The 115,343-nt window shown below is 43.3% G+C and carries 100 protein-coding genes (2 of these 100 cut by a window edge); 57 read left to right on the top strand and 43 right to left on the bottom strand.

Features of this window, described 5'->3' with window-relative positions:
* From RB622_RS06500 to RB622_RS06490, 3 genes are all read right to left on the bottom strand, one after another.
* Positions 1-73: the beginning of a hypothetical protein gene (locus RB622_RS06500; protein ID WP_308045732.1), read on the bottom strand. Its footprint begins 272 nt before the window's first position; the window shows 73 of its 345 coding nt (coding positions 1-73); it begins with the start codon at positions 71-73; its stop codon lies beyond the left edge, outside the window.
* A 137-nt stretch (positions 74-210) separates the two neighbouring features.
* A complete protein-coding gene (gene pheT / locus RB622_RS06495; RefSeq protein ID WP_308045731.1) occupies positions 211-2,625 on the bottom strand; it encodes a phenylalanine--tRNA ligase subunit beta in 2,415 nt (804 codons plus the stop codon).
* A gap of 162 nt (positions 2,626-2,787) precedes the next feature.
* Entirely contained in the window at positions 2,788-3,444 is a 657-nt protein-coding gene (locus RB622_RS06490) for a DUF1684 domain-containing protein (RefSeq protein ID WP_308045730.1), read from the bottom strand.
* 191 nt (positions 3,445-3,635) lie between these two features.
* Here RB622_RS06490 and RB622_RS06485 point away from each other — a divergent pair, with 191 nt between their 5' ends.
* The 7 genes from RB622_RS06485 (at position 3,636) to rodA (ending at position 11,906) form a co-directional block, all read left to right on the top strand.
* Entirely contained in the window at positions 3,636-4,013 is a 378-nt protein-coding gene (locus RB622_RS06485) for a response regulator (RefSeq protein ID WP_308045729.1), read from the top strand.
* An 8-nt stretch (positions 4,014-4,021) separates the two neighbouring features.
* Positions 4,022-4,783 (top strand): MBL fold metallo-hydrolase, encoded by a 762-nt coding sequence (locus RB622_RS06480; RefSeq protein ID WP_308045728.1) that lies wholly within the window; start codon positions 4,022-4,024, stop codon positions 4,781-4,783.
* Positions 4,784-4,847: 64 nt separating this feature from the next.
* Positions 4,848-5,732 carry a type II CAAX endopeptidase family protein gene (locus tag RB622_RS06475; RefSeq protein ID WP_308045727.1) on the top strand — a complete coding sequence of 295 codons (885 nt, stop codon included), beginning with the start codon at positions 4,848-4,850 and terminating at the stop codon, positions 5,730-5,732.
* 98 nt (positions 5,733-5,830) lie between these two features.
* Positions 5,831-6,892, top strand: coding sequence for a PLP-dependent cysteine synthase family protein (locus RB622_RS06470; RefSeq protein ID WP_308045726.1), 1,062 nt, complete (start codon positions 5,831-5,833; stop codon positions 6,890-6,892).
* 82 nt (positions 6,893-6,974) lie between these two features.
* Positions 6,975-8,549, top strand: a complete 1,575-nt coding sequence (locus tag RB622_RS06465) for an NFACT RNA binding domain-containing protein (protein WP_308045725.1) — start codon at positions 6,975-6,977, stop codon at positions 8,547-8,549.
* 94 nt (positions 8,550-8,643) lie between these two features.
* A complete protein-coding gene (mrdA, locus tag RB622_RS06460; RefSeq protein WP_308045724.1) occupies positions 8,644-10,575 on the top strand; it encodes a penicillin-binding protein 2 in 1,932 nt (643 codons plus the stop codon).
* A gap of 47 nt (positions 10,576-10,622) precedes the next feature.
* Positions 10,623-11,906, top strand: a complete 1,284-nt coding sequence (gene rodA / locus RB622_RS06455) for a rod shape-determining protein RodA (protein ID WP_308045722.1) — start codon at positions 10,623-10,625, stop codon at positions 11,904-11,906.
* Between the two features lie 54 nt (positions 11,907-11,960).
* On the opposite strand, the gene RB622_RS06450 is transcribed toward rodA, so the two are convergent.
* A complete protein-coding gene (locus tag RB622_RS06450; RefSeq protein ID WP_308045721.1) occupies positions 11,961-12,341 on the bottom strand; it encodes a DUF423 domain-containing protein in 381 nt (126 codons plus the stop codon).
* Positions 12,342-12,536: 195 nt separating this feature from the next.
* On the opposite strand from RB622_RS06450, the gene RB622_RS06445 reads away from it, so the two are divergent.
* Entirely contained in the window at positions 12,537-13,598 is a 1,062-nt protein-coding gene (locus RB622_RS06445; RefSeq protein WP_308045720.1) for a glycosyltransferase family 9 protein, read from the top strand.
* A 23-nt stretch (positions 13,599-13,621) separates the two neighbouring features.
* On the opposite strand, the gene RB622_RS06440 is transcribed toward RB622_RS06445, so the two are convergent.
* The gene (locus RB622_RS06440) at positions 13,622-14,284 is read right to left on the bottom strand and encodes a YggS family pyridoxal phosphate-dependent enzyme (protein ID WP_308045719.1); all 663 of its coding nucleotides are present in this window, start codon (positions 14,282-14,284) and stop codon (positions 13,622-13,624) included.
* A gap of 140 nt (positions 14,285-14,424) precedes the next feature.
* Here RB622_RS06440 and RB622_RS06435 point away from each other — a divergent pair, with 140 nt between their 5' ends.
* From RB622_RS06435 to rplI, 4 genes are all read left to right on the top strand, one after another.
* Positions 14,425-15,366 (top strand): hypothetical protein, encoded by a 942-nt coding sequence (locus RB622_RS06435; protein WP_308045718.1) that lies wholly within the window; start codon positions 14,425-14,427, stop codon positions 15,364-15,366.
* A gap of 138 nt (positions 15,367-15,504) precedes the next feature.
* The gene (gene rpsF / locus RB622_RS06430) at positions 15,505-15,882 is read left to right on the top strand and encodes a 30S ribosomal protein S6 (RefSeq protein ID WP_308045717.1); all 378 of its coding nucleotides are present in this window, start codon (positions 15,505-15,507) and stop codon (positions 15,880-15,882) included.
* A 3-nt stretch (positions 15,883-15,885) separates the two neighbouring features.
* Entirely contained in the window at positions 15,886-16,137 is a 252-nt protein-coding gene (gene rpsR / locus RB622_RS06425; protein WP_138280541.1) for a 30S ribosomal protein S18, read from the top strand.
* A gap of 20 nt (positions 16,138-16,157) precedes the next feature.
* Complete coding sequence (gene rplI / locus RB622_RS06420) at positions 16,158-16,604, top strand: 50S ribosomal protein L9 (RefSeq protein WP_308045716.1); 447 nt, start codon at positions 16,158-16,160, stop codon at positions 16,602-16,604.
* A 98-nt stretch (positions 16,605-16,702) separates the two neighbouring features.
* On the opposite strand, the gene lysM is transcribed toward rplI, so the two are convergent.
* Complete coding sequence (lysM, locus tag RB622_RS06415; protein WP_308045715.1) at positions 16,703-17,158, bottom strand: peptidoglycan-binding protein LysM; 456 nt, start codon at positions 17,156-17,158, stop codon at positions 16,703-16,705.
* A gap of 259 nt (positions 17,159-17,417) precedes the next feature.
* Between lysM and RB622_RS06410 the strand changes: the two genes are divergently transcribed.
* Both RB622_RS06410 and RB622_RS06405 read left to right on the top strand, forming a co-directional pair.
* Positions 17,418-19,067, top strand: a complete 1,650-nt coding sequence (locus RB622_RS06410) for an FAD-dependent oxidoreductase (protein WP_308045714.1) — start codon at positions 17,418-17,420, stop codon at positions 19,065-19,067.
* Between the two features lie 21 nt (positions 19,068-19,088).
* The gene (locus tag RB622_RS06405) at positions 19,089-20,135 is read left to right on the top strand and encodes a beta-ketoacyl synthase chain length factor (RefSeq protein WP_308045713.1); all 1,047 of its coding nucleotides are present in this window, start codon (positions 19,089-19,091) and stop codon (positions 20,133-20,135) included.
* 67 nt (positions 20,136-20,202) lie between these two features.
* On the opposite strand, the gene RB622_RS06400 is transcribed toward RB622_RS06405, so the two are convergent.
* The 3 genes from RB622_RS06400 to RB622_RS06390 form a co-directional block, all read right to left on the bottom strand.
* The gene (locus RB622_RS06400; RefSeq protein ID WP_308045712.1) at positions 20,203-21,444 is read right to left on the bottom strand and encodes an NAD(P)/FAD-dependent oxidoreductase; all 1,242 of its coding nucleotides are present in this window, start codon (positions 21,442-21,444) and stop codon (positions 20,203-20,205) included.
* Positions 21,445-21,446: 2 nt separating this feature from the next.
* Positions 21,447-22,976: an NAD(P)/FAD-dependent oxidoreductase gene (locus RB622_RS06395; protein WP_308045711.1), complete on the bottom strand. Its 1,530-nt coding sequence runs from the start codon at positions 22,974-22,976 to the stop codon at positions 21,447-21,449.
* Positions 22,977-23,137: 161 nt separating this feature from the next.
* Positions 23,138-26,971, bottom strand: coding sequence for a 1-acyl-sn-glycerol-3-phosphate acyltransferase (locus tag RB622_RS06390; protein ID WP_308045709.1), 3,834 nt, complete (start codon positions 26,969-26,971; stop codon positions 23,138-23,140).
* A 146-nt stretch (positions 26,972-27,117) separates the two neighbouring features.
* Between RB622_RS06390 and RB622_RS06385 the strand changes: the two genes are divergently transcribed.
* The 18 genes from RB622_RS06385 to RB622_RS06300 all read left to right on the top strand — a co-directional run bounded on the left by RB622_RS06385 (position 27,118) and on the right by RB622_RS06300 (position 43,992).
* Entirely contained in the window at positions 27,118-28,647 is a 1,530-nt protein-coding gene (locus RB622_RS06385; protein ID WP_308045708.1) for an aromatic amino acid ammonia-lyase, read from the top strand.
* The gene (gene fabG, locus RB622_RS06380) at positions 28,644-29,375 is read left to right on the top strand and encodes a 3-oxoacyl-ACP reductase FabG (RefSeq protein WP_308045707.1); all 732 of its coding nucleotides are present in this window, start codon (positions 28,644-28,646) and stop codon (positions 29,373-29,375) included. Before RB622_RS06385 ends, fabG begins: the two co-directional genes overlap by 4 nt.
* Before the next feature lies 1 nt (position 29,376).
* On the top strand, positions 29,377-30,597 hold the full coding sequence (locus RB622_RS06375; protein WP_308045706.1) for a beta-ketoacyl-[acyl-carrier-protein] synthase family protein: 1,221 nt from the start codon (positions 29,377-29,379) through the stop codon (positions 30,595-30,597).
* A 276-nt stretch (positions 30,598-30,873) separates the two neighbouring features.
* Positions 30,874-31,140 carry a phosphopantetheine-binding protein gene (locus tag RB622_RS06370; protein ID WP_308045705.1) on the top strand — a complete coding sequence of 89 codons (267 nt, stop codon included), beginning with the start codon at positions 30,874-30,876 and terminating at the stop codon, positions 31,138-31,140.
* A gap of 3 nt (positions 31,141-31,143) precedes the next feature.
* Positions 31,144-32,013, top strand: coding sequence for a lipid A biosynthesis acyltransferase (locus tag RB622_RS06365; protein ID WP_308045704.1), 870 nt, complete (start codon positions 31,144-31,146; stop codon positions 32,011-32,013).
* The gene (locus RB622_RS06360; RefSeq protein WP_308045703.1) at positions 32,010-32,426 is read left to right on the top strand and encodes a hypothetical protein; all 417 of its coding nucleotides are present in this window, start codon (positions 32,010-32,012) and stop codon (positions 32,424-32,426) included. The genes RB622_RS06365 and RB622_RS06360 overlap by 4 nt, the downstream gene beginning before the upstream one ends.
* 41 nt (positions 32,427-32,467) lie before the next feature.
* Positions 32,468-32,881, top strand: a complete 414-nt coding sequence (locus RB622_RS06355) for a thioesterase family protein (protein ID WP_308045702.1) — start codon at positions 32,468-32,470, stop codon at positions 32,879-32,881.
* A 61-nt stretch (positions 32,882-32,942) separates the two neighbouring features.
* On the top strand, positions 32,943-34,025 hold the full coding sequence (locus RB622_RS06350) for a beta-ketoacyl synthase N-terminal-like domain-containing protein (protein WP_308045701.1): 1,083 nt from the start codon (positions 32,943-32,945) through the stop codon (positions 34,023-34,025).
* 41 nt (positions 34,026-34,066) lie between these two features.
* Positions 34,067-34,633, top strand: a complete 567-nt coding sequence (locus tag RB622_RS06345) for a hypothetical protein (protein ID WP_308045700.1) — start codon at positions 34,067-34,069, stop codon at positions 34,631-34,633.
* Between the two features lie 55 nt (positions 34,634-34,688).
* Positions 34,689-34,946 (top strand): phosphopantetheine-binding protein, encoded by a 258-nt coding sequence (locus RB622_RS06340; protein ID WP_308045785.1) that lies wholly within the window; start codon positions 34,689-34,691, stop codon positions 34,944-34,946.
* A gap of 62 nt (positions 34,947-35,008) precedes the next feature.
* Complete coding sequence (locus tag RB622_RS06335) at positions 35,009-36,193, top strand: beta-ketoacyl-[acyl-carrier-protein] synthase family protein (RefSeq protein WP_308045699.1); 1,185 nt, start codon at positions 35,009-35,011, stop codon at positions 36,191-36,193.
* Positions 36,194-36,238: 45 nt separating this feature from the next.
* Positions 36,239-37,207, top strand: coding sequence for a beta-ketoacyl synthase chain length factor (locus tag RB622_RS06330; RefSeq protein WP_308045698.1), 969 nt, complete (start codon positions 36,239-36,241; stop codon positions 37,205-37,207).
* Positions 37,197-37,967, top strand: a complete 771-nt coding sequence (locus RB622_RS06325) for a polysaccharide deacetylase family protein (protein ID WP_308045697.1) — start codon at positions 37,197-37,199, stop codon at positions 37,965-37,967. Before RB622_RS06330 ends, RB622_RS06325 begins: the two co-directional genes overlap by 11 nt.
* Positions 37,954-38,586 (top strand): outer membrane lipoprotein carrier protein LolA, encoded by a 633-nt coding sequence (locus RB622_RS06320; RefSeq protein ID WP_308045696.1) that lies wholly within the window; start codon positions 37,954-37,956, stop codon positions 38,584-38,586. Before RB622_RS06325 ends, RB622_RS06320 begins: the two co-directional genes overlap by 14 nt.
* Positions 38,587-38,613: 27 nt before the next feature.
* The gene (locus RB622_RS06315) at positions 38,614-38,970 is read left to right on the top strand and encodes a 3-hydroxyacyl-ACP dehydratase (protein WP_308045695.1); all 357 of its coding nucleotides are present in this window, start codon (positions 38,614-38,616) and stop codon (positions 38,968-38,970) included.
* Positions 38,971-39,022: 52 nt separating this feature from the next.
* Entirely contained in the window at positions 39,023-40,180 is a 1,158-nt protein-coding gene (locus RB622_RS06310; protein ID WP_308045694.1) for a DUF2062 domain-containing protein, read from the top strand.
* Positions 40,181-40,221: 41 nt separating this feature from the next.
* Positions 40,222-41,166: a zinc-dependent peptidase gene (locus tag RB622_RS06305; protein ID WP_308045693.1), complete on the top strand. Its 945-nt coding sequence runs from the start codon at positions 40,222-40,224 to the stop codon at positions 41,164-41,166.
* Positions 41,167-41,367: 201 nt separating this feature from the next.
* Positions 41,368-43,992: a sodium-translocating pyrophosphatase gene (locus RB622_RS06300; protein WP_308045692.1), complete on the top strand. Its 2,625-nt coding sequence runs from the start codon at positions 41,368-41,370 to the stop codon at positions 43,990-43,992.
* A gap of 82 nt (positions 43,993-44,074) precedes the next feature.
* Here RB622_RS06300 and RB622_RS06295 read toward each other — a convergent pair whose 3' ends face one another.
* From RB622_RS06295 to RB622_RS06275, 5 genes are all read right to left on the bottom strand, one after another.
* Positions 44,075-46,051, bottom strand: coding sequence for a T9SS type A sorting domain-containing protein (locus RB622_RS06295; protein ID WP_308045691.1), 1,977 nt, complete (start codon positions 46,049-46,051; stop codon positions 44,075-44,077).
* 101 nt (positions 46,052-46,152) lie between these two features.
* Positions 46,153-48,132, bottom strand: coding sequence for a T9SS type A sorting domain-containing protein (locus RB622_RS06290; RefSeq protein ID WP_308045690.1), 1,980 nt, complete (start codon positions 48,130-48,132; stop codon positions 46,153-46,155).
* 102 nt (positions 48,133-48,234) lie between these two features.
* Positions 48,235-50,208 carry a T9SS type A sorting domain-containing protein gene (locus RB622_RS06285; protein ID WP_308045689.1) on the bottom strand — a complete coding sequence of 658 codons (1,974 nt, stop codon included), beginning with the start codon at positions 50,206-50,208 and terminating at the stop codon, positions 48,235-48,237.
* 275 nt (positions 50,209-50,483) lie between these two features.
* Positions 50,484-50,762 (bottom strand): hypothetical protein, encoded by a 279-nt coding sequence (locus RB622_RS06280; RefSeq protein ID WP_308045688.1) that lies wholly within the window; start codon positions 50,760-50,762, stop codon positions 50,484-50,486.
* A 373-nt stretch (positions 50,763-51,135) separates the two neighbouring features.
* Positions 51,136-51,810 (bottom strand): hypothetical protein, encoded by a 675-nt coding sequence (locus RB622_RS06275; RefSeq protein WP_308045687.1) that lies wholly within the window; start codon positions 51,808-51,810, stop codon positions 51,136-51,138.
* A 172-nt stretch (positions 51,811-51,982) separates the two neighbouring features.
* Between RB622_RS06275 and RB622_RS06270 the strand changes: the two genes are divergently transcribed.
* The 3 genes from RB622_RS06270 to RB622_RS06260 all read left to right on the top strand — a co-directional run bounded on the left by RB622_RS06270 (position 51,983) and on the right by RB622_RS06260 (position 54,873).
* The gene (locus RB622_RS06270; protein WP_308045686.1) at positions 51,983-53,350 is read left to right on the top strand and encodes a Gfo/Idh/MocA family oxidoreductase; all 1,368 of its coding nucleotides are present in this window, start codon (positions 51,983-51,985) and stop codon (positions 53,348-53,350) included.
* A gap of 299 nt (positions 53,351-53,649) precedes the next feature.
* Positions 53,650-53,823 (top strand): histone H1, encoded by a 174-nt coding sequence (locus RB622_RS06265; RefSeq protein WP_308045685.1) that lies wholly within the window; start codon positions 53,650-53,652, stop codon positions 53,821-53,823.
* 243 nt (positions 53,824-54,066) lie between these two features.
* On the top strand, positions 54,067-54,873 hold the full coding sequence (locus RB622_RS06260) for a glycerophosphodiester phosphodiesterase family protein (RefSeq protein ID WP_308045684.1): 807 nt from the start codon (positions 54,067-54,069) through the stop codon (positions 54,871-54,873).
* Between the two features lie 112 nt (positions 54,874-54,985).
* Here RB622_RS06260 and RB622_RS06255 read toward each other — a convergent pair whose 3' ends face one another.
* Positions 54,986-56,575, bottom strand: coding sequence for an ABC-F family ATP-binding cassette domain-containing protein (locus RB622_RS06255; RefSeq protein WP_308045683.1), 1,590 nt, complete (start codon positions 56,573-56,575; stop codon positions 54,986-54,988).
* A gap of 284 nt (positions 56,576-56,859) precedes the next feature.
* Positions 56,860-57,045 (bottom strand): hypothetical protein, encoded by a 186-nt coding sequence (locus tag RB622_RS06250; RefSeq protein ID WP_308045682.1) that lies wholly within the window; start codon positions 57,043-57,045, stop codon positions 56,860-56,862.
* Between the two features lie 235 nt (positions 57,046-57,280).
* Between RB622_RS06250 and RB622_RS06245 the strand changes: the two genes are divergently transcribed.
* The 4 genes from RB622_RS06245 to gdhA all read left to right on the top strand — a co-directional run bounded on the left by RB622_RS06245 (position 57,281) and on the right by gdhA (position 61,835).
* The gene (locus tag RB622_RS06245) at positions 57,281-58,609 is read left to right on the top strand and encodes an OmpA family protein (RefSeq protein ID WP_308045681.1); all 1,329 of its coding nucleotides are present in this window, start codon (positions 57,281-57,283) and stop codon (positions 58,607-58,609) included.
* A gap of 198 nt (positions 58,610-58,807) precedes the next feature.
* Positions 58,808-59,785 carry a hypothetical protein gene (locus RB622_RS06240; protein ID WP_308045680.1) on the top strand — a complete coding sequence of 326 codons (978 nt, stop codon included), beginning with the start codon at positions 58,808-58,810 and terminating at the stop codon, positions 59,783-59,785.
* Positions 59,786-59,847: 62 nt separating this feature from the next.
* Complete coding sequence (locus RB622_RS06235; protein ID WP_308045679.1) at positions 59,848-60,204, top strand: hypothetical protein; 357 nt, start codon at positions 59,848-59,850, stop codon at positions 60,202-60,204.
* A 293-nt stretch (positions 60,205-60,497) separates the two neighbouring features.
* Positions 60,498-61,835, top strand: a complete 1,338-nt coding sequence (gene gdhA / locus RB622_RS06230) for an NADP-specific glutamate dehydrogenase (protein WP_308045678.1) — start codon at positions 60,498-60,500, stop codon at positions 61,833-61,835.
* A 99-nt stretch (positions 61,836-61,934) separates the two neighbouring features.
* Here gdhA and RB622_RS06225 read toward each other — a convergent pair whose 3' ends face one another.
* The 3 genes from RB622_RS06225 to RB622_RS06215 form a co-directional block, all read right to left on the bottom strand.
* Positions 61,935-62,219 carry a hypothetical protein gene (locus tag RB622_RS06225; protein ID WP_308045677.1) on the bottom strand — a complete coding sequence of 95 codons (285 nt, stop codon included), beginning with the start codon at positions 62,217-62,219 and terminating at the stop codon, positions 61,935-61,937.
* Positions 62,220-62,394: 175 nt separating this feature from the next.
* Positions 62,395-62,883, bottom strand: coding sequence for a DUF6326 family protein (locus RB622_RS06220; protein WP_308045676.1), 489 nt, complete (start codon positions 62,881-62,883; stop codon positions 62,395-62,397).
* 38 nt (positions 62,884-62,921) lie between these two features.
* Positions 62,922-63,611 carry a DUF4386 domain-containing protein gene (locus tag RB622_RS06215; RefSeq protein ID WP_308045675.1) on the bottom strand — a complete coding sequence of 230 codons (690 nt, stop codon included), beginning with the start codon at positions 63,609-63,611 and terminating at the stop codon, positions 62,922-62,924.
* 252 nt (positions 63,612-63,863) lie between these two features.
* Here RB622_RS06215 and RB622_RS06210 point away from each other — a divergent pair, with 252 nt between their 5' ends.
* Positions 63,864-64,079, top strand: a complete 216-nt coding sequence (locus tag RB622_RS06210; protein WP_308045674.1) for a hypothetical protein — start codon at positions 63,864-63,866, stop codon at positions 64,077-64,079.
* A 219-nt stretch (positions 64,080-64,298) separates the two neighbouring features.
* Here the strand turns inward: RB622_RS06210 and RB622_RS06205 are convergent, their stop codons facing one another.
* Complete coding sequence (locus RB622_RS06205; protein ID WP_308045673.1) at positions 64,299-64,793, bottom strand: SRPBCC domain-containing protein; 495 nt, start codon at positions 64,791-64,793, stop codon at positions 64,299-64,301.
* Positions 64,783-65,109 carry a metalloregulator ArsR/SmtB family transcription factor gene (locus tag RB622_RS06200; RefSeq protein ID WP_308045672.1) on the bottom strand — a complete coding sequence of 109 codons (327 nt, stop codon included), beginning with the start codon at positions 65,107-65,109 and terminating at the stop codon, positions 64,783-64,785. Before RB622_RS06200 ends, RB622_RS06205 begins: the two co-directional genes overlap by 11 nt.
* Before the next feature lie 462 nt (positions 65,110-65,571).
* On the opposite strand from RB622_RS06200, the gene RB622_RS06195 reads away from it, so the two are divergent.
* Together RB622_RS06195 and RB622_RS06190 are read left to right on the top strand one after the other, a co-directional pair.
* Positions 65,572-66,579: an endonuclease gene (locus tag RB622_RS06195; RefSeq protein ID WP_308045670.1), complete on the top strand. Its 1,008-nt coding sequence runs from the start codon at positions 65,572-65,574 to the stop codon at positions 66,577-66,579.
* Positions 66,580-66,770: 191 nt separating this feature from the next.
* Positions 66,771-68,489 (top strand): S41 family peptidase, encoded by a 1,719-nt coding sequence (locus RB622_RS06190; protein WP_308045669.1) that lies wholly within the window; start codon positions 66,771-66,773, stop codon positions 68,487-68,489.
* A 15-nt stretch (positions 68,490-68,504) separates the two neighbouring features.
* On the opposite strand, the gene RB622_RS06185 is transcribed toward RB622_RS06190, so the two are convergent.
* Positions 68,505-69,263: an NrtR DNA-binding winged helix domain-containing protein gene (locus RB622_RS06185; RefSeq protein WP_308045667.1), complete on the bottom strand. Its 759-nt coding sequence runs from the start codon at positions 69,261-69,263 to the stop codon at positions 68,505-68,507.
* A 278-nt stretch (positions 69,264-69,541) separates the two neighbouring features.
* Here RB622_RS06185 and RB622_RS06180 point away from each other — a divergent pair, with 278 nt between their 5' ends.
* From RB622_RS06180 to RB622_RS06160, 5 genes are all read left to right on the top strand, one after another.
* Positions 69,542-73,285, top strand: a complete 3,744-nt coding sequence (locus RB622_RS06180) for a ThuA domain-containing protein (protein ID WP_308045666.1) — start codon at positions 69,542-69,544, stop codon at positions 73,283-73,285.
* A gap of 85 nt (positions 73,286-73,370) precedes the next feature.
* Positions 73,371-73,748, top strand: coding sequence for a hypothetical protein (locus RB622_RS06175; protein WP_308045665.1), 378 nt, complete (start codon positions 73,371-73,373; stop codon positions 73,746-73,748).
* Between the two features lie 329 nt (positions 73,749-74,077).
* Positions 74,078-75,433, top strand: a complete 1,356-nt coding sequence (locus RB622_RS06170) for an FGGY family carbohydrate kinase (RefSeq protein WP_308045664.1) — start codon at positions 74,078-74,080, stop codon at positions 75,431-75,433.
* 400 nt (positions 75,434-75,833) lie between these two features.
* Positions 75,834-76,436: a response regulator transcription factor gene (locus tag RB622_RS06165; protein ID WP_308045663.1), complete on the top strand. Its 603-nt coding sequence runs from the start codon at positions 75,834-75,836 to the stop codon at positions 76,434-76,436.
* A 194-nt stretch (positions 76,437-76,630) separates the two neighbouring features.
* Positions 76,631-77,407 (top strand): hypothetical protein, encoded by a 777-nt coding sequence (locus tag RB622_RS06160; RefSeq protein WP_308045662.1) that lies wholly within the window; start codon positions 76,631-76,633, stop codon positions 77,405-77,407.
* Between the two features lie 73 nt (positions 77,408-77,480).
* On the opposite strand, the gene RB622_RS06155 is transcribed toward RB622_RS06160, so the two are convergent.
* From RB622_RS06155 to RB622_RS06125, 7 genes are all read right to left on the bottom strand, one after another.
* The gene (locus tag RB622_RS06155) at positions 77,481-78,443 is read right to left on the bottom strand and encodes a DUF1735 domain-containing protein (RefSeq protein WP_308045661.1); all 963 of its coding nucleotides are present in this window, start codon (positions 78,441-78,443) and stop codon (positions 77,481-77,483) included.
* Positions 78,444-78,458: 15 nt separating this feature from the next.
* The gene (locus tag RB622_RS06150; protein ID WP_308045660.1) at positions 78,459-80,258 is read right to left on the bottom strand and encodes a RagB/SusD family nutrient uptake outer membrane protein; all 1,800 of its coding nucleotides are present in this window, start codon (positions 80,256-80,258) and stop codon (positions 78,459-78,461) included.
* 11 nt (positions 80,259-80,269) lie between these two features.
* Complete coding sequence (locus RB622_RS06145) at positions 80,270-83,422, bottom strand: SusC/RagA family TonB-linked outer membrane protein (protein WP_308045659.1); 3,153 nt, start codon at positions 83,420-83,422, stop codon at positions 80,270-80,272.
* Positions 83,423-83,446: 24 nt separating this feature from the next.
* On the bottom strand, positions 83,447-85,294 hold the full coding sequence (locus tag RB622_RS06140) for a RagB/SusD family nutrient uptake outer membrane protein (RefSeq protein WP_308045658.1): 1,848 nt from the start codon (positions 85,292-85,294) through the stop codon (positions 83,447-83,449).
* Between the two features lie 18 nt (positions 85,295-85,312).
* On the bottom strand, positions 85,313-88,855 hold the full coding sequence (locus tag RB622_RS06135) for a TonB-dependent receptor (protein WP_308045657.1): 3,543 nt from the start codon (positions 88,853-88,855) through the stop codon (positions 85,313-85,315).
* A gap of 157 nt (positions 88,856-89,012) precedes the next feature.
* Positions 89,013-90,068, bottom strand: coding sequence for a FecR domain-containing protein (locus RB622_RS06130; RefSeq protein WP_308045656.1), 1,056 nt, complete (start codon positions 90,066-90,068; stop codon positions 89,013-89,015).
* Positions 90,069-90,215: 147 nt separating this feature from the next.
* Complete coding sequence (locus tag RB622_RS06125) at positions 90,216-90,935, bottom strand: sigma-70 family RNA polymerase sigma factor (protein ID WP_308045655.1); 720 nt, start codon at positions 90,933-90,935, stop codon at positions 90,216-90,218.
* Positions 90,936-91,239: 304 nt separating this feature from the next.
* On the opposite strand from RB622_RS06125, the gene RB622_RS06120 reads away from it, so the two are divergent.
* Positions 91,240-91,845, top strand: a complete 606-nt coding sequence (locus tag RB622_RS06120; RefSeq protein ID WP_308045654.1) for an alpha-ketoglutarate-dependent dioxygenase AlkB — start codon at positions 91,240-91,242, stop codon at positions 91,843-91,845.
* Positions 91,846-91,941: 96 nt separating this feature from the next.
* On the opposite strand, the gene RB622_RS06115 is transcribed toward RB622_RS06120, so the two are convergent.
* The 3 genes from RB622_RS06115 to RB622_RS06105 all read right to left on the bottom strand — a co-directional run bounded on the left by RB622_RS06115 (position 91,942) and on the right by RB622_RS06105 (position 93,768).
* On the bottom strand, positions 91,942-92,232 hold the full coding sequence (locus RB622_RS06115) for an HU family DNA-binding protein (protein ID WP_308045653.1): 291 nt from the start codon (positions 92,230-92,232) through the stop codon (positions 91,942-91,944).
* 264 nt (positions 92,233-92,496) lie between these two features.
* Positions 92,497-93,075 carry an NAD(P)H-dependent oxidoreductase gene (locus RB622_RS06110; RefSeq protein WP_308045652.1) on the bottom strand — a complete coding sequence of 193 codons (579 nt, stop codon included), beginning with the start codon at positions 93,073-93,075 and terminating at the stop codon, positions 92,497-92,499.
* Between the two features lie 120 nt (positions 93,076-93,195).
* Complete coding sequence (locus tag RB622_RS06105; protein WP_308045651.1) at positions 93,196-93,768, bottom strand: Crp/Fnr family transcriptional regulator; 573 nt, start codon at positions 93,766-93,768, stop codon at positions 93,196-93,198.
* Positions 93,769-94,129: 361 nt separating this feature from the next.
* On the opposite strand from RB622_RS06105, the gene RB622_RS06100 reads away from it, so the two are divergent.
* On the top strand, positions 94,130-94,888 hold the full coding sequence (locus tag RB622_RS06100; protein ID WP_308045650.1) for a sugar phosphate isomerase/epimerase: 759 nt from the start codon (positions 94,130-94,132) through the stop codon (positions 94,886-94,888).
* A gap of 110 nt (positions 94,889-94,998) precedes the next feature.
* Here RB622_RS06100 and RB622_RS06095 read toward each other — a convergent pair whose 3' ends face one another.
* From RB622_RS06095 to RB622_RS06065, 7 genes are all read right to left on the bottom strand, one after another.
* Positions 94,999-95,595 (bottom strand): OmpH family outer membrane protein, encoded by a 597-nt coding sequence (locus tag RB622_RS06095; protein ID WP_308045649.1) that lies wholly within the window; start codon positions 95,593-95,595, stop codon positions 94,999-95,001.
* 125 nt (positions 95,596-95,720) lie between these two features.
* Positions 95,721-96,233 (bottom strand): molybdopterin-dependent oxidoreductase, encoded by a 513-nt coding sequence (locus tag RB622_RS06090; protein ID WP_308045648.1) that lies wholly within the window; start codon positions 96,231-96,233, stop codon positions 95,721-95,723.
* Between the two features lies 1 nt (position 96,234).
* A complete protein-coding gene (locus tag RB622_RS06085; protein ID WP_308045647.1) occupies positions 96,235-97,368 on the bottom strand; it encodes a cytochrome c peroxidase in 1,134 nt (377 codons plus the stop codon).
* 2 nt (positions 97,369-97,370) lie between these two features.
* Entirely contained in the window at positions 97,371-99,350 is a 1,980-nt protein-coding gene (locus tag RB622_RS06080) for a TonB-dependent receptor (protein ID WP_308045646.1), read from the bottom strand.
* Positions 99,351-99,428: 78 nt separating this feature from the next.
* On the bottom strand, positions 99,429-99,773 hold the full coding sequence (locus RB622_RS06075) for a winged helix-turn-helix domain-containing protein (protein WP_308045645.1): 345 nt from the start codon (positions 99,771-99,773) through the stop codon (positions 99,429-99,431).
* A gap of 154 nt (positions 99,774-99,927) precedes the next feature.
* Positions 99,928-100,992 (bottom strand): nitronate monooxygenase, encoded by a 1,065-nt coding sequence (locus RB622_RS06070; RefSeq protein ID WP_308045644.1) that lies wholly within the window; start codon positions 100,990-100,992, stop codon positions 99,928-99,930.
* Positions 100,993-101,004: 12 nt separating this feature from the next.
* The gene (locus tag RB622_RS06065) at positions 101,005-101,514 is read right to left on the bottom strand and encodes a GNAT family protein (RefSeq protein ID WP_308045643.1); all 510 of its coding nucleotides are present in this window, start codon (positions 101,512-101,514) and stop codon (positions 101,005-101,007) included.
* A gap of 116 nt (positions 101,515-101,630) precedes the next feature.
* On the opposite strand from RB622_RS06065, the gene RB622_RS06060 reads away from it, so the two are divergent.
* Together RB622_RS06060 and RB622_RS06055 are read left to right on the top strand one after the other, a co-directional pair.
* A complete protein-coding gene (locus tag RB622_RS06060; RefSeq protein WP_308045642.1) occupies positions 101,631-103,055 on the top strand; it encodes a PLP-dependent aminotransferase family protein in 1,425 nt (474 codons plus the stop codon).
* Between the two features lie 187 nt (positions 103,056-103,242).
* On the top strand, positions 103,243-105,567 hold the full coding sequence (locus tag RB622_RS06055; protein WP_308045641.1) for a DPP IV N-terminal domain-containing protein: 2,325 nt from the start codon (positions 103,243-103,245) through the stop codon (positions 105,565-105,567).
* 57 nt (positions 105,568-105,624) lie between these two features.
* On the opposite strand, the gene RB622_RS06050 is transcribed toward RB622_RS06055, so the two are convergent.
* Together RB622_RS06050 and RB622_RS06045 are read right to left on the bottom strand one after the other, a co-directional pair.
* Positions 105,625-106,518 (bottom strand): DMT family transporter, encoded by an 894-nt coding sequence (locus tag RB622_RS06050; protein WP_308045640.1) that lies wholly within the window; start codon positions 106,516-106,518, stop codon positions 105,625-105,627.
* 402 nt (positions 106,519-106,920) lie between these two features.
* The gene (locus RB622_RS06045; protein WP_308045639.1) at positions 106,921-107,361 is read right to left on the bottom strand and encodes a nuclear transport factor 2 family protein; all 441 of its coding nucleotides are present in this window, start codon (positions 107,359-107,361) and stop codon (positions 106,921-106,923) included.
* 416 nt (positions 107,362-107,777) lie between these two features.
* Between RB622_RS06045 and RB622_RS06040 the strand changes: the two genes are divergently transcribed.
* From RB622_RS06040 to RB622_RS06020, 5 genes are all read left to right on the top strand, one after another.
* Positions 107,778-107,909 (top strand): hypothetical protein, encoded by a 132-nt coding sequence (locus RB622_RS06040; RefSeq protein ID WP_308045638.1) that lies wholly within the window; start codon positions 107,778-107,780, stop codon positions 107,907-107,909.
* A 24-nt stretch (positions 107,910-107,933) separates the two neighbouring features.
* The gene (locus RB622_RS06035) at positions 107,934-109,091 is read left to right on the top strand and encodes a Gfo/Idh/MocA family oxidoreductase (protein ID WP_308045637.1); all 1,158 of its coding nucleotides are present in this window, start codon (positions 107,934-107,936) and stop codon (positions 109,089-109,091) included.
* A gap of 14 nt (positions 109,092-109,105) precedes the next feature.
* A complete protein-coding gene (locus RB622_RS06030; protein ID WP_308045636.1) occupies positions 109,106-110,011 on the top strand; it encodes a TIM barrel protein in 906 nt (301 codons plus the stop codon).
* 230 nt (positions 110,012-110,241) lie between these two features.
* Positions 110,242-110,661 (top strand): VOC family protein, encoded by a 420-nt coding sequence (locus RB622_RS06025; RefSeq protein ID WP_308045635.1) that lies wholly within the window; start codon positions 110,242-110,244, stop codon positions 110,659-110,661.
* 43 nt (positions 110,662-110,704) lie between these two features.
* Entirely contained in the window at positions 110,705-111,133 is a 429-nt protein-coding gene (locus tag RB622_RS06020) for an SRPBCC family protein (RefSeq protein WP_308045634.1), read from the top strand.
* Positions 111,134-111,367: 234 nt separating this feature from the next.
* Here the strand turns inward: RB622_RS06020 and RB622_RS06015 are convergent, their stop codons facing one another.
* Both RB622_RS06015 and RB622_RS06010 read right to left on the bottom strand, forming a co-directional pair.
* Positions 111,368-113,320 (bottom strand): M12 family metallo-peptidase, encoded by a 1,953-nt coding sequence (locus tag RB622_RS06015; RefSeq protein ID WP_308045633.1) that lies wholly within the window; start codon positions 113,318-113,320, stop codon positions 111,368-111,370.
* 660 nt (positions 113,321-113,980) lie between these two features.
* A complete protein-coding gene (locus RB622_RS06010) occupies positions 113,981-114,376 on the bottom strand; it encodes a hypothetical protein (protein ID WP_308045632.1) in 396 nt (131 codons plus the stop codon).
* Between the two features lie 320 nt (positions 114,377-114,696).
* Here RB622_RS06010 and RB622_RS06005 point away from each other — a divergent pair, with 320 nt between their 5' ends.
* Positions 114,697-115,343, top strand: partial view of a family 43 glycosylhydrolase gene (locus tag RB622_RS06005; RefSeq protein WP_308045631.1) — the 5' portion only. It continues 970 nt past the right edge of the window; only the first 647 of its 1,617 coding nucleotides appear in the window; its start codon is at positions 114,697-114,699; its stop codon lies beyond the right edge, outside the window.

Genomic DNA, 115,343 nt, shown 5'->3' with positions numbered 1-115,343 from the left:
TGATTAAGATCTCCAACTTCTTCTCCAAGTCGGATAATTTTCGCTCAATCATGCGTGAACTGCTCTGTTCCATTTTTTTATCGAAAGCGGTGCTGGCCGCAATTTAAAATGAAAACCGGACGGATTTTTGTCCGGTTTTTAAGTGTAACTTTATGTCTACAAACCTAATAATCCGTTAAAATTCGTGTTCTCGAAACGGACTAATTCAAATTATTTTCTGATCACTGCTCCTAGTTCACGCTCATAAGTAGCAATCAGTTTCTGCATGGATTTGTCAATAACCTTGTCGGTCAGTGTCTGTTGGTCATCCTGCAAAATGAAACTGATCGAATATGATTTCTTTCCTTCCAGATTTGCTCCTTCATAAACATCAAAAACATTAACAGAACGTAACAATTGCTTTTCTGTTTTATAGGCAATCTGACGAAGTTCCTCGAAAGTGATTTTCTTTTCAACCACCAGAGACAAGTCTCGTCTTACTTCCGGGAAACGGGAAACTTCCTTAAACTCCACGGCCGAATTGTATTGTTTTAACAAATAATCCCAATCGAAATCAGCGAAGAAAACCGGGGCTTTCACATCTGCTTTTTTCGTAATCGCCGATTTTAACAAACCAAACGACACAACCGGTTTTTTATTAAGGGTAAGCGTAATTCCTTCTGAAAAAATATTGGCGTCTGCCGTTTCTTTTTCGACGTTCTTCACTTTCATCGCAACCAGAATCTGATTGACAGATGCGGCCAGGTCATGAAAGGTAACTTCCCGTGCTTTTTCCAGCCAGATTTCTTCCTGAATATTTCCGGAAACGAAAAGTGCAATACGTTCTTTCTCGGTGTACTTGCCGTTCACTTCGTGGTAGGTTTTCCCGAATTCAAAAAGTTTAAGGTCTTTTTGTCTGCGGTTAACATTGTAAGCAACTACTTCAAGTCCTGAAAAAATCAAAGTCTGACGCATCACAGACAAATCTTCACTCAGGTAATTCAGGATCTTAACCGGGTTGCCAAAAACACTGTCTCCCAAAGTCGATTGCGGCTCCGGTTTGGTCAGTGAATTGGTGATCGTTTCATTAAATCCGTTAGCAGCCAGTAATTCTGAAATACGCATTTTGAGTTTTTCAGGATCGTTAACCGGGAAGTCGGAAAGATAATCAGAGCTCAATCCCGAGGAAAGCTCGATCTGGTCAAATCCGTAGATACGAAGGATTTCTTCAATAATATCCGCCTCACGCTGTACATCCACACGGTACGGAGGCACAACGGCGATAAAGCCATTTTCATCCTCGTTTGTGATCGTGATATCCAGTCCGTTAAGAATGGTTTTAATCAGCGATTTTTCCAAAGATTTACCAAGCAGCCGGTCGATATGGCGATAGCTCACTTTTACCTCGAAATTTTCAACCGGATTTGGATACAAGTCAACAATATCAGAGGAAATGGACCCTCCGGCAATTTCTTTTACCAGTAAAGCCGATCTCTTCAAAGCATAAAGTGGCATGTTCGGGTCGGTCCCTCTTTCGAAACGGAAAGAGGAGTCCGTTTTAAGCGCAAAACGCTGGGCCGTGCGACGTACCCAGATCGGCGAAAAGTATGCAGATTCCAGGAAAATAGAAGTGGTTTCAGCGGTTACTCCGGAAGTTAATCCACCAAAAACACCTGCAATGCACATCGGTTCCGTTTCATTGCAAATCATCAGGTCGGCATCAGAAAGTTTTCTATCCTGTCCGTCCAGTGTAACGAAAGGTGTGCCTGCGGTTACGGTTTTTACAATCACTTTATTGCCGGTGATTTTATCGGCATCAAAAGCGTGCATGGGCTGCCCAAGTTCGTGGCAGATATAATTGGTAATATCGACAATGGAGTTGATCGAACGAATGCCGATGGTCGCAAGACGCTGCTTTAACCATTCAGGAGAATCGCCCACTTTAATGCCTGTGATCGTCAATCCGGCGTATCGGGGCGCGGCCTCACTATTTTCAACACGTACTGAAATAGGAAGTGACTGATTATCGACGGCGAAAGCATCCACGGATGGCAGTGTAATCGCACGGTTCAAAACCGCTTTTAAGTCACGGGCTACCCCATAATGAGACGCGGCGTCTGCGCGGTTGGGCGTTAAGCCGATTTCAATTAAATAATCAGAAGAAATTCCGAAATATTCGGATGCGGGTGTTCCATTTGGAAGATCCGTATCCAAAACCAGAATTCCGTCATGCGATTGTCCCAGACCTAACTCGTCTTCGGCACAGATCATGCCTTCGGAAAGTGCGCCTCTGATTTTTGATTTTTTCAAAACCAGCGGTTCCTCGCTTCCAGTCGGATAAAGTGTGGCACCAACGGTAGCCAAAATTACTTTTTGTCCGACAGCAACATTTGGGGCGCCGCAGACAATATTGAGTGGTTGTTCCAAACCAACGTCAACAGTCGTTATTTTCAGACGATCCGCTTCCGGATGTTTTTCACACGTTAATACTTCACCGATAACGACACCTTTCAGACCGCCTTTTATGGATTCTACTTCTTCAATGCCTTCAACTTCCAGTCCCGTTCCGGTTAATAATTTGCCAATTTCTTCCGGCGTTTCGGTTATTTCAATTAATTCTTTAAGCCACTTATACGAAATTTTCATGCGGGTATTTTATATGAGCAGGACGTGGGAAATGTTAGTTGAAAGTGGAGAATTGAAAGTTGAGCTAAGAAAGATTTTAGCGCCGATCAGTTCATCAATTCCAATTTTACTACACCAATTTTCCGGATACTACTTCTTGATTTTTTATTTATTTCTACAAAATTAATGATTTCCTTCTTCAGTTTGTTCTCCTGCGCGAATTGCTACCGATAAAGTATTTTCCGCGGGTGGGACAGGGCAGGCATAGCTTGGCGCATAAACGCAATAGGGATTATAGGCCGTATTGAAATCCAGAACCAGGGAATCTCCCTTGATCTTTGAAACGGGATAATCAAGATATCTTCCGCCGCCATAAGTTTCCTTTCCGTTGGTTGCATCTTTAAATAGAACCGATATCACCGCCTCATTCTTTAATAATAAAAGTTTTTCAGCAACGCCGTCGATCGTGAAATTGGCATAACCGATACGCTCATAGTCGGTTGTGGTGCCGTCTGTATAGGTTACTTTCATCACCTTGTCCTCTTTTTCATAAGGTGTGATGAAAGCCTTAACACGGTAGGCCGGGTCAATTTCAAAATAATGCAGGCCGTGAAAACTGTTTTTATCCTGAATGGGGGAGTCTTTCGTGGTTTTGAACTGATCGTCTTTGGCAAGTCTTTCCTGCCTTATTTTATCAACATATTTTTGAGGGTTTGCCGCGATTAAATCGTCGCTGTCTGTGTTAGCACTTCCTGAATTAAAATTTTCAATAAAAAAATAAGCCAGTATAGCTATTAGCATCGCAAGGGTACTCCAGCGTATTACTTTGTTTTTGAACATAATTTTACAAATCAATAAGTAAAAAGAATTACAAACTTACACCTGAAATATGCGTTTGAAAAAATCAGAGCCTGATTATTTATTTTTTTATGATAATTTTGGAACTTCCACGCAGCCTAATTTGCGTTGTTGAATGAAATATAGCTAAATTCACCTGCCAAATAATTAAAAAACAATACCTGATCCATTATATGTCCTACACAAAACGAGTACTCATTGCCGAAGACAGCTCAGTAATTCAAAATCTGGCAAGGAAGATTCTGGAATTCCAACACTATGAAATAACTTCCGTAAAAAATGGAGAACAAGTGTTGCAGCTTCTGGAAAAAGAAGATTTTGACATCATTTTGCTTGACATCAATATGCCTGTGATGGATGGAATGGAGTGCGCACGGAATATTAGAAAATTGGCAGATGCTGATAAAGCAAAGACACCAATTGTAGCGATAACTGGCAACGCCAAAAACTATTCAGAAGAAGATTTTAAAGCGGCTGGATTTGACGATGCGCTTATGAAACCTTTAAACTTTGACCGCCTGGTAGAAGTGGTTGCGCATTTGACAGAATAGCTTGCTGCATGAAGATTACATTTTTAGGGACCGGCACATCACAAGGAATACCTGTTATTGCTTGTGATTGTGCCGTTTGCCGTTCCACTGATTTTCATGACAAACGTCTCAGAACCTCCGTCTGGATTCAGGTTCACGGCAAATCTATTGTAATCGACAGTGGCCCCGATTTTCGGCAGCAAATGCTCCGTGCCAATGTTCGGGAGCTGGATGCCATTCTTTATACGCATCAGCATAAAGATCACACAGCCGGGCTCGATGATGCCCGGGCGTTCAACCATCGTCAGCAAAAAGATATCCCGCTCTATGGGCGCCAGGAAGTTCTCAACCAGATTCAGGTTGAATTTGCCTACGCATTTTCTGATAGAAGGTATCCCGGTGTGCCGCATTTTGAACTTCATGTTATTGAAAACGAACCATTTGAAGCTCAGGGGATTCCGTTTGTACCCATAGAGGTAATGCATCACAAACTGGCTGTTTATGGTTATCGGGTTGGTGATTTTACCTACATCACCGATGCGAATTTTGTCTCCGAAATTGAACAGGAGAAAATCCTGGGATCACGTGTGCTGGTTTTGGATACACTACAAAAAGAACCGCATCTTTCACATTTTTCACTTGCAGAGGCGCTCGAACTGATTGATAAACTGAACATTGAAACCGCTTATCTGACACATATCAGCCATAAACTGGGTTTACACGCCGAGGTGGAGCAAGAGCTTCCGCCGAATGTGCATTTGGCTTATGATGGATTGGTTCTGGAGTTGTGAGGTTGAAACTTTAGCCAGAGTTAATCAGGTAAGATATTTTAACGATACAACCAGATAACCCATTTTGGAAAATCACTCATACAGCAGCCAGGGCTGGAAAAATGTTCTTCTTATTCTTGTTCCATTTCTTGTTGCCGAAGGGATTTTTCAATATATCGCACTTCGTATTCTCGGTCTGGATTTTTCTTCGCTTGGGCATTTAACAAGGGATGACCAGTTTTTTGTCATCGCATTTTTTGATCTTATAGCGGTTTCTTTCATTGTGAGTGTATTTACGGTATATGTGGTTAAAAAGAAGTTTGCTACTGTGGGTTTTCGGCCAGGTTTTATTTTCAATGACATTATAATTGGTATACTGGCTGGCCTCGTGATCATGCTGGCGGCTTTGCTGATTCTGGCAGGAAGCGGTCAGATCGCCGTGGAAAAATTGGACAGTAACGTCGGGGATAGCCTTTGGATTTTAGGAACCTTCGTTTTTGTCGGGATATCAGAGGAATTGCTGCTTCGCGGATATGTGCTGAATAATCTGATGGTGTCTTTCAATAAATATATTGCCCTGGGGATTTCATCTGCGCTTTTTGCCTTTATGCATATTGCAAATCCCAATCTTGATATTTTCGGGATACTGGGGTTATTCTTCGCTGGCCTGTTTATGGGGTACGGTTATATAGTCACCGGAAATTTGTGGCTGCCGATAGCGTTGCATTTTAGTTGGAATTTCTTTCAGAGTTTCCTGGGATTCAATGTCAGCGGACATGATTTTTATTCTTATGTTATTTTCACTTTTTCAAGGGAGAATGTTTGGAACGGAGGCTATTTTGGTTTTGAAGGCTCGGTCATTTCTTTGATTTTTCAGTCAGCCGCGATTGTAGTTTTTTATTACATCCTCCGAAACAGACGTTCTGCCAATGCTGTTAATCCGCCCAACGATTTAGAGGAACCTGCGTAATTTGATCAGTCCTTCGCGTTGCTTTCCGTTAATATGCTGTAATCTTTGTATCATCGTACCGGGTACCGCGTACGGCATACCAAAAAGTCAGCAACAAAATGCAGCATCAGTCCACTTTAGCTAATAAATCTTCCTGGATAGGCAACGCAATTTCTAAAATTGAAGCAGATTATCAGCGTTCTGCTGATACCCATCTGATCTTTTTGGAACTTCCGGGCTTTCCGGACATTGATTTTTATTTCAAAGATGAATCCACGCATCCGTCCGGCAGTCTGAAACACCGACTGGCCAGATCACTTTTTTTGTACGCAATCTGTAATGGATGGGTGCACGAAGGGACAACGGTTGTGGAGGCGTCAAGTGGGTCGACAGCGGTTTCGGAAGCTTATTTTGCCAAACTTTTAGGTCTGCCATTTGTTGCGGTGATGCCGAAGTCGACGAGCCCGGATAAGATTCAAGCCATTGAATTCTATGGCGGAAGTTGCTATTTTGTGGATCATCCGGCGGAGGTTTATGAAGTTTCCCGGCGAATCGCACAAGAATCGGACGGGCATTTTATGGATCAGTTCACCTATGCGGAGCGTGCGACCGACTGGCGGGGAAATAATAATATTGCTGAATCGATTTTTCGTCAGATGAAATACGAAAATCATCCGGTACCGAAATGGATCGTGACCGGGGCTGGTACGGGAGGGACTTCTGCCACGCTGGGGCGTTATGTGCGTTATGAACAACATGCTACACAAATCTGCGTTGTTGATCCGGAGAATTCTGTTTTTTACGAGTTTTGGAAAAATAATGACCCGGAACTTTGCAGCGAACATGGATCCCGCGTCGAAGGTATTGGCCGTCCGCGTGTGGAACCTTCCTTTGTACGGACGGTTGTCGACCATATGATCCGGGTGCCAGATGCCGGAAGTTTTGCAGCCATGCTGACGCTTACTTCTTTGCTTAACAAAAGAGTGGGCGGTTCGACGGGGACAAACTTTTGGGGCGTACTGGAACTGGCGAAACAAATGAAAGCCAACGGGGAGTCGGGCTCCATCGTGACCCTAATTTGTGACTCGGGAGAAAGATATATGAATACCTATTACAACCCCGAATGGCTGGAAGAAAACGGGTTTTCAGAAGATGTAGCCAGCCAGCAAGCGATGATATAGCAATTAATCTCCGTGACGCTCTTGTAGTCTCTGTGCTACGCTGTGTAACGAATTAACATATTTGCAGAAAAAGTAAAACCAAGTGCATCACAACTATTATTTTTTAAAACAGCTCGCTCCGAAACTCAATCAGGAATTGACGGGAAAAAGATTCGTCGAGGCTTTCAGTCAGGAAAAAGACGAAATTGTGCTCGTCTTTGCCGAATCGATTGCCGATGAAGCATTGCTGAAGCCATTTTTTATTAAAGCAACCTTACGGTCTGATTTTGCCTGTCTGAGTTTTCCGGATAAGTTTGACCGTGCGCGAAGAAACAGCGTCAACCTGTTTACGCATTTGTATGACCAGCCCATTATTCACGTGCGGGTTTTTATCAATGAGCGTGCGATCGAGATTATTTTTAAAAACGGAGAGGTTTTGGTTTTGAAATTATTTGGAAACCGATCCAACCTTATTGCTTTTGGCAAGGACGGCGGCGTCAGCCAGTTGTTTAATAACAAACTGGCTACCGATTTTACGCTTTCGCTTGAAGCGCTGGACCGCCCGATTGACCAGTCTTTTGAAGCGTATGTCAAGCATGATTTAAGGTTTGAACCATTGTTTCCAACTTTCGGGAAACTGGTTAATAAACATTTAAACCATTTGTTAAAAGAAATAACCGACGCTCAGGAGCGCTGGGAGGTTATTCAGGCCGTGTTGGCGCAGCTGGAAAATCCTGTCTTTTACATCACGAAAATTGAACTGGTTCCTGTTCTTTCTCTTTTGCCCGTTGGTGAGATTGTGGATTCTTACCGGGATCCGATTGAGGCTTTAAACGCGTATTATTATGCTTTTATTCGGCTTACGGGCATAGAAAAGGAAAAAGCGGAAATTTTGAGAATCCTTAAAAAACGTATTGCTCAGACGGAAAATTACCTCGAAAATACGTTTAATAAACTGGTTGAACTGGAAGAGGGGACTAAAAATGATGAAATCGCCAACATCATTATGGCCAATTTACATCAGATTCCCGAGCGCGCTGAATCGGTGGAGCTGTATGATTTCTACCGAGACCAACCTATAAAAATTCGTCTTAAAAAGGATTTAACCCCGCAAAAGGCGGCCGAAGGATATTATCGGAAATCTAAAAACGAAAAGATAGAGATTACTCGTTTAAATGATAGCCTGCAAGCGAGAGAGGCAGAGAAGGAGAAAATGCGTGGGTTTGTAGCATCGATTGAATCGATCGCGTTGCTGCGGGAATTGCGAACATTCATTAAATCAAACGGATTAAGCGGTGGAACAGCTGTTTCGGTGGAACAGGCTGATTTGTTTAAGAAAGTAGAATTTTTGGGATACACGATTCTGGTCGGTAAAAATGCCAAAAACAATGATTTGTTAACCAAACAATATGCACACAAGGAAGATTTATGGCTGCATGCAAGGGATGTAACCGGATCGCATGTGGTGGTGAAACATCAGGCCGGAAAGAAATTCCCGTCGCCGGTTATTGAAAGAGCGGCGCAATTGGCCGCCTGGCATTCGAAAAGGAGGACAGACAGTTTATGCCCCGTTATTGTAACACCCAAAAAGTATGTTCGAAAGCCCAAAGGCTTGCCGGAAGGGGCCGTTGTGATTGATAAAGAGGAGGTAATCATGGTGGTGCCAATGGGTGAATAACGGGTTATATTTTAGGTATTAAATGGCTTTGATAAGTCTTTCGATATCACGAACTTCGTAGCAAAATTGAGAGAACAGGAATATTTAGTGCAGAATGCTTGAAAATCGTCGCTTTGTAATTATTGGCTTTTTTGCTTTGATAGGTATCATTTACCTATTTCGTTTGTTTTATTTACAAGTACTGGACGAAAGTTATTCTATTGAATCGTCGAGTAATTCCATTAAACGTGTAACCGAAATACCTTTCCGTGGCCAGATCTATGATCGGAACGGGAAACTGATCGTATATAACACGCCCGTATATGATTTGCTTGTCACACCTTACAAAGTGAAAGTGGATGATACCCTGCGTTTTTGTAAGGTGCTAGGCATCGAAAGACGCGAATTTGATAGTCTGATCCATGTTGCCAGTGTTTATTCCAAAATGAAGCCTTCACTGTTTTTGCGGCAGCTTTCCAAGGAAGATTTTGCTTCGATCCAGGATATCATGGTTGATTATTCAGGATTTGAATTTGCTAAAAGTTCGATGCGGACCTATAAGGCTGCCACGCTGGCAAACACGCTGGGCTATGTGAGTGAGATCAGTAAAAAGCAGCTGGAAGAGCAGGAAGAGCCTTATTATCGTCAGAGTGACTACATCGGACAGACGGGTATTGAGCGGATTTATGAAAATGAGCTTCGGGGGAAACGCGGAACGAAATTTGTCATGCAAAATGTAAACGGTGTTTATAAGGGAGCCTGGAAAAATGGAGAACTGGACACGATGGCTGTGGCGGGGGAAAACCTGTATTCAGGGATTGATCTCGAAATTCAGCAATACGCCGATAGTTTGATGATGAATAAAGTGGGAAGTGTGGTGGCCATTGAACCGAAAACAGGGCAGATCCTGTCGATGGCGTCGGCGCCGACCTATGACCCCAATATTTTGGCAACGAGGCATTTTTCGAAGAATTATACTGCATTGTACCGTAATCCGTACAAGCCGCTGTTCAATCGTCCCGTGATGGCGAGTTATCGTCCGGGTTCTACGTTCAAGCTGATCCAGGCGCTGATTGGTTTGCAGGAAGGGGTTATTACGCCCAACAGTGGTTTTACACATGCGAATTGCCCGATTGGTTGTCACGTTCACCCGGCGACGCCAAACGTTGTTATGGGGGTGATGCATTCCTGTAACCCGTATTTTTACAATGTGTTCAGAAGGATTATTTACAACAATAAAATAACCAATACTTTTAAAGCATCTGCGGTTGGGTTGGACGACTGGCATGACAAGATCAGTAAATTTGGTATCGGACAGCAGCTTGGCATCGATTTGCCGAGTGAGCGAAAAGGGAACTTACCGGATAAAAAGTATTACGATAAGATCTACGGGGAAAACCGCTGGAAGTTTTCCAATATTTACTCTTTGAGTATCGGAGAGGGAGAAATCCTGATCACGCCTTTGAAAATGGCGAATGTGGCGGCCATCATCGCCAACCGTGGTTATTATTATACACCGCATGTGATTCACGGCATTGGGGAAGGAAGGAAATTAAAACCTGAGTTTGCGGTGCGGCATGAATCCGGCGTGGCTCCCCAGCATTTCGAGCCTGTGATTGAGGGGATGCTCGGAGCTGTTGAAGGTGGAACGGCACGCAGATCCAGGGTAGAAGGGATCTCCATTGCCGGTAAAACGGGAACTTCTCAGAATAAGAGAGGGAAGGATCATTCTATTTTTATTGCCTTTGCACCGGTTGACGATCCTAAAATAGCCATTGCTGTTTTTGTTGAAAATGCGGGGTCAGGAGGTTCCGCAGCGGCACCTATCGCCAACTTGATTATCGAGAAATATCTTACCGGAAAAGTAACAAATAAGGCGCTTGAAGAGCGGATCATGCATGCGGATTTGATGAAAGACGTGATTCTGCCCGCCCCACCCAAGCCCGTGATCAAGGATACGACGAAAAGAAGAAATTCGATTCCTTTTGTTCGTGAGAAACCTACGGAGCAGTCATCCAAAAAAGTCATTAACTGGTTCAAAATCTGATATCCAGTACCCGGTTTAAATTATCAATATTATTATTTATTACAGAAATGGCAGAGAGCAAACCCATAACCAAAAATGTCGATTGGATGGTCGTATTGATCTATATCGCATGCCTTGGGATAGGATGGGTCAACATTTATGCGGCCGTTTATAATCCCGAAACGCATAGCAGTATTTTCGATTTATCGAATAATGCCGGCAAACAGCTGATGTGGATCGGCACAACCTTTATACTCATTATCTGTATTCTGGTGATCGATTATAAATTTTATGAAACCTTTTCGTTCATCATTTATGCCATTGTAATTTTCCTGCTGGTCGTCGTTTTGTTTGCGGGTTCTAATATTAACGGATCAAGGTCATGGATTAAATTCGGGGCAATTTCTCTTCAGCCGGCACAGTTCGCCAACCTGGCTGTGAGTCTGGCGATATCCAAATACCTCAGTGATCCGGCGATCAGTTTATCAAGAAAATTCAAGGATTATTACCCCATTTTAGGAATAATAGCCCTGCCTTCCGTTTTAATCCTGCTTTCAAATGAGACCGGTTCGATGCTGGTTTTTGCATCTTTTGCCATTATCCTTTACCGCGAGGGAATGCCCGGATTCATTCCCTCGATTGGGATTGTTTCGGCTATGCTGCTTATCATTTCTTTGCTGTATAATTCATGGTACATTTCCGGGGTAATCATCCTGATTGCGGGTATAGCGATTTGGGCGATGCCCGTTATGACAAGACGGCGAGGGGGGCTTATCGCAACCGTCCTGGTTGCCACGGTTATGATCTCGATCGTTTTTGGTGTTGATTTTTTCATGAACCATGTTTTGCAAAAACACCAGCGTGGGCGTATTATGGTGCTTCTGGATCCGGATTCAGATCCGCGCGGCATTGGCTGGAACGTGATTCAGTCGAAGATTGCCATTGGATCGGGTGGATTTTCCGGGAAGGGTTTTTTGCAGGGAACCCAGACAAAGTTTGATTTCGTACCGGAACAAAGTACCGACTTTATTTTTTGTACCGTAGGAGAAGAGCACGGATTTATTGGTACGGCGATCGTGGTAACCTTATTTGTATTGCTGATATCCCGACTTGTCATTTTGGCTGAACGACAGCGCAGCCGTTTTGCCCGGGTCTATGGGTATTGTGTGGCCGGTATTTTCTTTTTCCACTTTCTGGTGAATGTTGGCATGACGATCGGACTGATGCCTGTGATCGGGATTCCGCTTCCATTTTTTAGCTACGGAGGTTCTTCACTTTGGTCGTTTTCAGTACTGTTGTTTATTTTCCTGAAAATCGACGCCCAAAGGCCTTTTACGCTTTCGAGAGGATGAGTTTTTTTAATTATTGGTGATTAAAGGTTTATTGTTAACCCTTAATCACCAAGATTATGCCAACTTTCCTGCTGCCAGGATCAGCAAAATCCAGCCGGCAATCAGCAATAATCCGCCAATTGGAGCTGTGGCGCCGAATTTTGTAATGCCCGTAAAGCAAATCGCGTAAAGAGAGCCGGAGAAAATAATGACACCAACGGCAAAAGCGTTCCCGGACCAACCAAGTAATTTGGCCGCATCTTCCCCGGCACGCTGCATCAGTATGCCCACCAGAACCATAGCCAATGCATGGTAAAACTGATATTTAACGGCGGTTTCAAAAGTTTCCAGCCTTCCGGATGTTTCCAGCATGGCTTTAAGCGCGTGAGCCCCGAATGCGCCAAGGGCAACTGCCAGGGCTCCCAAAATGCCGCCGACCTGAATCATAAATTTCATAGGTATTAAATTGAAAGCGACCGCAGCCGCAGTTGAGGATTGAAAATAATGTGTGCCATTTAATAACTAAACGGCGATGCCGGCAAAGTTAGGATAGAGAAAAGGGGTAACCAACCCCGCATTGATATTTCTTTATTAACTTGCGGGCATAAATATCCGATGATTCTGTACGTGGATTCGGGAAACGATTTGAAAATGACAATTGAGAGATTTATTCAGCTTTGGACGCACCGCTATTTTAAGTATACCCACATATTTAAAGCCCACCTGTCAGGTTACAAAGCCTGGCTTCATTTTAAAAGAAAAAAGGCTGGATTGGCCAAAGACCAGGAGCTGATTGGTATTGTCAGGACGGAGCATTTTGGAGATATCGTTGCCGCAGAACCCATTTCCCGGTATGTCCGTTCGTTACATCCAAAAGCGCATATTGTCTGGTTTGTTAAGCCATCGTATCACGAGCTTGTTGATTATAATCCTGCCATTGACGAGACTTTTAAAGAATTTTGTGTTACCGAAAGAAAAGTTCTGTTAGAAACAGGTGTTTTTGATAAGTTTTATGCCCTTCAGTTTCGTAACAACAACCATTGTGCCAAGTGTCAGGTTTTTACCGATAATCCGGTTGCTGAGCAGCGCGGCATCAATGTGCATACCTATTTCAATTTTGGGAATCTGCTGGAAGTTTTTGCGCAAACCGGTGATTTGATAGGAGAGAAAGCATCTTTTCCGGCTGACGACCATCCAAAGTTGTATTTGCAGGAAGGGCACAGGAAAAAAGTAGATGGATTACAATTGCCGTCGAAGTTTATTGTAATCCATTGCCAGTCGAATTATGCGCCGAAAGATTGGCCTGCCGAGCGCTGGAATCAATTGGTAGCCTGGCTGGCTGTAAATTATTCCTATCATATTATAGAAATCGGACTAAAAAGTAATCTGTCTGTTACGACACCGGCTTACCGCAGCCTTTGTGGACAATTATCGATTTTGGAGACTGCGGAAGTGATTAAAAGAGCCGATTTCTTTATCGGTTTGGACAGCGGCCCTTCACATTTGGCTAATGCGGTTGGGACACCGGGCATCATGCTGATGGGATCTTTGGGCGATTTTCTTTCTTATAATCCTTATTCAGGTCGTTATGGCAGGCAGGAAAATGCTGTTTTTGTTCGGGAAAACGGTTCTCCCTGTGCAGCGCTTTCTTTTGAATTTGTAAAGGAAAAAGTGGAAAAGACGCTGGCGTTGCAGAAAAACAGCACTTTGTAAGCACTGTTTTTCCTTGCAAAAACTTATCGGGCGCCGAAAATGGCACTGCCAACACGAACGAGCGTGCTGCCTTCTTCGACAGCAACCGGATAGTCACCGCTCATGCCCATGGATAATTCCAGCATCTGGACATTTTCCTTTTCATACTTTTTGAAAGATTCGAAGAGCGTTTTCAGGTGACGGAATTCGTTGCGTACTTGTTCATTATCCTCGGTATTGGAGGCCATGCCCATCAAGCCTACGATTTTAATGTTTGTAAGAGATGTCAGTTCGGCAGATTCCAGAATTTCAGTTGCTTCTGTTTCTGATAGCCCGAATTTTGTTTCTTCTTCTGCAATGAAAATCTGAAGGAGGCAGTGGATGACACGGTTATTTTTCCGGCCCTCTTTATTTATTTCTTTTAAAAGCTTAAACTGATCAACAGAATGGATCATGGAAACATAGGGGGCAATATATTTCACCTTGTTGGATTGCAGGTGGCCAATCATGTGCCATTCAATGTCTTTTGGTAAAACGTCATGCTTTGCCGTCATTTCCTGAACCTTGTTCTCTCCAAAACGACGGAATCCGGTCTGGTAGGTTTCTTGCAGGATTTCAACGGGTTTGGTTTTGGTTACGGCAATTAAACGGGCTCTGTTTTGCAGCTGTTTTTCTATTTCCTGTATATTTTGGGCAATTGTCGGCATTCGATTGGAGTGAAAATTTTGAAAATGAGAAGCTTAGATCAGATAAATAGAACTTACTTTAGACAAATCGACCTTAACTTATTTCAAAATTGAAAAAAACATAGTTCTTTTACCAACTAATTTAAAAATTAACTCTCTATATGGACTATAACCAAGAACAAAAGCAAGATCGGAAAACGCTTCTATGGGCTGCTTTGGCTGTCTTAGCATTGCTTAATTTGGTACTTGTTTATTTTATCTATCACGAAAAACAAGAGAATAAGGTTAAAGATGAAATCATCACGGCAAAAACAGAGGAGGTTTTGTTTACCAAAACAAAACTGGATTCGATCTCAGCCGAACTGGACACCAAGATTGCCGAAATACAACAGCTGGGTGGAAGTGTGAGTTCCTTGCTTGAACTGAAAAAGCAACTGGAAAAGGACAAGCAGGATCTGAAAAATGTTAACAATTTTTCTGCGTCGAATTTCGACAAGAAAATTAAGTCTTACGAAAATATTCTATCACAAAAGGATACTGAAATTGCCAATCTGCGGGAAGAACTTGGCATTGTTACCAATAAAAATCAGGAACTGAGCCAGCAGGTTTCAGGTCTGGAATCTGAAAAGCAACAGCTTAGTGATTCGGTTATCAACTATTCGGCGCAAAACCGGGAGCTGGCCGAAAAGGTAACTTTGGCTTCAGCATTGCGTACGGAGGAGCTTTCTATTCACGCGGTGTCTTCAAAAGGAAAAGAACGTGAAGGCGGGAAGTACAAAGCAAAGCGTATTGACAAACTGAAAGTGACCTTCAGGCTGGGTGAAAATGCCGTTGCAAAACAGAATGAAAAAGATATTTATCTGCGCATTCTGGATCCTGAGGGGGCAGTCCTTTCGGATATGGCAACGGGTTCTGGCGCATTTACCTACAATGGAAAGGAAATGATTTTCAGTTCTAAGCAAACGATCAACTTTACAAATAGTCGTCAGTCGGTAGATATTTTCTATGGTCGCGGCGGCATTCCGATGAAAGACGGAAAATATTCGATCGAAGTGTACAGCGAAGGATTTAAAATTGGGCAGGGAGATTTCACTGTAAAATAATCTGTAAGCGCCTCACTTGCTGATAAATGAAATAGGGCTTGGAATTGTCAATTCCAAGCCCTATTTTTGCACCCTCATTGTGGATTCCTGTAATCCCTGATGAAGTCAAAAATCAATTTATAATTAAATATTTGCCGTATGTCTAAGCAGTATGAAACGGTGTTCATTCTAACTCCCATCTTGTCTGAGGCTCAGATGAGGGACGCCGTTGACAAATTCCGTACGCTGATCACTGAAAATGGTGGCTCGTTGGTACACGAAGAAAACTGGGGATTGCGTAAGCTAGCCTACCCCATTCAAAAGAAAAATACAGGTTATTACACTGTATTTGAATATTCATCTGCGGATGGAGCCGTTGTTGATGTTCTGGAAACAGAATTCCGTCGTGATGAGCGCGTGATGCGTTTCTTGACTATCGCCCTTGACAAACATTCTCTTGCTTACAACGAGAAAAAACGTAAAGGACTAGTTGGAAGAAAAAAGGAAGAAACAACTGAATCTAAAACCGAAGCATAAGCTATGTCACTCGTAAACGAACCGGTTGAAAAAAACATCAACCGCAAAAAATATTGCCGTTTTAAGAAATCAGGCATTAAATACATTGATTACAAGAATCCTGACTTTTTGTTGAAGCTTGTAAATGAGCAGGGAAAAATCTTGCCACGTCGTCTTACAGGTACTAGCTTGAAATATCAGCGTAAAGTATCTCAGGCAATTAAAAGAGCACGTCATTTGGCATTATTGCCTTTTGTTGCTGATCAATTGAAATAAAATAGAAAGAGATACTAACAATGGAAATCATACTAATAACTGATATTGCCGGAGTAGGTTATAAGAACGACATCGTGAATGTAAAAGCGGGTTTCGGTCGTAATTACCTTATTCCGCAGGGTTTTGCCTTATTGGCTAATGACTCTAATCGTAAAATCGTTGCTGAAAACGTACGTCAGGCGTCTCACAAAGCTGAAAAGCTTAAGAAAGATGCAGAAGACATCGCAACAGCTATCGGCGATTTGACAATCGATCTTCGTACTGTTGTTGGAGAAAGCGGCCGTATTTTCGGACGTGTTACCAACACGCAGGTTGCGGACGTTCTTAAATCAAAAGGTTTTGATATCGACCGTAAGAAAATTACTGTTGATGATGTAAAATCTATTGGTACATATGCTGCATTGATCGACTTACACAAAGAAGTGAAACACAAAATCACTTTGAACGTAATCGCTTCTGAAGATTAATTATTAGTCTTCACCGATATAAAAAAATGACAACCTGAAAGAGTTGTCATTTTTTTGTGCCGTAAAAGCCGAAAACTAGCGGCCGAAAATCGACGTTATTACAATGCCGGAATTCTTAAAACCTGGCCTGGATAAATTTTATCCGGGTGTGAAAGCATGGGTTTGTTCGCTTCGAAAATAACCGGATATTTCATCATATCTCCATAAACGGTTTTTGCGATAAGGGATAAAGTATCTCCTTTTACAACGGTATGGTAAGTGGCTTCCGGCGCAGGTGTAGCAACTTTCAGACGGTTGTCTACAATTTTAACCCCTTCCACATTCCCAACAGCCAGTGCGATTTTTTCGGCATCTTCCTGTTTGGCTACTTCTCCTTCGATCGTTACTGTGTCAACTGAAGTTTTTACTGATAACGAGTTATAAGCAAGTCCAAGTTGTTTTACATGAGCCAACAAAGCGCTAGCGCGTAATGGTTCTGCTTCCGGCGTTGGAGCTGCTGCTTCCTTATGGAAAATTTTTTCTCCCACTCCTTGAAAAAAAGACATTAGTCCCATGATAAAAATTTGGTTTTGTGTGTAAAAAATTGATTTAATTCTGGATTCAAAGCTACTGTATTTTTTGAAAACAACAACTTTCAGACGGTAAAATAACAGATTGGTCACATCGGCTATCGAATTATTTGTATGTAAGCTTCGAGACCGGAATTACCTACATTAAATTCCAGATTAAGTCTGTTATTTAATGTATTTACAAATATCAACTTCGTATTTTTGCAGATCACTTCAATTTGGTACCACAGTTATACCGCCTGGCATGAATCGTAACGAGTCACTTCATAGATTAAAAAACGAGCATTTTGATATTTGTATAATCGGGGCAGGGGCTAGCGGCGCTGGTTGCGCGCTCGATGCCGCACTCAGAGGCTATAAAGTCGCATTGATTGACCGGAATGATTTTGCATCCGAAACTTCGTCGAGATCAACCAAACTGATCCACGGCGGTGTGCGTTATCTGGAACAGGCTTTTAAGAACTTCGATTTTGCCCAGTTGAAACAGGTGCGTCATGGTTTGGAGGAAAGACATATTGTCCTGAACAATGCGCCGCACCTGGCAAGGCCGCTGGCGTTGATGACACCCGTAAGCTCATGGATTGAAGGATTGTATTTTAGTATTGGCCTGCGTATGTACGACTGGTTCGCGACAAACGATACTTTACCCAAGAGCAGGTGGCTGAAAAAGGATCAGGTTCTATCCAGGATTCCCACGCTTAATAAAACCAAGCTTCACAGTGCGGTGATGTATTATGACGGCCAGCTGGATGATGCACGTTATTGTCTCGCATTGGCGCAATCTGCCTCGGAGGCTGGCGCGGCGGTTGCCAATTATATCGAAGTGAAAGGATTTGAAAAGGATGCAAATGGAAAACTGAGTGGCGTTGAAGTGAGAGATATGGACTCGGAGCAAAACTTTACGATTAAGTCCAGGCTGACAATTAATTGCACGGGCCCGTTTTCGGATAAGATCCGCCATTTTGCCAATACAAATTTGCCCTCACGCATCCGGCCGAGTAAAGGCGTACATGTGGTGCTTCCTTATGAGGTACTTAATAGTGAAAACGCCATGCTGATTCCGAAAACGCCGGATGGCAGGGTCGTATTTGCGATTCCTTTTGAGGGAGCGATGCTGTTGGGAACTACGGATACAGATTCGAGCGATGTTGAAAATGAAGCCAGTCTGAATAAAAGTGAAGTGGATTATCTGGTCAGTACGCTTAATCCTTATCTGGCTGAAAAGATAGATATTTCAAAAATAAAATCCGGTTTTGGCGGTTTGCGTCCGTTGCTGTCTGCGGATCCGAATCAGTCAACAAAGACACTGTTACGTGATCATGAGATTGAAATCGATCCTGTTTCCAGCCTGGTAAGTCTTTTAGGTGGAAAATGGACGACGTACCGTCTGATGGCAAAAGACACCATTGATCAGGCTGACAAAATTTTCGGACAGGAAAATGACTGTACCACGCATAGGCATATGCTCGTAGGTGGAACCAATTATGATTTTGATTCATGGAGATTTCTGGCGAAAGATTATGATCTCGATGAGGATATCAGTAAGCACCTGGTGAAAAAATACGGATGCAGAGCCGGAGAAGTTGCTAAAATTGGGGTGAATAACCCGGAACTTAAAGGTAAAATAGATCCCCAATATCCATACATCAAGGCAGAGGTTGTTTATACAGTCAGATATGAAATGGCGATTACGCCCCGGGATGTCCTGGCAAGAAGGGTTCGTCTGGAAATAACAGACTGGCGTGCCACACTAAAAGCGTTGCCGATGGTAGCCGAATTAATGGGGGCTGAACTAGGCTGGGATCGGGAGACAAAGGAGCGTCAAATTGACCAGTACAGTCAGCAATTAAAACATTTTATGGCGGAGGCTACGTTTGTAGCGGAGAAACAGTGAGCTGAAAAAGAAGAGTAAAATATGTTTATAAAAGATTTATCCTGCATATCGCCCCAGTATACTTATGATGAAACTTTCTTCGAAAGCGAGCCGAAAGTGCATACGGGGAACAGATATACAGCTTTGGAGCCTGAATACGGGGCACTGATTCCGGCCGGACTGCTCCGGCGAATGGGAAAGGCGGTGCGGATGGGCGTAGGAGCGGGGCTTCCCTTGATCAATAAAAACCCCGGTCTGGATGGTATTATCCTGGGTACTGCGAACGGGGGACTGGAAGATTGCCTTAAATTTCTCAACCAGATTGTCGATTATAAAGAAGGTACATTAACACCAACAAATTTTGTTCAGAGCACGCCCAATGCCGTAGCGGGGAACCTCGCTTTAATGAGTAAAAACACGGGCTACAACAATACCCACGTCAATAAAGGACTTGCGTTTGAGGGCGCATTGCTGGATGCGCTGCTGCGGCTGGAAGAAAGAAAAGCTAAAACCTTGCTCCTGGGTAGTATAGAAGAAATTTCAGATTATAACTATAACATTGATATGTTGGCCGGTTCTTTCAAAAAGGAGGAGTCGAACTCTGAAACTTTGCTGAATTCCGGTACGCCGGGTACGGTTTGTGGCGAAGGCGCCGTGATGTTTGTCGTTGAAGCGGAAAGGTCCGCGGATTATGTCGCTGAAATTGTTGATGTTGAACAAATTAGTCATGCTGATCAGGATAAGTTGAAAGAGAAGTTATCCCGTTTTCTGGAAAGGAATCAATTGAATTATTCCGATATCGACACGCTGATACTGGGTTTTAGCGGCGATAACCGAAATGATCATTGGTATACCTGGTTTCAGGAAGGTCTGTTTGCAAAGAGTACTGTTTACACCTATAAAAACCTGACGGGCGATTATCCTACCGCGTCTGCTTTTGCAACCTGGATGGCGGCTCAGTTGCTTTCAGGTAAGAAGTTGCCGAGCCAAACACTTTATACAAAAAAATCCGACAGAAGTGCTGAAAAAGTTTTGGTGTATAACCACTACAAGGGCATTCAGCACGGATTTATTTTGCTTTCAAAATGAAAAACTCCTTACCCGAACAATCGTTCGGGTAAGGAGTTTTTCATTTTAGATAGGGTTGCGAGGTAATTTACTCTTTGTTTTGGGCATTTTCCTTCATCTTAATCACTTTGGCGAGCGTCGGAAGGATGGTGTCGTGTTTCTTGACAAAAGGGTTAGACTGATCCCAGACATAACCCGCAAGAACCGAGCAAATCTGGTTTTTAATCTCATTGTCAATCTGTTTTGCAAACACAATAGTTTGGAAATCTCCACTGTACCAGCCTGTTACATAGCTTCGAAATACATTAATTCCGCCCTGAACAACATCTTCATATTCTGTTTTCCAGTCAACTTTTTCTCCCAGGAGATGCTTATGCGTCATTTTTGCGGAAAGCAATCCGGATGCCGTTGCAAAGGTCACACCCGATGAGAAAATCGGATCAAGGAATTCGGTGCTATTACCGGAAAGGACGAAACCTTCGCCAAACATTTGCTTCACACCGACGGAATAACCTAAAATATGCTTCGGCTCCCATTTTAGGTTCGAGTTGACAAAACGACCGTTCAGGTCTTCAAATTCGCGTATAAACTTTTTGTACTTTTCTCCGTTATTCTCAGCCAGCTCTTCAATTTTTTTCCGGTCACCTACAATACCTACCGAGGTAGAACCGTCGGAGAAAGGAATGGCCCATATCCAGGATTTATTGTTATCGAAAGAGTGGACAAAAATATTGTTGCTAGCCTCTTCTGTTCTGTTTTTGTCTTCCAGATGTGAAAATACCGCCCCTCTTGGCGAGAAGGCAGACTCCTTACTCAGGCCAAAAAGTCGTGGCAAGACACGACCGTAGCCACTGGAATCAATAATAAACTTTGCTTCGACAGTGAATTTATTGCCGTCAATATCCTTGTACTCTACAATCTGTTTGTCTTTGCTGCAAGTCACGTTTAATACCTCGCATTCAAAATTGACATCGACGCCTTTCGCTCTTGTTGCTTCTGCAAGTGTAAGATCAAAATCTGCGCGTTTGACTTGCCAGGTCCACGACCAGCCGTTGGTATATTGTTCTTCAAAGAAAAACTCACAGCGCTTGTCACCCTTCATAAAGGCCGCACCGGTCTTTTTCTGGAAATTTTTAGGAATGACAGCTTCCAGTAAGCCCGATTCGTCCAGGTGTTCCATGCAGCAAGGCAGAAGGCTTTCGCCGATCTGAAAGCGTGGAAATTTTTCCTTTTCTAAAATAATAACATGGTACCCTTGTTTTTTTAAATAGGATGCAGCCACGGTTCCTGCCGGACCGGCGCCAATAACTACAACATCAGCTGTTTGCATGGTTAAGCATTTTTGACTTTTTGAATGAGTTTATCTTTATCCACAAATGCGAAGCAGGTAACAAACGCGCTGACCGTGACACCCAATATCCCGTGCATGGAAATGTTTTGCCCTGTTAAATGCAGATTTGGAATTCTTGTTTTTGTATTAATCTGTGTTCTTGTCGGCGATGCCGAGTTTTTCATGACACCATACAATGAGCCGTCTTTGTTACCGATATAGTCCCGGAAAGTAAGCGGCGACGCACTATGAACCGCCTTGATCTTTTCTGAAATCCCGGAAAAGACTTCCTCAATTCTTTTAAGGACCTGTGCTTCTTTGCATTTTTTAAATGCTTCGTAAGAATCCTCCCGTTCACCGGGTTCGGCAATGGTATGTCGCGTATGGCTCCACTGACTGGTTTCGTCAGCGTTCATGTACGTCATGATGGACATGGAATCGGCATATTTACCATTTTTTGAGCAATAAGGTGTGCATACAAAATAGGTTTGTGGCCAGGTTTCCTGGTCATAATCTATGCCACCCCAAACGTCTTCAATGTGGTGTTGATAAATGTTATAATTCAGGTATTCAAACGTATTTTGATGAAAAGACAAATGTACCAGAAATGTTGAAATGCTGTTTTTGAGATTACGGATACGATTTCTATAAACCGTCAAAAACCTTTCATCTCCAAAAATGTCGATGGTAACGGCCGGGTGAACATTTGAAATATATTGTTTCCCACGGAAAATATCGCCGTTTTCAAGCACCACACCACTGACTTCTCCGGCTTCATTAAATTGGGCGCTGACAACTTTTTTTCTTTTTAAAATTTTACCTCCAAAATTTCGGATTCCGCGGCTCAGCTGGATCGCTATTTGCGAACCTCCATCGACAAACTTATAGGCGCCCGAGAAATAGCTGTTCATGATCAATGCGTGAACATAAAAGGGGGTCATTTCTTTAACACCTGCGTAAAGCTGGTTTGAGCCTGCAAGTACGTTTCTTAATTTCTCATTTGTGGTGATAGATGCAATGTAATCGTGGGCATTCAGCTCCATGATGCCGGAATCCATCTGATAATTTTCGCCCGAGGCTTGCAGATTATACAAAGGAAATTTACTGCATGTTTCTTTAATTTTGTCACAATAGGTTTCAATAGCGGCTTTTTCATCCGGGAAGTAACCGGTCATATTTTTTATGAACTGGTCATATCCCTGACCATAAGCATATTCAGAGCCATCGTCAAAGCGGACTACATCAAATTTTTCATCGTCCAGCCGTTTCAGCTTCATCTTATCCAGAATCTGAAAATATTTAAAGAACTGGTAAAGGTTTTCTCCTTTATTCATGCTGCCGACGTAATGTACACCCGTGTCAAAGATCGTTTTGTCGCGACTGTACACCTGTAAATGCCCTCCAATCTGATGATTTTTTTCCAAAACGACGACACTGTGCCCTTCCGAGGCCAGAATGTACGCACAAGCCAATCCGCCTAATCCACTTCCAATAATGACAAAATCATATTCCTTTCCGGACACTTCCTGCATGAATTTCAAATATAATTGCGTGTTTTTTAATTTGCCGCACCGCTATAAACCTGCGCAAGATTTATAGAAAATTTAACATAATCGTATTTTCTGATTAAACGGTTGCTCAGCGGAACATGTGTTTTTGGTGCCCGTTAAGTTATGCCAAAGTATTAATTAATTCATATTTTTCTTAAAATAAATAATACGTTTGACGTGTTCTTCGAGTGCTCCTGCATTTCAAAACTTAGGCTATTATTTTCTGCAAATTGCTGAATATCCTTTGATGAGAAGAAATGAAATGCGCCGTCTTTTTTATTGAACGAAAACAACCCTGTTGACAAAGCCTCTGTTCTTTCTGTGTTTTTGTGTTTGTCTGTCAAATCGGTAATGCCGTCACGAATAAACAGGATTCCTTCCGGGTTAAGTGCTTTTGCACAGCGGTTTAATACATTTTGTTGTTTTTCTTCGGACAAATAATGCAACACGTCATTCAGGAATATCACGTCCTGATTTGCTATCGTGGCAGCACTAATGTCCTCGTAAGCGAATTGCAGGTTGTCGGTTTTATTGTAGCTATGCTGCGCAATAAGAACCTTATCCTCATCATAATCCACGCCGGTTATGATGCGCTTATCATTTTTGTAATGCAGGAAAAAAGACAAATACCCATAACCGCAGCCCACATCCAGAATCTGTTTTCTGTCTCCGATTAATTCGTTGTAAAAGGTATAATGCTTTGCTTCCAGATTCCACTTGGTTTTAAAATACCATTCCAAAACCGGCCCCTTGAATACATAGTTTGTGAAAACCTTGTGTTTGAGATAGGAGGTGTCCTCCATTTCGTCCTTGTACAAAGCGAACTCCGATTTGAAGTGCGCGGCAATATTTTTTGTTTTATCACGCAGGTTTTCGCCCCATTTCGGATCGTTATAGGTAAGTCGCGGCAAAACCCGGACGTTCAAAGAGCCGGCGCGGATCAGGAAATCGTTCTTTGGTAAAACGTCGGAGGCGCCGTGGATCAGTATCGGCTGAATATCCAGATTCAGTTCCTGCGCCAGGTGGAAAGCACCTTTGTGAAAACGGCCGATTGTACCGTCTTCCGATCGCGTGCCTTCCGGGAAAACCAGGATGGAATAACCCTCCGCAACGAGCGTGTGCATCCGGGCGATGTTTTCTTCCGGACCAGCCTCGGTGTAAATATAGCCCGCATAACGGATGATCGGCCCGAAAAAAGGTGAGTTATAGACCCAGCCTTTTACCATCATCACAATCTTGGGATTGATCATAATGGCGAGCAAAATATCAAGAAACGAAGTGTGATTGGCGATGTAGATAACCGGTTTCGAGATATCCATGTTTTCGGTTCCGGAGAAATTCTTTCTCACATGCGGGCCTGAATAAATCACTGTTTTTGCAAAAAAAGCCAGCGAACTATTGATCATCCGCTTTTTCCTGATTTTTGATACCGGTAAAAGTAAGATGGTGACCAGTTTGGAATGCAGAAAAAGGCAGCCGGAAAGGAAATAAGTAAAACTTGAAATGCTGATCAGAAACGGCAGCAAAGTTACCGGTGCTTTTTTTCGTTTGATGCGGTTTTCGACAAATAATCCAAAAATAACAGGCTGCACAATAAAGGAAATAAGCAGGATGCAGACGATGCCCAGAACACTGATCAGTGCAATGGAATGTATCGCCGGATGTTCTGCGAAAATGAGAACGCCGGTTCCCACAATGGTTGTGCAGGCGGACAAAACAATGGCAGACTGATAGGAGCGGAGCGTGTCTTTGCCGTATTTGTATTTGCTAAGCAAACCTTCGGTCACGAAAATGCTGAAATCGTCGCCGAGACCGAAAATGAATGTGGTGATTACGACATTCACGAAATTGAATTTTATCCCCAGCATAGCGGCAATCCCCAGTATCCAGATCCAGCTGATCACCATCGGAAGAAACGACAGGATGGTCAGTTCAAACCGACCGTAAACGATAAGCAACGTGAAAAAAACAATGGAAGCTGAAATGACGAGGATGTAATTGAAGTCGTCTTTGACCATCGTCAGAAGTTCTTCAGCGAGTTCGCCGCGATCGAAGATCTCAACGCCATCAATGGCCCTCAATTCCGCTTTTACGGCGGTTAACTGCTCCTGGCTGGCTACAATGGTGGTAATCAGTGTGGTTTTTGTTGCATCACTTTCAATCAGGTTATTTAGGCCAAGTTCCTGAAAAAGCTCATTTTCTTCAACCGGATTTTCAATTTCTCCTGAAATCCAGCTTTTGAAATCATCAAAAGCCGCGGCATTGAAACCATTTTGTGAGGCCGACTTATCCAGTGCTGAAAATGTCTGTTCTTTTTTAGCGGTATTCCAGAAATTACGCCACCGTTCCAGTCGCTCCTGTTTAAGACTTTCAGGAACGAGGAAAGAGCCGGATGAAACGAAACCTTTAACCAGGCTATCATTTTTCAGCCTGGTTAGTTTTTGATAAACCTTATAATTTAAGGCCTCGGCTTTCTCCTTGTTTTTGTCCATTGAGAAAACGTAAATCCGTTTTTCCGTTGCTGGATTAAGGCCGGTCAATGCCTGTTCTTTTTCCTTTAAATCAGTGCTATGGATACTCAGATTTTCAAAGCTGCTGTCAAATTCGGTGAAGCGGGAAAAATAGAGAAATACAGCGGTCAAAACGGCAACCAAAATCAGTACCACAGAGCGGAATTTTCCTGAAATTTTCGGAAAATTAAAAAACTTCACCTCGCCCGGAATATGCTTGTAGTCGAATGAAACGGTCTGCAAAACAACAGGAAGTCCGATCAAGGTAAAAAGCGCGGCACCGGATAGACTTAAAGAGGCAAAAAGACCAAAGTCCTGAAGAACGACCGAATTGGCGAAATGCAGAGCGCAGAAAGCCAGGATTGTTGTGAGACTTCCAGTCAGCAAGGGTTCACTGACTTCTTTCACCGCGACCCTTACCGAACCGGTGTGACGTAAATGGGTGAAAAAATGAAAAGAATAATCCAGTAAAATTCCGAAGATAACGGCGCCGGTAGCCAGGGATATGCCGGATATTTCGGGCCTGAAAAAACCGATGATGCCGAGTGCAAAAACTCCGCCGAAAATCGCTGGCAGAACGATGTAAAAAGGAATGAGGACTTTCCGGTAGTACAAAATCAGCATCAGTAAAATGGCCGACAAAGCGATGATCATCGTCATGTACGAGTCATGTTTTACCTGAATCGCATTTTGCGCGGCAATTTCAAAAGTCCCGAAATAGGAAAACTGATGGGTCGGATGCTGTTTGCCCCACGCTGCTTTGAAGGCCTCTACACGGTTATATAATTCAATATTTTTTGAAGAATTCCCAGAATCATAACTCGTTCCCGCCATCACGATGATCTGTTTTCTGTCTTTTGAAAACATCAGTCCGTCGTCCACTGTCATGCCGTTGGCATTATTGACCGCATTCAGGTCCCGGAAATATTTGCCTGAAATGCCCAACGGATCATTTAAAATGAACTGACGTAAAAACGTACCACCGGGAGCCAGCAACTGTTTATAGGATGCGGTAATGGCCGTGTTGACAGAATCTGGCTGTGATTTATTGGCAATGTGCTGATAATAGGACGTGTCGATCAGCTCAGGAAAACGGGAATAAGTATAGTCGTAAACATCCTGCTGGATATTCTGACGGACGGCCTGAATGTTCTTGATATAACCCTTCGTATTTTTTTCAAGAGAATCCGCGAAAGTTTCTGCTATTACCTTGGCGTCTTCGGTATCTGTGTCGGCGGGAATATTGACCGAAAACACAACCTGGTTGATAATACTTTTATTTTCTACTAAACGGTTGAATTCTTCGAAAGTTTTGCCCTTTGGCAACGTGGAAAAAATGCTTTCGGTAACGCTCAGTCTTGATATTCCATAACCCAGAACAGCAAGGATAATAAACAGAACAAGAAAGAAAAGTGATTTTTTACGGGAAAGGAGTGTGTTTAGTCTAAGTAATAAGTCTCCAATCATGGATTTTGAACGTGAGTTTGGGGTAAATTTAAACAAATGTAAGAGTCCTGACAATATATTGATGTTCCCAACCGCTAAATAGCGTTTCTTGTCAAAGCCATAAAAAAAGATTTATTTTACATGGGTTTTAATTACAGTAACTATAAATGACTAGTATTTCATTAGCTCAGATTGAGCAATATGCCATTGATAAAAAGGAATTTCAATTAGCAGAGGACGCACTCAACCACGTTTCAAAGTCATTTAATTTCTTAACAGAATTTTCAAAAGATAAGATTATATACGGTATCAATACCGGTTTTGGCCCTATGGCGCAATTCCGTATCGAAACCGATAAATTAAACCAGCTTCAGTACAATCTCATCAGAAGCCATTCGAGCGGCATTGGCAAAGCACTGGATGAAACGTACGCGCGCAGTGTTATGCTCGCCCGTCTCAACTCCTTTTTACAGGGAAACTCGGGAATCAGTGCGGGAGTGATTCAGCAGCTGGTTTTGTTTTTAAATAAAGGTATCGTTCCTGAAATTTTTGAACACGGAAGCGTAGGCGCCAGCGGCGACCTTGTCCAGCTGTCTCATCTGGGCCTTAACCTGATTGGTGAAGGATATGTTTATGAAAACGGAGTTCGTCAGAAAGCAGCCGATGTGTTGGCGAAGCATGGTATCAAACCATTAAAAATTGAGCTTCGGGATGGTTTGGGACTGATCAACGGAACCTCCTGCATGACCGGCATTGCGGCGGTTAACCTGATCTACGCACAGCGTCTTGTGCAGTGGGCCATTGCGGCTTCGTCGATGCTGAATGAAATTATGGAAGCGTTTGACGATTCTTTTTCCAAGGAATTAAATGCTGTGAAACACCATAAAGGGCAGCAGTATGTGGCGCACCAAATGCGTGAATTCCTGACCGATAGCCAGATGATCCGTAATCGGGAGGAGCTCTTTAAGGATGATAAGGCACTGGAAACCCGTGAATTCGAACGTAAAATTCAGGAGTATTATTCCATTCGCTGTGTTCCCCAGATTATCGGGCCTATTGTGGATACCATCAATTATGCACAGGAAGTTGTTGAAAATGAATTAAACTCTACCAATGATAATCCGATTGTAAGACCGGATGAAGATAATGTTTTCCATGGCGGTAATTTCCACGGAGATTACATTTCGCTGGAAATGGATAAAGTCAAAATCGTGCTGACGAAACTTTCCATGCTGATGGAACGCCAGCTTAACTTTTTGATGAACAGCAAACTGAATGGTAAATTTCCTCCTTTCCTGAATGCAGGAACATGGGGACTTAACTTCGGTTTCCAGGGAATTCAGTTTACGGCCACGTCCACAACCGCGGAAAGTCAGGCGTTGTCAACTTCGGTTTATATCCATAGTATTCCCAATAACAATGATAATCAGGATATTGTAAGCATGGGTACCAACAGTGCGGTACTTGCAAAACAGGTTCTGGAAAATTCATATCAGGTGATGTCGATCCACATCATGGCCATTTGCCAGGCTATCGATTTACTGGAAGTGGATGAAAAGGAAAGATTGTCGCCAAAAACAAAAGCGATCTACGCGCAGATCCGTACAAAGGCTAAATTTGTAAAAGAAGATATTCCGCCTTTTGAGAGTATCGCCGATGTTTGTAAATTAATAAAAGAAACCCCGTTTAACATATGAATTGCGCACTTGTAACAGGAGCATCCAGAGGACTGGGGAGAGCGATAGCGGTGCAGCTGGCCAAAGATCATGGCTTGTTTATTTTAGTTAATTATTCATCCAACCAGGAAGCTGCGGAAGAAACCCTTGCGGAAATTCGGGAAAATGGTGGGGACGGGGAGCTGTTGCAGTTTAACGTCCAGACCAAAACGGAAGTGGATGAGGCGCTTAACGGATGGAGAGAAAAGAACGCGGAAAAGTTTATCAGTGTTTTGGTGAATAATGCGGGTATCACGCGTGATGGTTTGTTTATGTGGATGCCGGAGAAAGATTGGGATGATGTGCTGAATACTTCTACAAAAGGATTGTTCAACGTGACCCAGAATGCCATCCAGCAAATGCTTCGCAAGCGTACGGGACGGATCATCAATATCGCGTCAGTTTCAGGGTTGAAGGGTGTTGCCGGACAAACGAATTATTCGGCAGCGAAAGGTGCGATGATTGCGTCGACAAAGGCGTTGGCACAGGAAGTGGCGAAGCGGAAAATTACCGTCAATGCGGTTGCACCCGGTTTTATCGTCAGCGACATGACCAAGGACCTGAATGAGACTGAACTGAAACAAATGATCCCGATGAATCGTTTTGGCAAAGCGGAGGAAGTTGCCCATCTGGTCAGTTTTCTGGCTTCTGAAAAAGCGTCATACATTACGGGAGAAGTGATTAATATCAACGGAGGAATTTATTCATAAAATGAACCACAGAGTAGTGATTACCGGAATTGGAATTTATTCCTGCCTGGGTGAAAATCTTGGGGAGGTAACAAAGTCGTTATACGCCGGAAAAAGTGGTATTATTTTTGATCAGGTCAGAAAGGATTTTGGATTCCGTTCCGCCCTTACGGGCATGGTACAGGAGCCCGACCTGAAACCTTTTTTATCCAGAAGGCAGCGCCTGGGTATGCACCAGCCCGCCATGTACGCCTACATGTCGACGAAAGAAGCTATGGAAATGGCTGGTCTCGATGCTGATTTTCTTGAAACGACCGAAACCGGTATTATTTTCGGGAATGACAGCACTGCGGCTTCCGTGGTGGAGGCCTATGACAAGGCAAGAGAGAAATTTGATACGACGCTGATCGGAAGCGGCGCGATTTTTCAGAATATGAACAGCACGGTGAATATGAACCTTTCGACTATTTTCAAGCTGAAAGGAATCAATTTTACATTGAGCGCTGCTTGTGCATCGGGCTCTCATTCCATCGGGATGGGTTACATTATGATCAAACAAGGTTTGCAGGATCGTATTGTTTGCGGTGGCGCACAGGAAATAAACCTGGCGGCCATGTGCAGTTTCGATGGACTGGGCACGTTTTCGGTGCATGAGTCGGATCCTGCCAGGGCTTCCCGTCCTTTCGATAAAGATCGTGATGGTCTTGTGCCAAGCGGGGGAGCAGCAACGGTTATTCTTGAATCTTATGAAGCGGCTGTAAAACGCGGGGCGCCCATTCTGGCGGAGGTGATCGGTTATGGTTTTTCATCCAACGGCGATCACATCTCGAACCCGAGTATGGAAGGTCAGGTACGGTCGCTGAATATGGCGTTAAATCAGGCGCAGGTTTCTGTGAATGATATTGATTATATCAACGCACACGCAACTTCCACGCCCGTTGGAGACAGCAGTGAAGCAAAGGCAATCGGGGAAGTGTTTGGTGGTAAAGTGCCGGTAAGTTCTACCAAGTCGATGACGGGGCATGAATGCTGGATGGCAGGAGCCAGTGAAATCATTTATTCGATGCTCATGATGCAGAACAGTTTTATCGCGCCCAATATCAATTTTGAGAACCCGGATGAAGAGTCTGCCAAAATCAACATTGTAGCGGAAACCAAAGAGCAAAAGATCGATTGTTTTCTATCAAATTCTTTCGGTTTTGGCGGAACGAATTCTACCTTGATTATTAAGAAAATTCAGTAAAATTTTTGGAAGACTGAATGGAGATCCCGGTTTATAGACCTGGATTGTGGTATGTTGTGCCAAATTCCATATAATAATATCTGATGTGCTAATTACTAACCGGCATACGGGTTCAAACCAAATCTTTACATTTTTGTAGTTATAAATTTGACAGGTAGCGATTTAACAATACAGATTTAGTAATTCGAAAAAGTTTTATGTTGTTTTTGAACGAATATGTTAAAATTTAAATCGATTTTGAAAACTATAACCAAAGAATAAATTAATTTTGTAGCCATGAATGAAACACTTGTTACAATGGAATTGGGAGAAATTATTGAGGATACCAGGGATTTTTTGTCAGAAGAATTTGAGGTAGACAGGAATCTTATTCTTCCTGAAAATAGTTTGAAAGATACGCTGGATCTGGATAGTCTTGACTATGTGGACCTTGTGGTTTTGATCGAAGAAAATTTGAATATTAAGGTAACGGGTGAAGATTTTAAGGACATTGTTACCTTCGGGGATTTTTATCAACTTGTTCAAAAGAAACTATCGCTGTAATTAATGAACCGTTGGGATGGTAAAACCAAAGGATCTTTATTAGGGTATAAAATTTTCCTTTTTTTTGTTAAAGTGTTGGGGCTGGGTTTTGCCTATCGTCTTTTACAATTGGTAACCTATTATTACTTTTTGTTTGCAGCGCGACCTAAAAAAGCCCTTCTGGATTTTTACAGTGATACACTACATATTTCCGGAAAACCGGCCCTGGATCTGGTTCGAAAGAATTTCTATATTTTCGGGCAGACTTTACTCGACAGGGCTGCCTTTCTTTTGGGAAAGGGTTCTCATTTTACCCATATTTTTGAAAACGAGCAATATCTGCTGGATATCAGAAACGGCGGAAAAGGCGGTATGCTGCTAAGTGCGCATCTTGGAAACTGGGAAACTGCCGGGAATCTGCTCAAAGGAAGAATTACTCCCACAATCAATATCGTAATGCTTGATGCGGAAGTTGAGAGCATTAAAAAATTCATGGATCTCTCCACCGGAGGTTCCCGGTTTAAGATTATACCCATTAAAAATGATTTGTCGCACATTATATCAATTCGTAACGCATTGATAAATAATGAGTTTGTGGCCATTCATGCCGATCGGTATATGGAGGGAGCCAAATTTATTGAAATGGATTTTATGGGCAAAGAAGCGAAATTTCCATACGGTCCTTTCGTTATTGCGTCTAAGTTTGATGCGCCGGTAACCTTCGTTTTTGCTGCAAAAGATGGGAAATACAGTTATCATTTAAGCGCCACGGCACCCATCACGCAAAAAATGAAACCCGAAGAAATTGCGAGACTGTATGTGGACGAGTTGGAAAGAAAGGTACGTCAGTATCCGGAACAGTGGTTTAACTACTTCAACTTTTTTCAGGAATGATCGTAACGAAAGAAAAAATAGTCGATTACATACCGCACAGATCCCCGTTTGTCATGATCGACAACCTGGTTTCAGCGCGTGCAGACAGGTTTGAATCTGATTTTTTCATTGAGGAGGATAACGTGCTGGTTCATTCTGGTTTTTTTGAAGAGTCGGGTTTGATAGAAAATATTGCCCAGACCTGCGCAGCCGGTTTTGGTTATCTTGATCATCAAAAGGGAGCTGAGCCTAAAATCGGGTTTATCGGAGCGATCTCGAAATTGGAAGTTTTTGAGCTGCCACTGGCTCATTCAAAAATAAATACGATTGTTACACCGACTCATCAGTTGGGAAATATTTTTCTGGTAAAGGGGGAGAATTACTGTAATGGACGTAAATTGCTTGAATGTGAAATCAAAATTGTGGTTACTTAACGATCCTGAGGGTGGTTTTGGTAACTGCTCATGAAATATATATGCTTGTTTCTGAAATAGAAATTGAAATACGGTTTAGTGAAACAGATGCCATGGGCGTGGTCTGGCATGGCAATTATCTGAAATTTTTTGAAGACGGGAGAGAGGCCTTTGGAAAACAATTTGGCCTGGAATATCTGACCATTTTTGGACAGGGTTATTTTACGCCGATCGTTAAGTCTGAAATTGACCATAAAGCACCTGTGCATTATGGGCAGAAAATAAAAGTGATTACGAAATTTGTACCCTCAAAATCGGCCAAAATTATGTTCGAATATGAGGTTGTTAATATTTCCACCGGAGAACTTTGTGCCATCGGGAAAACCATGCAGGTTTTTCTGGAACGTGAAAGCCGGACACTGGAATTAATTACACCTGATTTTTATCGTGTTTGGAAAGAAACAAACCTGGTTTGATTTAGTTTGAGGCATGGAACGTGGTTCACGGAACGCGGTTTATAAAAGAATGAATTGAAAAATGACCTATATAGGTGCTGAGGAAATAGTGAGTCCCTTGGGACAAAGTATTCGGGAAAATTTCCAGTCGGTTTGTGAAAACCGGTCAGGTATTTCTTTGGTGCCTCATGCCGGTTTTAATCAGGAAGCGATTCATCTGTCGAAAATAACGGACCTTTCTTCCTCGAATAAATTTGAGACATTGTTGATCGATACATTGTCGAAAGTGGCGAAGCGGATTGACCCGGCCCGTATTACTTCTAAAAAAACACTGGTTATTGTCAGCTCGACAAAAGGTGGTCTGGATCGCAATATCAAAGATCCTTTTGCGCCATCGCTCACAAGTCTGGTAAAACATTTTGGTCTGGCGAATGAACCGCTGGTTGTTTCCAATGCCTGTATCTCAGGCGTTTTGGCGATCAACGCTGCAAATAATTTTATTAAGGCAGGTCTTTATGATCACGTGATCGTGTTAGGTTGTGACGTCATTTCCGACTTTGTTTTATTTGGATTTCAGTCGCTTTTTGCCGTTAGTGCCACACCTTGTACGCCGTTTGATCTGAACCGAAGCGGGATCAGCCTTGGCGAAGGTTGTGCGGCAGTGGTTGTATCCAATACCCCTGAAATTTTCAAAAATAAGCCATTGGGTTTATATTCTGGCACTTCTGCAAATGACGCCAACCATATTTCCGGCCCGTCCCGAACCGGCGAAGGATTATACAGAAGTGTAAAAAGAACATTGGAGCTAAATAAAATGTCTTTCGGTGAAATCGATTTTATTTCGGCACACGGAACAGCCACGGTTTTTAATGACGAAATGGAAGCCATTGCATTTGATCGTCTTAACATGGCTGATATTCCCATAAATAGTCTGAAAGGGTATTTTGGGCACACACTTGGTGCGGCAGGGGTCATAGAAACGGCGATATCCATGCAAATGATGCGTCATAATATGCTGATCAAAAGTCTCGGTTATTCAGAAACCGGTACTTCAAAGTCCCTGAATATTACGACCGGGAATAAATCTTCCGAATTAAATACGATATTGAAAACAGCTTCGGGTTTTGGAGGCTGCAATGCATCCTTAGTCTTTCGGAAATTATGAGTTTTATTACCGCTTGTTGTCATATAAATGAAGAAAGCTGTGTGCTTAACGGAGATGTGATCGCGCAGAAAAATACGGAATCGGGTGACAGCTGGTTTAAGCAGTTGTATAAAGGGCTTACGCTGGAATATCCTAAATTCTATAAAATGGATATGCTTTCGCAAGCCGGGTTTATCGGATCAGAGTTAATAAAAAAGTCAAATCCAGCGTTATCCACCCGCTATCAGGATGATGAAATTGGACTGCTTTTTGCAAATCAGGAATCGAGTGCTGATACGGATATCCGCTTTATGGAGTCGTATGTGGATAAAAAATCACCCAGTCCCTCCCTGTTTGTGTACACGCTTCCCAACATTGTGCTGGGTGAGATTGCCATCAGGAATAAATGGTTTGGTGAGAATATGTTTGCTGTTTTGCCTAAATTCGCACCTGAGTTTTTCCTGCAATATGGAGAAATTATGATGGTTGCTGGCGCCAAAGCCGTGCTTATGGGCTGGCTCGGTATTCTGGAAGGAAAGATAGAAGTATTTGTGTTTTTGGTAGAAGAAAATAGCGCTACCGGAATGCAGTTGAATAGAGAAAACTTAATTACATGTGCTGGTTTTTGACCGATTCAGAACACGGTCAAATACTCAGTAAATTAAATAAATGATTACACCCAAGATGGATACGTTAAAAGAAGACCTGAAGAAACACATCATAGAACAATTGAATCTGGAAGATATTCAGGTTGCTGATATTGCCGACGACGCCCTGCTGTTCAGTACAGAGGGTATTGGGCTTGACTCGATTGACGCCCTGGAGCTCATCGTACTTTTGGAAAAATTCTATGGCATCCAGGTTACTAATCCAGAGGAAGGAAAAGAAGCATTTCTGACCATCAATACGATGGCGGATTACATTGAAAAAAAGAGAAAATAATAACGGGGCTGGTTTTAAATCGGGTCCTGTTTTAATTTTTAACTGTTCTACTTTCGATTAAAATGGCCGTTCGGATCACAGGTTTGGGAATTGTTTCAGCGATCGGATTGACGGTTGCCGAAAATCTGTATGCGCTGCAAAATAGTAAATCCGGTATCGAACCGGTGCAATTTTTGGAGACAGGAAAGGATTACCTGGTTGGAGAGGTGAAGTGTTCCAATGAGGAATTGGTGGATCGTTTGGGTGTCAGGTCAAAACCTGTTTCACGAACGTCTTTATTGGGTTTGGCAGCGGCGCGGGAGGCCTGGGGCAATAATCGTCACGCCAGTGAAATCCGCACCGGGATCATTTCCGCCACGTCGGTGGGAGGGATGGATAAAACCGAAAAGTTTTACCGTTATTATCTGGACCGGAATCACCCGGATTTTAATGTTTTAAAATGTCATGACAGCGGGAACACCACCGAACGGATTGCCGCGGAACTGGGTATCTCGGGATATATCAATACACTTTCAACAGCCTGCTCATCGGGTGCCAACGCGATCATGCTGGGTGCCCGTTTGATTGAACAGGGAAAACTGGACCGTGTTTTGGTTGGCGGAACCGATGCGCTGACCAATTTTACACTCAACGGTTTTCGTTCCCTTATGATCTATGATGATCAGTGGTGTCGGCCGTTTGACGAATCCAGAAGCGGATTAAATCTCGGTGAAGGAGCCGCTTTTTTGTTGCTGGAAAGTGATAAAAGTGCTCGACTAACGGGTAATACCACGATCTGCTCTTTGAAAGGATGGGCAAATGCTGCGGATGCTTATCACCAAACGGCCTCATCGCCGGATGGAAAAGGTGCCACCATGGCCATTCAGAATGCCATTGATAAATCGGGATTCAATGCGTTGGATATTTCCTATGTTAATGCACACGGGACCGGAACTAAAAATAATGATTTGTCGGAATCCGTGGCCATGCTCAATATTTTTGGGGATAACATACCCGAATTCAGCTCGACAAAGCCATTTACCGGGCATACCCTGGCAGCGGCGGGCGCTATCGAGGCTGTGTATTCTGTCTTGGCTATACAAAACGGATTAATTTATCCGAATCTGAATTACCAAAATCCGATTGCTGAAACCGGGCTTGTTCCGTCAACGGAGTTAAGGAAAGGTCAGCCGGTATTGGCGGTGTTATCGAATTCCTTTGGTTTTGGCGGTAACAATTCGTCTCTTGTTTTTGCCGTCAATAAATGACCGGGTTCTGGTTTGCCAAAACTTTTAATCCATAAGAAAGTGAACATGTATATATCAGCTGCTTCAACGGTTTCTCATCAGCCCACATTTCAAAATGATGGCTTTTCGAAGGTGATTGAGCCGCTCGGTGAATCTTCTGAGTTGATCAGTCCAAATTATAAGGAATACATTGACGCGGGATTACTGCGCAGAATGAGCAAAATCCTGCGGATGTCGGTGACGGCCGCAAAGGATTGTTTGCAGCAAGCGGATGTAGAACAGCCTGATGCCATTGTCGTGGGGACCGGGCTGGGCTGTTTACACGACACAGAAAAATTTCTAAACAATTTCCTGACCATTGAAGGGTTGCTGCCGCCCACTTCTTTCATACAATCTACGCACAATACCATTGCCGGCCAGATTTCTTTGAGTATTGGAAATCATGGCTATAACATGACGCATACGCAAAATACGCTATCGTTTGAACACGCTTTGATCGACGGTGCTCTTTTGCTTGGCGAAGGAAACAGCCACATCCTAACGGGGGCTGCGGATGAATACATTGAATTCCTGGATGAAGCCGCCGCGCAATTACATCCCCGGCCGAAACTGAATCTGACATCCGGTGCATCGTTTTTTGTTTTGAGCGGGGAAAAATCCGAAAAGTCGGTCGCGCGCATTCAGGATGTGCAAGTGGCTGGTTTGGTGCAGGATGCTGACGCGGCCATTGGTACGTTTTTGTCTGATAATTTTCTGAATGTGTCGGAGGTGGACCTTATTCTGTATGCAGATTTTAATGCCGGTACGAGCAAGGAATCTGTTGCTTATGAATATTTTAATGCGCATTATCACGCAGATTCAAAACTGATCAACTATACGAAACTTTCGGGTTTGTATCCGACGAATTCGGCGTTTGCGGCGCATTACGCAGCAGACCGCATCAAACATCATCCCGAACTAAAAAATGTACTGATCCTGAACGGATTGAATAAAGATAATTTAGGCTTAACGTTGATACAATCCCTTGAAGCATAACGTCGTAACAGCAATCGTCGGAATTTTACTCGTGCTCTGTGGGTTTGCCTTTTGGGAAACAGGTTATGTGGAGATCATTCTGGGGCTCATCCTGGTTTTATATCTGATCAGCACGGGTTATGGTTCTTATCAGATCAGAGCTAATTATTTTGTAAAATCCATTCATAGAGGCAAAAAAAAGGCTGTTGCACTCACTTTTGATGACGGACCTGATCCGGAAAATACACCGCGTATTTTAGCCATACTGAAAGAAAAAGGTGTGAAGGCCACTTTCTTTGTTATTGGGAAAAAGGCCGAGAAATATCCGGAATTATTGCATCAGATGGATCGGGAGGGGCACATTATTGCCAATCATTCTTACAGTCATCATTATCTGATCGCCCTTTTTTCAACGGATCGGTTGCGCAAGGACTTAAAACATTGCACGGAAGTTATCCTTCAAACGCTTGGGAAATCACCTGCTTTTTTTCGGCCACCTTTTGGCGTGACAAACCCGCGTTACCGGGCCGTTTTAAAGGAAACAAAACTGCAATCCATTGGCTGGTCGCTCAGGAGCTTTGATACCCGGGTGAAAAATAAATATCAGCTGATTCAGAATGTGATTTCAAAATTACAGAAACGTGATATCATTTTGCTGCACGATAACCTGTCTGTGACAGCTGACGCTTTGGAAGACCTGATAGAGCACTGCCGGAGCAAAAATATCGAGATCCGTCCCTTACCGGAAATCATTAATAAAGAACCTTATGAGACCTTGTAACTTATTTTTTTTAATACTTTTTACGTGTTTCGGTGTAACTTCCTTTGCGCAGGATTTCAAACCGGCTGCAAACCCGGATAAAATTCTGGCCGATTTACGCAAATCGTCCCAGTCAACTTCTTCTATCCAGGCCGATTTTAAAGAAGAGAAGTATTTATCTTTTTTGAAAGAGCCGGAAAAATCGTCAGGCGTATTTTATTTCAAAAAAGACGACCGCATGCGCTGGGAACAGCAAACGCCTTTTAAATACATTATCCTGATCAATGGCGATAAGCTGCGTGTGCAGGACGGCAGCAAGGAGAAAAATGTAGGTGCTGCGGGGCGCATGGCCGGACAGATCAAGCAGGTTATGCTGGGGCTTGTTAACGGCGATTTTCAGCAAAGCAAAGCATTTACACAGGTTTGTATGGAAAGTACGGATCAGTATCTGGTCGTGTTAACGCCGACAAATAAGCGGATGCGGAATGTTTATGCCAAGATTAACCTGGTTTTTCCAAAAGGTACGCTGCGGTTGAAAGAGCTGACTTTTTTTGAAAAAGGGGGAGATAAAAGTGTGATGCGGTTTCAGAATGAAAAGTTTAATCAGCCCATTGCTGAAAGTGTTTTTTTGAATCTTTGAGTATCAGATTTAACTTATTTCAACCGAATGTTTCTCAATAGTTTATACACCATAGCTGAAATTAATTCCGGGCCGGAAACCATTGCTGCTACCATAGCGATAGATCCTGCGCACGTCATTTTTAGCGGACATTTCCCGGGAGCTCCCGTAATGCCGGGCGTCGTGCAATTACAGATTGTTAAGGAACTGCTGGAACAACATCTGAAACGCCAACTGAGAATGAAAACGATGCGGACCTGCAAATTCCTTCAGATTATTAATCCGCAGGAAACACCCGAAATAAAAATTGACCTTAAATTTACAACCGGTGAAATGGTAGAAGTTATTGCGTCGGGCAGTTATGATGGCGTAACGTATTTTAAAGCGCAAGTTTCCTATATTTAATCTTTTAGTTTTTCGTGCCGGAATAACGCCTGTGCATCGTTTATATTGATCAATGACTTTAAGAGATATCCATTGCTGTATTCTAATACCCACATTTAATAATCAGAAGACGCTTCGCAGGGTTATCGAAGGTGTTCTGAAGTATGGCGAGGGAGATATTATCGTGATCAATGACGGTTCCACGGATGATACGGCCGTTATCCTGGCTACTTATGGCGACAGCATTCATGTGCTGACCAACGAAGTAAATAGGGGAAAGGGTTATTCGCTCCGCCGTGGTTTTAAGGAGGCGATTTTGCTGGGTTATAAAAACGCAATTTCTATTGATTCCGACGGGCAGCATCTGCCTGAGGATATTCCCTTATTTATAGAAGCGGCTTATAAAAATCCGGATGCGCTGCTAATGGGTTCCCGCAACATGACCCAGGAAGGTGTGCCTGGGAAAAGTTCTTTCGGGAATAAGTTTTCCAATTTCTGGTTTAAATTCGAGACCGGACTTACACTTCCCGATACACAAACCGGTTTCAGGTTGTATCCGCTGGATCCGATAAAAAATATCAGACTTTTTACATCCAAATTTGAGACGGAAATAGAGGTTATTGTAAAACTGGCGTGGAAGGATGTCAAGATCATGCCGATCAATATCCAGGTTATTTACGATAGCAATGAACGTGTAACGCACTTTCGCCCGTTCCGGGATTTTACGCGGATCAGTATTCTGAATACTTATTTCGTGATCCTGACGCTGCTTTATTATCTGCCCAAACGGCTTTTTCTGTATGTAAAAAAGAAAGGGCTCTGGAAAATTATAAAAGAGGAAGCCCGGAAGCCTGATGAAAGCAATTACAGCAAAGCGGCCTCGATTGGTTTTGGCTTTTTTATGGGTATCGTTCCGATCTGGGGCTTTCAGCTTCTGGTGGGGATTCCGCTTTCCATTTATTTCAGGATGAATAAGGTGCTTTTTCTTAGCGCAGCGAATATCAGTTTACCACCTTTAATTCCATTTATTATTTTCGGAAGCTATAAATTTGGGGGATTGTTTTATAAAAACGGTGTTCAGCTGGATTCTGTCAAGGACCTGACGCTGGATTCTATCCACGTTAACTTTGTTCAGTATTTTCTAGGTGGAACATTGTTGGCACTTGTTACGGGCCTGATCGGTTTTGCTGTCTCCTGGTTTATACTCAAACTCGCCAGAAAACACAACTGATCCTTTTATCCCGAATCGTTCATCAATCGTTATTTTTCGCCATGAATCCGACCATTACCTCTGTTCAGGATCTGAAAACTTATTATGAAAACCAGTTGAGATCCGCCCGCGTCAGGGCTATTGGCTGGGAGCTCGGCGTGATGGTCCTTTTTGGCATACTGGCTTATTTCAGCCAGAAAAATGTGCTGTATCTCATTGGTTTTCTTCTGGTTGGGATCATTGCGGTAATTCACAGGTTTCAGTACAAAAAATCTTATGCAAGGCTTGCTGTTTTTAAAACTGCTTTTCCAGCGTCCTGGCGCGATATTCTGGAAAAACACGCTGTTTTCTTCCAAAATCTTGATGCCAAAAAGAAAGCGTTGTTTGAAAAAAGAGTGCAATTGTTTTTGCTTGAAAAAAGGGTAGAAGGTATTGATACCGAGATTGATGACCAGGTTCGCGTTTTGGTGGCTGCAAGTGCTATTATTCCAACTTTTGCCTCTCCTGCTTTCGATTATCCGGCATTAAATGAGGTACTGATTTATCCTGCCTCTTTCAGTGAAAAATTCGAAATTGGCGAGAATAAGTCTTCCGAAAATATTGAAGGAATGGTGGGAAACCGCTACATGAACCACTCGCTTCTTTTATCAAAACCCGCATTGTTGAATGGATTCAACGGTAGAAAGGGTGATAATAACGTAGGTATTCATGAATTTGTGCATTTGCTGGACCGGGAAGATGGTGAAACCGATGGGATGCCTGAACGTCTCGCCGATAACATATATGCATTGCCGTGGCTGCATCTGATCAAAAAAGAGATGCTCGAAATCAGGAGCGGCGAGTCGGATATTAACCCCTATGCGATTACCAACAACGCGGAATTTCTTGCGGTTGTCAGTGAATATTTCTTCAACAATCCGGAAGAATTTAGCCAAAAACACCCGGAATTGTATGATACCCTATCGCATTTCTATCATTTAACCCCGGGCGGTAAATCAATGCGCTGAGTATTAGTGCTGTATCCGGTGTGTTATAAGGACTAACTTTGACGAATAATATTATATAATCAAAAAATTCAGTTTAATTTCTGTGTATTTTTACAAAAAAAATACGAATTGAACAAAAATAAGCACTTTTGGATTTTGTTATGAGGTCGCATTCTCTATATTTACGAGAATTTAATACCTTAAACCTAATTCATATCGCGCATGAGTAATATTACCTATTTAGTGCCAGTATTAGGCCTGATTGGCTTGCTGGTTATGTTTTTTAAACGAGGTTGGGTTATCAGGCAGGATGCCGGAGATGGCAACATGAAAGAAATAGCAGATGCCATTGCAGACGGTGCCCTTGCATTTTTAAAAGCCGAATGGCGCGTTCTTATCGTCTTCGGTATTATTGTCAGTATTTTATTGGGTTATTCCGGCACACTGGTTGAAAATTCCAGTGTTTTTATTGGTGCTTCCTTCATTGCGGGTGCCTTCATCTCGGCCTTTGCCGGATATATCGGGATGAATATCGCTACAAAATCCAACGTACGTACCACGCAGGCGGCGCGTACCAGTTTAACCAAAGCGCTTGAAGTGTCTTTCACCGGTGGTTCCGTGATGGGAATCGGGGTGGCGAGTTTGGCGGTCATCGGATTGGGTGGTCTTTTTATTATTCTGTATCATTTTTTTGTAGAAGATAGCGCAGATGTCAATGGACTTGGCATGGAAAAAGTATTGGAAGTACTTGCCGGTTTTTCATTGGGTGCCGAATCCATTGCACTTTTTGCACGTGTAGGAGGAGGAATTTACACCAAGGCAGCCGATGTAGGCGCTGATTTGGTGGGGAAAGTGGAAGCAGGTATTCCGGAAGATGACCCGCGTAATCCTGCCACCATCGCGGATAACGTAGGAGATAACGTAGGAGATGTGGCTGGTATGGGAGCCGATTTATTTGGCTCGTATGTGGCTACAATTCTGGCGACAATGGTTTTGGGCAGGGAAATTGCTTCCGATAGTATGGATAATTTTGGGGGAATCTCTCCGATTTTACTCCCGATGGTGATTGCGGGTGTGGGTTTGATCGCATCCATCATCAGCATGCTTTTTGTCCGGATCAGTGGGGATCACGGTGATGTGCAGGGCGCACTGAACCGGGGAAACTGGGGATCAATTATATTGACTTTGATTGCCTGTTATCCGTTAACAATGTGGATGTTGCCGGATGGAATTCTCACCATTCGCGGGGTTGAATTTACTTCCATGCATGTGTTTTACGCGATTTTGCTCGGCTCTATTGTTGGTGCTATTATGTCGACCGTGACAGAATATTACACAGCAATGGGAAAGCGTCCGGTGCAATCAATTGTTAATCAGTCGTCTACGGGGCACGCGACCAATATTATCGGCGGACTTTCTGTCGGAATGGAATCCACGGTTATTCCAACATTGGTGCTGGCAGCGGGGATTTTTATCAGTTATGAATTTGCAGGTTTATACGGTGTAGCCATTGCGGCAGCCGGGATGATGGCAACGACAGCCATGCAGCTTGCCATTGATGCCTTTGGGCCGATTGCCGATAATGCGGGTGGTATTGCTGAAATGGCTCATTTGCCGGAAGAAGTCCGTGGGCGTACCGACGTTTTGGATGCGGTTGGTAATACCACTGCGGCGTCTGGAAAGGGCTTTGCGATTGCTTCGGCGGCGCTTACTTCACTGGCACTGTTTGCGGCGTTTTGTGGTGTAGCCGGCATTAATTCGATTGATATTTACAAAGCAAATGTACTTGCAGGGCTTTTTGTGGGTGCCATGATCCCGTTTATATTTTCATCCCTCGCCATTGCGGCTGTGGGGCGTGCCGCTATGAAAATGGTGGAAGAAGTTCGTCGCCAGTTCCGGGAAATTCCTGGTATTATGGAGGGGACTGCCAAACCGGAATACGACAAATGCGTGGCTATTTCAACGGAGGCGTCCATCCGGGAAATGGTGGCGCCGGGTTTGATCGCCCTGCTGGTTCCGGTTGCCGTTGGCTTCCTGTTTGGCCCGGAAGTATTGGGCGGCACCCTGGCTGGCGTAACAGTTTCCGGGGTATTGATGGGTATTTTTCAGAATAATGCCGGTGGTGCCTGGGACAATGCGAAAAAATCATTTGAAAAAGGTGTTGACATCAAAGGTAAAACGTATTACAAAGGTTCTGATCCGCATAAAGCTGCGGTTACGGGGGATACTGTTGGTGATCCGTTTAAAGATACCTCCGGCCCTTCGATGAATATTTTGATTAAGCTGATGTCGATCGTGTCTCTGGTGATCGCCCCGCATATCGCGGTTATTCCTTCGGATAAAGTGGTTGTTGTGGAAGAGGAGGTTATTGAAATGCCCCTTCAGAATATTGAAACGACAACGCTTGATGTCAATGGGGTAAAGCTGAATATTGCATCTACGGGAAATCCGGTGGAATCGTCGCTTTTAGCATTTATTAAATCGGACAAACAGGTGGATAAGGAAACCTGGTTTGACTTTGATCGTCTCTTGTTTGAAACGGGTAGCGCGAACCTTAAACCGCAGTCAAAAGAACAATTGGAAAATGTTGCTGAAATCCTGAAGGCATATCCGGCTGTTGCGATAAAACTGGGTGGTTATACAGACAACACCGGCGATGCCGCGGCGAACCTGAAACTTTCAAGCGAACGTGCGCAGTCGGTGAAAAAATCATTGGCCGATTTGGGGGTTGACAATGCCCGCCTTGAATCGGAAGGATATGGAGAAGAGCATCCTGTTGCTTCCAATGATACGGAAGAGGGTAGGGCGCAAAATCGCCGTATATCCATTCGTGTTACTAAAAAGTGAGAAAAGGTAATGAACAAAAGCCGGATTAAGTTATTTTAATCCGGTTTTTTGTTGTTCAGTTTTGGATAATCAGTTATTTCTTTTATCGTGCGACGACTATTTTTTGAAACTGCATAGTGCCTGTTTTTTTCCTGATTTGCACCAGGTAAATCCCGGGAGTGAGACGATTGACCGGAATACCTGCTTTACCATATTCAAAAGACTGGAACATGATCTGTCCGGCGCTGTTGATGATGCTGATGGATGTTATATTTGCCGCATCTGCCGGGTTATAGTAAAGCTTGTCCGATACCGGGTTAGGGTAAAGGATGGTTCGAGGGTAATTGCCAAATGACAGACTTACAATACGGCTGTAAGCAAAACTGCCATCCAGATCCACCATTTTAAGTCGGTACAGATTTTCTTGGCCCGGGGAATCTTCATCCAATGGATTGCTGTCTATAAAAGAATAGGACCGGAGCTGATCACTTGTAACAGCTGCCAGTACCCGTCCCAACGTTTTCCACATAAAGCCGTCCCCACTTTTTTGAATATCAAAGTAATCAGCATTGCTTTCCATGGTGGTTGCCCAGCTCAGCAGCGCCTGGTTTTCATTTTTAACAGCTTTAAAAGTGATGAGTGTAACAGGCAGGGGCGATGTGTAGTGGAAAATATAAGCCGATCCGGCATATACTAAAGTATTGGCTTCCGAAGCATCTTGAGCTTCCCCATAAGCGCCCAGGATCAGATCATCCCCATCGATTGCTACCGAAATACCAAACACGTCGAAGTCAGCCCGGATGGAGGCCGTGATTTTCTGTACCTGTCCCCAGTTATCTGCTCCGCCCTGATCTTTTTTAAAAATATAAGCAGAGCCAGCGGAAGATAAAGTATTGGCTTCCGAAACATCTTCATCTTCAAAAGGAGCACCCACAATAGCATAGTCGCCTCCGATTGACACAGACCAGCCAAAATAGTCGAGGCCAGCCCGGTCGGAGGCCGTGATTTTCTGTACCTGTCCCCAGTTATCTGCTCCTCCTTGATCTTTCTTAAAAATATAGGCCGCACCGGGAAAATTCAAAGTATTGGCCTCCTGAGCGTCTTCTTTTTCATAAGGCGTGCCCACAATGGCATAATCATCACTGATTGATACAGACCAGCCAAACCAATCTCCGCTGTCACGTGTAGACGCCGTAATCTTCTTGATCTGCCCCCAATTATCTGCGCCCCCCTGATCTTTTTTAAAGATATAGGCCGAACCGGAAAAACTCAAAGTGTTGGCCTCGAGAGCGTCTTCATCTTCAAGCTGGGCACCCACAATGGCATAATCACCGTTGATTGATACAGACCAGCCAAACTGGTCTGCGCCGTCACGTGTAGAAGCCGTAATTTTCTTGATCTGTCCCCAGTTGTCTGCACCTCCTTGATCTTTTTTAAAGATATAGGCCGAACCGGACTCACTCAAAGTGTTGGTTTCATTTACGTCTTCGTCTTCTAAGTAAGCACCTACGATGGCGTAATCTCCGCTGATCGATACCGAATGGCCAAATACGTCGTCTATCTCACGTGTGGAAGCCGTAATTTTTTTTACCAGCCCCCAGTTGTCTGTGCCGCCCTGATCTTTTCTGAATATATATGCCGAGCCGGAATTGTTCAAAGTATTAGTCTCTTGTGCATCATCATCCTCTTGGTGAGCACCTACAATGGCATAGTCTCCACTTATTGAGACAGAATTGCCAAAGACGTCACCCAATTCACGGACAGGTGCTGTGATCTTTTTCACCTGGACCCAGTTTCCGGCATTGTTGTACAAGATGTAAGCCGCTCCCGCATCTCCAACTGAATTTAATCCATTAGGGTCTTCACCCTCATGATAGGCACCCACGATAGCATAATTTCCAGATATTGACACAGACTTCCCGTATAAATCGTTGGCATTTCTTGCCGACGAACCGTCATTGTTTTGCGCTGTAACTTTGATAAGCTGATTCCAACTTTGTGCAAAAACATTCGTAGTGCTGGCCAGGAAAATGACGTAAAAAAGGACCATTTTCGGTAAGGATTTTAAAAGAGGTTTCATTTCAGTTAAGTTTGAAATCGAAAAACATTAACCACGGTAATAGTATACGTATAAAGCAATAGTGCTTGCTATATTTTTTGATTTACCTTTCTGATCATCAGTTATCGTACGACGATTATCTTTTTGAATTGCACAGCTCCTGTTTTTTTCCTGATTTGCGCCAGGTAAATCCCGGGAGTGAGATGATTGACGGGAATACCTGCTTTGCCATATTCAAAAGACTGGGACATAATCTGTCCGGTGCTGTTGATGATGCTGATGGATGCTATGTTCGCTGCATCTGTCAGATTACAGTAAAGTTTGTCCGATACCGGGTTAGGGTAAAGGATGGTTTGCCGGTGATTGTCAAATGACAGACTTATAATCCTGCTGTAAGCAAAACTGCCATCCAGATCCACCATTTTGAGCCGGTATAGGTTTTCGTGACCTGGGGAATCTTCATCCAATGGATTGTTGTCTATAAAAGAATAGGACCGGAGCTGATCACTTTCAACAGCTGCCTGTACGTGTCCTAACGTTTTCCAAAAATGCCCGTTGACACTTTTTTGAATATCAAAGTAATCAGCATTGCTTTCCATGGTTGTTGCCCAACTCAGCATTGCCTGGTTTTCATTTTTGACGGCGTTAAATGTGATGAGGGTAACGGGCAGGGGCGGTGTATAGTGGAAAATATAAGCAGATCCGGAACTGGTTACGGTATTTGCTTCCGAAGCATCGTGATCTTCCCCGGGAGCGCCCACAATGACATGATTCCCATCGATTGCTACCGAAGTCCCAAAGCTGTCGAAGGTGGCCCGGACGGAGGCTGTTATTTTCTGTACCTGTCCCCAGTTATCAGCACCACCCTGATCTTTTTTAAAGATATAAGCTGAACCCGACGCCGTTAAAGTGTTAATTTCATTGGCATCCTGGTCTTCAGAAGGGGCGCCCACAATGACGTATTCACCGTTGATCGATACGCCGAGGCCAAAGAAATCCTCGGCAGCACGGGAGGAGGCCGTTATTTTTTTTACCTGCCCCCAATTGTCAGCACCACCCTGATCTTTCTTAAAAATATAAGCCGAGCCTGATGAATATAAAGAATTGGCCTCCAGCGCGTCTTCATTTTCATAAGGAGCACCCACGATGGCATAATCACCACTGATTGCTACTTTATTACCAAAATTGTCGCCGGGAGCCCGGACGGAGGCTGTTATTTTCTGTACCTGTCCCCAGTTATCTGCGCCACCCTGATCCTTCTTGAAAATAAAAGCAGAGCCTGATGTAAATATCGTATTGGCCTCAGGAACGTCGATTTCCTCTTCAAATGGATCGCCCACAATGGCATAATCGCCACCGATTGATACAGCATGGCCGAAGCGATCCTGGATACCACGGGTAGAGGCAGTAATTTTTTGTATTTGCCCCCAGTTATCTGCCCCACCCTGATCTTTCCTGAAGATATAGGCCGAGCCGGAATCATCAATAGTGTTGGTTTCATTTGCGTCCTCATCATCTGCATGAGCACCGACAATGGCATAATTCCCGCTAATTGATACCGAATAACCAAACCTGTCCTCTATCGCACGTGTGGAAGCCGTTATTTTTTTTACCAGCCCCCAGTTGTCCGTGCCGCCCTGATCTTTTTTAAATATATAAGCCGAGCCGGAATTGTCCAAAGTATTAGTCTCCAGTGCATCTTCATTTTCTGCGTAAGCGCCAACGATTGCATAATCCCCATTGATTGAGACAGAAAGTCCAAATTCATCAAATGGCTCACGAACAGGTGCCGTGATTTTTTTCACCTGGACCCAGTTTCCGGCATCGTTGTAAAGGATGTAAGCCGCTCCGGTATTCTCCACAGAATTTGACCCGTTGGCGTCGTGATCTTCAAAATGGGCACCGACAATTGCATAATTTCCGGATATTGACACAGAACGTGCGTAGAAATCGTTGTCGCTTCTTGCCGAGGAACCGCCATTGTTTTGTGCTATAACTTTGATAATCTGGTTCCAACTTTGTGCGGAGGTATGCATAGTGCTGGTCAGGAAAATGGCCGAAAAGAGAACCATTTTCGGTAAGGATTTTAAAAGAGGTTTCATTTCAGTTAAGTTTAAAATCGAAAAACATTAACCACGGTAATAGTATACGTGTAAAACAATAGCGCTTGATCTGGTTTTTTGATTTACGTTTCTGCTCATCAGTTATCGTACGACGATTATCTTTTGGAACTGCACAGTGCCTGTTTTTTTCCTGATTTGAGCCAGGTAAGTCCCGGAAGTAAGACGATTGACGGGAATACCTATCTTAGCGTCGAAAGATTGTAACAAGATCTGTCCGGCGCTGTTGATGATCATGATGGATGCTATATGCGCTGCATCTGCCAGATTACAGTAAAGTTTGTCCGATACCGGGTTAGGGTAAAGGATGGTTCGCGGGTGATTGTCAAACGAAAGACTTACCATGCGGCTGTATGCAAAACTGCCGTCCAGATCGACCATTTTGAGGCGGTATAAGCGCTCATAACCGGGCGAATTTTCATCAGAAAGATCAGGATCGGTAAAGGAATAGGATCTGAGGTTGTTGCTGTTAATGGCCGCCGGTACCCGTCCCAACGTTTTCCAAAAATGTCCGTTAGTGCTTTTTTGAATGTCAAAGTAATCAGCATTGCTTTCCATGGTTGTTGCCCAGCTCAGCATTGCCTGGTTTTCATTTTTGACGGCGTTAAATGTGATGAGGGTAACGGGCAGAGGCGGTGTGTAGTGGAAAATATAAGCAGATCCGGCGCTGGATATAGTATTGGCTCCTGAAGCGTCTTCATCTTCTCCAGCAGCGCCCACCAAGGCGTAGTTTCCATCGATTGCCACGGAAGTACTAAACTGGTCGCCGATAGCCCGAACGGAGGCTGTGATTTTTTGTACCTGTCCCCAGTTGTCAGTACCATCCTGATCTTTTTTAAAGATATAGGCAGAGCCCGAAACATTTAATGGGTTTAGTTCATTGACGTCGTCATCTTCCTGGGTGGCACTCACGATGGCATATTCGCCGTTTATAGATACGAATAGACCAAAGATATCTTCGGCAGTACGTGCTAAAGCGGTTATCTTTTTTAAGACCCCCCAATTATCAGTGCCGCCCTGGTTTTTCTTAAAAATATAGGCCGAGCCAGATCCGTTTAAAGTATTGGCCTCTGAAGCATCCTCATCGTCAGCGTAAGCGCCAACAATGAGGTAATCACCACTGATGGATACAGATGAGCCAAAGAGGTCATTGTCGTTGCGGATGGGAGCGGTAATTTTTTTTATCTGCCCCCAGCTATCTGCCCCACCTTGATCCTTCTTAAAAATATAAGCCGAGCCAGATGCACTTAAAGTATTGGCCTCCAGGGCGTCTTCGCCTTCAAAATAAGCGCCCACAATGGCATAATCACCGTTGATTGACACAGCATAACCAAAGAAGTCGGTGACGCCACGCGTTGAAGCAGTAATCTTTTTGATTTGTCCCCAGTTATCAGCACCTCCCAAATCTTTTTTAAAAATATAAGCCGAGCCGGAAGCACTCAGCGTGGTGGTTTCATTTGCGTTTTCATCTTCTTGGTAAGCACCTACAATGGCATAATTTCCGTTGATCGATACCGAATAGCCAAAACTGTCACCTATTCCACGTACGGACGCCGTGATCTTTTTCACCAACCCCCAGTTGTCGGTTTCCCCCTGGTCTTTTTTAAAAATATAAGCCGAGCCCGAACCGGCCAGCGTGTTAGTCTCCAGCGCATTTTCATCTTCAGCGTAAGCGCCAACGATTGCATAATCCCCACTGATTGAGACGGAAATCCCAAATTCATCAAATGTTTCGCGGATAGGCGCTGTGATCTTTTTCACCTGCACCCAGTTTCCCGCATTGTTGTAAAGGATGTAAGCCGCGCCCGTATTCGTCACAGTGTTTAACCCATTTACATCTTCATCTTCAAAATGAGCTCCCACGATAGCATAATTCCCAGATATTGACACAGAATTTCCGTAAAGATCGACAGCACTTCTTGCTGAACTCCCTCCGTTGTTTTGTGCTGTAATTTTAATAAGCTGATTCCAGTTTTGTGCGAAGGTGTTAAAAGTGCTGGTCAGGAAAATGGCTGAAAAGAGAACCATTTTCAGTGAAGATTGTAAAAGATTTTTCATAGGGGTTATGTTTAATATTAGGGAAATATAAACGACCGCTCAGCGCATCAGAACGCTCTATGAATTTACATAATTTTTGCTGAAAATTGTGTATATAATTATCTCATTTTCAATAAATTGAATCTGTTTTTTTGTAACTGTTTTTTAATGAAAAATGATAGGAAAACCGTGCCGGTTGGGATAGGAAGGATAACGTTAATGGGATGGTAGCTGTGTAGCAATAAGAAACCGGATCAAGAAAACTCAATCCGGTTTTTTTCCAAATTTTATACGATTTACGCGGGCTGGTATGCGAAAGTTCTGTTACGCTTTCTCCACAGGTGGGAATTTTTGTTTTGATCATATTTCATGCCACAAAGCGCCGGTGTGCCAAAATCCGGAATTAAAATGGAGGCATTTTCTATATATTTTTCCAGTAAGACGATTGAGCTGTTTAATGAAGACAGGCTGATTCCCGCGTCATTAAGGGTATGAAACAGATCTTTAAGTACTGCCAGATCCGTTTGGGCCATCAGTAAATTGTCCTGATTTGTTTCGAGAGATTGAAGATTCATTTTATTAATTATTAAGCTTGCTATGTAATTGTGCTTAATAGTTTACAAAAGTTGTACCAGTGAACGGTGGTGAAGGGATGCCTGGGGATAAAAAATGCCCCGCATTGAAAGGCGAGGCGGCTTAAATGATTTCTCAACAGAATAATCATTTTCGTGATTTACTTCGGTGTTAACGTGGGAAAAATTACGAATTAAATACAAATAATAATATATTGACTAATAGAACTGAAATTTAGAAAAACAAGCTAAGTAAGATCTGCATGCTTGGCTTGAAAATTGCTTTTTGATGTGACATACTTTTTGTAAAATGTAAAAAATCGGATTTTGAAAGCATTAGCAAGGCTTTGCGAACAGGATTTGATTTTTTTCAGAATTAATCCCGGATCACCTGAACATTGCTTACCCTGGCTGTTTCCAGCACGTCAGGATTATGCGAACAGATAAATAAGCCTGCAATAATTTTGTCGGGAAGATTATGCATAACGTGGGCTCCTACGGGTTGCAGTGGTGCTCCTTTTTTAGCAGCCATCATCGTATATTCTTTTCCTTTTCGGCGGAGCTGAACCGTTTTAACGTTTTTCTCAGCACTGAAAATTTCATCTTCGGGGTCACGCATTTTATCGCCTTTTTTAACCCGCCATTGAAGTACGGTAAGGCCGTCTCCATGGAGTACTGCACTGACATGGGAGGCATTATCATAAAGCGATTCCCGGACCATCCAGCCCACTTTGCGATGCGCATCAACACCGCTTCCATCAAACTCAAAATCGGCCGTTAAAGTAAAGTCACCGTGCAGTTCTTTGTACAAAAACTGAAATTCATCGCGTTCAAACCAGATATTGTAACCTGAACCTTTCAAAGTGTACACTTTTGAAGTTTTGTCATACGTCGCAGAGCCAGGTAGCTTTGGTGCTCCAATATCCGAATTAACATCAAACACGCCGATTTTTTTTGCCGGTGCGAAACTCGCAATGACGCTGGCTGTCAGCAATAAATACAAAATTGTTTTGCGGTGCATGGCGTTGTAAAGGGTGTTGGGAGTAGACAATATTGCCGGTTAAATGTACATTTTTTTAAATTATTTGTAATAGCAAAAGACCATTAAGTCGGAGCAAAGTCTAAAATCAGTGCGGCTGTCAAAGTATTTTAGCCTTAACACTGGCTTTATTGATAAACCTCATTACTAAACTGGCGAAACCAGCCTGAAACAAAATAGCTAGATGGATAAATTCAATATTAACCGACGTCAATTTCTCTACGGTTCTTCGGCCGCACTTGCACTTACCGCTTTTGGAGCGCAGGGTATGGATCTGGTTAATCCAGCAAAACCCTACCGGGTCGGATTGATTGGTACGGGTTGGTACGGCAAAAGTGATTTATTTCGTTTGATACAGGTAGCGCCGGTTGAAGTAATTGCGCTTTGTGATGTTGATAAAAACCAACTTTCGGAAGCCGCCAAATTAGTTAGTCAACGCCAGAAATCGGGTAAAACGCCACGTTTGTATGGCGATTATCAGAAAATGCTGTCTGAAAATGAACTGGATATTGTTTTGATTGGCACGCCCGATCATTGGCATTCACTGCAAATGATTGATGCCGTGAAAGCTGGCGCCCACGTCTATGTGCAAAAGCCGATCAGTGTGGATGTTATGGAAGGAGAGGCGATGGTGGCTGCGGCGCGAAAGTATAAAAAAGTGGTACAGGTGGGTACGCAGCGAAAAAGTACGCCACATTTAATAGAAGCGAAGAAAAATATTGTGGACGCCGGGTTGCTTGGTAAAATTTCACATGTTGAAATGTGTTGTTATTACCACATGAAAGCGAACGGAAATCCTCCCGTGCAGGCAGTTCCAGATTTTCTGGACTATGAAATGTGGACAGGCCCTGCGCCCATGCGCCCTTATGACGGCTTGCCACACGTGCGCTGGTGGCGTACATTTAACGAATATGGAAACGGTATCATGGGAGATATGTGTATTCATATGTTTGATACGGTACGCTGGATGCTCAAACTTGGCTGGCCGAAAAAGATAAGCTCTACGGGCGGTATTTACGTTCAGAAAGAGGGTAAGTCAAATATTCCTGACACGCAATCAGCGATTTTTGAATATGACGAACTGAATTGTGTCTGGCAGCACCGGTCATGGGGGACGCCTGCGGATCCCGCCTATCCCTGGTCTTTCACGCTTTATGGTGAAAAGGGCACCTTAAGGGCCAGTACCATGTCATACGATTTTACCCCTCAGGGTAAAGGAGAGAAAATTCATAAGGATGTAGTTTACGAAAAAGAGAAATATCCGGAAGATCTTACAGAAGACAAAATAGAATTAAATGCTGCGCCTGCGACACGTTTGCACATGCTTGATTTTTTGAGTGCGATTGAGAATAGCAGCCGGCCGGTTGCAGATATTGAAGAAGGACATATATCGACGGCCAGCTGTATTCTTGCCAATTTATCGATGCAAACGGGGCGTCCGGTTGTTTACGATCCTAAGAAAAGGGAGATTGTCGGAGATCGGGAAGCGAATGCTTTACTGGCCCGCAAGTACCGCAGTCCATATACCCATCCGCATCCGGACAAAGTTTAGAGAATATTATGTATGGATGTTTAAACCAGAGGTAGCTTTTAAGGCGTCTCTGGTTTTTTTGTTAAATTTTGGAACATCGTTGATAAGCGCGCAGAAGCAGTTTTTTGATTTTCGGAATTCACCTTAAGTATATTGTCTCAATGGCAGATAGGATGCTAGTTGTTTCCTTTTAGCCATCAAGGAGGATAAAATTACCAGGGAAGAAGATAAAAAATGGGTATACTTTAAAATGAAAACCTTATTTTAGGCCCCGATTACATTATCAGTCTATTTACAACAACAAAATTTAAACCATTATCATGGAAAAATTCAGTCAGTTAAAAGAAATGCTTGAAACCGTTGAAGCAGATTTTACAGCATTTTATGAAAAAGGAAATAAAGCTGCCGGGACACGCGTACGTAATGCAATGCAGCAATTCAAGGTAATTGCTCAGGAAATCCGGACAGAAGTAACAGAGAAAAAAGCGAGCTGATATAAATCAACACGAATTTCGCGAACAGCAAATCCTGATTGGAAACAGTCAGGATTTTATTTTTTAGCTTCTTTGTAGGTTAGGCAGACTTCGTTATTTTGGATTAAGCTAAGAAAAGCCAACGGGAAATTGCAGGTCCGAAGTGATTTTATAAATTTACAGCATTCGTAAAAAAAATCGGGGTATATTTTTTACGAATAACGAGGGTTGTAAGCAACCCGATCACGTAAAGTTTCCTGCATTATGCGTAGTATCAGATTTAATTGGATTGCCGTTTTTTTGATTCATTTGGGATTTGGGTCTTATCTTGTAAATGCCCAGGGGCAGTCATTGATCGCCCATCGTGGTGGGGTGGTGGATAGTTCCTACACCGAAAATGGCTTGGCAGCGTTGAAACTTGCTGTCAGGGACGGGTATCAAATGGTCGAAACCGATCTGAGAGTTACCAGAGACGGTGTGCTGATCGCGAATCATGATCATGACTTCCAAAGATATTATGGCATTAATAAAAGGGTTTCAGACATGGATTGGGCCGAGATCAGGAAACTGAAAAGTACGCTGGACGGCAGTACGCCCCTGCAACTGGAAGAGGTGCTCAGATTTTGCCAAGCAAATAAACTTGGGGTTATGCTTGATAACAAGATTGCCGGAATGGACTCGGTATTGTTTGGCCGGCTGATTGGTTTGCTGGATAAGTATGATCTTCGCAGCGGTGCCTTAATGATTGGTACGGACGAGTCGACGGATTATTTTACAGGGAAAATAAAGCTGAGCTGTTCCCGGAAACAGCTGGAAGAAAATATGAAAAAACCGGGTTATCATGCGTCACACTATTTTCTCTTCGAACGGCCGGCTGCGCTGACCGGAGAAGATGTGAAGTGGGCGACGGTGCATAATATTCTTACCGTTGCCGCAATTAATAAATTTCATTACCGAAAATCACAGAACATGATGGCCGACGCAGGTAATGATTGTAAGCGTATGCAGGAGATCGGTGTGAAAAACTTCCAGATCGATTCTGAGTTTCGAAAGTTTTTTGTTCAGCAATGATAGGTATGAAAGTATGAAGAAAAACTTGTGGAGCATCCTTTCAGCGGTGCAAAGCATAGTAAATAGAACTCCCGACAGATATAAAACTATAATCTGTCAGGAGTTTGCACCTTTAATCTAAATCAATAGTCCGTTCAATACGAATCTGCTGCAAAAAATAAACATCGTGAGACACCACGAGCAATGTGCCCTGATACGCCTTGACAGCCGAAGTCAGAATTTCGATGTTTTGAATGTCCAGATTGTTGGTTGGTTCGTCCAGTATGATCATATCCGGAGCCTGATGGGCTATGGTCAGACAGCACAATATCAGGCGCATCTTCTCGCCCCCGCTCAGGCTGTTACAGGATTTGTCCCAATCATTTTTTGTAAATAAAAACCGGTTAAGTCTGATTTTTATGTCATGCTCCTGCAACGCGCCCGAATTGAATTGCTGCGCTTGCTGGTAAACACTGAGGCGATTATCAATCACCGAATAATCCTGATCAATATAAATGGATCGCATATCTGCCCTGTGAATGACACCGATTCCGGGCTGAATTCGGCCAAGCACCATTTTTATCAGCGTCGTTTTGCCAGAACCGTTAAGGCCATTGATGGCAATTCGTTCACCGCTTAAAATTTGAAAACTCAGCGGTTTTTTCCACAATAGCCGGTGATCGTATCCGGCATTAATAGCTCCGGCAGTGATCAGTATTTTTCCCTTATGCAGTATAGAGTCGTCAAAGCCGATTTTTATTTTGTCGGCATCGGGCAATTCTTTTCGCAACTGACTCAATTTTTGTGAAATAGCATCAATCTTCCCTGCATGGACATCTTTTATGCGGGAAGTGCTTTTTTCTGCATTATTCCTGAATGTGTTCATGGAGATGGTCGGAAGTCCAGCCTTTTCCTGTTTTTTCTTTCCGCGTGCATCCAGTTTTTGCTGTCGCTCCAACGACTCTCTTTCTATTTCCTTCGCTTTACGAAGCGCTTTTTCCTTGCTTTTTAAATCCTGATTCAGCGCATCACTTTCGATCGTTTTCTGTTCGGTGTAGAAGTCGTAATTGCCTCCATAAACCGTTATGCCGCGTGTGCTGAGTTCGTAAACCGTGTTGAGCAGATTCAATAAAGTTCTGTCGTGGCTTACGACCAGCAGTGTATTGGTGGTTGACTTGATATAATCATAAAGGATATTTCTGCTTTGTAGATCCAAATGATTGCTTGGCTCATCAAGCAAGACGATCTTGGGCTGGTGGATCATGATGCCGGCAAGAAAGACCTTGGTCTTTTGGCCGCCGCTCAGCGCTCCCATTTTCTGTGTCAAATCCAGGTCATCCAGCTTCCATTGGGATAAGGCCTCGCTGCATCTTTCTGCAATGGTCCAATCATCGGCCAGTAGCGCGAGGTTTTCTTCCGTTAGGTGGCCATTCAGTATTTTCTGCAATGCAATTAATTTATCCTCAACTTTTAAGGCACTGGCAATGGTGTCATCATTGAATTGTCCAAAAATCTGCGGAACATAATAGGGGCTGTCTTCTGTTTTGACCAGTCCGTCAGAAATGTGTAAAATACCGGCCAGTATTTTCAGGAGTGTAGATTTTCCTGATCCGTTGTTACCAATTAAAGCAATTTTGTCTTGCTTACGGACATTAAGGCTGATGTTTTCAAACAGCAAATCCCTATCCGGATGGATATAGGTTATATTTTGTAAAATAAGCATTATTTCTTTCTTAAAATGAATAGTCACAGGAGACGTGATCGTTCCCGTTTAATTTTTGTCTGAAAGAAATTGTATCTCACATGATGCGTGCTCTTTGAATTTGAAATGCAAATGTAGTGATTTTTTAGAAGAGACCCGTTTCTGAGTATTCAACGGAAATCTGTTCAAATTTTTAATGAGCAGCCGTGTTTGGCAATCCCCGGGACTTTATCCCAATCATTGAATTATGGAATAACCGGTAATTTGATTCCGGATTATGTCCGATCTTGTGAAGACATAATCATTTACAAACCTTCAGTTGGCGTCGGTTTTTTGCTATCTTTTTTAGAAAACAATAAGGAGAACAGGGGAAGCAGTGGCGATAACAGAACGCCATTGGCAACGCGGTACCAATTGAGTTTGTCACTGCCGGGTTCTTTTGCATAATACCAAATTAAGCCGATACTCAAAATAATGAATGCTATGGCCATGTTGATTATGGATTTGATTATCAATTGATTAGGGTAAATATAATGTTTTTATTATAAAATCAATGCACAAATATGGGTGTGAAATCCTGTCTTTGTTTTTTCATAATACCCGTCTCCGGATAAAGAATCATGATGTTGTAAATGGATAACTATTTTGTTAGTTTTGAGGACCTGCGAGGAGGGAATGTGAGTCGGTATAAAACCAGGAACAAAAGGCCATTTTAACCAAATGTATATGTTTTCATTCCTATTACTCTGGACGCTTTGCAATACACCACAAACGATGGATCAGGTTGATACGTCATTAGCTCGTGACTCCATTTTTATCAATGGAAGCTGCTGGGATATAGCGACCGGAATAGATCTGAAGGTACAGGTAACAGCGCTGGTGGACGGGAAAAAATGGAATGCCGGAGAGAGTAACGGGAACGGCATCTTTGACCTGGCTATACCTGCGGATGCGAGCGGTCTTATTTTTGAATCCAGGGGATATCGAACAGTTTCAACGCCCATACACATGCTTGGGGAAAGCAAAAATAAGGAAAGGTTTAAAATTGGAATGACGATGATAGCACTCGATTCGCAGCAAATTGTCAGCCCCTATAAACCCGAGATGAAGGAAATGGATACGGCCGTCAACAGCGGCAGAGCTGCCCAGACGCATTTTGAAGTGCGGGATGCTTACATGAAAAAACTGCTGACCGCCAAAATTTGTCTGACGTTTGTTAAAAGCGGACAAACCTATTGTTTAAACACCGATACAGCCAGCGCACCCATGGTGTCATTTATAGGCGAATTGGATAATGTTGATTTAACGGTAACTTCGGATGGTTTCGACAGTTATCAGGGGAACTTAAAAAGGGATCCGGGCAGGAAGGGGGATCTTGTTTATCAAATCAAGTTACTCAAAAACATCGGTCCGGTACTCGCACTTACTTTAAACGCTCCGGATAGCCTGAATGTGGAATATTTAATCACAGATAAATATTCATCCCGAACGCACCTCCCGTTTGCCAAGGGGAAACCATGGACAGACATTATGCTGAAAAATGTGAATTTAGGCCAGCATGTGCTTAAAGCCGTTCTTGCGGGCAGCAAGGACGTGCTTCAGGAAGAAAATTTCACGGTAATGCCCGGTTTGAATTTCAGAGCGATCCAGGTCGATAGCCCTCTGCCAAAATCTGATAACACAGTTGTTTCGGTCGGTAATCACACGTCCAACTGGTCTGCTGATAAGGTCGTGCTCTATTTTGACCAAAGTAGTTATGCGCTAAGAACAAAAACAAAGTTGACGCTGGATTCTGTTTCCGGCTTTTTAACGAAAATGCCTGATTGGAAGGTGCAGATAACAGGACATACGGATAATGTTGGAAAACATGCGCTGAACGTAAGTCTGTCCGAATACCGTGCCCGGGTTGTGGTCAACTACCTAAGGCAGAATGGCGTTCATTCACAGCAAATTAATTTTAATTGGAAAGGTCCGGATTCGCCGGTGGCTGTCAATAGCGATGAGCGGAATAAGATGAAGAACCGGAGAGTAGAGTTACAGGTTTGGAGGGATTAGGAGGGAAAAATAATGACGGGGTAATGGATCCATATTTTTACCTGAATTATTGGTTTTTATGTAGACTTATTTACCAGGATAGGCGACTATCTTAAACATTCTTACATCACTTTATACTTATCATTCTCACTATTTTACAGACTAAATTTTGTTATCATTTATTCCAATTGTAAATTTACAACTGTAAAAAAGTAAATCATGACATATATCAGTGCGCAGCCACATTTTACGGATTCTTGGGAGGACATTTGTTATCCGGTGGAACCTGTTTGGCTGGCCGATGTACTGCCGGATTATGATATTATGGCCACTGACCGGCAGCAGATTATCGTTGGGGAACCTGTTGGCGGGCGAAAAACGATTTTTGGGGTCCAGAGCGCGGATTATGCCATTATTCCCAACGTGCTTATCAGGGAGGTTGTCGATGATCTGTTTTCCAGCTATACCCTTCAAATTAAATATACGACCACGGGTGAATTCAGCATCACTGTTATTTTTCCGGAAGAGCTGTCGGTGGGAGGGGAATTGCTGCATCGAAGTTTGATTTTGACCAATAGTTATAACGGCAAGACCCCGTTTAGTATCCAGGGGCAAACGTTGACAGCCATGCTTGACGACACGACAGCGCCGGGAAGTAGTTTTTATAGGGCATTGTGTCAGAATGGGTTAATGGGCTGGGCGGATCCTTTTGCGGAACTATCGGTTTACAGGCATTGGTTGAAGGAATTTTCTAAGGGGAAAGAAAAAAAACAGCCGACTAAAAGTGCTGGAAAGACGCAAAAGAACGTTCAATCAGCTGCTTCGGTGCGAAAAATCCATCATAGCAGGTTAACACCGGAGCTGTTTCGACAGCAGCTGCATGCGTTATTGTCGGAGCACTTGCTGGTCAAGCCTACACTTACTGCTAATGTTTACGAGCGTTTTCATCAAAAAGCGGTAACCAGAGCAGACGAAGGTTTGCTGAGAGCCTTACCGATTCCCGTTCAATTAGCCAAGCAGGCGCAGGAACGATTGCGGCTGGAAGAACGTCTGCTGGGTTCGCAGCCTTCCTATTGGTTGATGTATAATGCGGTTAATTATGCATTATTCAATGCCCGCAGCAGCCTGACGCTGAATGACCGTTATCGGCTGGACGAGCGGGTATTTCATCAGTTGGCGGCCCGTTCCCTTGCCTGAGTAAATTTTTCTTTTTTTCTAGCGATCAACATAAGATTAAGAACCACCTAAAATTTTACACTATGCTTTCACACCCCTTAAAAGGCAAGGGAACAATTGCCGACGAGCTGGCTCAACTTAGCGGGATTTTAGGAGAACAGGATACGAAAACCTCTAAAAAGAACTTCGTGGCTAACCTGCAAAGTGATTTGATCTTGTGGGTGCGTTTTATTCAGGAGAACATGGCCATACTAGGAGGCAGTCCAAAGGGTATCAGTGCGTCCGAGCCTAAGGTACAGCGGATTCATTTGTGTGAAAAGACAAGGCAACGGTTTGTTAACATTCTGAAACGAACGGCCAGGGCTCATGAAGGACCTTCCCGCCAGGAAAGAATTTTTATGCAGCAATTTTGGCATGAAATTCAGCAAAATACCCGTTAAAATTGGCGTCATTTTACCAGCAGCCAGGAAGTATTAGCTTCCTGGCGAACCATCAGTAGTTTTGTCTTGATTTGCCCCAAATTTCAAATTGTGCCAGGAGCACTTTTCGATTCCCAGAAAACTTTCAACAATATGAAGAGATTGATCAACTCTGTGATAGTATCAAGGTCTGTGCTTATCAGCCTGATAATCTGGTTTATAACATTGATCATGTTTTTTACGTTTTTCTAGTCATAGCGACTAAATATCCACTCCATTTTTGATTTTTTTTCCAATTACTAATCGTTAAAATAGTGAATTCAGTACAATCCTTTATGTCCCGGGTCATAAGCCGTAACCCGGGAGAAACCGAATTTCATCAGGCCGTTCTCGAAGTAGCCGATACCATTATACCATTTATTGAAGATAAACCCGTTTATCAGAAGGCAAAAATATTTGACAGAATTGTTGAACCGGAACGTGTGATCATATTCCGCGTTCCCTGGATGAATGACCGAGGCGAGGTGGAAGTGAACCGGGGTTACCGGGTTCAGATGAATAGTGCCATCGGGCCGTATAAAGGAGGTTTGAGATTCCATCCCTCTGTTAATCTGAGTACTTTGAAATTTCTTGCCTTTGAGCAAACCTTTAAGAATAGCCTTACGCAGCTGCCTATGGGCGGCGGGAAGGGTGGAGCCGATTTTGATCCAAAAGGGAAATCAGACAGGGAAGTAATGTTTTTCTGTCAGAGTTTTATGACTGAACTGTTTCGCCACATCAGCTCCGACAATGATATTCCGGCAGGGGATATAGGCGTGGGCGCCAGAGAAATTGGTTTTTTATTCGGACAATATAAGAGGCTGAAAAATGAATTTACAGGTGTGTTGACGGGAAAAGGACCAAGCTACGGAGGTAGTCTGATCCGGCCGGAGGCAACGGGCTATGGGGTTGTGTACTTTGTAGAGCAAATGCTTAACCTGCGCAAAGATAGTATCAAGAATAAGACTGTAGTCATTTCGGGTTCTGGTAATGTGGCGCAATACACGCTGGAAAAATGTATTGAGCTGGGCGCGAAAGTAGTTACGCTTTCAGATTCATCCGGGTATATTTATGACGAAAAGGGGATCGATGCTGAAAAGTTTGCCTACATTATGCACCTTAAAAATGAAACACGCGGGCGCATCAAATCGTACGCAGATAAATTTGGCTGTACGTTCGTAGAAGGAAAAACGCCTTGGGAGGTGCCATGTGATATTGCTTTGCCTAACGCTACACAAAATGAGCTGACAGCAGAAGATGCCCGTCTTTTAATTCAAAACGGGTGCATATGCGTAGCGGAAGGTGCCAACATGCCATGTACGCCGGAGGCTATCGAAATATTCGAAAATAACGACATCCTTTATGCGCCAGGAAAAGCGGCTAACGCAGGTGGCGTAGCGGTTTCTGGTCTTGAAATGTCTCAAAATTCGTTAAGACTTTCATGGAGTCGTGAGAAAGTTGACAGCAGATTACAGGATATCATGCACAGCATTCATGCGACTTGTACCCAGTATGGTCGCAGACCAGACGGTCGTCTTAGTTATGTGCAGGGAGCTAACATCGGCGGTTTTGTTCGTGTTGCCGATGCCATGCTGGCTCAGGGGCTGGTATAATCAACCGTCATCATAACAACTGACGATCATTTTCAGACAAATGGAAGGTACGGTTATCGTGTCCTCTCATTTGTCTGAAATGATTTTTAGGTCAGGAAATTATTTATTTGGCTTATAACCCGGTCTTTTTTCCTGCGTAAGATTTTTAATTACCTCGTTCCTTGCTTCATCCTTCTCTTCGAAATAATTTACGACATACATTAGCGGTATGGTAATCCGGTCTGCTGCATTTGAAATCTGTATCACCGCCCGATCAACAAAGTCTTTATCAAAACCTATAAAATTGCCACGTATTGTTTCGTCCGGTGCTTTCTGATACGGTATCACTTTGTTGATGTATTTCTCAGCTCGTTTTTGCAGTCCGGTCAGTTGAGATTGAGCCATGGTTGAGTTTGTTTAACTTTAAGAATAACACAAGTTTTCCGAGTAATCAGGTTCAGGTTTTTTAAGCCTGTTGCCATACTTGTATTTTATAGAAATCCAGTAAAGATAAACATACATTACCAGGAATTTAAGACTTGAAAAACCCCTCGACAAAAACACCTGTCAGGCGTACGTCTTACGCTGCTTTTACTTGATGAACTTTCAGATCTGATGACTGATTTTGAAGTGTTTGCTTAGGCCATTTCCATGCCAGCCAGGCGATCGTGCCAGTGAGGATCATTTCAACCAAACCTAAATAAATGTAAAAGAGCATCCATTGGCTTTTCGAGGTGACCACGATCAGCGCCATAATAAGAGTGAAGAAAATGCCAACGAAAATATTCGCCCACCGGTTTACTTTTGCTTTTAGCATAAGGGAAAGAAAAATCATAACGATCGGGAGCGTCATCATGACAGAAAATCCCAAAAGTGACAGTGGTGTGGTCGTGCCTACTCCCGAGTTGCCGTCCATCAGATTTTTGACGTGGCCGGGGACAAACAAAATAAAGTAATCGCCGTATACATAACAGAACATCACGGCAACCCACAATGCTGATAGCTTGATTTTGATGTTAACCTGAAAATCTTCCGGCATATTCTTTGTTGCAATATCTGAAACCATCATCGTAGTTGCTGAAATTGTGAATCAAAGTTTAAAGTATGTTATGAGCGGCTATCCTTCGCGCCCATAATCAGTAGCCAGAGACATGTACCTATTTCGCCAATGCTTGCCGGCAAAGTGACAAAACCGGAAATGGACATCTCGTCATAACCTGGTAAAAGAAAATGCCCCACAAATTTGATCAGGTAGCCAAAGCAGCCGGTCATTAATAAAATGCCTAAAATTTTAGGTAAAAATCCTGATTTGAAAACCAGATAACCAAAAGGAAAAAGCCATAAACCCCAGAATATGGATGCGATCTGATTGCCGTTGTTGTAAGCATGAAGGTGCAGCAAAACCTGAGTTTGCAGCTGTTCCGTTCCAAATATTTTGAGATAGTCAGCTCTGCTTATCAGGTTCAGTATTTCATATTTATTGAGCAGATTGACAAGTGAAATGGGGACACTCACAACGGCAAGTATCACCATGGCCAATGCGTGATTTTTGTTAACGGGGCTGAGTAATTTGTATAACGCCAGCGGTAAAAAAAGGAAGAAAACGTAGCAAATGACAGCACTGAGGATACCGAGCCGGAACAGTGTTTCGGAGCTGCTGATATTGTTAAAGGTGGCGGCGGCATCTTCCCAGACGATGAGCTGGCCTGGGACATAGGCAAGGTTAAAAATACCGGTCATCACGACAACCAGGTACAGCAAGCCTGCTATTCTTGCGGTGTTTTTATTTGAATTCATCCGTCGCTTTTTACTTGACCTTTCTAAATTAGGATAATAGCTATTATCGTAAGGTGCAAATTATATAACTGGCTGTTTTTGAGGATGAATGTTGCGGGTAATCGGAGAATGGCCCGGGATCTTTGATTTTATCTTTTAGCACAGGAAATGGTTCTGTGATTTTTTATGTTAATAGTTAAAGAAATAATTGCATTAAATATTGTTGAGAAGCGCTTGTTTTTAGATATTTATGAAATTATAAATCCTTTTATCATGAAAACTTTTCAGATTAATATTTTGTCCGAAATCGATACTGAGAAAGTCATGACTGTGCTTGATGGCATGGTGCAGGCGGGTTTGATAGAAATCAAAAATTACAATTGGACTGGTGTTGCACCAAACAATGACCAGCTTGATGAAATCATTGATGAATCGGAGCTTGCGCCTTATTATTCGGCGCAGGAGGTACGGGATATTCTTAAAATGTAGGTCGAAAGTAAAATCGTGAAAATAGTGCTGTGATTTTACGAAAAACCGAATTTTGATTAACAAAAGACAATTTTTAATATTGTTATAGCGTATAGTATGTGTGGTTACTCCGGCGTTGGATGACATGCCAGCATTTATATAGTGAGCTGTTCATAGAAAATGAGAAATCCCGGAATCAGAAAGTTGCGGGATTTCTCATGTATACTTTTAAAAGTAAATTTAGGATTGAAACAATTCGTCGAGATTTTCCAAGGCAGCCGTAAAACCTTCTTTGAAGCCCATTTCGATAATGGTTTCCAGGTCTTCGAGTTTGTCATATTGAATTTCAATAGAAACCAGCGTTGTATCAGACGATGTTGAAAAGTTGTTGGTCCAGGTGGATCTCGGGAACGTCAGATTGAGATTGCCATCAGGATCACAAAATGCATCCTGCGCAGAGAAACTTTTTAACGAGTTTATTGATTTGTAGTCCGCCCGGGCATAATGCTCCGTTCCGTCCGGCCCAACCATGGCATACAGCCAATACCCGCCTTCGGCAAAATTCATCTTTTTTGTTTTGGCCTGCCAGGGTTTCGGGGCCCACCATTGATCCAAAATCTTACTTTCAGTCCATGCCGCCCATACCGATGCAACCGGTGCGGCAAACTCCCTTTCTACTTTGATCTTTTTATTTTCTTTATCCAAAGAAAAATTCATTAAAAGGCTACTTTTCATCTTTGTTTGAATTTAGGTTGATTAATATCTGATCAAGCTGATTGAAACGATCCTCCCAATGTTTTTTGAATTGTTCCATCCAATGGTCAATTTCTTTCATTTTGGCCGGATTAAAATGATAGTGGATTTCTCTTCCTACTTTATTCTGGGTCAGCAGCTGACATTCGGTCAGTACTTTAATATGTTTTGAAACCGCTTGCCGGGTCGTGTCAAAATGGTCTGCCAGGGCGTTGGGTGTCATTGCCTGGGTAGCAATCAAAACTAAAATTGCTCTTCTTGTCGGATCGGCGATCGCCTGAAAAATATCTCGCTTCATGGGGTTAATATCACTTTTGCAACTAATTGGTTGCAAATATATGTGCAACTATTTGATTGCGCAATTTTTTAGTGAAGTTTTTTTGAAGAAATAAAAAGTGGAAGTGTTTTTGGCTCCTTAGAAGAATCTTCCGGTCATTATTTCCGGTATTTCAATTCGTTCCGGCTTTGCTGTTTTCACTTTCCGCGGTCGACTTATTGTTATACGAAGATTTTTCCGGCTTACCGAAGCGGAACGTTAAACCAAGCCTGAAATAATTTGTGGAATAAGTTTTGCTCCGGGAGGCGGTAAGTCTCGGACGTATTTTTGTGACAGGCAGAGCCTGGAATGATTTGTTATGAGATTGAACAGTATTTTTTGAACAGCGCCTTTGCCAGGTAATATTTAATAATTCATTAACACACAAGGATATCTGTGTTCATATTGTGATGGTAATTTCGGGCATCACTTAAGACGAGACTGATGGCTTTCCTGCTGATGAAAAACAGATATCAAAAATGCCTGGCATTGGCTTTGTTTATTTTGATTTTTTTATGGACAAGTACCGAATCTATAATCGGCTCCGGGGTTGACGATCCGATAACACTTTTAAAATCTTCACGTTTAACAACTGTCTCGGCCGGTGAACTTACCGTGATCACCTACAACGTGGCTGGCTTGCCCGGCTTTATTTCCAGTGCCGTGACTGAAAGATCATCAAGCATTGCGGAGATTGGTCGGTTACTAAACCGGTATGACATCGCGCATGTTCAGGAAGATTTTAATTACAATAAATATTTGTACGGGAAGGGAAATACGCATGCTTATCGAACTCATTCGAAAGGTAAGGTTCCGTTTGGAGATGGACTGAATACCCTTTCAAAATTTCCTGTTCACCAGATACGGCGGATTGCGTGGAACAACTGCACCGGCGCAGATTGTCTGACACCGAAAGGATTTTCTTTTAGCAGGATAGAGGTTTCCGAAAACGTGTTTATCGATTTTTACAATGTTCATGCAAACGCTTATAATCATTTAGCTGCGGCTGCCGCCCGGCGAAAAAACATTAAACAATTGTCGGATTATATCAGCGAACACTCGGGTCGGAACGCGGTGATTGTCATGGGCGATTTGAATGCGCATTATGGATTTTACTATGACAATATTCGATTGCTGAATTCTGAAAACAGACTCAAAGATGTCTGGATGTCTCAGAAAAAAAATGATTTGTATCCGGTTCTTTCCACAGAATTCCCCTCTGATGATATACTGGCTGTGACGGACACCTGTGAAACCATTGATAAAATTCTCTACCGCAGCAGTGATGAACTGTCACTGAAAACCGCCGATTATCAATTGGAAAATCGTCTTTTTTGCAATCAAGAAGGACTGCCGTTGTCAGATCATCATCCTGTGAGTGCGCGGTTTTTGTGGCGTGTTCGCGGTGTTGGACAGAGGTTGGTTAGGCAAATTAGCCACGAACCATTCTGAGTCACTTCCAGGGAATATTCTTCCCGGACCTGGCCACGAAACGCCAGGCTGCATTTATCAAAAAAACGTCCCTGATTGATAATTTTATAAACATCTGATTATTTAATGGAATAATATTAGATATTGTGGTGTAAATCTTTGATTGAAAACACTTTTATACCTTGTATCAACTATTTTCTGTTACATCAGCCATGAAAAGTATTATCGTTTTGACGGGTATTTTGTTGTGCGCCGACTTTTCCTATGGGCAGGAAGCATTAACGGGCAGTAAGGCATACGATTATTTGCAGGCTCAGCGTGAATTGGCCCGCGCGCCGCAGAGAGGGGCGAAGCAGCCACCCCTGGACAGTCTGAAAAAGGCTGAAAAAATATTGCAGGATGCACTGGTTTATTATCATCGCCCGGAGGTAATGGAGCTGGCTAAGAAAAACGACCCACTTTTTTACCGCAAATCTGATATTTCCTTCGATCTCGCTGTTGTTGAGCTAAAATTGGGGAAAACCGATTCCGCCGCAAGACTTTTGGAATATCCCCTAAAAGGAAAATTTGGGAATGCCTATGCTGGTGCTTTAAGGGACGATGCACTTTTTACGGAAGTGAAAAAAGATCCCGTTATCGCATCTCTGCTTACAAAAATTGAGGTTGCCGGCAGGACCTTTGAAAGCGGCGCCCTTAAAACACCGTATAAACCCGATATCAGTGAAGATGAGAAAATTGCGGGTCTGTCGAAACTCTGGTCTGAGGCCAAATATAACTTTGCTTACTTTGATCATATACCGCAGGTGGACTGGGATAAGCTGTATCTGGAGTATATCCCCAAAATACGTTCGACGAAATCAACAGTGGAGTATCTGAATGTTTTGAAATTATTTTGCGCGAAATTGCAGGACGGACATACGGACGTCTGGGGAAGCGATCCGGGCTTGACAGACTTAACGGCCCACCGGCCGCCAATCCGTACCGTGTTAATTGAGAACAGGGTTTTTGTCCAGGAAGTATCGCAGGATAGTCTTGAAAAGACGGGAATAAAGCCGATGCTTGAGATAATCAGTGTGGATGGTATTGCGGTGAAGGAATATGCGGATCAATATGTGAGGCCTTACCAAAGCGGTTCAACGGTACAGAATGTCGACGTTAATACCTATACCTATCGCCTGCTGAATGGCCCGAAAACCAAGCCCGTTGCGATCATGTTCCGGGATACCAAAGGCAAGAATTTTACCCGTATTCTGCCGCGCTCGGGGTATAGTAATGTTCGGGCGCGGTCTTCGTTTGGTTTCCGGATTCTTCCGGGAAATATTGCTTATGTTGAACTTAGAGATTTTGAAAGTAATAAGTCGCTTAACGGATTTAAAGCCGCATTTGACTCAATCGCCACGACGAATGCATTGATTATTGACGTGCGTATGAATGGGGGAGGTGACAGTGGTTATGGCTGGGATGTGCTTGGGCATCTTACGGACAAACCCATGGAAACCGGATATCAGACATCCCGGATTTACAGCCCTTTACGGAGAGCCAGGGGAGGGCAGGTAGAGTTTGAACAGGTTGGAGGTGGAAATGGAGGCTGGGCAGCGAACGGAAAAAAACTGTATACCAAACCCGTTGTGGTGCTCACGAGCGGGCGCACGTTTTCTGCCGCAGAAGACTTCTCAGTCGTATTTGATGCGATGAAACGGGGTACACTTGTTGGTGAGCCAACGGGCGGCAGCACAGGGCAGCCTCTGATGTTCTCGCTCCCCGGTGGTGTAATGGCGCGTGTCTGTACAAAGCGTGACATGTATCCGGACGGAACTGAATGGAACGCAAAAGGAATTCAGCCCCATGTATTTGTAAAACCAACGATTTCAGATTTTCAGGCAGGTAAGGATACGGTGCTTGATGCCGCTTTGGTGTTGTTGAAAAAATGATAAATCAGGGTTTTGTCAGGTTAAATCGGCTATCCGGGACTTAAACCGGTACAAATAAGGTGCTCTGTTGGAGGCGCCTGTAAATTTCTTTTCCAGTTTTTCCAACAGTTCGAGGCTTACCATTTTACGATGGAAATTGTTACGGTGAAAGGTTGTCTCTAAAATGGTTTCGAAAAGATTCTGCAAGTCTATCATCGTAAATGTTTCCGGCAGAAGCGATGCGGCCCATCGGTCCATGGTGTTCAACCGGGTGTCGAGCATGAGCTTTAAAGTGTCCAGTGCCTTTTCTATGATATCATTATGATCAAAAGCCAGCTGGGGGAGCTGCTTGATATCAAACCATTCCGATGCCTCCGTCATTTCGCCGGGTGTCGGTGTGATCAATGAAAAGTTCACCAGCGCGTAATAGCCAATGGAGATAAACCTCCTGAAAATCCAGTGGTTATCCGGCATTTCGATGCCTATATTGTTCAGATAATCCTTCATGAATTCGGGATTTCCGCGGTCGACGTGACCAAAAGTGCGGAATTGTTCAAGATAAATATCCGTCAGTCCCGTGCGCTCTTTTAAGATATGAAGCGCAGCCTCGTCAATGCCTTCATTTTGCTCGACGAATCCTCCCGGTAAAGCCCAGATGTCGACGCCGGCCGTCTTGACCAGCAGTACTTTTAATTGATTTTGATGAAAACCAAAGATGACACAGTCAACCGAAAGTTGTGGGACATAGAGATCCTGGCTGCTGACGAAATCTTTGAATTTTTGATTGAGGTCCATAGTTAACACTGATAAATCGGACGCAAACTACTAAAAACTTCTTTACAAAAACAGGCTTTTTAATCCATAGGAAGTTATTTACTCAAAGTGAGTAAAATTATATACTCATTTTGAGTAAATAATTTTTGTCCGGATGAAAAATGTAAAAAGAGAATATGTACCTTTGGTTTTTCTCGTCGCATAAGTCAATTATTTCCTATTAAAATTTCATTCTTTTTATCGGTTCATATTCACTTGCAAGTTTGTTTTAATCAACATTTAACTCATATGATATACTTATGCTAATAACCCTTACACCTTCGAAACCGTCGCGGTTTAAGCGTATTTTGTTTTTTTTATCGGTTCTGTTCCTGGTCACAGAATCGTTTGCCCAGACGACCAAAATCAATGTGCTGATTTTCAGTAAAACGGAGGCATTCCGCCATAACTCCATTGGTGCCGGAAAAACTGCTATTGCGAAAATGGCTAAGGAAAAAGGTTTTGCTGTCAATTTCACAGAAGACTCGAAGCTTTTTAACGAAAAGGAATTGCGGAAATACAATGCGGTTATTTTCCTGAATACAACCGGCGATGTCCTGAACGACGGACAGCAAGCGTCATTTGAACGGTATATCCAGGCCGGAGGCGGTTATCTGGGTATACATTCTGCTACGGATTGCGAGTATGAATGGCCCTGGTATGGTCAGCTGGCAGGAGCCTATTTTCTGGATCATCCTTCCACACCAAGCAATGTGCAGAAAGGGAAATATTCCGTGAAGGAAAAGGGACATTGGGCAACGCAGGGAATGCCGGATGAATTTGAGCGGATGGATGAGTTTTATAGCTTCCGGGATATTTCACCAAAAATCAACGTCGTTTTAACTATCGATGAAAAATCGTATCAGGGGGGTAAAAACCCGGATTTTCACCCGATGAGCTGGTATCAAGAATTTGACGGAGGGCGTTCTTTTTACACGGCCATGGGACATACCGATGAGACTTTTTCGGAGCCTTTGTTTTTGAACCATTTATGGGCCGGGATTAACTATGTTGCCGGTGGGCCGGCTGCAAAGCCGCTTGATTACACCAAGTCGCGTCCGGAAGAAAACCGTTTCACCAAGGTGATTCTGGAAGAAAAGCTGGATGAGCCAATGGAATTGACTTTATTGAACGACGGACGTGTGCTTTTTATCCAGCGTAAAGGTGATGTAAGAATTTACAATACCAAAACCAAACAGCTTAAAACCATCGCTAAAATTCCGGTAAGCCTTAAATATGTAAGCAAAGAAGGTAAGGAATCGGTAGCGGAAGATGGGCTGCTGGGTTTGAATAAAGACCCTAATTTCGCTCAGAACCATTGGATCTATCTTTATTATTCAGTGCCTGATGTTTCCAAAAATGTTTTGGCGCGTTTTGAGCTAAGAGGTGATGAACTCATCATGGATTCAAAAAAAGTGATGCTGGAAATTCCTACGCAGCGAGAAGAATGCTGCCATACAGGTGGTTCGATCGCATGGGATAAAACGGGTAACCTGTATCTTTCAACGGGAGATAACACCAATCCGCATGGATCCGACGGGTTTAGCCCAAGTGATGAAAGAGAAGGGAGAAGTGCCTGGGATGCGCAAAAATCATCTGCGAATACCAACGACTTACGCGGAAAAATCATCCGGATAAAACCGACAGCCGACGGTGGCTATACGATTCCTGAAGGCAATCTTTTCCCAAAAGGAATGGCTGATACGCGCCCGGAAATTTACACAATGGGACATCGGAACCCTTTCAGGATTTCAGTTGACCAGAAAACGGGTTATTTGTACTGGGGTGAAGTCGGTCCGGATGGTTCCAAACCAGCCGATGACCGTGGTCCGGCGGGTCATGACGAAGTGGGTCAGGCCAAACGTGCCGGAAATTTTGGCTGGCCGCATTTTGTAGGGGACAACAAGGCTTATAACCGCTACGATTTCGCGAATAAAAAATCGCTGGAAAAATGGGAGGTGGCTGCACCGATCAATACATCGCCGAACAATACGGGTTTGAAAACATTACCACCTGCGCAAAAGGCTTTTATCTGGTATCCTTATGCCGTTTCGAAAGAGTTTCCGCTCGTTGGAAGTGGGGGACGTAACGCCATGGCCGGACCGGTTTATTACCGTGACGATTTTAAAAATGCACCCAACGCTTTTTCTAAATATTATGATGGCAAACTACTGGCCTACGAATGGATGAGAGGCTGGGTTATGGCGGTTACCATGGATAAGGATGGTAATTACAAGTCTATGGAGCGTTTTATGCCAAGTTATAAGTTCAGCAATCCAATGGATATGGAATTTGCTGAAAACGGAGATTTGTACATGCTTGAATATGGTTCAGGATGGTTTTCAGCCAATGACGACGCGCGTTTGATACGTATTGAATACAATGCAGGCAACAGAAAGCCGCAAATTCAGCTGGGAGCCAATCAGATGGGCGGCGCTTTACCGTTTAATCTGAAACTGACCGCCAAAGGCACCAGCGATGCGGACGGTGATGATCTGAAGTATGCATGGAAAATCACTTCCAAAAATGGATTTACAAAGCTGGTTAATCAACAGGATGCTGCGCTGACTTTAACCAAACCGGGTATTTATAAGGCTGTTCTGACTGTCAATGACGGTAAAGGAGGCATAAATTCGCAAGCCATTGAAATCACGGCAGGAAACGAGCCTCCGGTGCTGAGCTTTGAAATGCCTAAAAGCAACAAAACCTTTTTCGTAGCAGATAAAACCGTTGGCTACGAGGTAAAGGTGAAAGATAAAGAAGATGGAAGTCTGGCAGACGGCAGGATTTCTTCTGATCAGGTATCTGTGAAAATTGACTATCTGCCGGAAGGTTTCGACAAGGTTGCGATCGCGCAGGGCCATCGTTCGGCGGATGAATTGTCTGCTTTTGCAAAAGGTAAAAACCTAATCGCAGCCAGTGATTGCAAAGCGTGCCATAGTGTGGAAAAGAAATCGATCGGGCCTGCGTATAGGGAGGTTAGTTTGAAATATCAGAACGATAATGCCGCTTTGGAAAAACTGACAAAGAAGGTAATAACCGGTGGCAGCGGCGTGTGGGGTGAAACAGCGATGGCTGGCCATCCACAGCTTTCGGCCGCGGATGCTTCTGAAATGGTGAAGTATATTCTGAATATTTCCAAATCAAAACCTGCTGAAAAATCCTTACCCGTTCAGGGAGCTTTTACGGCGAAATTACCTGCGAAAGATAAAGGACAGGGCGTTTATATTTTAAGGGCGGCTTATCAGGACCAGGGGGCAAATAGCTTGCCATCGATCGGTGCAGAGCAAACGCTTACGCTTAGAAATGCAAAACTGGGACCGCATGATTTTGATAAATACGAAGATGTCAGTAAAATGACTTTTGGCGGGAATGCCTTTGCAATACCTTCGAAGGATGGTTCCTATATGCTGTTGAAAAATATCGATCTTTCCTATGTTGAGGCGTTAAACGTGACAGCAATGGCCCCGATAGCGCAGCTTAATTCGGCTGGTGGAAAGGTTGAAGTGAGGATTGACACGCCAACCGGTAAGCTGATCGGTGAGTCGGCGATGATCGAACCTTCGAATTCGATGGCGGGCAAACCTACACCGATCAAAATGACATCTACGACTGGTTCTCATGATTTGTATCTGGTTTACCGAAATCCGAAGGCGGATGGACGCTCGCTGTTTATTGTGACAGGCTGCGAATTCAAACTGGTTGAAAATGAAACCGAGCAGGCTTCGGTGATTACCGAAAAACCGGCTTCTGCGATTACTGATTATATTGGCAAGTATAAAGTAACGGGTCTCCCGTTCGACTTTGTTGAAATTAAAAATGCTGATGGCAAACTTACGATGGAAGCATCCGGGCAGACAGGGGAGTTGAAACCTACGGAAACGGCAGACAAATACGATGCGGACGGAAAGGCGTTAATTACTTTTATCCGAGGCGATAACGGTAATGTGGGCGGCTTGAAAATGGATGCAATGGGGATGACCTTCGAGGGGAAAAGGGAGTAATTTCCGGTCTGGGTAAACCGGAAAAGTTTGGTTCATTAATTCTAAACAGTTTCATAGTTCATTAATCTCTAACAATTTATCTAAAATGAATAAGCTAAAATCACTTTTTGCAATCGCAGTTTTCTTGTTTATAGCGAGTTTTGCTCAGGCTCAGACGGCTTCGGTGCCGGAGTATTTTCATGGTAAATGGAATGTCCTTGTGAAGGACACGCCCAATGGAGATGTGACCATGCCTTTACGGTTTGAACATAAGGAAGGGAAATTGAACGGCTTTTATACCAATCTGGAAACAGGCGAAGAACAAAAAATGACAAGTGTCGAGATCAAAGGTGAAGAATTGACCGCTGCTTATTCGATGGCCGGATATGATCTTTCACTGGTTTTGAAAAAGCAGGATCCAGATCACGCCAATGGTAAATTAATGGATATGCTGGATGCCTTGGGAACAAGAGTAAAGGAATAAACGGGGTCGTTTTTCGATTCTACTTGCTAAATAGACAGACTGGTGCTTTTGGATATTTTTCTATCCAAAAGCACCAGTTTGGGTTATAAGTAGTAGTGAAAAATTGATTCATATTATTGGTTTTTATAATATGTTATTAATCATCCGGTTACTGAGCTAATCGCATAGAGCTAATTGCCAACAGCTACCTAAGAGGACTTATTAAAACAATTTAAAATAGAATTTTTTCAAAATATCAGACAAAATTGGCGTCGACTTGCTAACTTGAAACCCCTTGGACAAATTTCAAATCATTGGGTTTCAATTCTCTATTTTAAAACAGGTTTTTAATGAATGTCGTTGTCATTTTTGATATTGGAAAAACAAATAAGAAAGCATTTATTTTCGACGAAGATTATCGGATTGTCTGGCAAAAATCTACAAATTTCCCCGAAACGGCAGATGAAGATGGGGACGCCTGCGAGGATGTTGACCTGTTGACAAAATGGGTCCTGGCTTGCTGGGATGAAGCAAAAAGTCAGAAAGGTTATACGATTAAAGCCGTTAATTTCAGTACTTATGGTGCCAGTATGGTGCATATTGGCGCTGATGGTGAAGTGCTTACGCCGCTCTACAATTATCTGAAATCCTATCCTGAAAAACTTAAAGAAAAGTTTTATCAAAAGTATGGGGGAGAAGAGGCTTTTGCGATGATTTCTGCCTCGCCAGTACTGGGAAGTTTGAATTCCGGAATGCAGATTTTCAGGATCAAGGAAGAAAGGCCGGCGTTGTTTGACCGGATTAATCATAGCCTTCACCTGCCCCAATATCTGAGCTTTTTGTTTACCGGTCAATATTATGCAGACCATACCAGCATAGGATGTCACACGAATTTGTGGGATTTTACAAAAATGAAATACCATGAATGGGTAACCAATGAAAAAATAGTAAATAAATTACCTGTCCTTCGTTCGGCCGAGGAAAGTATTCAGTTGTCGGATGGAATAGCGGCGGGTGCAGGCTTGCATGACAGCTCTTCGGCATTGATTCCGTACCTGATTAATTTTAAAGAACCGTTTTTATTGATATCAACCGGGACATGGTCTATCTCGTTAAACCCGTTTAACGCAACCCCGCTGACATTTGAGGAAATTCAGTACGACTGCCTTTGTTATCTCGATTACAAAGCAAAACCTGTAAAAGCCGCCAGATTATTTGCAGGTAATGAGCACGAAATTCAGACGAAAAGATTGGCTGACCATTTCCAGGTTCCGGCTGATTATTATAAAAATGTCGCTTATGACAAAACGCTGATCGATGCGCTAAAAGAAGAGCGTAATGACGTAGCGGTAGATAAATACCAGATCCTTCAGGAGTCGGCGTTTAAAAACAGAGCGCTGGCTCAGTTTCAGACTTACGAAATTGCATATCATCAATTGTTACTCGATATTATAAACCAACAGATTATTTCCACAGAGCTGGTTATCTACAACAGTCCGGTGCAAAAGATATTTGTTGATGGCGGGTTTAGTAAAAATCCGATTTTTATGAATTTGCTGGCAGAATCCTTTCCTGAGCTTGAAGTGTATGCCGCGTCCGTTGCACAGGCAAGCTCTCTGGGGGCTGCATTGGCCATTCACAAAGACTGGAACACCAAGCCAATTGCCAATAACCTGATCGATTTGAAGTTTTACAGACATTTGTAAATGAATGTATTTAAAAACGGCTCCCGGGACCAATGATTTAACGTTGGCAGTCCTGGGAGCTTTTGGTCTAAATGCCAAACGCCTTTTCCGGTTCCCTGTGCATTACATTGGGATCCACATCTACGCTGGTCCGGTATTTTACGCCAATCACACCCTGGTTTACGAGCATTTTTAGAAAATGGAATAGATATAATTCTATGAAAAATACTTTAAATCTCTACGGGTTATTGATATTAGTCACCGTACATTTGACCGAAAACAAAACTTAATATACGTTGTGTCGCTGGAAGCACCGTGAGAGCTTTGGACAAACCTGAAATCGATATGGATTGGGCTAATCCCGATTGCTTTTAATTAGAATTTACTTTACAGATAATACGTTAAAAAACCCTCTACAAAAATGACCAGAATATTACTATCCATTAAAAATGACTTTTTTCGAATGGGAATCGCGGCATCCGTTAGGGAATACGCCGGAAATGCCTATATCGAGGAAATAAACAGCTTGCAAAACGTATCGGACAGTCTGCAAAAGTCATATTTTGATTTGCTGATCGTGGAAGTTAGCTTATCAGAGCTGTTTAATCCCAGTGTTCTGGATGGTATTCGCCTGATCCAGCCCCAAATAAAGATTCTGATTATAAGTGAAGACAATGAAAAGGTACTTGCTTACACTTATTTGAAAAAGGGTGTCGATGGTGTTCTTCTTAAGTCCATGAGTAAGTACGAATTTCAATCCGCCTTCGATACGGTATTGACAGGACGGAAATATGCAGTCAGCACCCGGGTTGTTCGTCGGCGTAGAAGCAAAAAGGTGAGCTCGCTTTCTCCGAGGGAAACAGAGGTGATGCACTTGCTTTTAAAGGGCTTCCGGACTACTCAAATTTGCAAGGAACTGAATCTTGCGCCTTCAACGATCAGTACCGTCAAACTTAAAATGTACCAGAAGATGGAGGTGAGTAACGTGGTCGATTTAATGGGCAAAGTCAACAGGGTTGGGTAAAATTCTCCAACAGGGAATTTGAATATTTTTTTAATTGGTATTAAGTCCAGCCTTTATCAGGAATATCAAATCCCGGTAAAGGCTGGACTTTGTTACAAATACATTTTCTGCACACCGGTCTTAATTTTGTATGTATCAGGTTTCCAACGTTTTTATTTATAAACGTGTCATGCTTAAAACCAAACCTCATGCTAATGAAAAAGATACTACATGTGTTACTGCTTGGTATGTCACTGGCTGCCTGTAAGCCAGATCGTTCTGACGATTTCGGGGTGGAGCCTGGTGTTATTGCTTACGATGACGAGGCTCGCGTAGTAAAAAAAACGTATGCCACAGCGGCTGATAAATCCAATGAAATTAATACAGAAGAGCATTTTAGCTATAATGCGGAGGGTAAACTTTCCCGGATTGATGGTTATCAGTTTTATATGGGCAAGAAGGAACTCGTGACGTATCAGGAGCAAATTTATAATGCTGGTGGCCAGCGGATCCTTCACACCTATTATTTTAAAAATGCTGCAAAGGAGTGGAAAGCCGGAAGGGAGCTGGAATATGAATACGAAAATGGTGTTTTAAAAACGGAGAAAGCGTATTACTATCGCGAGAATGCGGCAGATGAGCGAACATTGGCAAATGTGATAGTGTACGAATTTAAGGGCGGTAAAAAGATTGGACAAAAGTATTTCAGCGACCAGAATAAGCTGATGAACGAAGTTGTGTATTCTTATGCCAATAACATCCTGAACCGGGAAACCTGGTATAACGACAAAGGCGAGGTCTTCCGGGTTTTTGAGCACAAATTTTCTGGAAATCGCCGCCAGATCAGCGAGTATTTACCGGCCTGGGACGGTCAGATTGCATTGATTGAAAAGCGTTATGATGGGCAGGGACGGTTGTCGACCGAAGAGACAAAAGTGAATAATCCGCTGGTTTGCTCGATGATGGCCGGATTTGTAAAATACTATTATTAATACATTACAGCATGTTGAGGATTGGTTTACTTTTCGCTGTCAGGCCTTTCCTGACAGCGAAAAGTAGTGGTTTTTAGTAATGTGACAGATTCTCGTCCTGCCATTCATTGACACCATCCCGGATCCGGTTGCGGAAGGTCAGCGTATCCTGCGCAAATGAAGTTGTTCCATCCGCATTGGCAAATTTATATTTCAAAACAATCTTTCTTTCCTGAAGAAGCCTAGCCTGATTGAAAATGCTGGCTCCATCGGGAATAACATCCACGCCGGAGCCATCTGCCTTGCTGATCGTGACATTTCCTCCGTTCAGGGTTATTTTCATTGAACCCGGCTGGTCGCTGATTTTATTGGTCACCAGGGTATTCGGTGCTATGGTTTTAAGGGTTACAATCTTACTTTCCGGAGAAGGTATCGTGGTGAAATATTTTATCGTTTTTACGACTTTTCCATCGGAATCTTTCACCGTGGTAACACCTCCATGCCAGTAATTCCCAAACAGCATGTTCTCATATTTCAATGCAATTATGGTATAACGTTTTTCCTTCGGAATCGAATCTGCATCTGCCGAAGCAATGTAAAACGGAATCGCATATACTGGTTTTACAGTGGCAATGTCCTTTAAAAATTTGGCAGAATCGGCCTTGATAACGACCGTCCCCGAATGATTTCCCTTTTTAATGACCATCTGGCTCTGATCGGAAATGGTAAAATAACTTGCCGGTATCACTTTCAGGGTGTCAACCGACCCCACGGCTTCTTTGATATAGCCTGCACCGGCTTTCATTACCGCCAGAATACCTGCATTGATGAGTTTGGCGTCCATATCAAAATTGACGATCCGATCGCTGGTGTTTTCCCTGACACCACTCAGGGCTGCACCAACTTCTATTTTCATGCCTTCACCGACTACAAACGTGCGCACATTGGTTTGGTACATGAAGTAAATGGCGGTGTAATCGAAGTCTTCGATATAGTCCTTGTAACAGGACGTCATCAGAACCGAAAGCAGCAGTATTACCGTTATTATCTTTTTCATAGATTTTATAATTAATTATTTCCAGGCGTCCCAACCTTCATTTTGAACCAGATTACTCATTCTAAGCATTTCGTCGTACGGGATAGGCAGGTAGGCCGATGAATAAGCGCGTACTTCTACGACCTGGTCCAGGTTGTAGGTAAAAGTTCCGTCAGCATTTTTCTGGATTTTCGCCATATGAACCGGCTTGTTCAGTGATGCAAGATCGGTTGTCCAACGGCGGAGATCATAAAAGCGACTTCCCTCGAAGCAAGTTTCAAGTCTTCTCTCGTTTTTGATAAACCCATTAAATGGAGCCTTTCCTAATGAAGCCACTTCGGTAAGATAAGGGTCGGTTGTAAAACCCTTTCCGCCGTCGGTATTGTCTTTCTTTCTTAAATAAGCCATGGCATCTTTGGCCGATAGTCCGTATTTTGCTCCTTCGGGACCTTCAACCTGGTTTGCGGCTTCTGCAAAAGTCAGGCACATTTGCGCCCAATAAATGAAAAACTTTGCGTGAGGCTGCCTGTTGATCGAATTATCCGACCAGTTGAGTCCCATAAATACCATTTTTTTGATATGATAATTGGTTCTGCTGTTTACAGCCGGACCAGCCGCATCCTTTCCGTTTAGCCAGTTTTCGAACGTGTACATCGTCGTACTGGTGTTGATTTTTACCGCCCTGGCATTGTTGTGAAAAATGGTGGCGTAAAATCTCGGATCACGGTTTTCATAAGGTTTGGAAGGATCGTACAAACTCCTTGGATCCGAAATCGGATATCCGTTTTTCATCGGGAAAGCATCGACAAACTCCTGCGTTGCCCCGACAGATCCCGTTCCCTGAAAACCGCCAGGATAATACATTCTTTCCATGGCGTCGTTGGCATTGTTATAACGGGCCGAAAATATAATTCCGCCAAAATTGGGGTCAAACCAGTTCGTAGCCTTGTTGACATTAAATCCGTTGGTGACTGCATCGGTTTTCATCTTGAAATCCATTACCTCCTTTGCGTTTTTTGCCGCCAGATCCCAACGCGTGATATCATTTCCGGGATTGAAACGTGGACTGGCCCAGGTCAGATAAACCAATGCTTTAATCGCACGGGTGGTGATGCCGTCAAAACGGCCCCAGTAGCGTCCGCCCGCATATGCACGATCGTTAACGTTTGGCACAAGAAAATCGCGGTGGGCAAGGGGGAGATACTTGTAAGCCGAATCGCAATCTGCGATGATTTGCTTCACACATTCGTCATACGTGTTACGCGCCAGGTTGGTTTGTTCCTTAATATCAATCGGTTCTAGTACGATCGGGAAGCCCAGGAGCTGGCCATTCATGCCTTTTCCGCCAAATTTTTGAAGCAGATCCCACTGAAACCAGGCGCGCAAAGCAAAGGCCTCTCCCTGAAGGCGGTTTTTAACCAGGCTGTCCAGATGACTGTTGACGAGAAACTTGGTATTATAACCGCGACGGTCTTTCAGGAAAAGGTTTACCAGATATATGGAACGATAATCTCGGTCCCAGTACGTTCGGAAAGGATCCATGCTTGTAGGTAACGCCCCCACCGCGAGACGGCTTATCGCATTGGTTGTACTCGTAATCACCACATCATCGGTTGCTCCGTCCAGGTAAACGCCTTCGTTGTCGTTGTAGTTTCGGGGCATGTTGTCATAACATTGCCCCACAAGGCCCTGCACCATATCCTGAAATTTCCAGACATCTTCCGTGGTCCGGTTCCCGTTTGGATAAGGTTCCAGATAATCGACACAGGAGGTGAAAAACCCGGCGAGCAACAGGATGGAGAAGATACTTTTTATATTGATCATTTTAAAATCCATAAAGTCCTTAGTTAAAATGTTAGTTTAACACCTGCCGAAAATGTTTTGAACAAGGGATAGACTGTCACACCCGAGTTAATTGACTCAGGGTCCACGTCTTTTATCTTTGAGAATGTCCAGAGGTTAGCTCCTCTGACGTACAGACGGATCCCTCTGGATGAGATAATGTTTCCGGGTCTTACGGGTACGTTGTAGGCCAGTTCTACATTCTGGATCTTGAAATACCCACCGTCACGAAGCCAGAAATTTGAGCCTATAAAGTTGTTGTTGACTTTGTAATAGGTCATTCTCGGATAGGCGCCGTTGATATTATCCTTTGCAAAATCAGAGTAATTATTGTCACCCCAGCCGTTCCAGAAATATTTGTTGGTCATCGGGATGTCGTAAAAAGCACGTCCGTTTCCGATGGCAGTTAATTCAATATTTCGGAAATTCAACCGGATGTTCAGCGCATAGATCAGCCTTGGCGTAACATTGCCAATCTCGCTCTGGTCATTGTCATCGACCACGCCGTCGCGGTTTTTATCCTCATATTTCAAATCGCCGGCCATCAAAGCTTCATCATAGATCTGAGGAACCAGCTTGGTTTCCGCTTCTGTTGCGAAGTTTCCAACATACGTTTGCCCCCAGTAGGAATCGATCGGGGCGCCAAGACGTGTCTGATAATCGTAGCGGAAATCAGGCTCATCGTATTTCAGGATCTTACTGTTTTGATAAGTGGCATTGGCGCCGATCGAAAACCTGAACTCGCCGATCCTGTCGGAATATTGTAAACCAGTTTCCAGCCCGATGTATTTGATTTTGTTATAGTTAAACCATGGCCTGGAGCCTGAAATTCCCGCTACAAGTGGAACGGTATTGGCCAGCTGCGACACCATTCCGTCCCGCAGGTTATTGAAATAATTGATCTCAACCGAAAGTTTCCTCTTAAATAACAAGGCGTCAGCGCCGATGCTGAATTCTTTGCGTTTTTCCCAGGTCAGGTTGGGATTTCCGATCCGGCTCGGGGAGGTTCTGTAAACGGCATTGTCCGTATTGCTGCCAAACCATTGCCCCGTTGAATAGGGTCCAAAAGGAGAGCCTGTCGAATTGACACCCCAGCGATCAAGGTCATAAAAAGGTGGCAGGAAGCTTTCATAACCGATTACTCCAGCTTCCACACGCAGTTTGAGGAAATTTACCGCCTTTAATCCGGACATGAAATTTTCCTCTGAAATCACCCAGCCAAGGCCAGCGGAAGGGAACATGGCGTATCGTTTGTCTTTGGCAAAGCTATACGTTCCGGCATAGTTAAGTACCCCTTGGAAGATGTATTTGTCTTTAAATGAATAAGATCCGGTCAGGATAACGTTCTGCTGACGCTGCGGTTCTTCTATGCCATTTCTAGACGATTTCCCTATATAGTAGGTAAGTCCCGCCTGGACACTGTGAATATCCCAGCTTTTGTCATAGGTAAGGTTTTCATAGACCACAAAACGCTGGGAGTAATAATCATGGAGTTTGGTCTGTCCGGGCATATCCACACCGTCATGTACTTTGGCGAGTTTGATCGTGTCCAGCCCGGCAGCCGTTTTTGAAGGTGTTGGGATGTACGCAATGTAATCTTCCGCCTTCCCGATACGCAGGCTGTTGAATACGTTGAATCCGACATAAGTATTGGATTTCAAACCGGGAACAAGTTCCTTCATATCATATTGAAAAGTGATATTGGATGCACCCGTTCTGCCGGTTTCGGTGTAGTATCCATTGTGCATGAGGTTTCCAATCGGATTGGTTTTGTAGTTTGAGCTTACACCATACCAGGGTGCGACCGGGTTATCACCAAAGGCGGCGTAGACGGGAAATGCGATGGGCGGCGTATTGGTGATATCGTTAATGGCCGAATTAAATTCTATAAGATCCAGGGCGGTATTGGTATTGCCGTCGTCGCTGGTGAAATTGGCGTTGTAGCCATAATTAGCAGACCGACGCAGACTGAGCCCGCCGAAGAAATCAAATTTTATTTTAATAAGCTCATTTATTTTAACGTCGATATTGGAACGGACATTAATACGGTTGTAATCCGATTTTGCCCCAATTTTGTAAATATCACCTTCTCCGTTGTATCCTAAATAAGCATGATACTGCACCGTTTCATTTCCACCGCTTGATGACACATTTACCCGTCTGAATGATTTCGAATTTTTGAGCATCATTTTACGAAAATCGACATTGGGATGATACATATCATAAGGGTCGTTTTTGGCGTAGGCACCCATATCTGATTCGTTGTAAAGAGGCGCCAGGCCGCTGTTACTTCTTGCCAGATTGTTAAGTTTTGCATAATCCGTGCCGGATGCCCAGCCTGGGAAACGATCGATGAGACTCACGCCCTCTTCGGCGTTTACATTCAAAACCCTTTCGTTGACCTTCCCTCGCCTTGTTTTGATATAAATAATGCCGTCAGCGCCCCGGGGACCCAGCATGGCCTTTCCAACGATATCCTTGATGACTGTAACTGATTCGATTTCCTGAGGGTCGATAGGCATTTCGGTGATATCGGTCGGAATATCATCGATCACGAAAATCGGGCTGCGGCCTCTTACCGACAATCCGATTTTTTCGGTAACCCGGAAATTGCCCAGCTGTTCTTCTGCGTTCAATCCTGGGGAACCATCTCTTTCAATCACTTCCAGACCGTTGATAAGCCCTGAGAAAGCGTTGCGAAGATCATTGGTCGGGTATTTTTCAAGATCACTCGTTTTAAGCGTTTGATAACTTCCCGTTGCAAATCTCTTTTTGATATCCATAAATGGCATCGGTATGACGTCCTCCGAAGTGGCAAATGGTTTTGCCTTTTTAAGCGTTATCACGCTGTTTGTGATGATGTCATTAACAAGAAAAACGGATTTACTGTACCCATAAGAGGATATGGATACGAAATCTTCCGGCAATGCTTCAAAATCAAAATCGCCGCTTGCATTGGTTTGTGCATAAATGGTTCCTTCGCCTACAATGATCATGGCCTCGGGAATCGGGTCACCTTTTTCATCCGTCACTTTCAGATTGACAGTAACAGGTTTTTGTTTTTTTTCCTCCTGCGCTTGCATAACCGTACTTTTAAAAAGGCAGAGCAGGCATAAACTGAAAAGGATATAATGGGTGTGAAATGTAGATAATTTCATGATTGTCAGTTCGGAATGTTTGGTCTACCACAATTCATTGGAAACAAAGTTTTTCATCTTGTACATGTCTTCCGTATTAAACGGCAGGTAATACATGGCGTCTTTCCACCGTGTCTGGCGATCAGCGGACATGGGCATGCGGGTATATTTATAACCCGTCGGGTAGGTGGTACTTACCGGAACTTTCTCAATATCCACACGGTACAAAGGCCCGCCCATTACTTGCGGAGCGTCTTTCCAGCGGCGTATGTCGTGGTAATAGTGGCTGCCTTCAAAGCATAATTCAATGGTACGTTCATTTTTGATCCGCTCACGTAACTTGTCTTTTGAGAGACTATAAGCCTGAAGTACATTAGGCATTCCCGCTCGGGTCCTTATTTTGTTCAATGCCTGTAAAGCGGAAGCGGTGGCTCCGGGAGCCATACCATTTGGACCATAAGCTTCATTGGCGGCCTCGGCATAATTCAGATATAACTCTCCGAGCCTGATCAGCGGGTCAGTATACTGCGGCGTCGTTTTGTTGTTTACACTTTGCTCTCCCCAGGTTTTTCTTTCATAGTAACCTGTACGTGTAATGCCTGCATAGGACGGATCCAAAAGCTGGGCGTAAACGGCGGCACCGTTGTTGGTCTCGTAGTAAATTTTTGCCGTTGAGTAACCAGGAATGGGGGCCGTGTTATAAATAATATCGATATAGAATCTTGGGTCACGGTCTTTGTAAGGATCCTGTTCATTGTAATGGCCGGCAGCGGCGGCAGCTTGTCTGTCAGCAGCGGTATTGAGTGGTTCGCCCCATTTCGTTTCAAATTTATCAACGGTATTTTGTGTGGGGCATTCACCCGACCAACCCGTTTTGCCGCCTCCGAAAACACCATTCATCTGGGTATTGAGATCCCCCGCGTTGTACGCTTTTGTTCCTGCATACCAGGCCCATAGCTGCTCGTTGGAATAGGTGGTTCCGATGTAATTTTTCTTGTAATCTGCCAGAGACAGCAGATCGTATCCGCTTTTCTCGGCGATCTGGATAGCTTCCCAGTTTGCCTTGGCAGCTTCTTCCCAATCGGCTGCGCCCCGTTCGTTGTTGAGCGGACTAGCAGCATACAAAAGTGCGCGTGCCTTGTATGCTTTGGCTGCAACACCCGTTGGCCGTTTTTGCTCGGGATTATTTAAATGCCCTGCCACGCCTGGTCCCGGATCTCTGCGCATCAGGTCAGCCTGGGCAAAAAAGGTTGCGGCACTATCCATATCCGCTGCAATACGTACAAGGGTTTCGTGTTTGGATAACCTTGCAATATCCCATGCATCATCCGGGCCGATCACCGTATTCAAATAAGGCATAGGGCCCCAGAGACGGAACAGCTCAAAATGTGCAAATGCGCGGATAAAATGCGCCTGACCTTTAAAATCATTGATATCCACCTGATTTACATCTTTGAGCGCACCAATGTTTTTCAAAGTAATATTACAGATCCTGATGATGGAAAACATTGAACCCAGAATCGGGCGTCTCTGCGGATCGTAGGTCATTTTATTGATGATTGCTGAGATCTGGCCGCTTTTTATAACCTGCGCGTCCATCACACGCCCCATGTCGCTCATGTCTGTGAGCGACTCCAAGGTGTATTTTTGATCCCAGAATTCGAAATAAAGCGGATAACCATTTTTTATATTATAGGCCCGCCAGGTATCACCGTCTTTTTTATTGCCCTCGTAAATGGAGTCGAAAAACTTTTTGAAGTTTTCGTATTTAGAGAATACGTCTTCGGTTGTCAGACCTGATTCCGGGGCTTTGTTCAGGTAATCTTCCACGCAGGAAGTCAGTACCAAACCGAGCATTGCCGTTGACAGCAGTATCGAAATATATTTTTTCATTGTAATGAGATTTAGCATTTAAAATGCCGCTTTAATGGCGAACTTAATACTGGACATCTGTGGATAGAATCCCTGGTTGAAATCCTTGCTATCCGGGTCACCTTCAATGAGTTTGGTGAAAGTGAAAAGGTTATTTCCGGTCACGAAAAAGACAAGGTTAGAGGTGCCAATGACTCTTTTCAGTAGTTTGGAGCTGAAATTGTAGGCCGCATAAACTTCTCTTACTTTAAGAAAACTTGCATTTCTCCAGAAACGGTCTTTAACCATAATGTCGAAACCTCTGTCGGCTTCACCGCCTCCCCAGAAAAGGTTGTCTGTACTACCGCCGTTGGAATAATGAAGCGTTGCGTGTCCGGCACCTGGGTTTGTGGGTGTCCAATAATCAAGCTGGGAAGCGTGCACGCGCCAGTCGCCCTTGATAAATTCAACTTCGTATGGCTGATTGAACTCGACATATTTTCCTACAACGCCCTGAAGCATGAAGTTGAAATCGAACTTTTTGTAGGAAAACCCTGCCGAAAATGAATAAGTTGTGGAGGGATACTCGGAACCCGGAATAGGGTATTTGTCAAGATTCGTGATCTTGCCATCCGAATTGTAATCGAGGTATTTGTAATCTCCGACGTTCAGTTTGTTCAGATCAATAGGAGAAACATTGTTATGAATATCATCAACGGAGGTAAAATAGCCAGTTCCTGTCAATTCAACACCGCTCAGCTGAGCACCCAGTGGCTTGTTTGCTGCTTTCTGATAATCGAAGGCATAGGGCAGATCGTCCTTGAAAAGAATCCGGTTTTCATTGAATCCAAAGATGCCTTTTACAAAATAATTAAACCCGATGGCTGTATTTTTCCGGTACTCCGCTTCGAGTTCGATGCCATGTTTTTTTAATCTCCCCAGGTTAAGTTCTTTAAACGAGTTGCCCACAAGCATGGTTACACTTTGCGGGTTAAGAAGCATTTTTTTACGCTGCTCGTCAAAAAAGTCGACACTAAATGTAAAGCTGTCGTTCCAAAGTCCGAGTTCAATTCCCAAATCTCTTTTTCTGGCTTCTTCCCACTGAGAATACAGGTTTGGGCCAAGATCTTCGCGGATATAACCTGCGTTGTCTTTAAAATAATCACTTAGATATAGCCACCGGTTATCCGCGATGTCGCTACCGACTTTTCCATCGGAATAACGGAGTTTGAGTTTGCTGATCCAGGGTGCACGGTTTTTCATGAAGTTCTCCTCTGAGATAAGCCACCCTGCGGCTCCGGAGGGGAAAAATCCGTAACGTTTCCCCGGTGCAAACCGCTCCGAACCGGTGTATCCCACGTTTACTTCCAGCATGTATTTTCCGGCATAATCATAGGTGGCGCGGCTAACAAGTCCCTGGTTGTAATAGGGAAATTCAATGGTTTTGTCTTTTTGCTGGCGATTTACCAAGGCCAGTCCGGACACATTATGCTTTCCAAATGCGCGGTTGTAGTTTAGCGAGAACTCGTAATAAAGATCTTTGTAGTAGCCGCCTTCCAGCTCTCCGACGTTGATATCCAGCGGACTTTGCTGAAATACTTCATTGCCCTGACCATTTCGGAACCAGGGATTTTCCTCTGTTCCGATTTTATCATAATTCAATTGGTACTCAGGAAAGGAATAACTGGCTGTTAATGACCTGTTTTTGTAATAGGTACTCATAGAAACCTTGCCTCTCATTGATAATCCTTTTGTAACACCTTCGAGCTTCTGATCGAGGATCAAGTCGGTGAAAAGCTTGGATTCCAGATATCGGTTAAATGAACCCTGGTTCATGGATGTGTACGGATTACCGGTAAATTCGCCGAAATTCATCACCAGCCTCTCTCCTCGGTCGTTGGGATAATCCGGGTCCGGAACCTGATCAAGAACCCAGGCGGGGAAGTAAGCAGGATAACGTGACGGGCCGGTTGAATAAAGATTTCGCCATGGAGCGGCGTTAGGTTGGTTTTTTACGCCTGTTTCACCGCCGACATTCAGCGATAATGTGGTGCTTTTCGTCAGGTTAAAATCAATATTGGTACGGTAGTTAAAACGGTTATACCAATATCGTGTGTCATCATAACCTTCATTGTATGCTTTGAAAAAGTCTCCCTGGTGCGCATAACCGATGGACGCAAAATATTTAATGAAATGGGTGCCACCGGATACGTTAAAATTGGCATTGGCGTTGGCTGCGAAAGGTTTTGTCATGACTTTAAACCAGTTCACATCCGGATATCTAAGGCCGTTGAGGGGAGTCGTCGGATTTTTATATTCATTCAGTGCATTTTGAGGGATCAGGTCAGTAAACTGCTGTCCGTTCATCAATGCAATATTGTACATTGACATCGTTCTGTAAGAGCTGATGTGATCGGGTATCCGCGTTGCCTTTGCCAGACCATAGGAAGCGGTGAAGTCCAGTTTTGGTTTTCCGATCGTCCCTCTTTTTGTTGTTACGATAATAACCCCGTTCGCTCCTTTTGCACCGAAAACTGCTGTCGCGGAGGCGTCTTTAAGGACCGAAATCGTTGCAATTTCATTCGGGTCCATGTCTTTGAAATCTCTTTCCACACCATCAACCATAACAAGCGGCTGAGATCCGTTCCAGCTTGAAAGGCCTCTGATGACGATATCTGAGTGATCATTTCCGGGTTCACCATTTTTCTGCATCGTGAAAACACCTGAAAGTTTACCCGCTATGGCGTTGGTAACGTTCGAGGTCCCCGAGCGCATCAGTGCTTTGTTGTCAACCTGGGTAATCGCGCCGACCACACTTTCCTTGCGTTGGGTACCATACCCGACCACCACTACCTCTTCAAGCGACTTGTTCTCCGAAACCAGTTTTATATCAATGGACCTTCTTCCGCCCACCTGAATTTCTTGTGAGATATAACCAATGTAACTATAAACCAGTACAGAACTGTTGCCGGCAACGGTGATCTTATATTTTCCATCTACATCCGTGGAAAGCCCGTTGACCGTACCCTTTTCAACTACGTTTACACCCGGAAGCACTTCACCGTTATCACCTTTTATGACACCAGATAGGGTTATGGCCATGGCAGAAAGTCCATTTGAAACAACCTGTTTCAAATGGTTAGCATGATAATCTTCAACGGAAGATGCAGACATATCCGATTTCCCGGAAAGCGAGGCTGTTGCGGTACTGGCAGTATTGATCGTCTCGGTTACTGTCTGTTTTTTCGCAGTAGAAACGTAGATCGTTTCATTGACCCTGCTAAAGCTTAGGTTTGCTTCCCTGGAAATATGACGCAAGAGTTTTCCGATACTTGCTTCGGCGAAGTTCAGGTCAAGTTTTTTGTCCTGAACGAGCTTTTGATCGTACTGAAAATTGAATTTTGTCTTTTCGTTGATGACAACAAAGGCGTCCTCCAGGGGAACATCCCGGAGGTTAATGGATATGTAGATTTTTTCAATACTCTGTTCCTGGGCACTACTGTCGGTGGCTGACAGGAGCCCGGCAAACAGGCATTGTAAAACCATGCCGATTACTGCATACCTGGACATTGCTACAATTTGTTGTAGTAGTTTAAATTCCATATTTTTGAAGGTTTTGAATTGACATTCATTACACTTGGCCTTTACCGTAACCTGATTGAGCGCCAACTCTTATGCACGGTAAGGCCACACAACTGAACCGGTAATCTATTTGATTACCGGTTTTTTTAGCTTGTATCGGAACCCATTTCTTTCAATATTATTGAATGTTAACAATGTCTGCGTGAATTGAATAAGAGAAGCGGTTGGGGTAACGCATGACGTTGAGGATGTAACCCAACGGTTTGTTGTGGAAACTTCCGCTGAATCGCCACGTTGGATCGGGTTTCAAATCTTTGTTAATGTTGATTTTGACACCATACCATCGTTCAAGTTTGATGATTGTGCTGGCGAAATCGGATTTTTCGAGGTATAAAACACCATCTTTCCATCCGATTTGCTCGGCCTCGTCGTAGGGACTGATCGTTAATGCCTGGCGTTTTTTTTCGAAAGTAGCCATCTCACTTTTGGTAAGACAGACACTGTTTTTTTGTTTCAGAGAGGAAATCTCTGCGCTTACTTTTACCGTCCCTTCTACCACGGCAACCTGAACGTCGTCCGTTTCAGGATAAGCCCGTACGTTAAAGGAGGTGCCAAGCACTTTGGTAGTGACCTTACCGGTATGAATAATAAAAGGAGCATTTTTCATAGCCACAACCTGAAAAAATGCCTCTCCTGTCAGCGTAATCTCTCGAAGGTTATCGGCAAATTGGGCAGGGTAGGACACCACAGAGCCCGCATTCAGTTTAACACGCGTACCGTCGGGAAGTATGATGTCGCGCTGCTGACCATTGTCTGATCTTTGCTCAACAGGTGCCAGTGCGGTATGATGCCGGCCCGAAAGCAGATAACGGTCCGTTGCGAAAATGACTGCCAATACGATGGATGCCGCGGCCATCCATTTTAAAACCGTGAAAATTCTGCCGTAGGTGATCTCTTTGCTTTCAGAAGTCAATGGTTTAACCGTGGCCATAGCGGTTTCAAGCCTTTTCCATTGCTGGTCAACGTCCTCGGTTTCGGGCTTTTTCCCTTTAATTTGAAGTGCATAAATAACCGTTTTTGCTTTTTCGGCTTCGATCCTGCCCGCAGGATTGGCCAATAGCCACGATTCCCAAAGGTGATTTTTTTCCGGTGCCTGGCCGTCAAGCCATGCCCTGAAATCATCATCCAGCACGAAATCGTTACATTTAAAATGTTTGTATTTCTGCTCTTCCACTTTTGTTAGCTTAGTTCTTTATCCAAATAGAGCTCGAACAATCGCTAAGTGACCCTCTGTTTGTTATTTTTTTTCTTGAATTTATTATAAATAATGCGAAAGATGTTGTAACTGATTAATAATTAATCAGTTACTATATGAAATAAATTATTCTAAAAGTGAAGCAAGCGGTCCGGCCTTTGCGGTAAGCTCGGGAGGCGTTGAAAAAAGAAGCGAAAGAAAAATGCTGATGACAAAAGGGACATTCTTTGTTTGCGGTGCCAGTTCACGGTTAAGTGCATCCAATGCTTTGTAAATCAGCTTGTAAACGGCTCTCGTAGAGATGCTCATTACCACCGCTATATCACCGAAAGACTGCTCATTATAAAATTTCAGATACAGTGCTTCTTTCTGGCGATCGGGCAGGTTTTGTATGGCATTTTGCAGGATGGAAATATTTTCCCGGAGTGTCTGGTCCTGAATTATTTTGACTTCAACCGATAACTCGATATTAAAACCGGAATATTCTTTGTCGGTGTCGGATCCGTCGGAATCCAGCTCTACAAAAGAAGGTTCCTGTTTTTTTCTTTTCAGGATTAATCTCCGCAGAGAGGCGAGAAGATAACTTTTAACCGATTCGGATGCGGCCAGAAACTGTTTTCTTTCCCAGATATTCAGAAAAAGGATCTGGATACAATCCTTGATTTCTTCCTCATCTTTATGAAATCGAAGACCGTAGTTAAGCAGCGCAGGGTAATAAAGTCTGAATATTTTTTCAAAAGCGCTGTTGCTTCCTTCTTTGAGTGAATCCCATAGCGGATCACCCTTAAAAACCCCGGTTTTTAAATTTTCTGAATGTTCGTCAGGTAAAATTACTTCATTTCCCATTTTTGTTGAGTTTTCGGAATAATCTTCGCTGCATTAACTAATTCCAAACAAATATCACCCAGGGTTGACTAAAACCGAGACGAAAAATACGTCGCTTACCCTTAAAATATTTATTGTTTTTACCGAAAAATTCAAATAAAGTTTACTTATTCGGCCAAATTTCAATGGCGAAATCGGCGTATGAGCATCGTTTTAGCTGCAACTTTCGATGCCAAATATTGTTTAGCAATAGAGCAGGGCGGAAACTCCTGACGCATCGTTAGAAAGAGGGTATTTTGTTTGAAGATAAGGACCAAAACAGATTATGAATCAGTTACACTTGTTTGATCAGGATGAAGGAATGGTGTTTCCGGAGAATCTTCTGGAATATTATCCGGGGTTTTTATCTGAGAAAGAAAGCCGTGAGGTCATGGAAAAGCTCATGAATGAAGTTCCCTGGCAGCAGCCCGCTATTATGATGTATGGAAAACAGCTGCTGACACCCAGGCTGACGGCGTGGTATGGCGATAAGAATAAATCCTATACATTTTCCGGAAGCCGGTTTGATCCGATTTTCTGGACGGATGCACTTTTGTATCTTAAGGAAAGGATCGAAAGTGCTACCGGATTATCTTTTAACAGCGTATTGCTGAATTATTACCGCGACGAAAATGACTCCGTGGCGTGGCATAGCGACAATGAAGCGGAGCTCGGAGAAAGACCTAATATTGCTTCATTGAGCCTGGGGCAGGGGAGGAACTTTGAATTTCGACACAAAACGGATCACCGGCGGAAGTATTCCCTGTACCTTGGAAATGGCTCCCTGCTGATCATGAAAGGGGATTTACAGCGCAACTGGGAACACCGGATTCCGAAAATAACAACAAAAGTGGCCGGGCGCATCAACCTGACTTTCAGGACAATATTGTAGGATTAGGTCTTCCGGAAAATGCCCTGAGGCTGTAAAAACATAATCCCGGAAAGATTATTTCCGGGATTATGAATTGAATTTTGCTTCGAATTTGGTCTATGTCAACTTGTTGCCTTCTTTCACCTGGTTAACAAATTCTTTCGATGGTTTGAAATGTGGAACAACATGAGCCGGGACAATCACGGTCGATTTCAATGTAATATTCCTTGCTGTTTTCTCGGCTCTTTCCTTGTTAATAAAACTACCAAAACCACGGATGTAAATATTTTCTCCTCCGCTCATTGAATTCTTAACGGTTATGAAAAATGATTCCAGAACCTTTTCTACTTCCTCCTTCGAAATTCCGGTTGCATCGGCTATTTGCGCCACCGTATCTGCTTTTGTCATAAATTTTAGCGGGCTTGTTTAATCTGAAAGAATACTCTTTTAAAACAAGGTAAAAAGGAAAATGGCTGAATCAAAGCATGTTATACAATTTGTTGAAAGTTTTGTTATAAAATAGGGAGAAACAACGTCTGAAATAAAAATGCATCAGGCGCATGTAAATTTTGACACGTTTTTGTTTACCCAACGTGCGCTGATTTCTTAACGAACTTAACTAAAGGATATTTTATCATTCTTCCTCCGTTGGATATGTTCTGAACGCAAGACTTAGTAACAGTGTCTTCCAAGTGCTTCTGTTTTCTTTATCCACTGTGTTCGTATTTCCGGGTTTGCTGTTTTGATAATGCCAAAACGCGTCACTTTCACCGGACTCACACCGCAAAATTCGAGCGTCGATTTTTTTAACTGATTAATGCTGGGCTGACCGTAAAAAAGAAAGTAATACCAGCCCGGCTGATCCATTGTTGTGATGATATGCGCGGTTTTTCCTTTTAGCAGCTTATCCCACCAAACAGAATTTTCCCGGTATCTGAATGCCAAGCCAGGTAAAAAAAGGCGGTCGATGAATCCCTTCATCAGTGCCGGAAGCCCACCCCACCAAACGGGATGGACCCAAACCAGGTGATCAGCCCATTGTATTTTTTTCCAGGCGTCGAGTAAATCAGGTTCCAGATCTGTGCGTTGCTGGTAACCGTACCGCAGATTGGGATTGAAATCCAGCTCGGCAATAACAAGGTATTCGATTTGCGCACCGTAAATTTTAGCACCCTGTATGTATGCCGCTGCAAGGGCATGATTTAAGCTGTCGGGATTGGGATGGCCATTGATGACCAGTACTTTTTTCATACAGAGAATGTACTTTGTGTTTTTAGAATTTACCCTGAAAGAAACCCTTCGAAAACGGTAATTCTTCAAGATCCATTGCAAAAGTAGCGGAGGGATCTATCTAAAAACAGGACAAATGTCCTAAAACACTTCCTGGCTGATCTCCTTTCTCAGACGGCTTAAGTGCCTTGGCGTAATGTTGAGAAACGAAGCTAAATACTGAACGGGTATCTTTAAGATATGTCCCGGCTGTCTGGCCATCAGTTCTGCATACCGCTTTTTGGCGGAATATTTCTGATAGCTGAAAATCCGATTTTCCAGTCCTACATATTGCAATTCTGTCAGATATTTTCCTACTTTCAGCCATGCATTTGAAGATTGATAAAGTGCATCAAGATGTACTTTTTTAATAACCAAAAGCTGTACATCCGTGAGTGCCTGAATGGCTTCTTCGGTAGGTTTTCCGGTGACAAGGGATGACAATGCAGTCATGATATTGCCTTCGAAAGTGAGACAATAAGTGATTTCTTCTCCTTTGTCAGAAAGATAAAAAGATCTTAGGATCCCACTGCTGATAAATACGACTTCGTCACAAATCTTGCCTTCACGAATTAAAAAATCCCCCTTTTTAAGTGTTCTTTTTGTAATATAATTGTCGATTTGATCCAACTCGCCAGTCGTGAGCATGTTTAACTGTTCAAAAAATGCTTTCATTATAAAGTCCTTTCGTTGCTCAAAAGTGAGGGATAAAGATAACTGATATCCGTCATCAAATCGTGCAGGATTTAAATGCCGGGATTTTTTGATAAAATTAATGAGTGAAAATTTTAGCGATCCAATTGTGAGATACCTGCTGTGAGCCGGATTTATGTTCAAAATTTAATTTAATCTTTGACAGGGCAGTTGACTTATTCCATCGTCAATTGGAATATTCCGATCCGGGAAATTGTCAACTAACTTATCCTTTTACTATGAAGATCAAACATCTGACTTTTCTGGCGCTGGCTTTTGCCTTGGGTAACGCAAGTCTTTATGCACAAAAAAAGGCAAACCACTTTTTCCCGAGCAACCGGGAATGGTTTCTTATACCTTCAGAAACAGCCTTGGTAAAAATACTGCCGCCACGCTGGATACGTTGAAAGGGTTGGGGATCAGGGATATGGAGTTTTCGAGTTTGTTTGGGAAAACGGCTGCTGATCTGCGCAAATTGCTGGATGAAAGGGGAATCAAATGCTCGTCTTTTGGGGTAGGTTATGCCGATGCGCTTAATAAAACGCAGGAAGTTGGTCAAAACGCGAAAGCTTTGGGCGCCAGTTTTGTACGCGTAGCCTGGGTACCTCACACTGGGCCGTTTACTTTGGAAATGGCTGAAAAAACGGTAGCGGATTTTAACAAAATAGGCAAGCGGCTAAAAGAGGAATTTGGTCTGACTTTCTGTTATCATAACCATGGTTATGAATTTGAAAAACATGAGGACGGAACGCTGATGGACTACATTATCCAGAAAACGGACCCGAAATATGTAAGCTTTGAGCTCGATATGTTATGGGCGTTTTTTCCGGGTCAGGATCCGGCGGCACTCATTGAGAAATATCCCGACCGTTTTAAACTGGTGCACATGAAAGACCTCAAAAAAGGTGTGCAGGGTAATATGTCGGGCGGAACGCCGGTTGAAAATGATGTGGCTTTGGGAACAGGACAGCTGGATATCCCAACGATTTTAAGAGCCGCAAAAAAATCGTCAATTGAGCATTTTTATATTGAAGACGAAAGTCCGAGTTACGCCAAACAGGTACCGCAGACCATTGCTTACCTGAAAAGCCTTACTTATTAAAACCAAAATGATCCGTTTGTTAATTTGAAACAAACGGATCATTTTGGTTTATTTTACTCCGAAATTTCTATTTCTTTAAAGGTAAAACCGCCTTTCCCTGCCGATAATACTTACTTTTGTCTGAGCATCTGGGGAATTCCGATTTTTCGAGTGGAGGCGGAAGCGTCATTAATCCCCAGGTTCTTCATGATTTCAGAGGAGAGGTTGGAGGTGGAATCACGGGCATAAAGCACCACGGGCCAGAAATCCCCGCCGTCTGGATTTAGGTCCATTCTCAAAACATAGGAATAACCCTTTTGTCTTCCTGCAAAAACGATTGCCTCACTTACCCTTTGTTTAATGGGCGTGAATTTTTTGCCGTAATAATCTCTTAACTCGGACATGGCATTTGTCTCAAAATCTTCATAAGACTTTTTCAGATTTTCAAGTTCGGTCAGCTTATCACGCAATATGGTCTGTTCGGGCTTTGCCGACGCCAATTTCTCCAACGCCGCGGACTTTGCCTCATATTCATCGTATTTGCCTTTGAGTATCTTTTCATACTGCTGACTTTTTAGGGTGATTTCCTGATTCAGCTTTTTAAATTCGGGCATGTTTTCGATAATCAACTGCTGATCAACGTAACCGATTTTGTCATGGTTTTCCTGAGCAAAAACCGATGTGCAGCAGCGTAACAGGGTAATGAAAAGTACAGTTAAGTATTTCATAATGATTTGTTTGAATAAGTGTAACGTGAAATCCGAACGTCATCATGAAATTTCTATTGTCTTAAAAAATGTTAAATAACTAAATTGTTAGTCGATTTTATTTTCGCTTAATCATTTACCAGATTTCAGTCTTTGGCAAAAGCTATTTTAATAGAACGCACTTCACGTATCCATCGGGCCGGTTTCTTATCATTTGGGGTGATAATCCTGAAAGGCCCTTCTCCGGACGGAATGGGCTGGCCGTCTTTTTCGGTCGCAAGTATAATCACCTGGCTGGTGAATTCGGGATCAATTTCGGCGAGTGCGTAAATGACCTCATAACCGTCGGCTGCCTTAATCAGCACATATTTGGCAAGATTTTCGCCACGCAATTTGCTCCCGGTCGTTACGCCGGCCTTTTCAAGCAATTCAATCAGGGCAACACCTTTAAATTCATGCTCCTTTCCATCCCGCTCTTTCACTTTTTGACTCACCTGTTTAAAAGTTGAAAGGTCCTGTAATGTAAGGTTCAAGGGCGTTGCGACTTCCCCGGTAATGGCCACCGACGCTGTATTTTGCGCAAAACCACAAACGGATAGGCTCAATGAAAGGATAAAAACCCACACGAAAGTCAGCGGGTGAAATTTGAATGGAGACATATTATTGTGATTTTAAGGTTAAATGTGGATTTGAAAATTCGGGATTGGTGATGAACGTAGAGTCGGTCAGCATCGACAAAAAAGAAATGATATCCGTTTTTTCATTTTGTGTCAGCATCAGCTTTTTGCCATTTATCTCGTTGGAAACATCTTTCAGGAAACTGCTGAGTGTTTCACTTTCCCGGATATGTTCGTTGTAGTGATCCAGAACCTGTTCGATATGTTGGAAACGTCCGTCGTGCATGTATGGGGCGGTTAGCATGATATTTCTCAAAGTTGGCACCCGGAACCGGCCTTTATCTTCCGGCTGATTGGTGAAATTCTCCCTGCCGTTATCGTTGAAAATACTGTCGAGGCCGTTGTTATGAAATAACTCTTTAAATGTTTTTACGCCACCATGACAATGCTCGCAATTGGCGCCGCGTATCTGTTTTTGCGGGTTGGGCGCATTCTGGAAAAGCTCCATCCCGCGTATTTCCTGCGCGGTCGGTTGGTAAATTCCGGCCAGATACCGGTCATATTTCGAATCAGCAGAAATCAATGTCCGTTCAAATTGTGCGAGCGCCTTTAAGATATGATCGCTGGTAACGATGTCACTGCCAAATGCGGCTTTGAACAACGGTGGATAAAGAGCAGTCTGCCGAAGTTTGGCAACGGATTCTTCGAGTGGCTGTCCCATTTCATGCACGTTGGTGAGCGGAAAAGCAGCCTGCTGTTCCAGATTGGGCGAGCGGCCATCCCAAAAGAAATTACGCACCCACAACAGATTGGCCAGCGACATGGAACTTCGTGTGGTCAGCGATCCGTCAGCGCCCGCACTTAATGCCTTCCCGTCGGTAAATGCAAGCTTTTGCAGATGACAACTTTCACAGGAAATGGAATTTCCCGCAGACAGTTTCTTTTCGTAAAACAGAAGCCTTCCCAGGTATACACCTTCTTTGGTCGTTGGGTTATCTGCCGGAATGGTGTAGCGGGCACCGAAATTGGCCGGATAGCGAAGTGTGTATGGTGTGGGTTTATCGTTTTCAAAAGATTGGGTAAGTCCGCAAAACAGAAAAAAGGAAGCAACCAGGCCGATAAAAAGCCAGCCTGATTGATGTTTTTCAAATTTTGCCTGTTTAAACCACCTTTTCATTTTCAAAAATGACTAAAAACAAGGTTGACAAAAAAGTTACGTCCGGCCTCTGGAAAACCTTCAACCAAGGTATAATTAACGTCGAAAATGTTGTTTAAACCAGCTTCTGCGGATATGAATTTGTACAGTTTTACAGAAGCTTTTGCGTTAACCAATGTATAAGCTTTTGCTCTGGTTCCATAACTTGTACTGTTACGGCCGCTGTTGTGCTCAACGCTCGCTACGATGTTGGCGCGTTTAAGAAATGAAAAATCGGCGTAACCGAAGATTTTGTGTTCAGGTACGTTGGTGAATAGAATAGTCGGATTGGTTTTATTTTTTCGTTTAATGAAGGAATAATTAGACCCGATTTTTAAACCGCTGATTACCTGATAATCAGCGCCCGCTTCTGCTCCGTAAAATTTTGCTTTTCCCGCATTTTGCAACTGAAATTTTCCCGGCTGGACATTGTCAACCTGCTGAATAATGTCGTTGATATCACTTTTAAAAATGCTGGCCTGCAAACTTAGTTTATCGGCAATTTTTCCTGAGTAACTCAAGTCGTAGTTAACAGCAACCTCGGCTGAAAGGTCCGGATTCGGGATTGCCTGGCCCATGCGGTACGAGTACCGGTCCTTAATGGTAGCAAAACGTGTTTTCCTGGCAACCGATCCGCGAAGTGCGTGATTGGCAGTGATATCCCAAAACAAACCGATCTGGGCGTTTACGGCATTATTTTTACTATTGGCGAAATTGGTAATTTCTTTTGAAGTGGCGTTGTATTCTTCGGCTTTGTCGGCTTTTCTGGCGTTAAAACTGATACCCGGAATCACCGCCAGTGAAGGTAAAAGCTGATACGTATTTTCAACACCGATTGAAAGCGTGTTGTCTATGTAAGACTGTATGGGCTCGCCGAGATCGTGCTCCCGGTGCACGTCCCGTTTATACTGGACGTTGAAACGGAAGACATTATTGTTGATCGCTTTGGATTCAAACTCGGCATTGCCACCCAGGGTATAGTCGTCATAAAAACTTTGAAATGCATAACCTTTGGTTTGTTTGACATAGGTGGTATCGTCGAAACTGAATAGCTGATTGACGAAGGTGTCGTAATACAATCTGGTCTTTACTTTATTTTTCTCGCCCACGGCTGTATTGGAAATAAAATACAGGCTTTGCTTATTCCACTTAGGCCATTTCCAAAAACGTGTCGTAATTTTCGAATCGTCACCAACATAAGGCGGAGTTCCTTTTTCTCCTTTTTGATTGACATATCCAATCACATATTCGTCAGTGGCATTTGGGGTGAAACCCACTTTGGCGCTGAATTTTAAATCGTCACGGTAGGCATTTTCGCGATCATCGGTCTGCTGATATTTTCTGTGTTTGAAGTCGGCGGACAGGGGATAAGTATCCTGTTTTAGCTGGGACGCGCCCACCTGATAGAAGAATTTTCCAAAACGGGATCCGGCGTTTACATTCCAGCGATAACCGCTGCCGCTATACATTCCGGCGCGTCCGTTGATTTCAAATTTGCTTACGGGTTTTCTGGAAACAAGGTTTATGGCGCCTCCCATGGTATTGGCCCCATATAATATTGAAGCAAATCCTTTGGAGACGTTAATCGCGGAAAGATCAAAAGTGGTAAAACGGCCCATATCCACATAACCGTCGTAAGGGACGTAGACAGGCACGCCATCAATAAAAACCGGCACCTGACGCAGATCAAAACCACGTACATAAACGACAGATTCATTTCTCGGGCCGACATTGGCAATGCTCACACCGGGAAGGATGTTCAATGCATTAGACAGATCGGTGCGGTTGAATTTTTCAATACGTGCTGACGAAAGCTTCTGGCTGCTGTCTCTGAGGACTGCTCCCGGGATTGTCACTTCGCCGAGCTGGAAAGTCCGGTTTATAGGCTGGGGAGATTCCGGCGACTGAGCAAAGACATTGGAAGAGACTAAGGCAATGATAAAAGGCGTTAGATATTTTCTCATTGGAAAGCGATATGTATATAAAGATATATCGCAAATATACAAAGAGCTGCTAATCCTGACCGGATTTTTTGAAATATCTTAAATCAGTGACAACAGGTCGCGTTCTGCTTCGGCAACGGCAGAAAGCTTCGCATCCAGTTTTTTATAAGCCTCCATCACTTTTTTGCCGGTTTCGGTCACCTGTGTTCCACCTCCGTGCTGACCGCCTTTTTGCGTGATTACATAAGGATTTTGCGCATAGGTATTCATTTCATCGACCATTAGCCAGGCCTTTTTATAGGACATGCCCATCAATTTTGCCGCTTTGGCAATAGAACCTGTTTCAGCTATATGTTCCAGAAGTTCAAGACGTCCCGGCCCGAAAAACTTCATGTCGTCAATGTAAACCCAGTGCCGGAAACGTATTTTAATATCCCTTTTCATATCCCTTTTAGAAAATTGCTCGGTGTTTTCTTTCCTGCAAGGTAAATTAATATTGATGTTAAGTTTTGGAAATGGATGGAAATATTGAAAAAAGCCAACGGAATTTAGCAGGCCTCCAAACCAGTGCAAGTCATGACACGCACGGTTTTTGTACCTAAGTTGTGATTTGCTCCACACCAATAATCAGCGATCGAAGAATTTCAGCAGAGGATTTTTGTGTAGCCATCGCAGCAGACTGTCCGGCCCAAAGCGTTGTGAGCTGCGTATTTCCCTGTTTTTGAGAAGCGATCCGGATCGGCGCAGTCAATGTGTTGAGGATTGGATAGGCCGGATATTCCAGGCTTAGCTGTTGGATCTCGTCATGAAAACTGTTTCGGATACCGCGTGCCCATCGGCCGGAAAATGCTCTGGTCAGCACGGTATCGGTGTCCTGACTTTTACGGAGCTGTTCTTTGTAAGGTGTAATGGCGAGACTTTCATCGCTGCCAATAAATGCTGTCCCGACCTGAACACCCTGTGCGCCAAGAATCATGGCTGCCTTGAAAGCTCTTGGATCCGTAATACCACCGGCCGCAAGTACGGGTCGCTTAACGGCGTCAACCACCTGCGGCAGCAGAGAAATCAGACCTATCTGCGGAAGCGGTTCGTCAAAGAGAAAAGTGCCCCGATGACCACCGGCTTCGATGCCCTGGGCGGTGATGATATCGATACCAATATTTTCCAGATAGACGGCTTCCCTAACCGAGGTTGCCGTGCCAATCAGTATCATGCCATGGGCGTGCAGTCGCTCGATACTGGGTTGGTCCAACACACCAAACGTAAAACTTACCACAGGGATTTTTTCTTCGATGAGTACATCCAGCTGTTCCTGGTAAGAGAAATGCCTGATCTGGGTTAAATCAACCGGTGTGTACGCAACGCCATATTTTTCACTGATCCTCATTAATTGTTCCTGAATTGCCTGCGTTTGCGTAGGTTCAATGGTCGGGATATCATGTGCAAACAGGTTTACCGCGAAAGGTTTATCGGTCAGTGTTTTTGTTTTGATAATTAATTCCCTGGTTTTTTCGGGAGACTGGAGGCCAACCGGAAGTGAACCAAGTCCGCCTTCGTTAGACACCGCTGCGACCATTTCCGGTGTGCTTACGCCGAGCATTGGCGCCTGAACCAGCGGATATTTTATTTTTAATATTTGTGTTAATGCGTTATGCCAGTTCATTTTTTCAAAGTTTTAGAAACGGTTTATTAATTTCAATGCCATGTAGTCGTCATCGTAATAATTTCCTTCAAATTTGATTGCGTTGCATTCCGTGCCGAAATGTTCGAATCCCAGTTTTTTGTAGAGATTCTTTGCTTTTTCGTTGTTTGTAGCAACATTCAGATTGATTTGTTCAATATCCGGAAGCTGCTCCTTAACACGGTTTACAACGTAAGTTATCAAATCATTGCCGATATTTTTTCCTCCGTTTTCTCTGGACACATACATTCTGAATAGCTCTCCTTTGTGGCGGAGTTTTTTCCGGTTTTCCATGAGTCTTTGAAAGCTTACCACACCCATCAGCTGGCTGAATTCATCCAACATGGCTATCGTAAAACTGTAAGGCGTCCCTTTCGTTGGAAACCAGTTCTCCTGCTGTTCATCAGGACTGAGTTTAAAACAATTGCTGTGCCGGACAAGTCCTGTCGTGAAAAAATCGTGATAACTGTAATTGTTTTCGGCCGTGATTTCAACAATAATCATATTCGGTAAAGTTTGCGGGATAATCTGTAAAACATACTGCAAAATTAGATCAAGATGCAGTATGGGTGCAGATACAGTTTTATTATCTTTGACGGTGTCAGATTTAAATTGAACTTATGGAGATTATAAAAGACTATTTATACCTGAACATTGCCCGACAGTTTGAAAGTCAGATCCGCGATGGTGTGCTGAAAATGGGTGATAAACTTCCTTCGGTCCGTCAGGTGAGCCGGGAACGGGGCATCAGTATCAATACCATTACCCAGGCCTATCTGGAACTGGAAAGTCTTTCTTTAATTGAATCTAGGCCAAAATCGGGTTTTTATGTGTGTTACTCCCAAAAAAGAAACCTGCCTGTTCCGAGTCCCAGCAAGCCACCGTTATCCGCTTTGCATCAATTGGAGGAAGATTTGATCGATAAGGTTTACGACAGCATGCGCGAGAAAAATATTACATTATTGTCGCTTGGTTTTCCGGCTGCGGAGCTTCTGCCGATCGCAAAACTGAATAAGGGGCTGGTGCATGCGATGCGCACGCTACCCGATAGCGGGACGGGGTATGAACCCGTGCCGGGTAATGAAAAACTCAGGAATGAAATTGCCCGTTTGTCTTTTTCATGGGGCGGAAATCTGAAAGCGGAGGACATTGTCACAACGCCCGGCTGCATCAGTGCATTATCCTATTGTCTGACAGCCCTGGCCGGACCCGGCGACACGATCATTGTGGAAAGTCCGGCTTATTTTGGAATTCTTCAGCTGGCCAAGTCGCTTAGGCTAAAAGTAATAGAACTGCCAACGAATTTTATAACGGGGATAGAACTGGATGCGCTGAAAAACACCTTAAGCAAACGCCGCATCGCGGCCTGTGTATTGATCAGTAATTTTAATAACCCTTCCGGTAGCCTTATGCCGGCCGACCATAAAAAGGAAGTGGTCAGGCTGATGGAATATCACAACATTCCCTTAATCGAAGACGATATTTACGGTGAGTTGTATTTTGGAAGCCATCGGCCAACAAACTGCAAAACGTATGATGAAAGCGGCCTGGTGTTGTGCTGCAGTTCCGTTTCCAAAACGCTCGCGCCGGGTTATCGGGTGGGCTGGGTTTCACCGGGCAGGTTTAAAGATCAGATTATGCGCACGAAACTTCATCATTCCCTTTCTTCTGCGAGCATAACACAGGAGGTTGTTGCCGATTTTCTGAAAAACGGACGGTATGAAAATCATCTCCGGAAGATCAGGGCAACCTTGTATAACAATTACCGGAATTACGTGAAAACAATTAATGAACATTTTCCTGATCATGTGAAGCTGACTCAGCCACAGGGAGGTTTTTTTCTTTGGCTGGAACTGGAAAAGGGTTTTGACGTGATCTCTTTGTATGAAAAGGCAATGAGATTTAATATCAGCATAGCGCCTGGACGCATGTTTTCATTGCACAAACAATTCCAGAATTGCATGCGGCTTAACTACGGAATGTACTGGAATAAGGAGCTGGAAAAATCACTTGAAATTTTAGGCATGTTAATTTCAAAAACATAAACAGCCTGGTGGAAGCTTGAGTACGATCCCGATTTATTTATACTAAATGTTTTTTAGAGTAAAGTGGAATGGAAATTATTTTATTCAGACTTTCATTTGCGCACTGGTTGCATATTACTGCGCTGAAAGTACTTATTTTGTAAAGCGGAGTCAATAATTTAATATCCTGAACCAGGCTGTATTTACTATGAAAAAATTTGAGGTAACCCTTTTGTCAATGTTGCTGGCGGGTACCCTAAACGCGCAGCAGATCACAACGCTGACCAAAGAAGATTACAAAAGAGCAGAACGTTTTCTTGCTCCCAATACGCAAAAATATATCGATAATGTTCCCGGAAAGCCAACATGGTTCTCCGGTGAAAAATTCTGGTATCGTACGCTGACGGCAAACGGAAGCGAATTTATCCTTGTCAACGCGATAAAAGGAACAAGATCAGCGGCTTTTGATCATACAAAACTGGTGGCTTCCTTATCAAAGGCAACAGGCGGAAATTATACGGCTTTTATGCTGCCTTTCGAGCATTTCAGCTATGGACCTGACGAGAAGTATGTCTCCTTCGCCGCGGCGGACAAGCAGTGGAAATGTGACTTGAAAACGTATCAGATTACCCAAACAGAAGCTGTAAAAAGCAAGTGGGGGCCGAAAGGTGGTATTTTATCCCCGGATGGCAAGAAATCTGCTTTTATCAAGGATTTCAATTTGTGGATTCATGATCTAACGACTGATCAGGTTAGGCAGCTCACTACGGACGGAAAGAAGGATTTTGGTTATGCCACGGATAATGCCGGATGGCGCCGCAGCGACAGGCCTGTTCTGCTATGGTCGCCTGATTCCAAAAAGCTTGCAACCTTTCAGCAGGATGAACGTAACGTAGGTGATATGTATCTGGTGACGACCAATGTCGGTCATCCAAAACTGGAAGCCTGGAAATATCCTTTGCCGGGTGATAGTGTCGTGGCAATGGTGCATCGTGTGATCATCAATGTGGATTCGCCCAAAGTAATCCGTTTGCAGGTGCCGGCAGATCCGCACAGATCTTCATTGGGAGATGATATCAGCCGTGCCGGAGTTCTTAATGACGCCGCATGGAATGAAGATGGCAGCCAGCTGGCATTTGTATCGACTTCACGTGACCATAAGCACGAAAAGGTACGCATTGCAGATGCCGCGACGGGAATTGTAAAAGAAGTTTTTGAAGAAACCGTAGCAACTCAGTTTGAATCCGGGCAAAGCGGTATCAGCTGGCGGTTTTTACCAAAAACAAATGAAATAATCTGGTATTCTGAAAGGGATAACTGGGGACATCTGTATTTGTATGATAGCAATACCGGGAAACTTAAAAATCAGATCACAAAAGGCAGCTGGGTTGTGACGCAGCTTATCAAAATAGATGAAAAGAACAGGCTTGTCTATTTTATGGCAAATGAAAAGGAAGCTGGGAACCCTTATTATTCACACTTTTACAAAATAGGATTTGACGGCAGCAATTTAACCCTGTTAACACCTGAAGCCGGTAAACATACAGTCTCCTTGTCTGCTTCTGAAAACTTTTTTGTTGACAGTTATTCTCAGCCGGATGTACCGTCTGTAACAGTGCTGCGCAATATGAATGGTAAACTTGTTATGCAACTGGAAAAGACAAATGTAAGCAGGCTGGCGGCCACGGGATGGAAGGCACCTATGCCGTTTTCTGTGAAAGCCCATGACGGAAAGACGGATGTTTACGGTTTGTTGTATACACCGGTAAATCTTGATTCTACGAAGAAATACCCTGTTGTAGACTATATTTATCCGGGCCCGCAGGGAGGAAGCGTAGGTTCCTGGTCCTTTGCAGCATCAAGAAAAGATAACCAGGCTTTGGCTGAACTGGGTTTTGTGGTGGTGGAGCTGGAAGGTACAAGCAATCCTTCAAGATCGAAAAGTTTTCACGATATGAGTTATGGAAATATGGCTGAAAACACCTTGCCGGACCAAGTTTCCGCGATCAGGCAACTTGCATCAAAATACAACTGGATGGATACGGCCAGGGTAGGCATGCATGGGCATTCGGGTGGCGGATTTGCAACCGCATGTGCTATGTTTACCTATCCTGATTTTTTCAAAGTAGGAATAGCCGAGTCGGGGAATCATGATAACCGCAATTATGAGGATGACTGGGGCGAGCGCTACATCGGTCTTTTGAAGGAAAATTCAGAAGGCGTGTCAAATTATGAGGCACAGGCGAATCAGGTCCATGCCAAAAACCTGAAAGGTAAGTTGATGCTGGCACACGGCATGATGGATGACAATGTGCCCCCATACAACACCATGCTGGTTATTGAAGCGCTGCAAAAGGCGAACAAGGATTATGATCTTGTGATTTTCCCAAACAGTCCGCATTCATTTGGCACGTATGCCCCCTACATGATGAGACGCCGCTGGGATTATTTTGTACGTTATCTTTTAGGCGCGGAACCGCCCAAAGAATACCTGATTCAAAATGGAACTGATCCAAGAAATGCAGTGAAATAGTAAAGAAGTATTCAATAAAAAAGCAGTTTTCTTTCCGGGAAAACTGCTTTTTTATGTTTAATGAATGCTGACAGCCCGCGACTTTTTACTTTGTATAAAAACCTTGGCCATTTGAAGAACAACGGAAAGAATGATCAAACCGAGTCCGATGTAAAACGGCGTGGTAAGCTCCCGGTTTTCCTTGTAGATGAGAATGGCAAGGGCAATCGAATAAATCGGTTCCAGATTAAAGCTCAGATTTACCGTGAAAGCAGATATTTTGCTCAATGCATGCGTTACCAATAAATATAACAGAACGGTACAGAAGAGCGATAACATCGTCAAATATGTGAGGTCCTGCATGGAAGGTATGATAGAGTCGACCGGAAAAAAGTAAAGATACAAAGGCATTAATACGGACACTCCCAAACCTCCGCCAATCATCTGATAAACGGTAATGACTTCGCTGCCAAATGCGTGTGCCAGCCTCTCGTTTCCAATCGTGTAAAATGCCACGATCAGGGATGATACAATGCCCAGGGTAATGCCCGTACGGTATTTTGAATCAAAACTGAAAATCAGCGCTATGCCCAGCAGGGTTAATCCACTCAATAACAACTCCGATACTGCGAATTTTTTCTTGTTTAAAATGGGGGCAAGGATCGCCGTAAAGAAGCCGGTAAGCGAAAAGCACACAACCCCCACGGAAATATTAGAGTACTTGATGCTCCCGTAAAAGAATATCCAGTGAAGGCCCAGCAGGAATCCCGAAAAAGCGATACGTTTAAAATCTTCAAGTGAAACGGCTTTGAGTTTTCGAGAAACGCCCAGAATAATAAGCAATAGAATTCCTGAGATCAGCATCCGGTACCAGACCAGAAGCCCCTCATTAAGTGTTATCAATTTTCCGAAAACACCCGTGAAACCGGCCAGTAAAATGGATATGTGTAATTGAATGAAAGCTTTTCTCATGTAAAATTCTGTAAATGTAATTTTGATAATCCAATCCTGAATAGAAATCCGGTCCTTGAATTATCCTTAACTGATCATGCAATAATTTGCGATGTTATCTGAAAGGAAAAGATACGCCGTCTGTCCTTATAAAAGGCAGTCAGGCAATCTCAGGAAGGGATTGGCCTATGGAATGATCTGGTCAAACAGGTTCCGGAAAAACCGTTTGGCTGATATGTTGAGGTTGATATGCACTTACTGACTGGACCTTTTTTACTTGTGGAGAACTTTACAAAAGTAGTTATTAAAGCGGTAAACTCAAATTGATATAGGCTGGATTCGGAGGGATTATTTTTGTTTTTAGTTCATAAGTATATCACTACCAGTGCAATGAATCTTGTGCTGGTAGTGATGGCGTGCCCGTTACTTTTCTTCAAAATTGTCAAAATAAGTAAAATCCTGTGTGATCAAACCGTTTTCAATTTTAAAGACCGTGCAGATCGGTAATTCAAATTTAGAGCTGTCAGGTGCCGTACCAGTTGACACGAATTCAACGATGATATGTTGATCGCCTGATGGATAAATTGAGATCACTTCATCTTTAACGTCAGGAAATATCTGGCTCAGTTCGCCATACTTTTTTACGATTTCTGCCTTCGTCTGTTTCACAATCCCTTGTCCCAGCGAAGGGTCTTTAAATGCTGCTGTATCCGAATACATGGCGGCCATTTTATTCCAGTCGTGTTTGTTGAAATGTTCAAAATACTGCTTAATCAGTTTTTCATTTTCACCGGAATTTTCTTTGGGTTGATTGCAGGAAAGAAGGGTAAGCACCGTCAACACGGTTAACAGGCAAATTTTCATAGCTAAGAAGGTTTGGTTTATATGTAGGACTTCGATAAATGTATCTAAAAGTTTATTAATTAACAATCGGTTCCACTGATTCGGGGAAGTTTGTTGTTGTTCATATTTTACTCATTTTGAAAACTTAGAGCCGCGTGGTAGCATGATGCTTTTTAGATGAAGTTGTTCAAGCTTATAGATAATCCCAAAGGGATGATATTATTGTAGAAAATGCTGGCAAACATTCAGGTCATAACCCTGAAAGGGTGACATAACCATTTCAGAAATCAAATTTACCACACCGCTAAAAATTCTTATTCCGCGGCTAATCACAACAAATCGGCCACCCTGACGGGGTTTGATGGAACGGCGTGATATTTACTTTCTACAATACTGTCATCCCTTCGGGATTATTTATCCGCTTAAACAGATTCGATATGAGAAAGTTAACTTTCGCTGGTAAATGGAAGGGGATTGCCGGGCCATGTTGTGATAACAAAACTTCCGCCAAAAGTTTTATTCTCCTGATCATGCTGATCGGGAGTAAAATAAGCCCCTTCTGCACTTAAAAGTATAGCACAAATTGACAGATCATGACAAAACAGCTTAACGTTGGTATCGTAGGTTACAAATTTATGGGCAGGGCTCACAGCAATGCCTGGTTGAAAGCGCCACTGTTTTTCGATCTTCCGGCGCGGCCGGTTTTAAAAATGGCTTGCGGAAGGCAGGAAACATCTCTCAAAGAATTTGCAAACAAATGGGGATGGGAGAAAACAGAAACCGACTGGAAAAAATTGGTCAGCAGTCCAGATATTGATATCGTGAATGTTGCGCTGCCGCAAGCGCTTCATTACGAAATTGCCCTAGCTGCTGCCCGGGAAGGCAAACATATTTTTTGTGAAAAACCCCTTGCTATGAACAGAAAACAAGCGGAGGAAATGCTGCGTGTTTGTGAGGACAATAAAGTCAAACATTACCTGAACCATAATTACAGAAGAACGCCGGCTATTGCTTTTGCCAAAAAGATGATTGAGGACGGCAAAATAGGGCGAATTTTCCACTGGCGTTGTGCTTATCAGCAGGACTGGATCGTAGACCCCGATTTTCCGTTAACCTGGCAGCTGAGAAAAGAAACAGCGCAGGCGGGGCCGCAGTGGGATTTGAATTCGCATGCGGTTGATCTGGCGCATTATCTTGTTGGCGATATCAGCACGGTTTCATGCCTGACCACCAATTTTATCAAGGAACGGCCGTTGGCCGACGAATCCACGTCGGGAAACCTTTCAGCGGCTACCCTGGGTGACCAAAAAGGGAAAGTGACCGTGGAAGATGCTGCGTTAATGATGGTTCAGTTTAAAAACGGCGCGATCGGTTCTTTTGAAGCGACCCGTTTTGCAACCGGTAGAAAAAATGGATTGCGGTTTGAGATTTATGGAAGTAAAGGAAGCCTTCTTTTTGATCTGGAAAGAATGAATGAACTGCAATACTATTCACTGGATGACGAGGAGGGGACGCAGGGTTTCCGGACTATTCAGACGACGGAAGCTATACATCCTTACGCGGGAAACTGGTGGCCCGCCGGTCATATCATTGGCTATGAACATTCATTCGTACACGCGGTTGCGGACTTTGTGACAGCCATCGTTGAAGACAAAACGATTAAACCTGATTTTAACGACGGGCTTAGGATTATCGAGGTTTTGGAAGCTGGAATTCAGTCGGCGGAAACCAAGCAGCAGGTGGTGCTTTGACAGGACTTGGACTTATGAAAAATAAACGGATTGTCTGCTGTTTTTTTCTGGCGTGTCTGATGGCGTATCAGCCTGTCTGTGCGCAAAAGCGGACAGGAACAGATAATATTTACGCCAGGCAAAACCTGATTGCCTGGTGTATTGTGCCTTTCGATGTCAAAAACCGGGGCCCGGTTGAAAGAGCAGAAATGCTCAGTAAGCTGGGTTTTACGATGCTGGCCTATGACTGGAGGGAAAAACATATTCCGGAATTTGATCAGGAACTGGATGCACTAAAAAAGCACCATATCAAATTGCAGGCTTTCTGGCTTTATTCCGGACCCAATCCTGAAAATGATAAAACGTTACCTTTAATTCTGGATGTTTTAAAACGACACGGTGTTAAAACCCAGATCTGGTGTATGATTGACGGGATTAAGGACATGGAAAAAATGTCGCAGCAACAGAAAATTGAAGCCGTGGCAAAACCCGTAAGTTATATCGCTGACAAGGCGGCTGAGATAGGCTGCACCGTAGGGCTTTATAATCACGGCGGCTGGTATGGCGTTCCTGAAAATCAGCTTGAGGTGATCAATTATTTAAAAAGATCAAATATTGGCATCGTTTATAATTTTCATCATGCGGAGGGCGATATTGCCCGTTTTTCCACTTTTTTTCCAAAAATTCTCCCGCATTTGATGGCCGTAAATCTGATGGGGCTTCAAAACGGGAATCCTGTTAAGGTTGTGCCCATAGGACAGGGTGATTCGGAAGCGGAAATGATCCGGGTTGTTAAAGCAAGTACCTACCGGGGCCCTATTGGTATCATCAACGAAGACACCGCGCCGGATGCAGAAGTAGGATTGATGATGAATATGGAAGGCTTGACAAAGATTCTGAAGGCGCAGTCGGATACGAAGGCGCTGGAAACCTATAAGTAGCTCTTCTATCGTTTTTGATAAATTGATAATTGACGGACTATGAGCGTTTTTCAGGGTGCCCGTCGTAAAGATTCATTGTTTCATAAAACAATTTTAATGGTATTTTAATATTGTATAATGTGAAAATTAAATAGGATATTTTCTTTTTGAAAATGTGAATTTTGATGGCGGCTTTGAATATATTTGGGACGTAAAAGCATTTCAACAAACCTGAATATATTATGGCTAAAATGAATCCCTACTTGAACTTTGACGGAACTACCGAAGAAGCGTTCAACTTTTACAAGTCTGTTTTTGGCGGAGAATTTCTTGCTTTGCATAAAATGAGTGACACGCCGCATGGAGAACAGTTGCCAGATCATGAGAAAAATCGCATCATGCACATCGCGCTGCCGATAGATGAGCATACTGTTTTGATGGCTTCTGATATTATGCCTTCGTTCGGTCATAAGCTGAATGAGGGAAATAACATGTACATATCCTTGCATCCGGGAAGCCGAGAGGAATCAGAGCGGTTGTTCAATGGTTTGTCTGCGGGTGGAGAAGTTGAAATGCCATTGGAAGATACTTTCTGGGGTGCTTATTTTGGCAGTTTTAAAGATAAGTATGGAATTCTGTGGATGATTAATTACGATAAGAATCAAAATTGAACGGTATTTCACAAAATGAGGAATAATTTCTTAAAACATACAAATGGAAACTGAAAACAAGGCTGCGATCACTGTTGAAACTACGATAAATGCGCCAGTGAAAATGGTCTGGGAATTTTGGACTGAGCCGGAGCATATTACAAAATGGTACCAGGCGTCTGAGGACTGGCATGCACCTTATGCAGAAAATGATCTACGGCCGGATGGTAAATTCAAAACACGGATGGAGGCCAGAGACGGCAGTGTAGGTTTTGATTTCGAAGGAATTTATACGGATGTTCAGACCTACAAACTGATTGAATATGTATTGGGAGACGGCCGGAAAGTGAGTATTGTCTTCACTTTTGACGATAATGTGACCCATATTTCAGAAACTTTTGATCCTGAAACGGTTAATTCCGTGGAATTGCAGCGAGGCGGCTGGCAGGCAATTTTGAATAATTTCAAAAATTATTCGGAAGCGACTGTTTAGCGAAGCTTCCGAATTTTCGTTGTGTATACAAGGCATTTTCGGGGTGCATTGATATACTGCTTTAAGAGCTGAAAAATACGATTTACAAGTGAGGTCATTGATTTATCGATGACCTTTTTCTTTTACAAACGAGGGGGGTAAAATAAGCTTAGGTCAATGTGTCTATTTGGAAATCGGCGTAATAATGCGGTTTATAGCTAGGTTAATCGTGATAATTTTAGGTTGTTTCCGATGTTATTCAAGGACAATTCTCTTGACTTCTGCCTTTTGTCCAGAGTCTTTGACAGGAATTACATGCAGGTAATAAGTTCCGCGGGGCAGACTGCCTACGTCCATTTGGGTTTTTCTGGTGCTTCTTGTGGCCTGAAATGAGCTTGCGCCAGAAACCGCACGAACGATAGCAGATTTTTCATTGTACAAGAGGATTTCCCCAGGCAATGATTTGTCAGCACTTTCACTTTCAAAATCGACGCTGATCATATCTTTTGCCGGGTTTGGATAAATATTGGCGCCGGTATTGGTGCATTTCCAGCTATAGGTGACCTGGTTTGACATGGGTGTCGTTCCGCATGCATTCGTCACCGTCGCTTGTATGAAATGATCAGCACCGCATGTTCCCCCATTAAGATTGACCTCACTTTCAGAACCTGTTTTTGCCAGGTTTCCATCAAGATACCAGTTATATTTTCCGTAAAGAATATCTGTCGTTGTAACGGCTACAACACCATAGGAATCAATATTAGGAATGGTTGTAGTAAGACTTGGTAGTCCAATGTAAATATTTTTCGAAAATGTTAACGGCTTACCACATACGTCAACTGTCGCAGTTAATGTCACTTGGCCTGATCCGGTACCGATTCTTTTTGCTATACCGGTGTTTTCATTGATAGAAAGAAGGGAAGGATCACTGCTGGACCATTCGACTGGTGGTCCTAAAAGATTCATGCGATATGTAGAAGTGTTGGTACATAGGGTTGAGTCTCCCAAAATCCTGAAATCATATTCGGATGTCAGCAGGCTTTTTTCATTGGCGGTGATGAAATCTTTAATTTCTTTCTGGGAAAATTCGGAGAATACCAGTGCTTTTTCAAGCCCGCTGCACATCACCGTTTTTGCACCAGTCCCACATCCTGACTTTGCATCGGTTGGGTGCGAAGCGTTAAAATTGTGTCCTATTTCGTGGGCGGTAGTCAGGTATTCATTTGATGTGCAGTAGGTTAGTGAATATGCCATCTTGGGGTGTTTACCTATTGTGCCCGAATGTGCAATCCCCAGTGTAAAGGCGTCCAGCACCTTTGAAGTGAACAAATGTGCTACGTCCCTTTTTACACCCGTCATATTTTTGTTCCAGTATTTGGTGAATTCGCCAAGAAGTTTGGAAGGGTCTGTTGACGTGTAAGGATCATCAGGTGTCGTAAATACGTGCTGGTAAGTGACCATGATGCGCACGTTAAATGTGCTCTGGTAGATACCCGCAATGATATTCATGTCATTGAGAATACGGGCGTTTGTGGAGGCCCCATTTCTTTTATAATACTCATAGTCAGCGTCTGTTGCCACTTCGAGGATGCGGCAGGCGTCGGTAAAGGTGCCAGAAGTCCTTGCCGCGCTTTGCCCCTTTACCACCGCCTGGCTGATTGGCTCGTCTAATCCGCATTTGCCATCGATTGTATTGAGATCCGCTACATTAAAGACGATGTAGCGATTTTCTGTGTCCTGCATTTTTGTAATATCGGCCAGTGGTTCAATGGCATAGTAGCCATCTTTTCCATCACTGATCACACCTTTGATCTGATTTTGGTCTATATAAAGGCGAACAAACTGGTTTGGATCATTGTTTACGTAACCTGAGTAAGTGTTACAGATTGCTGTTGAAGAATCCGCAACCAAACCTTTCTCCGTTGTCATTAGCGCCTTATAACCTGTGCTTCTGATCTCGTTTTGCTGAATGGTCAGATCCAGTGTCAGGTCATCGGATACGGCAAGTTTTAATTTCGCCTGCAATGGATTTTGTTTTACATATCTGTTTAATGTCTTTGGTTCGAGTTGCAATACATTGAAAACTTTCAATCCATTCAGTTTCTGGATTTCGGTTTTGGAAAGTTTTGCCTGTGCGGTAATTTGAGAAACGATTTGTGCGTGTGATACCTGCACCAGGAATGCAAATACCATTACTAACTTTTTCATAGCCTGAGCGACTGATAAATAAAAGGGATATTATAACGTTTGGGTAAAATGACTTATAACGATGTTAAAAATGCTGGGTTAATAATGAATAAAAGTTATTCTACAAATGGGTCTTTTTTTGAACTTTTAGGTGGTTTTGTTCGGCCTTAATCTAAGTAATATAAGAAAATCGGAATTTCAATCATTTTTTTATACAATTTTTGTTAAAATATATACAATTCTACTCTTTTGTAGAACTTATTAGTTTTTCAGTTACAAGTGATTTGTGTTTTAATGGTAAATCATGTAGTTAAAGTTTAATTGGATGTAACTTGCTGATATATAGCTATTGAGTCGGAGGTTTAGCGTTGCTGTATGCGGCCGTATTTGATGTGATGTAACTTTTTTTGTGTTTGAAGGTGAACTTTTAAAAGAAAATGTGGAAAGCTTCCTCTGTTTAGGGTTGTATTTTCAATAAATTGTACTTTGTCTGGAATTTGACTTCGCGAAAACAGTGAAAGACCGGGCAACTTTGAGATTATCGTCGTGCTGATGCACCGTGAAGGGTTTTAAAGTTCAGGCTATCAGGCGGGTTCGAAGCTAACACAAGGATTGTAGGTTGATCCATAGGACAGCAGCCAGGCTGAAGCTAACGGGGAGGGGAGGAATTGACTATAATTATTACTTTATGATGTACTCCACCAAAGTCAGCTCAAATGGATCTGCGGCCAGGTCTCTTTCGTGAATGCCGGGAAAAGTAACAAGATAACCACTCACTTTTACGGCCAGTCCGTTCTTTTTCGCGGCTGCGGGAAGGTTGCATGGGCCAAGATATCCGGTATGGGTTTTTCTTACTCCCGTACTTTTCAGCATGAACAGATCGCCTGCCTGGACAACCTCGGTGGTATAGTCTGTAATGACACTGTCTACCGAACTGCTTAAAGGCCAGCTGCAGGTAAGTCTTGTATCTGAGGGGATTACTTCTGGATCCACTTTTTTCGTGCCGGCCTTGTCACAGCCAGCTGCACTTAACAATAATGCAGAGAGCATTGTTGCGTAAAAATGATACGACTTCATAGCGTTGAGTAAAGGGTAACAGAATTCGAGGGGGAAGGTAGAATGATTGCGGGTATAATGCAAGTTTATGCTGAGATAGTTATTGTTGTGACCGGGATTAATTTGTGGTGTTTCCCGCATAAAAAATGGTTGTCAATAGTGATAATTTATTTACGGCTATGAATTGGTATGCCAAATTTTACCGCCATAAACGATTTCAAAATCAACCAGCCGTTGTCTGCCACCTATCACGAAGTGTAAATAATTTATCAAATAATATAAGATCAGCGGCAGGTCGGTTCACTACATTTGGGCTTGTAATACGAAAGCGGATCTATATCATGAAGACTGTAAACTTGGGGTTTGATAAGTGGAAAATATTTCTGGTTGTCATGATGTATCTGATGTTTTGCCCGGAAAATATTTCCGCCCAATCCCAAAAAAAGGTACGAAAGTCGTCTGGCTCCGCCAAACGCGAGACGGCCATACTTACGAACTTCGATAAAAACGGTAACCAGATAACCCGGTTTGATGCACTGGGAAATGCTGTTGACGCGCATGATGGGGAAATCGCCTACTTCGACGGAACCTATTATCTGTACGGAACGAGCTATGACTGCGGTTTTGCATGGCAGAATAAAAAAGCACCCTTTTGCGGTTTTAAAACCTATTCTTCAAAAGATATGGTCAACTGGACCGACAGAGGTTTTTTGTTCGACGCGCAAACACCTGTCTGGCAAACACGCTGTAATGGTAATACTTACGGTTGTTTCCGTCCTCACGTGATTTTCAACAAAAAAACGAAACGTTATGTTTTGTGGATCAATGTGTATGACAACAGGGTAGGGTTCAGGGTTTTTACGAGCGAAACACCGATCGGACCTTTTACAGAAGTGGCCGAGCCAAATTTGGCAGTAAACAATGACTCGCCTGTTGCGGGTTTGAACAACGGAGATCAGGATACTTTTGTAGACGATGACGGCACGGC

This window comes from Dyadobacter sp. LHD-138 (assembly GCF_030929615.1).
Classification (GTDB): Bacteria; Bacteroidota; Bacteroidia; order Cytophagales; family Spirosomataceae; genus Dyadobacter.
The sequence above is the reverse complement of the archived record's forward strand: the minus strand, read 5'-3'. Positions and strand labels throughout refer to the sequence as shown.

What these genes read in the sequence shown, in the direction of transcription:
- pheT (WP_308045731.1), bottom strand. Translation starts at nt 2,625, where the DNA reads ATGAAAATTTCGTATAAGTGGCTTAAAGAATTAATTGAAATAACCGAA.
- RB622_RS06490 (WP_308045730.1), bottom strand. Translation starts at nt 3,444, where the DNA reads ATGTTCAAAAACAAAGTAATACGCTGGAGTACCCTTGCGATGCTAATA.
- RB622_RS06485 (WP_308045729.1), top strand. Translation starts at nt 3,636, where the DNA reads ATGTCCTACACAAAACGAGTACTCATTGCCGAAGACAGCTCAGTAATT.
- RB622_RS06480 (WP_308045728.1), top strand. Translation starts at nt 4,022, where the DNA reads ATGAAGATTACATTTTTAGGGACCGGCACATCACAAGGAATACCTGTT.
- RB622_RS06470 (WP_308045726.1), top strand. Translation starts at nt 5,831, where the DNA reads ATGCAGCATCAGTCCACTTTAGCTAATAAATCTTCCTGGATAGGCAAC.
- mrdA (WP_308045724.1), top strand. Translation starts at nt 8,644, where the DNA reads ATGCTTGAAAATCGTCGCTTTGTAATTATTGGCTTTTTTGCTTTGATA.
- rodA (WP_308045722.1), top strand. Translation starts at nt 10,623, where the DNA reads ATGGCAGAGAGCAAACCCATAACCAAAAATGTCGATTGGATGGTCGTA.
- RB622_RS06450 (WP_308045721.1), bottom strand. Translation starts at nt 12,341, where the DNA reads ATGAAATTTATGATTCAGGTCGGCGGCATTTTGGGAGCCCTGGCAGTT.
- RB622_RS06445 (WP_308045720.1), top strand. Translation starts at nt 12,537, where the DNA reads ATGACAATTGAGAGATTTATTCAGCTTTGGACGCACCGCTATTTTAAG.
- RB622_RS06440 (WP_308045719.1), bottom strand. Translation starts at nt 14,284, where the DNA reads ATGCCGACAATTGCCCAAAATATACAGGAAATAGAAAAACAGCTGCAA.
- RB622_RS06435 (WP_308045718.1), top strand. Translation starts at nt 14,425, where the DNA reads ATGGACTATAACCAAGAACAAAAGCAAGATCGGAAAACGCTTCTATGG.
- rpsF (WP_308045717.1), top strand. Translation starts at nt 15,505, where the DNA reads ATGTCTAAGCAGTATGAAACGGTGTTCATTCTAACTCCCATCTTGTCT.
- rpsR (WP_138280541.1), top strand. Translation starts at nt 15,886, where the DNA reads ATGTCACTCGTAAACGAACCGGTTGAAAAAAACATCAACCGCAAAAAA.
- rplI (WP_308045716.1), top strand. Translation starts at nt 16,158, where the DNA reads ATGGAAATCATACTAATAACTGATATTGCCGGAGTAGGTTATAAGAAC.
- lysM (WP_308045715.1), bottom strand. Translation starts at nt 17,158, where the DNA reads ATGGGACTAATGTCTTTTTTTCAAGGAGTGGGAGAAAAAATTTTCCAT.
- RB622_RS06410 (WP_308045714.1), top strand. Translation starts at nt 17,418, where the DNA reads ATGAATCGTAACGAGTCACTTCATAGATTAAAAAACGAGCATTTTGAT.
- RB622_RS06405 (WP_308045713.1), top strand. Translation starts at nt 19,089, where the DNA reads ATGTTTATAAAAGATTTATCCTGCATATCGCCCCAGTATACTTATGAT.
- RB622_RS06400 (WP_308045712.1), bottom strand. Translation starts at nt 21,444, where the DNA reads ATGCAAACAGCTGATGTTGTAGTTATTGGCGCCGGTCCGGCAGGAACC.
- RB622_RS06395 (WP_308045711.1), bottom strand. Translation starts at nt 22,976, where the DNA reads ATGCAGGAAGTGTCCGGAAAGGAATATGATTTTGTCATTATTGGAAGT.
- RB622_RS06390 (WP_308045709.1), bottom strand. Translation starts at nt 26,971, where the DNA reads ATGATTGGAGACTTATTACTTAGACTAAACACACTCCTTTCCCGTAAA.
- RB622_RS06385 (WP_308045708.1), top strand. Translation starts at nt 27,118, where the DNA reads ATGACTAGTATTTCATTAGCTCAGATTGAGCAATATGCCATTGATAAA.
- fabG (WP_308045707.1), top strand. Translation starts at nt 28,644, where the DNA reads ATGAATTGCGCACTTGTAACAGGAGCATCCAGAGGACTGGGGAGAGCG.
- RB622_RS06375 (WP_308045706.1), top strand. Translation starts at nt 29,377, where the DNA reads ATGAACCACAGAGTAGTGATTACCGGAATTGGAATTTATTCCTGCCTG.
- RB622_RS06370 (WP_308045705.1), top strand. Translation starts at nt 30,874, where the DNA reads ATGAATGAAACACTTGTTACAATGGAATTGGGAGAAATTATTGAGGAT.
- RB622_RS06365 (WP_308045704.1), top strand. Translation starts at nt 31,144, where the DNA reads ATGAACCGTTGGGATGGTAAAACCAAAGGATCTTTATTAGGGTATAAA.
- RB622_RS06360 (WP_308045703.1), top strand. Translation starts at nt 32,010, where the DNA reads ATGATCGTAACGAAAGAAAAAATAGTCGATTACATACCGCACAGATCC.
- RB622_RS06355 (WP_308045702.1), top strand. Translation starts at nt 32,468, where the DNA reads ATGCTTGTTTCTGAAATAGAAATTGAAATACGGTTTAGTGAAACAGAT.
- RB622_RS06350 (WP_308045701.1), top strand. Translation starts at nt 32,943, where the DNA reads ATGACCTATATAGGTGCTGAGGAAATAGTGAGTCCCTTGGGACAAAGT.
- RB622_RS06340 (WP_308045785.1), top strand. Translation starts at nt 34,689, where the DNA reads ATGGATACGTTAAAAGAAGACCTGAAGAAACACATCATAGAACAATTG.
- RB622_RS06335 (WP_308045699.1), top strand. Translation starts at nt 35,009, where the DNA reads ATGGCCGTTCGGATCACAGGTTTGGGAATTGTTTCAGCGATCGGATTG.
- RB622_RS06330 (WP_308045698.1), top strand. Translation starts at nt 36,239, where the DNA reads ATGTATATATCAGCTGCTTCAACGGTTTCTCATCAGCCCACATTTCAA.
- RB622_RS06320 (WP_308045696.1), top strand. Translation starts at nt 37,954, where the DNA reads ATGAGACCTTGTAACTTATTTTTTTTAATACTTTTTACGTGTTTCGGT.
- RB622_RS06315 (WP_308045695.1), top strand. Translation starts at nt 38,614, where the DNA reads ATGTTTCTCAATAGTTTATACACCATAGCTGAAATTAATTCCGGGCCG.
- RB622_RS06310 (WP_308045694.1), top strand. Translation starts at nt 39,023, where the DNA reads ATGACTTTAAGAGATATCCATTGCTGTATTCTAATACCCACATTTAAT.
- RB622_RS06305 (WP_308045693.1), top strand. Translation starts at nt 40,222, where the DNA reads ATGAATCCGACCATTACCTCTGTTCAGGATCTGAAAACTTATTATGAA.
- RB622_RS06300 (WP_308045692.1), top strand. Translation starts at nt 41,368, where the DNA reads ATGAGTAATATTACCTATTTAGTGCCAGTATTAGGCCTGATTGGCTTG.
- RB622_RS06295 (WP_308045691.1), bottom strand. Translation starts at nt 46,051, where the DNA reads ATGAAACCTCTTTTAAAATCCTTACCGAAAATGGTCCTTTTTTACGTC.
- RB622_RS06290 (WP_308045690.1), bottom strand. Translation starts at nt 48,132, where the DNA reads ATGAAACCTCTTTTAAAATCCTTACCGAAAATGGTTCTCTTTTCGGCC.
- RB622_RS06285 (WP_308045689.1), bottom strand. Translation starts at nt 50,208, where the DNA reads ATGAAAAATCTTTTACAATCTTCACTGAAAATGGTTCTCTTTTCAGCC.
- RB622_RS06280 (WP_308045688.1), bottom strand. Translation starts at nt 50,762, where the DNA reads ATGAATCTTCAATCTCTCGAAACAAATCAGGACAATTTACTGATGGCC.
- RB622_RS06270 (WP_308045686.1), top strand. Translation starts at nt 51,983, where the DNA reads ATGGATAAATTCAATATTAACCGACGTCAATTTCTCTACGGTTCTTCG.
- RB622_RS06265 (WP_308045685.1), top strand. Translation starts at nt 53,650, where the DNA reads ATGGAAAAATTCAGTCAGTTAAAAGAAATGCTTGAAACCGTTGAAGCA.
- RB622_RS06260 (WP_308045684.1), top strand. Translation starts at nt 54,067, where the DNA reads ATGCGTAGTATCAGATTTAATTGGATTGCCGTTTTTTTGATTCATTTG.
- RB622_RS06255 (WP_308045683.1), bottom strand. Translation starts at nt 56,575, where the DNA reads ATGCTTATTTTACAAAATATAACCTATATCCATCCGGATAGGGATTTG.
- RB622_RS06250 (WP_308045682.1), bottom strand. Translation starts at nt 57,045, where the DNA reads ATGGCCATAGCATTCATTATTTTGAGTATCGGCTTAATTTGGTATTAT.
- RB622_RS06245 (WP_308045681.1), top strand. Translation starts at nt 57,281, where the DNA reads ATGTTTTCATTCCTATTACTCTGGACGCTTTGCAATACACCACAAACG.
- RB622_RS06240 (WP_308045680.1), top strand. Translation starts at nt 58,808, where the DNA reads ATGACATATATCAGTGCGCAGCCACATTTTACGGATTCTTGGGAGGAC.
- RB622_RS06235 (WP_308045679.1), top strand. Translation starts at nt 59,848, where the DNA reads ATGCTTTCACACCCCTTAAAAGGCAAGGGAACAATTGCCGACGAGCTG.
- RB622_RS06225 (WP_308045677.1), bottom strand. Translation starts at nt 62,219, where the DNA reads ATGGCTCAATCTCAACTGACCGGACTGCAAAAACGAGCTGAGAAATAC.
- RB622_RS06220 (WP_308045676.1), bottom strand. Translation starts at nt 62,883, where the DNA reads ATGATGGTTTCAGATATTGCAACAAAGAATATGCCGGAAGATTTTCAG.
- RB622_RS06215 (WP_308045675.1), bottom strand. Translation starts at nt 63,611, where the DNA reads ATGAATTCAAATAAAAACACCGCAAGAATAGCAGGCTTGCTGTACCTG.
- RB622_RS06210 (WP_308045674.1), top strand. Translation starts at nt 63,864, where the DNA reads ATGAAAACTTTTCAGATTAATATTTTGTCCGAAATCGATACTGAGAAA.
- RB622_RS06205 (WP_308045673.1), bottom strand. Translation starts at nt 64,793, where the DNA reads ATGAAAAGTAGCCTTTTAATGAATTTTTCTTTGGATAAAGAAAATAAA.
- RB622_RS06200 (WP_308045672.1), bottom strand. Translation starts at nt 65,109, where the DNA reads ATGAAGCGAGATATTTTTCAGGCGATCGCCGATCCGACAAGAAGAGCA.
- RB622_RS06195 (WP_308045670.1), top strand. Translation starts at nt 65,572, where the DNA reads ATGGCTTTCCTGCTGATGAAAAACAGATATCAAAAATGCCTGGCATTG.
- RB622_RS06190 (WP_308045669.1), top strand. Translation starts at nt 66,771, where the DNA reads ATGAAAAGTATTATCGTTTTGACGGGTATTTTGTTGTGCGCCGACTTT.
- RB622_RS06185 (WP_308045667.1), bottom strand. Translation starts at nt 69,263, where the DNA reads ATGGACCTCAATCAAAAATTCAAAGATTTCGTCAGCAGCCAGGATCTC.
- RB622_RS06180 (WP_308045666.1), top strand. Translation starts at nt 69,542, where the DNA reads ATGCTAATAACCCTTACACCTTCGAAACCGTCGCGGTTTAAGCGTATT.
- RB622_RS06175 (WP_308045665.1), top strand. Translation starts at nt 73,371, where the DNA reads ATGAATAAGCTAAAATCACTTTTTGCAATCGCAGTTTTCTTGTTTATA.
- RB622_RS06170 (WP_308045664.1), top strand. Translation starts at nt 74,078, where the DNA reads ATGAATGTCGTTGTCATTTTTGATATTGGAAAAACAAATAAGAAAGCA.
- RB622_RS06165 (WP_308045663.1), top strand. Translation starts at nt 75,834, where the DNA reads ATGACCAGAATATTACTATCCATTAAAAATGACTTTTTTCGAATGGGA.
- RB622_RS06160 (WP_308045662.1), top strand. Translation starts at nt 76,631, where the DNA reads ATGAAAAAGATACTACATGTGTTACTGCTTGGTATGTCACTGGCTGCC.
- RB622_RS06155 (WP_308045661.1), bottom strand. Translation starts at nt 78,443, where the DNA reads ATGAAAAAGATAATAACGGTAATACTGCTGCTTTCGGTTCTGATGACG.
- RB622_RS06150 (WP_308045660.1), bottom strand. Translation starts at nt 80,258, where the DNA reads ATGGATTTTAAAATGATCAATATAAAAAGTATCTTCTCCATCCTGTTG.
- RB622_RS06145 (WP_308045659.1), bottom strand. Translation starts at nt 83,422, where the DNA reads ATGAAATTATCTACATTTCACACCCATTATATCCTTTTCAGTTTATGC.
- RB622_RS06140 (WP_308045658.1), bottom strand. Translation starts at nt 85,294, where the DNA reads ATGAAAAAATATATTTCGATACTGCTGTCAACGGCAATGCTCGGTTTG.
- RB622_RS06135 (WP_308045657.1), bottom strand. Translation starts at nt 88,855, where the DNA reads ATGGAATTTAAACTACTACAACAAATTGTAGCAATGTCCAGGTATGCA.
- RB622_RS06125 (WP_308045655.1), bottom strand. Translation starts at nt 90,935, where the DNA reads ATGGGAAATGAAGTAATTTTACCTGACGAACATTCAGAAAATTTAAAA.
- RB622_RS06120 (WP_308045654.1), top strand. Translation starts at nt 91,240, where the DNA reads ATGAATCAGTTACACTTGTTTGATCAGGATGAAGGAATGGTGTTTCCG.
- RB622_RS06115 (WP_308045653.1), bottom strand. Translation starts at nt 92,232, where the DNA reads ATGACAAAAGCAGATACGGTGGCGCAAATAGCCGATGCAACCGGAATT.
- RB622_RS06110 (WP_308045652.1), bottom strand. Translation starts at nt 93,075, where the DNA reads ATGAAAAAAGTACTGGTCATCAATGGCCATCCCAATCCCGACAGCTTA.
- RB622_RS06105 (WP_308045651.1), bottom strand. Translation starts at nt 93,768, where the DNA reads ATGAAAGCATTTTTTGAACAGTTAAACATGCTCACGACTGGCGAGTTG.
- RB622_RS06100 (WP_308045650.1), top strand. Translation starts at nt 94,130, where the DNA reads ATGGTTTCTTATACCTTCAGAAACAGCCTTGGTAAAAATACTGCCGCC.
- RB622_RS06095 (WP_308045649.1), bottom strand. Translation starts at nt 95,595, where the DNA reads ATGAAATACTTAACTGTACTTTTCATTACCCTGTTACGCTGCTGCACA.
- RB622_RS06090 (WP_308045648.1), bottom strand. Translation starts at nt 96,233, where the DNA reads ATGTCTCCATTCAAATTTCACCCGCTGACTTTCGTGTGGGTTTTTATC.
- RB622_RS06085 (WP_308045647.1), bottom strand. Translation starts at nt 97,368, where the DNA reads ATGAAAAGGTGGTTTAAACAGGCAAAATTTGAAAAACATCAATCAGGC.
- RB622_RS06080 (WP_308045646.1), bottom strand. Translation starts at nt 99,350, where the DNA reads ATGAGAAAATATCTAACGCCTTTTATCATTGCCTTAGTCTCTTCCAAT.
- RB622_RS06075 (WP_308045645.1), bottom strand. Translation starts at nt 99,773, where the DNA reads ATGAAAAGGGATATTAAAATACGTTTCCGGCACTGGGTTTACATTGAC.
- RB622_RS06070 (WP_308045644.1), bottom strand. Translation starts at nt 100,992, where the DNA reads ATGAACTGGCATAACGCATTAACACAAATATTAAAAATAAAATATCCG.
- RB622_RS06065 (WP_308045643.1), bottom strand. Translation starts at nt 101,514, where the DNA reads ATGATTATTGTTGAAATCACGGCCGAAAACAATTACAGTTATCACGAT.
- RB622_RS06060 (WP_308045642.1), top strand. Translation starts at nt 101,631, where the DNA reads ATGGAGATTATAAAAGACTATTTATACCTGAACATTGCCCGACAGTTT.
- RB622_RS06055 (WP_308045641.1), top strand. Translation starts at nt 103,243, where the DNA reads ATGAAAAAATTTGAGGTAACCCTTTTGTCAATGTTGCTGGCGGGTACC.
- RB622_RS06050 (WP_308045640.1), bottom strand. Translation starts at nt 106,518, where the DNA reads ATGAGAAAAGCTTTCATTCAATTACACATATCCATTTTACTGGCCGGT.
- RB622_RS06045 (WP_308045639.1), bottom strand. Translation starts at nt 107,361, where the DNA reads ATGAAAATTTGCCTGTTAACCGTGTTGACGGTGCTTACCCTTCTTTCC.
- RB622_RS06040 (WP_308045638.1), top strand. Translation starts at nt 107,778, where the DNA reads ATGAGAAAGTTAACTTTCGCTGGTAAATGGAAGGGGATTGCCGGGCCA.
- RB622_RS06035 (WP_308045637.1), top strand. Translation starts at nt 107,934, where the DNA reads ATGACAAAACAGCTTAACGTTGGTATCGTAGGTTACAAATTTATGGGC.
- RB622_RS06030 (WP_308045636.1), top strand. Translation starts at nt 109,106, where the DNA reads ATGAAAAATAAACGGATTGTCTGCTGTTTTTTTCTGGCGTGTCTGATG.
- RB622_RS06025 (WP_308045635.1), top strand. Translation starts at nt 110,242, where the DNA reads ATGAATCCCTACTTGAACTTTGACGGAACTACCGAAGAAGCGTTCAAC.
- RB622_RS06020 (WP_308045634.1), top strand. Translation starts at nt 110,705, where the DNA reads ATGGAAACTGAAAACAAGGCTGCGATCACTGTTGAAACTACGATAAAT.
- RB622_RS06015 (WP_308045633.1), bottom strand. Translation starts at nt 113,320, where the DNA reads ATGAAAAAGTTAGTAATGGTATTTGCATTCCTGGTGCAGGTATCACAC.
- RB622_RS06010 (WP_308045632.1), bottom strand. Translation starts at nt 114,376, where the DNA reads ATGAAGTCGTATCATTTTTACGCAACAATGCTCTCTGCATTATTGTTA.